This window comes from Flavobacteriales bacterium, assembly GCA_030584065.1.
Taxonomy (GTDB): Bacteria; Bacteroidota; Bacteroidia; order Flavobacteriales_F; family PHOS-HE28; genus PHOS-HE28.
Map to the genome: position 1 here is coordinate 173015 of CP129489.1, position 113384 is coordinate 286398.

110 protein-coding genes and 1 other RNA gene (2 of these 111 running past the window's edge) are annotated in these 113384 nt (G+C 65.3%); 49 read left to right on the plus strand and 62 right to left on the minus strand.

Features of this window, described 5'->3' with window-relative positions:
* A protein-coding gene (typA, locus tag QY325_00620; protein WKZ66443.1) for a translational GTPase TypA crosses the window boundary here: on the plus strand, positions 1-122 show its end. 1696 nt of this gene lie to the left of the window's left edge; only the last 122 of its 1818 coding nucleotides appear in the window; its start codon lies off the left edge, out of view; its stop codon occupies positions 120-122.
* Positions 123-164: 42 nt separating this feature from the next.
* Here the strand turns inward: typA and QY325_00625 are convergent, their stop codons facing one another.
* Positions 165-575 (minus strand): hypothetical protein, encoded by a 411-nt coding sequence (locus QY325_00625; GenBank protein WKZ66444.1) that lies wholly within the window; start codon positions 573-575, stop codon positions 165-167.
* Positions 572-1585 (minus strand): ThuA domain-containing protein, encoded by a 1014-nt coding sequence (locus QY325_00630; GenBank protein ID WKZ66445.1) that lies wholly within the window; start codon positions 1583-1585, stop codon positions 572-574. Before QY325_00630 ends, QY325_00625 begins: the two co-directional genes overlap by 4 nt.
* Before the next feature lie 107 nt (positions 1586-1692).
* Between QY325_00630 and QY325_00635 the strand changes: the two genes are divergently transcribed.
* Positions 1693-4704 (plus strand): ATP-binding protein, encoded by a 3012-nt coding sequence (locus tag QY325_00635; protein WKZ66446.1) that lies wholly within the window; start codon positions 1693-1695, stop codon positions 4702-4704.
* A gap of 35 nt (positions 4705-4739) precedes the next feature.
* Positions 4740-5369, plus strand: a complete 630-nt coding sequence (locus QY325_00640) for a response regulator transcription factor (GenBank protein ID WKZ66447.1) — start codon at positions 4740-4742, stop codon at positions 5367-5369.
* A 52-nt stretch (positions 5370-5421) separates the two neighbouring features.
* Here the strand turns inward: QY325_00640 and QY325_00645 are convergent, their stop codons facing one another.
* Positions 5422-10104, minus strand: a complete 4683-nt coding sequence (locus QY325_00645) for a hypothetical protein (protein WKZ66448.1) — start codon at positions 10102-10104, stop codon at positions 5422-5424.
* A 214-nt stretch (positions 10105-10318) separates the two neighbouring features.
* On the opposite strand from QY325_00645, the gene QY325_00650 reads away from it, so the two are divergent.
* From QY325_00650 to QY325_00660, 3 genes are all read left to right on the plus strand, one after another.
* Positions 10319-12184 carry a hypothetical protein gene (locus QY325_00650; protein WKZ66449.1) on the plus strand — a complete coding sequence of 622 codons (1866 nt, stop codon included), beginning with the start codon at positions 10319-10321 and terminating at the stop codon, positions 12182-12184.
* Between the two features lie 97 nt (positions 12185-12281).
* Positions 12282-13616, plus strand: a complete 1335-nt coding sequence (locus QY325_00655; protein ID WKZ66450.1) for a hypothetical protein — start codon at positions 12282-12284, stop codon at positions 13614-13616.
* Positions 13617-13732: 116 nt separating this feature from the next.
* Complete coding sequence (locus QY325_00660) at positions 13733-14836, plus strand: MBL fold metallo-hydrolase (protein ID WKZ66451.1); 1104 nt, start codon at positions 13733-13735, stop codon at positions 14834-14836.
* 51 nt (positions 14837-14887) lie between these two features.
* On the opposite strand, the gene QY325_00665 is transcribed toward QY325_00660, so the two are convergent.
* From QY325_00665 to QY325_00685, 5 genes are all read right to left on the minus strand, one after another.
* Positions 14888-15478 carry a plastocyanin/azurin family copper-binding protein gene (locus QY325_00665; GenBank protein WKZ66452.1) on the minus strand — a complete coding sequence of 197 codons (591 nt, stop codon included), beginning with the start codon at positions 15476-15478 and terminating at the stop codon, positions 14888-14890.
* Positions 15479-15548: 70 nt separating this feature from the next.
* A complete protein-coding gene (locus QY325_00670; protein ID WKZ66453.1) occupies positions 15549-16181 on the minus strand; it encodes a DUF5706 domain-containing protein in 633 nt (210 codons plus the stop codon).
* Between the two features lie 38 nt (positions 16182-16219).
* Complete coding sequence (locus QY325_00675) at positions 16220-17803, minus strand: DUF1501 domain-containing protein (protein WKZ66454.1); 1584 nt, start codon at positions 17801-17803, stop codon at positions 16220-16222.
* A gap of 19 nt (positions 17804-17822) precedes the next feature.
* Positions 17823-19490 carry a DUF1800 domain-containing protein gene (locus tag QY325_00680; protein WKZ66455.1) on the minus strand — a complete coding sequence of 556 codons (1668 nt, stop codon included), beginning with the start codon at positions 19488-19490 and terminating at the stop codon, positions 17823-17825.
* Between the two features lie 133 nt (positions 19491-19623).
* The gene (locus QY325_00685; protein WKZ66456.1) at positions 19624-20649 is read right to left on the minus strand and encodes an LLM class flavin-dependent oxidoreductase; all 1026 of its coding nucleotides are present in this window, start codon (positions 20647-20649) and stop codon (positions 19624-19626) included.
* Positions 20650-20803: 154 nt separating this feature from the next.
* Between QY325_00685 and QY325_00690 the strand changes: the two genes are divergently transcribed.
* On the plus strand, positions 20804-21565 hold the full coding sequence (locus tag QY325_00690) for an exodeoxyribonuclease III (protein ID WKZ66457.1): 762 nt from the start codon (positions 20804-20806) through the stop codon (positions 21563-21565).
* Between the two features lie 85 nt (positions 21566-21650).
* Positions 21651-22052, plus strand: coding sequence for a DUF4260 domain-containing protein (locus QY325_00695; GenBank protein WKZ66458.1), 402 nt, complete (start codon positions 21651-21653; stop codon positions 22050-22052).
* 75 nt (positions 22053-22127) lie between these two features.
* Here the strand turns inward: QY325_00695 and QY325_00700 are convergent, their stop codons facing one another.
* The 4 genes from QY325_00700 to QY325_00715 form a co-directional block, all read right to left on the minus strand.
* Positions 22128-22673: a DinB family protein gene (locus QY325_00700; protein ID WKZ66459.1), complete on the minus strand. Its 546-nt coding sequence runs from the start codon at positions 22671-22673 to the stop codon at positions 22128-22130.
* Positions 22674-22773: 100 nt separating this feature from the next.
* Entirely contained in the window at positions 22774-23157 is a 384-nt protein-coding gene (locus tag QY325_00705) for a VOC family protein (protein WKZ66460.1), read from the minus strand.
* A 248-nt stretch (positions 23158-23405) separates the two neighbouring features.
* Positions 23406-23774 (minus strand): hypothetical protein, encoded by a 369-nt coding sequence (locus tag QY325_00710; GenBank protein ID WKZ66461.1) that lies wholly within the window; start codon positions 23772-23774, stop codon positions 23406-23408.
* Positions 23775-24010: 236 nt separating this feature from the next.
* Positions 24011-25243 carry a C1 family peptidase gene (locus tag QY325_00715; GenBank protein WKZ66462.1) on the minus strand — a complete coding sequence of 411 codons (1233 nt, stop codon included), beginning with the start codon at positions 25241-25243 and terminating at the stop codon, positions 24011-24013.
* Between the two features lie 117 nt (positions 25244-25360).
* Between QY325_00715 and QY325_00720 the strand changes: the two genes are divergently transcribed.
* The gene (locus tag QY325_00720) at positions 25361-25810 is read left to right on the plus strand and encodes a hypothetical protein (GenBank protein WKZ66463.1); all 450 of its coding nucleotides are present in this window, start codon (positions 25361-25363) and stop codon (positions 25808-25810) included.
* A gap of 15 nt (positions 25811-25825) precedes the next feature.
* A complete protein-coding gene (locus QY325_00725) occupies positions 25826-27655 on the plus strand; it encodes an adenylate/guanylate cyclase domain-containing protein (GenBank protein WKZ66464.1) in 1830 nt (609 codons plus the stop codon).
* Positions 27656-27669: 14 nt separating this feature from the next.
* Here the strand turns inward: QY325_00725 and QY325_00730 are convergent, their stop codons facing one another.
* Positions 27670-27828: a hypothetical protein gene (locus QY325_00730; protein WKZ66465.1), complete on the minus strand. Its 159-nt coding sequence runs from the start codon at positions 27826-27828 to the stop codon at positions 27670-27672.
* A gap of 269 nt (positions 27829-28097) precedes the next feature.
* Between QY325_00730 and QY325_00735 the strand changes: the two genes are divergently transcribed.
* From QY325_00735 to QY325_00765, 7 genes are read left to right on the plus strand one after another with little or no spacing between them, the layout of a single operon-like run.
* A complete protein-coding gene (locus QY325_00735) occupies positions 28098-31193 on the plus strand; it encodes a proprotein convertase P-domain-containing protein (GenBank protein WKZ66466.1) in 3096 nt (1031 codons plus the stop codon).
* A gap of 36 nt (positions 31194-31229) precedes the next feature.
* Positions 31230-31796 carry an aminodeoxychorismate/anthranilate synthase component II gene (locus tag QY325_00740; GenBank protein ID WKZ66467.1) on the plus strand — a complete coding sequence of 189 codons (567 nt, stop codon included), beginning with the start codon at positions 31230-31232 and terminating at the stop codon, positions 31794-31796.
* Between the two features lie 36 nt (positions 31797-31832).
* A complete protein-coding gene (locus QY325_00745; protein ID WKZ66468.1) occupies positions 31833-32522 on the plus strand; it encodes an SDR family oxidoreductase in 690 nt (229 codons plus the stop codon).
* 3 nt (positions 32523-32525) lie between these two features.
* Positions 32526-33107, plus strand: a complete 582-nt coding sequence (locus QY325_00750; GenBank protein WKZ66469.1) for a hypothetical protein — start codon at positions 32526-32528, stop codon at positions 33105-33107.
* 3 nt (positions 33108-33110) lie between these two features.
* Complete coding sequence (locus QY325_00755) at positions 33111-33269, plus strand: DUF2256 domain-containing protein (protein WKZ66470.1); 159 nt, start codon at positions 33111-33113, stop codon at positions 33267-33269.
* On the plus strand, positions 33233-34813 hold the full coding sequence (locus QY325_00760; GenBank protein WKZ66471.1) for a cryptochrome/photolyase family protein: 1581 nt from the start codon (positions 33233-33235) through the stop codon (positions 34811-34813). Before QY325_00755 ends, QY325_00760 begins: the two co-directional genes overlap by 37 nt.
* On the plus strand, positions 34810-36078 hold the full coding sequence (locus tag QY325_00765; GenBank protein ID WKZ66472.1) for a DASH family cryptochrome: 1269 nt from the start codon (positions 34810-34812) through the stop codon (positions 36076-36078). The genes QY325_00760 and QY325_00765 overlap by 4 nt, the downstream gene beginning before the upstream one ends.
* A gap of 5 nt (positions 36079-36083) precedes the next feature.
* Here QY325_00765 and QY325_00770 read toward each other — a convergent pair whose 3' ends face one another.
* A complete protein-coding gene (locus QY325_00770; protein WKZ66473.1) occupies positions 36084-37118 on the minus strand; it encodes an AI-2E family transporter in 1035 nt (344 codons plus the stop codon).
* 134 nt (positions 37119-37252) lie between these two features.
* Between QY325_00770 and QY325_00775 the strand changes: the two genes are divergently transcribed.
* Positions 37253-37993 carry a TerB family tellurite resistance protein gene (locus tag QY325_00775; GenBank protein ID WKZ66474.1) on the plus strand — a complete coding sequence of 247 codons (741 nt, stop codon included), beginning with the start codon at positions 37253-37255 and terminating at the stop codon, positions 37991-37993.
* 89 nt (positions 37994-38082) lie between these two features.
* Positions 38083-38955, plus strand: coding sequence for a 30S ribosomal protein S6--L-glutamate ligase (gene rimK / locus QY325_00780; protein WKZ66475.1), 873 nt, complete (start codon positions 38083-38085; stop codon positions 38953-38955).
* A gap of 154 nt (positions 38956-39109) precedes the next feature.
* On the opposite strand, the gene QY325_00785 is transcribed toward rimK, so the two are convergent.
* The 5 genes from QY325_00785 to QY325_00805 form a co-directional block, all read right to left on the minus strand.
* Complete coding sequence (locus tag QY325_00785) at positions 39110-39913, minus strand: alpha/beta fold hydrolase (GenBank protein ID WKZ66476.1); 804 nt, start codon at positions 39911-39913, stop codon at positions 39110-39112.
* 55 nt (positions 39914-39968) lie between these two features.
* Positions 39969-40940, minus strand: coding sequence for a PHB depolymerase family esterase (locus QY325_00790; protein ID WKZ66477.1), 972 nt, complete (start codon positions 40938-40940; stop codon positions 39969-39971).
* A gap of 114 nt (positions 40941-41054) precedes the next feature.
* Complete coding sequence (locus tag QY325_00795; protein ID WKZ66478.1) at positions 41055-41321, minus strand: hypothetical protein; 267 nt, start codon at positions 41319-41321, stop codon at positions 41055-41057.
* Between the two features lie 6 nt (positions 41322-41327).
* Positions 41328-43262 carry a S9 family peptidase gene (locus QY325_00800; GenBank protein WKZ66479.1) on the minus strand — a complete coding sequence of 645 codons (1935 nt, stop codon included), beginning with the start codon at positions 43260-43262 and terminating at the stop codon, positions 41328-41330.
* A gap of 43 nt (positions 43263-43305) precedes the next feature.
* On the minus strand, positions 43306-43728 hold the full coding sequence (locus QY325_00805; protein ID WKZ66480.1) for a RimK/LysX family protein: 423 nt from the start codon (positions 43726-43728) through the stop codon (positions 43306-43308).
* Positions 43729-43847: 119 nt separating this feature from the next.
* Between QY325_00805 and QY325_00810 the strand changes: the two genes are divergently transcribed.
* From QY325_00810 to QY325_00820, 3 genes are read left to right on the plus strand one after another with little or no spacing between them, the layout of a single operon-like run.
* Complete coding sequence (locus QY325_00810; protein ID WKZ66481.1) at positions 43848-44351, plus strand: DUF4920 domain-containing protein; 504 nt, start codon at positions 43848-43850, stop codon at positions 44349-44351.
* 19 nt (positions 44352-44370) lie between these two features.
* Positions 44371-45093 (plus strand): phosphatase PAP2 family protein, encoded by a 723-nt coding sequence (locus QY325_00815; protein WKZ66482.1) that lies wholly within the window; start codon positions 44371-44373, stop codon positions 45091-45093.
* A complete protein-coding gene (locus QY325_00820; protein WKZ66483.1) occupies positions 45090-46031 on the plus strand; it encodes an isoaspartyl peptidase/L-asparaginase in 942 nt (313 codons plus the stop codon). Before QY325_00815 ends, QY325_00820 begins: the two co-directional genes overlap by 4 nt.
* Here the strand turns inward: QY325_00820 and QY325_00825 are convergent.
* From QY325_00825 to QY325_00860, 8 genes are all read right to left on the minus strand, one after another.
* Entirely contained in the window at positions 46028-47143 is a 1116-nt protein-coding gene (locus QY325_00825; GenBank protein ID WKZ66484.1) for an AI-2E family transporter, read from the minus strand. The two genes, QY325_00820 and QY325_00825, sit on opposite strands and share 4 nt — an antisense overlap.
* A gap of 28 nt (positions 47144-47171) precedes the next feature.
* On the minus strand, positions 47172-47597 hold the full coding sequence (locus tag QY325_00830) for a hypothetical protein (protein WKZ66485.1): 426 nt from the start codon (positions 47595-47597) through the stop codon (positions 47172-47174).
* A complete protein-coding gene (locus QY325_00835) occupies positions 47590-47973 on the minus strand; it encodes a hypothetical protein (protein ID WKZ66486.1) in 384 nt (127 codons plus the stop codon). Before QY325_00835 ends, QY325_00830 begins: the two co-directional genes overlap by 8 nt.
* The gene (locus tag QY325_00840) at positions 47960-48331 is read right to left on the minus strand and encodes a YtxH domain-containing protein (GenBank protein WKZ66487.1); all 372 of its coding nucleotides are present in this window, start codon (positions 48329-48331) and stop codon (positions 47960-47962) included. Before QY325_00840 ends, QY325_00835 begins: the two co-directional genes overlap by 14 nt.
* Positions 48332-48409: 78 nt before the next feature.
* A complete protein-coding gene (locus tag QY325_00845) occupies positions 48410-48697 on the minus strand; it encodes a DUF3817 domain-containing protein (protein ID WKZ66488.1) in 288 nt (95 codons plus the stop codon).
* Between the two features lie 32 nt (positions 48698-48729).
* Complete coding sequence (locus QY325_00850) at positions 48730-49833, minus strand: serine hydrolase (protein ID WKZ66489.1); 1104 nt, start codon at positions 49831-49833, stop codon at positions 48730-48732.
* A gap of 50 nt (positions 49834-49883) precedes the next feature.
* On the minus strand, positions 49884-50756 hold the full coding sequence (locus QY325_00855) for an HAEPLYID family protein (protein WKZ66490.1): 873 nt from the start codon (positions 50754-50756) through the stop codon (positions 49884-49886).
* A gap of 175 nt (positions 50757-50931) precedes the next feature.
* Positions 50932-51801 carry a cyanophycinase gene (locus QY325_00860; protein ID WKZ66491.1) on the minus strand — a complete coding sequence of 290 codons (870 nt, stop codon included), beginning with the start codon at positions 51799-51801 and terminating at the stop codon, positions 50932-50934.
* A gap of 178 nt (positions 51802-51979) precedes the next feature.
* Between QY325_00860 and cphA the strand changes: the two genes are divergently transcribed.
* Together cphA and QY325_00870 are read left to right on the plus strand one after the other, a co-directional pair.
* Positions 51980-54643, plus strand: coding sequence for a cyanophycin synthetase (cphA, locus tag QY325_00865; protein WKZ66492.1), 2664 nt, complete (start codon positions 51980-51982; stop codon positions 54641-54643).
* A 128-nt stretch (positions 54644-54771) separates the two neighbouring features.
* Positions 54772-55572, plus strand: a complete 801-nt coding sequence (locus QY325_00870; protein WKZ68002.1) for an RES domain-containing protein — start codon at positions 54772-54774, stop codon at positions 55570-55572.
* A 179-nt stretch (positions 55573-55751) separates the two neighbouring features.
* Here the strand turns inward: QY325_00870 and QY325_00875 are convergent, their stop codons facing one another.
* The 4 genes from QY325_00875 to QY325_00890 all read right to left on the minus strand — a co-directional run bounded on the left by QY325_00875 (position 55752) and on the right by QY325_00890 (position 59024).
* Positions 55752-56651: an IS3 family transposase gene (locus QY325_00875; protein WKZ66493.1), complete on the minus strand. Its 900-nt coding sequence runs from the start codon at positions 56649-56651 to the stop codon at positions 55752-55754.
* A 203-nt stretch (positions 56652-56854) separates the two neighbouring features.
* Positions 56855-57926 (minus strand): IS3 family transposase gene (locus QY325_00880; protein WKZ66494.1). Its coding sequence is split into 2 segments (ribosomal slippage): positions 56855-57662 and positions 57661-57926, totalling 1074 coding nucleotides; the frame shifts between segments, so codons are not numbered across the junction.
* A gap of 71 nt (positions 57927-57997) precedes the next feature.
* Positions 57998-58183, minus strand: a complete 186-nt coding sequence (locus QY325_00885; protein WKZ66495.1) for a transposase — start codon at positions 58181-58183, stop codon at positions 57998-58000.
* 85 nt (positions 58184-58268) lie between these two features.
* Positions 58269-59024 carry a hypothetical protein gene (locus QY325_00890; GenBank protein WKZ66496.1) on the minus strand — a complete coding sequence of 252 codons (756 nt, stop codon included), beginning with the start codon at positions 59022-59024 and terminating at the stop codon, positions 58269-58271.
* Positions 59025-59302: 278 nt separating this feature from the next.
* On the opposite strand from QY325_00890, the gene QY325_00895 reads away from it, so the two are divergent.
* Complete coding sequence (locus QY325_00895) at positions 59303-60742, plus strand: S41 family peptidase (GenBank protein ID WKZ66497.1); 1440 nt, start codon at positions 59303-59305, stop codon at positions 60740-60742.
* Between the two features lie 84 nt (positions 60743-60826).
* The gene (locus QY325_00900; GenBank protein WKZ66498.1) at positions 60827-61432 is read left to right on the plus strand and encodes a hypothetical protein; all 606 of its coding nucleotides are present in this window, start codon (positions 60827-60829) and stop codon (positions 61430-61432) included.
* A gap of 6 nt (positions 61433-61438) precedes the next feature.
* On the opposite strand, the gene QY325_00905 is transcribed toward QY325_00900, so the two are convergent.
* Together QY325_00905 and QY325_00910 are read right to left on the minus strand one after the other, a co-directional pair.
* Positions 61439-62080: an O-methyltransferase gene (locus QY325_00905; GenBank protein ID WKZ66499.1), complete on the minus strand. Its 642-nt coding sequence runs from the start codon at positions 62078-62080 to the stop codon at positions 61439-61441.
* A 206-nt stretch (positions 62081-62286) separates the two neighbouring features.
* On the minus strand, positions 62287-63579 hold the full coding sequence (locus QY325_00910; GenBank protein ID WKZ66500.1) for a S41 family peptidase: 1293 nt from the start codon (positions 63577-63579) through the stop codon (positions 62287-62289).
* A gap of 386 nt (positions 63580-63965) precedes the next feature.
* Between QY325_00910 and dinD the strand changes: the two genes are divergently transcribed.
* The gene (gene dinD, locus QY325_00915) at positions 63966-64808 is read left to right on the plus strand and encodes a DNA damage-inducible protein D (GenBank protein WKZ66501.1); all 843 of its coding nucleotides are present in this window, start codon (positions 63966-63968) and stop codon (positions 64806-64808) included.
* 12 nt (positions 64809-64820) lie between these two features.
* Entirely contained in the window at positions 64821-65441 is a 621-nt protein-coding gene (locus QY325_00920; protein ID WKZ66502.1) for a hypothetical protein, read from the plus strand.
* Positions 65442-65469: 28 nt separating this feature from the next.
* On the opposite strand, the gene QY325_00925 is transcribed toward QY325_00920, so the two are convergent.
* On the minus strand, positions 65470-67278 hold the full coding sequence (locus tag QY325_00925) for an acyl-CoA dehydrogenase family protein (GenBank protein ID WKZ66503.1): 1809 nt from the start codon (positions 67276-67278) through the stop codon (positions 65470-65472).
* A gap of 518 nt (positions 67279-67796) precedes the next feature.
* Here QY325_00925 and QY325_00930 point away from each other — a divergent pair.
* A complete protein-coding gene (locus tag QY325_00930) occupies positions 67797-68834 on the plus strand; it encodes a Fic family protein (GenBank protein WKZ66504.1) in 1038 nt (345 codons plus the stop codon).
* 32 nt (positions 68835-68866) lie between these two features.
* Here QY325_00930 and QY325_00935 read toward each other — a convergent pair whose 3' ends face one another.
* The 14 genes from QY325_00935 to QY325_01000 form a co-directional block, all read right to left on the minus strand.
* Positions 68867-69760 carry a hypothetical protein gene (locus QY325_00935; GenBank protein ID WKZ66505.1) on the minus strand — a complete coding sequence of 298 codons (894 nt, stop codon included), beginning with the start codon at positions 69758-69760 and terminating at the stop codon, positions 68867-68869.
* A 158-nt stretch (positions 69761-69918) separates the two neighbouring features.
* Positions 69919-70284, minus strand: coding sequence for a type II toxin-antitoxin system VapC family toxin (locus tag QY325_00940; protein WKZ66506.1), 366 nt, complete (start codon positions 70282-70284; stop codon positions 69919-69921).
* Between the two features lie 7 nt (positions 70285-70291).
* Positions 70292-70474: a hypothetical protein gene (locus tag QY325_00945; protein WKZ66507.1), complete on the minus strand. Its 183-nt coding sequence runs from the start codon at positions 70472-70474 to the stop codon at positions 70292-70294.
* A 16-nt stretch (positions 70475-70490) separates the two neighbouring features.
* Complete coding sequence (locus QY325_00950; protein ID WKZ66508.1) at positions 70491-70700, minus strand: hypothetical protein; 210 nt, start codon at positions 70698-70700, stop codon at positions 70491-70493.
* 77 nt (positions 70701-70777) lie between these two features.
* A complete protein-coding gene (locus QY325_00955; protein WKZ66509.1) occupies positions 70778-71587 on the minus strand; it encodes an SHOCT domain-containing protein in 810 nt (269 codons plus the stop codon).
* A gap of 183 nt (positions 71588-71770) precedes the next feature.
* Positions 71771-71974, minus strand: a complete 204-nt coding sequence (locus QY325_00960; protein ID WKZ66510.1) for a hypothetical protein — start codon at positions 71972-71974, stop codon at positions 71771-71773.
* A gap of 10 nt (positions 71975-71984) precedes the next feature.
* A complete protein-coding gene (locus QY325_00965; protein WKZ66511.1) occupies positions 71985-73160 on the minus strand; it encodes an acetyl-CoA C-acyltransferase in 1176 nt (391 codons plus the stop codon).
* Positions 73161-73613: 453 nt separating this feature from the next.
* Positions 73614-73976 (minus strand): hypothetical protein, encoded by a 363-nt coding sequence (locus tag QY325_00970; GenBank protein WKZ66512.1) that lies wholly within the window; start codon positions 73974-73976, stop codon positions 73614-73616.
* Between the two features lie 5 nt (positions 73977-73981).
* A complete protein-coding gene (locus QY325_00975) occupies positions 73982-74494 on the minus strand; it encodes a hypothetical protein (GenBank protein WKZ66513.1) in 513 nt (170 codons plus the stop codon).
* Positions 74495-74518: 24 nt separating this feature from the next.
* Entirely contained in the window at positions 74519-74803 is a 285-nt protein-coding gene (locus tag QY325_00980) for a hypothetical protein (protein WKZ66514.1), read from the minus strand.
* Positions 74804-74824: 21 nt separating this feature from the next.
* Positions 74825-75643 (minus strand): hypothetical protein, encoded by an 819-nt coding sequence (locus QY325_00985; GenBank protein ID WKZ66515.1) that lies wholly within the window; start codon positions 75641-75643, stop codon positions 74825-74827.
* A gap of 36 nt (positions 75644-75679) precedes the next feature.
* A complete protein-coding gene (locus QY325_00990) occupies positions 75680-76363 on the minus strand; it encodes a hypothetical protein (GenBank protein ID WKZ66516.1) in 684 nt (227 codons plus the stop codon).
* A gap of 163 nt (positions 76364-76526) precedes the next feature.
* Complete coding sequence (locus QY325_00995) at positions 76527-78890, minus strand: 3-hydroxyacyl-CoA dehydrogenase NAD-binding domain-containing protein (GenBank protein ID WKZ66517.1); 2364 nt, start codon at positions 78888-78890, stop codon at positions 76527-76529.
* A gap of 87 nt (positions 78891-78977) precedes the next feature.
* Positions 78978-79409, minus strand: coding sequence for a MarR family transcriptional regulator (locus tag QY325_01000; protein WKZ66518.1), 432 nt, complete (start codon positions 79407-79409; stop codon positions 78978-78980).
* Between the two features lie 127 nt (positions 79410-79536).
* Between QY325_01000 and QY325_01005 the strand changes: the two genes are divergently transcribed.
* Positions 79537-80454, plus strand: a complete 918-nt coding sequence (locus QY325_01005; protein ID WKZ66519.1) for a hypothetical protein — start codon at positions 79537-79539, stop codon at positions 80452-80454.
* Between the two features lie 68 nt (positions 80455-80522).
* Here QY325_01005 and QY325_01010 read toward each other — a convergent pair whose 3' ends face one another.
* Positions 80523-81233, minus strand: a complete 711-nt coding sequence (locus QY325_01010) for a hypothetical protein (GenBank protein ID WKZ66520.1) — start codon at positions 81231-81233, stop codon at positions 80523-80525.
* Between the two features lie 212 nt (positions 81234-81445).
* Between QY325_01010 and QY325_01015 the strand changes: the two genes are divergently transcribed.
* A complete protein-coding gene (locus QY325_01015; GenBank protein WKZ66521.1) occupies positions 81446-82018 on the plus strand; it encodes a DUF6272 family protein in 573 nt (190 codons plus the stop codon).
* Here QY325_01015 and QY325_01020 read toward each other — a convergent pair.
* Complete coding sequence (locus tag QY325_01020; GenBank protein ID WKZ66522.1) at positions 82007-83242, minus strand: NAD(P)-dependent oxidoreductase; 1236 nt, start codon at positions 83240-83242, stop codon at positions 82007-82009. The genes QY325_01015 and QY325_01020 overlap by 12 nt on opposite strands.
* A gap of 101 nt (positions 83243-83343) precedes the next feature.
* Between QY325_01020 and ssrA the strand changes: the two genes are divergently transcribed.
* Positions 83344-83742: a transfer-messenger RNA gene (gene ssrA / locus QY325_01025) on the plus strand.
* A 385-nt stretch (positions 83743-84127) separates the two neighbouring features.
* Here ssrA and QY325_01030 read toward each other — a convergent pair.
* The 6 genes from QY325_01030 to dnaX form a co-directional block, all read right to left on the minus strand.
* Positions 84128-84694 carry a hypothetical protein gene (locus tag QY325_01030; GenBank protein WKZ66523.1) on the minus strand — a complete coding sequence of 189 codons (567 nt, stop codon included), beginning with the start codon at positions 84692-84694 and terminating at the stop codon, positions 84128-84130.
* Between the two features lie 19 nt (positions 84695-84713).
* The gene (locus tag QY325_01035; GenBank protein WKZ66524.1) at positions 84714-86039 is read right to left on the minus strand and encodes an MATE family efflux transporter; all 1326 of its coding nucleotides are present in this window, start codon (positions 86037-86039) and stop codon (positions 84714-84716) included.
* Positions 86040-86070: 31 nt separating this feature from the next.
* Positions 86071-87492 (minus strand): hypothetical protein, encoded by a 1422-nt coding sequence (locus tag QY325_01040; protein WKZ66525.1) that lies wholly within the window; start codon positions 87490-87492, stop codon positions 86071-86073.
* 38 nt (positions 87493-87530) lie between these two features.
* Positions 87531-88751 carry an isocitrate dehydrogenase (NADP(+)) gene (locus tag QY325_01045; protein WKZ66526.1) on the minus strand — a complete coding sequence of 407 codons (1221 nt, stop codon included), beginning with the start codon at positions 88749-88751 and terminating at the stop codon, positions 87531-87533.
* A 94-nt stretch (positions 88752-88845) separates the two neighbouring features.
* A complete protein-coding gene (locus QY325_01050; GenBank protein ID WKZ66527.1) occupies positions 88846-89649 on the minus strand; it encodes a hypothetical protein in 804 nt (267 codons plus the stop codon).
* A 35-nt stretch (positions 89650-89684) separates the two neighbouring features.
* On the minus strand, positions 89685-91424 hold the full coding sequence (gene dnaX / locus QY325_01055; protein WKZ66528.1) for a DNA polymerase III subunit gamma/tau: 1740 nt from the start codon (positions 91422-91424) through the stop codon (positions 89685-89687).
* 276 nt (positions 91425-91700) lie between these two features.
* Between dnaX and rpsF the strand changes: the two genes are divergently transcribed.
* From rpsF to lhgO, 13 genes are all read left to right on the plus strand, one after another.
* Positions 91701-92057, plus strand: a complete 357-nt coding sequence (rpsF, locus tag QY325_01060; protein WKZ66529.1) for a 30S ribosomal protein S6 — start codon at positions 91701-91703, stop codon at positions 92055-92057.
* Positions 92058-92062: 5 nt separating this feature from the next.
* Complete coding sequence (gene rpsR, locus QY325_01065; GenBank protein WKZ66530.1) at positions 92063-92338, plus strand: 30S ribosomal protein S18; 276 nt, start codon at positions 92063-92065, stop codon at positions 92336-92338.
* 20 nt (positions 92339-92358) lie between these two features.
* A complete protein-coding gene (gene rplI, locus QY325_01070) occupies positions 92359-92805 on the plus strand; it encodes a 50S ribosomal protein L9 (protein ID WKZ66531.1) in 447 nt (148 codons plus the stop codon).
* Between the two features lie 188 nt (positions 92806-92993).
* Positions 92994-93368, plus strand: a complete 375-nt coding sequence (locus QY325_01075) for a hypothetical protein (protein ID WKZ66532.1) — start codon at positions 92994-92996, stop codon at positions 93366-93368.
* Positions 93369-93423: 55 nt separating this feature from the next.
* Entirely contained in the window at positions 93424-94374 is a 951-nt protein-coding gene (locus tag QY325_01080; GenBank protein ID WKZ66533.1) for a hypothetical protein, read from the plus strand.
* A 5-nt stretch (positions 94375-94379) separates the two neighbouring features.
* Positions 94380-95138 carry a hypothetical protein gene (locus QY325_01085; GenBank protein ID WKZ66534.1) on the plus strand — a complete coding sequence of 253 codons (759 nt, stop codon included), beginning with the start codon at positions 94380-94382 and terminating at the stop codon, positions 95136-95138.
* 114 nt (positions 95139-95252) lie between these two features.
* Positions 95253-97526, plus strand: coding sequence for an aconitate hydratase (locus tag QY325_01090; protein ID WKZ66535.1), 2274 nt, complete (start codon positions 95253-95255; stop codon positions 97524-97526).
* 83 nt (positions 97527-97609) lie between these two features.
* Positions 97610-98329 (plus strand): porin family protein, encoded by a 720-nt coding sequence (locus tag QY325_01095; protein ID WKZ66536.1) that lies wholly within the window; start codon positions 97610-97612, stop codon positions 98327-98329.
* Between the two features lie 134 nt (positions 98330-98463).
* On the plus strand, positions 98464-99627 hold the full coding sequence (locus QY325_01100) for an OmpA family protein (protein ID WKZ66537.1): 1164 nt from the start codon (positions 98464-98466) through the stop codon (positions 99625-99627).
* A gap of 88 nt (positions 99628-99715) precedes the next feature.
* Positions 99716-100327 (plus strand): TM2 domain-containing protein, encoded by a 612-nt coding sequence (locus QY325_01105; protein WKZ66538.1) that lies wholly within the window; start codon positions 99716-99718, stop codon positions 100325-100327.
* Between the two features lie 97 nt (positions 100328-100424).
* Entirely contained in the window at positions 100425-100646 is a 222-nt protein-coding gene (locus QY325_01110) for a DUF2752 domain-containing protein (GenBank protein WKZ66539.1), read from the plus strand.
* Positions 100647-100689: 43 nt separating this feature from the next.
* Positions 100690-102021, plus strand: coding sequence for an MFS transporter (locus tag QY325_01115; protein ID WKZ66540.1), 1332 nt, complete (start codon positions 100690-100692; stop codon positions 102019-102021).
* A gap of 54 nt (positions 102022-102075) precedes the next feature.
* On the plus strand, positions 102076-103308 hold the full coding sequence (gene lhgO, locus QY325_01120; protein WKZ66541.1) for an L-2-hydroxyglutarate oxidase: 1233 nt from the start codon (positions 102076-102078) through the stop codon (positions 103306-103308).
* On the opposite strand, the gene QY325_01125 is transcribed toward lhgO, so the two are convergent.
* Positions 103305-103847: a hypothetical protein gene (locus QY325_01125; GenBank protein ID WKZ66542.1), complete on the minus strand. Its 543-nt coding sequence runs from the start codon at positions 103845-103847 to the stop codon at positions 103305-103307. The genes lhgO and QY325_01125 overlap by 4 nt on opposite strands.
* A gap of 89 nt (positions 103848-103936) precedes the next feature.
* Here QY325_01125 and QY325_01130 point away from each other — a divergent pair, with 89 nt between their 5' ends.
* Both QY325_01130 and QY325_01135 read left to right on the plus strand, forming a co-directional pair.
* The gene (locus tag QY325_01130; GenBank protein ID WKZ66543.1) at positions 103937-104428 is read left to right on the plus strand and encodes a DinB family protein; all 492 of its coding nucleotides are present in this window, start codon (positions 103937-103939) and stop codon (positions 104426-104428) included.
* A 30-nt stretch (positions 104429-104458) separates the two neighbouring features.
* Positions 104459-105655 carry a porin gene (locus QY325_01135; GenBank protein ID WKZ66544.1) on the plus strand — a complete coding sequence of 399 codons (1197 nt, stop codon included), beginning with the start codon at positions 104459-104461 and terminating at the stop codon, positions 105653-105655.
* On the opposite strand, the gene QY325_01140 is transcribed toward QY325_01135, so the two are convergent.
* The 4 genes from QY325_01140 to dnaB are packed head-to-tail and all read right to left on the minus strand — an operon-like array spanning position 105571 to position 110541.
* Complete coding sequence (locus QY325_01140; protein ID WKZ66545.1) at positions 105571-106278, minus strand: ElyC/SanA/YdcF family protein; 708 nt, start codon at positions 106276-106278, stop codon at positions 105571-105573. The genes QY325_01135 and QY325_01140 overlap by 85 nt on opposite strands.
* 58 nt (positions 106279-106336) lie before the next feature.
* A complete protein-coding gene (purB, locus tag QY325_01145; GenBank protein ID WKZ66546.1) occupies positions 106337-107704 on the minus strand; it encodes an adenylosuccinate lyase in 1368 nt (455 codons plus the stop codon).
* A 43-nt stretch (positions 107705-107747) separates the two neighbouring features.
* Positions 107748-109043, minus strand: coding sequence for an asparagine synthetase B (locus QY325_01150; protein WKZ66547.1), 1296 nt, complete (start codon positions 109041-109043; stop codon positions 107748-107750).
* A complete protein-coding gene (dnaB, locus tag QY325_01155; protein ID WKZ66548.1) occupies positions 109009-110541 on the minus strand; it encodes a replicative DNA helicase in 1533 nt (510 codons plus the stop codon). Before dnaB ends, QY325_01150 begins: the two co-directional genes overlap by 35 nt.
* Positions 110542-110747: 206 nt before the next feature.
* On the opposite strand from dnaB, the gene QY325_01160 reads away from it, so the two are divergent.
* Complete coding sequence (locus QY325_01160) at positions 110748-112049, plus strand: Ig-like domain-containing protein (protein WKZ66549.1); 1302 nt, start codon at positions 110748-110750, stop codon at positions 112047-112049.
* Between the two features lie 4 nt (positions 112050-112053).
* Here the strand turns inward: QY325_01160 and QY325_01165 are convergent, their stop codons facing one another.
* Positions 112054-113037 carry an acetyl-CoA carboxylase carboxyltransferase subunit alpha gene (locus QY325_01165; protein WKZ66550.1) on the minus strand — a complete coding sequence of 328 codons (984 nt, stop codon included), beginning with the start codon at positions 113035-113037 and terminating at the stop codon, positions 112054-112056.
* A gap of 95 nt (positions 113038-113132) precedes the next feature.
* Here QY325_01165 and ispE point away from each other — a divergent pair, with 95 nt between their 5' ends.
* Positions 113133-113384: the beginning of a 4-(cytidine 5'-diphospho)-2-C-methyl-D-erythritol kinase gene (gene ispE / locus QY325_01170; GenBank protein WKZ66551.1), read on the plus strand. 588 nt of this gene lie beyond the right edge of the window; the window shows 252 of its 840 coding nt (coding positions 1-252); the start codon lies at positions 113133-113135; its stop codon lies off the right edge, out of view.

The window sequence follows — 113384 nt, forward strand, 5'->3', positions numbered from 1 at the left end:
GCATGGAGTACATCGCCGAGGATGAGTACCTGGAGGTGACGCCCAAGAGCCTGCGCATCCGCAAGATCCTGCTCGACGAGAACGAGCGGAAGCGCGCGGCGAAGAAGCTGCAGGAGGCGTAGGGCGACCTGCGCACCCCGTGCTGAAGTGCCCGATGGCACTCATCACTGCTTGCGCTTCCCAGGGAACCAGCTGGGCAGAGCCTGTTCAAGCGCTTGCCAGTCTGAGGCATCGTACTTGGTGCGCAGGGTCTTGCGGCCGTTTGAGGTGTCGAACTCCCACAGGATAGCGTCCCATTCCGTGTAGTGTCCGCTGACGAACCGGTACGACAGCACGTCGTCAGCGCTGAATGAAACGGTCCTGAGCGCGGGCCGGAAGGGATAGATGATCTTGATGGCAGTCGGCGTGATCGTGACCCGCTTCAGAGACAGGAACTGGTAGAGCGCGATCGGCAGCATGGCTGCACTGAGCGCAGGATGTTGAGCTTGGAGGAGGACTGCGCCGAAGAACAGCGCCAGCCCGGCATTCATGGCCAGGCCGAAGTAGTTCGCACGCAGGGTCAGCACAGGTGTCACTTCGCGATCACCACGCGCGCGGCGCGGGCTCCATCGATGCGTATGCAATAGACCCCGGTATCCAGGAAGCCCATGTCCATTCCGCTGTTGCCCGCGAGCTGCGACTGATGGAGCAGATGCCCCATGCCGTCGAACACCTCGATCACCGCATTCGGCCCGCTCAGGCCATCGATGCGGATCGGACCGCAGGTCGGATTCGGAAGGATCCGCAGTTGCCCGTCGGTACGCTCGTTCATCCCCATGCTCCCTTCCATCAACCACCCGAGCGCGTCCCGGATGTGCGCCCGGAACAGCGCATCGCTGGTGTAGTTCTCCGCGGCATGCCCCAGCGCCGTGTAGAACACGCGTGAGCCGTTGGGAAGCATCCGGTACCAGCTCATCGGGCGCGGCGCGTCGTAGCTGTTCACCTGTCCGTTGGGCCCCACGGTCTGCTCCACCCGCAGCACCTCCACGTTGTCCGGTCCGTAGTAGCCGCCTTCCCAGTAGTAGTACTCTTCGTTCTTCACCCACGGATCCGGCAGGTTCACGGTGCTGGCATGCGCGCCTATTAGCTCCATGGCATATTCCGGCGTACCGGCCACATGGTTGGGACTTTCCTGCACGCTGGCCCCGATCAACTCGGCATAGAAGTCCCAGGTGCCGGTGTTGCCGCCGTTGGCCGTGCTGTGGCGGTAGGTGTCGCTGGCCGCGTGGATGCCCATCACATGGCCGCCATTGGCCACCCATTCCTCGAAGTTGGCACGCTGCTGCGCGCTAAGGATGGCGTTGCCACTCGTGTTGCCGAAAATGATGACATGGTACTCGGCCAGGGTCACCGGGTCGCTGAAGGAATCGCCGGTCGCGTCGTCATCCACCGCGGCGCCCAGTTCCTGCGCGATGGACTGGAACAGGGCAAAGGAGACCGCACGCGTGCCGTGATCATAGCCTGAGGTGCGGGTGAAGTGCAGGATGCGCGGCTGGGCGGAGGCCACGGTGCCGAGCAGCCAGGCGGAGACAAGGAGCGATCGCATGCCCGAAGGTATTCGGCCAGGGCCTGCGGGGCGGCAGCTGGACCGGGAAACGGGGCACGCGCAGGCCGCTGGGCTGTTGGGCGTATGGGCATAGCTTCGCCCGAAGCATGCGCTGGCTTCCTGCGTGGTTCGTCCTCCTGCTTGCTCATCACCTTGCTCACAGCCAAGGCGGAGCGCATTTCGAATCGCTCCATGTGCCCGGCATCGAGGACGCCGTGGTGCGTACGGCTGCGGTGGACCGTTTCGGTGCCTTATGGCTGGGGACCAATCGCGGTGTGCACCGGTTCGATGGCTCGCGCACGGAATCCTACCTGAACGATCCGCTGGACAGCCTTTCGCTCCCCGATGACGTGGTGCATCAATTGGTGTTGGCGCCTGACGGCGCTGTCTGGGCCGCCACCTTCGGAGGTGCGTGGCGCATCGATCCGCTCAGCGGTGAGCGCAGGAGGCTGCCCTTGGTACGCCGCGATGGAACCACCGGCTCCTACGAATGCACCGAGCTGTTGTGGTCTGCTGATGGCACCCTGTGGGCCTTCTGCAACCGTTCTGGCCTCGCCCGCCTGGACCCGACGGGTGATCGTTTGTCCGTGCAAGGACTTCCGGAGGTGGCCATGGCACGCGGTGGCCATGTGGATGCAGACGGCGTTGTTTGGCTCGCCGACCGCCAGTCCCTGGGTGCATTCGATCCCCGGTCGGGCACGTGGGTCAAGCATCCATACCGCCACGGCGGGTCATCCGCACCACCGAAGACACTGCTGCTGGATGTGCTGCCGGATGTGCATGACCCGAGCGCGCTCTGGTGCACCTCGTGGGGTTTGGGCCTGGTGCGTTTCGACCGCAGGAGCGGCGCCTTCGACCGGCAGGCGGTCCGCGCACCGCCGTTGAGCGACCTGGTCAACATCACGCCGCATGCGGTGCAGCGGGGCCGCGGGACCTGGTGGTGCAACATGGATGGCCATCTCGTTGAGGTGGATGCCAGCGCAGGCACGATACGCGACCTGCCGATGCCCGGTGAGGCCTCGGTCCCTGACCTCACCCTGCTCGCAGACCTGGCCGGGGTAGGGGTCTTGGCCGGATCACCGGGCGTGGTGCACCTGCACATGCCGGGTAGAGAGGAGCTTCAGCCCGTGGCGGCCACCGCACTTTCGGCGAATACCCACATCGCGCCGGCCTCACTGGATGATGGCTATTGGATCGTTCGCTTCTACGCGGACCGCGAGGTCATGCACCTTGATGCCGACGGACGCCTCATTGAACGTGTCCCACTGCCAGCCGAGGACCGCCCCTATGAGGCTTTCCGCGTGATGCAGGATGCCCGAGGCCGCGTCTGGCTGGCGTCGGATCATGGTCTTCTGCGCTATCGGCCCGGAAGTGGTGCGATCGAGCAGGTCCAGGTGGAGGGAATGGGCGTGGATACTCCGAGACCCAATGTGCTTGACCTGCATGAAGGACCGGATGGGGCAACGTGGGCTGCACTGGGCCAGGATGGTCTGCTCCGGTGTGACCCGGAGGATGGCGGTGGCCGCTGCTTCCGGCCCCCAGTGGGCGGTGATGGGGGTGCGTCGCAGGTGATCGGCATTGAACGGTATGAAACGGACCGCCTCCTGGTGGATCTTGGTCCCGATGGGCCGGCGCTGTTCAACATGGCCTCGGGAGCATTCGAGCTAGTGTGCGGTCCCCGAACGCCCAAGGCGCAGTTCAGGGCCTCAATGGGCCTCTTGGCGGATGATGCAGGCCGCATCTACGCCCTTTCCCGCAGCCACGGGGTCATCCGGATGCATCGCGATCACGATGGGGCCTGGTCGATCGAGCGGCGCTGGTTGCCGCCGGAACGGCCCTATTTCGAGTCGGCGGTGAAGGATGCGCGAGGCCGGCTCTGGTTGCTGGCCGGGCGCGCCTGCTACCTGCTCGATCCCGACACGGAGATCCTGGTCCGGCTCGATCCGCTTCATGGTTTCGCCGCCGTGGTGCACGGCCTGGCGCAAGGCCATGATGGCGGGATCCTGATCGATTCAGAGGGATGGAAGCGCGTGCGGGCATTCGAACCGTCGCACCCTGAGGCGTGGCTCATGGTGCGCGAGGCCAGGTCCGGTTCCGATCCCCTCAGCCTGGTTGCCTTGCAGGCCGATGGGGTGGAGCTGCCGCACACGCGCAACAGCATCCAGCTGGCGTTCGGGGTGGTGGCGCTTTTCGAAGGGGATGCGTTCACCTACGCCTATCGCATCACACGCGATGGGACGCCCGGCGAATGGGCCGCCCTCGGCCGCCAGCGCTCGTTCAGTCTGCTGGACCTTCGGCCTGGTGCGTATGAGGTGGACGTGCGGGCCGAGAGCCCATCGTCCAAGCCTGTCGAGGTGCAACTGCGCTTCGTCATCCTGCCGCCCTGGTGGGCACGCTGGTGGGCGATCGGAACCGGTGCACTGTTGGCCGTGCTGTTCGTGGTGCTGCTCACGCGCATGGTGCTCAACCGGCGGCATCGCGCCCAAGTGCGCGAACTGGAGCGCGAGCGCGAGCTGGAGCGCGTGCGGATGCGCATCGCGCGCGATATCCACGATGGCATCGGCAGCGGCCTCACCAAGATCACGATGCTCTCGCGGCAGATGGACGCCTCTGCAGCGCCGCAAGCCGCGCGCATCGCCGAGGCCAGCACCGAGCTCGTGAATGAACTGGGCGAGATCGTCTGGACGGTGGACCCGCGCAACGACAGCTTCGCTTCCTTCCTGGCCTACGTGCGCAGCATGCTTGGGCGTCAGTTCGAGGACCTGCAGGTGCAGCTGATCGCAGATCTGCGCTGCGCCGATGCCGACCGCGAGCGTACCATCGGCCCGGAGCTGAAGCGCAACATCCTGCTCGTGCTGAAGGAGGCGGTGAACAATGCGCTCAAGCACAGTGGCGCCGCGCGCATCGCCGTGCAGCTTCACCTGGGCACGAGCCAGGTCGAGCTCCTGGTGCGCGACAACGGCCACGGATTCGATCCGCAGCGGATCCGGGAAGGCGCCAACGGGCTGGCCAACTTCAGCAAGCGCGCCGAGGCCTTGGGCGGCGCCGTGAAGGTGGATACGGGCCCTGCGGGCACCACTGTCACGTTTCAGGTGCCGCTACCCCCCACGAACATGTGATACCGCCGCTGCTGCTTGCGGGTACCTTCGCTTTCATGTCCATCCGCATTGCCATCATCGAGGACGACGCCGACATGCGCCTCGCCTTCGAGCGCGCCATCCGGGAAGCCGGTGACCTGGACCTGAAGGGCAGCTTTCCCCATGCGGAGGCCTTCCTTGCCCGGCCGGAAGGGCTCGATGGGCTGGACGTGGTACTCTCCGACATCAACCTGCCCGGACAGAGCGGCATCGAGGTGGTGGCCCAATGCAAGCCCAAGCGGCCCCGGCTGCAGTTCCTCATGATCACCGTGTTCGAGGACAATACCAATCTGTTCAGTGCGCTTTGCGCCGGAGCGACGGGCTATCTGCTGAAGACCGCCACGCCGGCGGAGATCGCGCAGGCGGTGCGCGACATCCATGCCGGCGGCTCGCCCATGTCGCTCGCCATCGCGCGCATGGTGGTGGCCAATGTGCAGCAGAAGAAGGCCAGTGCCCGGCTCGTGGAGAGCCTCACGCCGCGCGAGCACGAACTCGTAAGGCTCCTGGCCGATGGCTACCGCTACAAGGAGATCGCCGACCGGCTCGCCCTGAGCGTGGAGACCGTGCGGTCCTACATCCGCGCCATTTACGGCAAGCTGCAGGTGCATAGCCGCACCGAAGCGCTCAACAAGGTGTTCGACCGGTGAGGCCGCCGGCGCCCATGCCTTACGCAAGGTTGGGGCGGTCGTGATCCAGGGGTCAGGGCAGGCTGCCGAGCCGCACCGCCGTGGGCACCGAGCCGCCGATGTTCTGCAGCACCGGGTCGCGGTCGTTGCCGTCGCCCACGTACTTCACCAGGCCATCCAGCGAGATGTCCTCCATGCGATAGCCTGCGATGGTATTGGTGGGCACGTTGCCGCCGATGGCCACCAGCATGAGGTCGCGGTCGTTGTCCTCGCCCACATACTTGAGCCTGCCGTCGCCATTCACATCGCCCGCCCACAGGCCCAGCGGCGCATTGCCGCCGCTCAGCTGCTTGCGCGCCTGCGCGCCGTAGGTAGGAAGCGCGGCGCTGGTGAGGTCGATCGGCGCTTGCAACCCATCCATGTGGATCGCATCCTGCGTCATCGCGCCGAGGTGATTGCGGTGCAGCACCGCTGCATGGTAGCTGCCGGTGGGAACGGCCAGGAAGGTGAGCGGGCTCGATCCGTCCGTGTCCACAATATCGCCATCGCGCTGCAGCAAGCCGGCACGGCGGGCTACCACCTGCTGCGGGGCGCCTTGTGCGCGGAGCTCCACCAGCACCCAGTCCACGATCGCATTCGGGCCGGTGGCCTGCAGGGCGAAGGATCCCAGCTCCTCGCTGCCATCATGGAACCACGGCGCGCCGCCATAGGGGTGCTGCGCAGGGATGAGGCCGGCGATGCGCAGGTTGTCGCGCATCAGGCCGGTGGCCGGTACCCACGCGCCATCGAGCACGGCGCGCACGGGTACCTGCAGGCTCATGGCGGTGGGCGGGACGACCGAGAAGTATCCATACGGGCAGTGGTCGCCCGAACCGGAGGCGCTCAGCGGAGTCGCGCGCCATGTGTAAGCGCCAATCGGGAGCGCGTTAAGCAACAGGTCGGTGCCGAATGCGGTAACGGGGAAGCCGTCGACGGGGTCCGGTGCGTAGGCCGTGATATCCAGCAGCTCGATGAGGTAGCTGGTTGCCGTGGGGGAGGATGTCCATTCAAGGTGTATCGGCGCGCCCTCTTCGATCTCCTCGAACGGAGCAGGAGCGATCAGGCTGGCGCAAGGCGGAGGTGCGGTGCGGTGCAGGCAGATGGCGAAGCTGCCGGGCACGTCGTAGCCCAGGTTGGTGAAGGCGCGAAGCCGGTAGAGCGCGTTCTGCTGAACAGGCAGGAGCAAGGTACCGTCGACCCCGGACTGGCACCAGACCGGCACGCCCGTACAGCCGGTACCGTTGTCCATATACAGTTCCAGGCTGAGCCCGGATGCGCTGCCCAGATAGACTTCGGCCACTACGGGCGTCATGCCCGACTGAAAGGTGAACCAGACATCCGGCCATGGGCCATTGTTCTCGAACGCGTGGGTGTCGCAGGTGGGCGTGGGGCCGTCCTGCAACGCGCCGCCCGCATTGTTCCCGGGTGTTGCCGCAACCGGATAGTCGGTATTCCAGGGGTGGACGGCCAACGGTGTCGCATTCGCGCAATCATCGTTCGGCGGTACGGGGCAATGGATCGTGAAGGTCAAGGAGACGTCGTTCGTGGTGGGCTGGTCCACCATGATCAGGTAGTCGACCCCTTCATTGAACCAGCGCGGTTGCGCCTCCTCATAGGGACCGGTCAGTTCATCCCAGCAGGAGAAGCTGCCCTGCTCGGCGCAGAATGTCGGGCTGGCATCGGGCGACTCCTCGAGCACGCTGTAGTGAAGCGTTGCTCCCGTACCCGTTTGCGTGAGTGTGTGGTAGCCGCTGGCACCGGGGCTGAAGCGGAAGATGCGCTCCTTGCCCGGAAGGCTGGGGGTGGGGTTTCCCGGAGCGCAGGAGTTCCAGTCCTTGCCGCCTTGCCCGCTGCCCAGTACCACGAACCGCGGCGTGCCGCAGGTAACGGGCTGGATGTCCGTGCAGGCTTCGTAGGTCGGGCACTCGATCCGGAAGGCCAGCTGTCCTCCGGTCATGCTCGAGGCATCGATCATCAGCCAATAGAGCATGCCGCCGGTGAGGTTCATCGTGCCCACCTCACTCGTTCCCTGCCGATAACCGATGCACATCCAACCATCGGTGCAGGAGCCGAAGCCTGCGGCCCTGTAGGCATAGCGGTAGGTGGTGTAGTCCCCATCGCCGTCCATCATCTGGATGACGCTGAACACTCCGCTCTCCGTCGGCATGAAGGCATAGATCCGTTCACGCCCGGGCATCGGATCGCCGCCGCAACCGGGCAGTTGAAGGAGTCCGCCCGCGCCGGAGGGCACATTCACGGGCATATCCGTGTTGCAGGTGACGGAACCCATCATGCTCGTGTTGCAGACGTTGCCGCTGGCTGCACATCCCATGACGAATTGGACCGTTTGGCCGGTGGTGGCCAGCGCATCCAGCATCACCAGGTAGGTAGTGCCCGCCGTCATGCTGTAGGTAGAGGTGACACCGGCCCCGCTGATGCCGCCCAGGCAGGTCCAACCGGATCCATTGCAGCCGCCGGATTGCGGCTTCACGTAGTAGTTGATGGTGCCGTTGGAGGTGAACTGCTGGAAGAAGCGCTGCCCTCCCTCCGCGGCGGTGTAGGTGAAGATGCGCTCGCGGCCGGGCGTGTTCGCCCCGCAGCTGCTGCCTGGGTTCAGGTAGCTGCCGTTCCCTGTTCCTAATTGCACGGACATGGGCTCGTTGCATCCGGCCAGCGGCTCGGTCAAGGCGCAGGCATCGTAAGGACTGCTGCATTCAAGCTGGAAGGAGAGGATGCCGCCGTTGCTGGATTCCGGGTCGGCCATGATGAGATAGGTGATACCCTGGAGCATGGTGAATGCCCCGCTCAGCTCCGCGCCGAACAGGTCATCGATGCAGGTCCAACCGGCGGCGCTGCATCCATTGGCTTCAGGCTTGAAGAAGTAGTCGGTCCAATCGTAAGCGGTGAATTGCCTGATGTTGTAGGTCCCCGAATAGGGTGCCGTGAAGCGAAGGATCTGTTCACGCCCGGGCGTGCTGTACCCGCAGGTGTTCTGCGGCGCGCTGTAAGCCCCCTGGCCCGGTGCGATGCTCCGTGTGACGGGGATGCCGCAGGCGAGGTTCACGATGGCCGCACAGGGGTCGGCCGGGGGAGGAGGGCAGTTCACGCGCATGGTATAGCTGCTCGTGAGGTAGGCGTACAAGGCATCGGCCATGATGTAGTAAGGCACGCCTGCCTCCAGCGTGATGGGTGGCGTTGTGCCAGGGCCGTTCAGTGATCCGATGCAGGACCATCCCATGGATGAGCAGCCTCCGGATTGCGGCTTGATGAAGTAGCGCATCATCTGTCCCTGGGTGAGCATCGTCTGTTCGATGGTGTGCGCTCCCGTTTGATCAGGGGTGAAGGCATACAGGCGCTGCTTCCCCCACGATCCGCTGATTCCGCAATAGCCCGTCAAGCCGTTCCAACCGCCGGTTCCGCTCACCGTTGCTGAAGCAGGCAACCCGCAGCTCAGGTTGCCGATCGCGGAGCAGGGGTCCTCGACAGCCGAGCAATCAATGGTGAATGTGACCGAAGCGCCCGTGGTGTAGGTTCCATTCAACCGGAAATAGTAGGTCATGTTCGGCTTCAGGGACGTGGTGATGGAGCCTGCGTTCGGCGCCCAGTCCATGCACTTGAACTCGCAGGGGCGGGTGGGGTCGCCCTTCGACACCAGCCAGGTCACCGGTTCGGATGCGTTCTGGGTGATGGTATAGTCGCCTCCGAGCACGGTGGTGAACGCGAAGACACGGGTCTTGCCCAAGGTCAGCAGTCCGCATTCCAATGATTCCCCGGCCATGCCGGCTCCCGATGGTATGGTCACACTGTACGTGTTCCCGCAACTGATGGGTGTCGGTGACAGGCAGGGGTCGGGCTGCAGGGTGCAGCCAAGCTGAAAGGAGACGTCACCTTGGGTGGTGGCCTCCGGATCGGCCAAGAGGAGGTAGCGCACCCCTTCGCTCACGGTGAAGGAAGTGCTGCTCGCATTGCCGGTCAGGGTGCCGACGCAGGTCCAGCTGGTGGCGCCGCAGCCTTGGCTTTCCGGCTTGTAGTACCAGCGGACCGGCGCATGTGAGGCGAGCTGCTGCAGCACCATGGAGCCGCTTGATCCGGGCACGAAGAGGTACGCCCGTTCCTTGCCTGTGCCGCTGCCGCTGCCGCAGGAAAGGTCAAAGACGCCTGCACCGCTGCCGTGCGTGGCCGTGTAGGTGGTTGCACAGCGTATCTCCGTCCTTGCCTCGCAAGGCTGGAAGGCGGGGCAGGTCACGCACCGCCACGAAGGCTGGTACTTCCGTGTGGTGTATGGGGTGATGTAGCAACCATCCTCCCGTAGTCCCAGGATCACCGTTCCGGATTGGTCCGCGGTCCAGCGGATCTTCGGGAAGGCGCCGCAGACATCGTCGGAATAGCAGAGGAAGCTGCCATCCGCACGCATCAGGGTGAAATTGATGTCCGATGGGTAGTAGGGTATCCCGGCGCCGTCCGCCGGGCAGGAGGACCATTCATAGGTCTCGCCGGCGGTGACCGGGAAGCTCGCGGACCAACTGGGTTGGATCCAGACCCCGGAGGTGGTGAAGTGCGATGCGCTGGTGGCCGGAACCGTAGCGGTTGAGGGGCCGCCAGTGTAGGTGCATGCCTGGGGCTGGCATTCCCCGGGCTGGGAATAGGCCTCGTGCGCGGTGATCAGCAGCAGGCCGGCGATGAGGCAGGGGAGCGGGGTGGGGCAGCGGAGATCCATGATGAGTGGCGTAAGCACCGGTCAGGGTGCTGCAGGGCAGCAACATTATCCCGTGCATACGCCCTTCGCATCCCCACTTTCGTGTGGAGGCCGGCCACTGCGCAACGGTCCCGCTGAGGCTGGTCAACGACCGCTCTCCGCCGCAGGCCCGGCCCAGCGGGATACCCACGAACATGTGATGGATGCGGTGCGAGCCGGGCGCTACCCTTGCCCCATGCACCAACGGATCGCCCTTCCCGGCACGGGGATGAAACACACAGCGAACAATCCCAAGCGGTCGCCCGCCGCTGCGCAGAGCCTCAACCACTGGACCTTGCTGCTGGTGGCCATGCTCGGTTTGCTCCTGCTGCTCCTCGGCGGTTGCCGGAAGGACGAGGAGGATGCAGCCGCGCCGTCATCCGCGCCCATGGCCACCGGCACCACGCGCGTGCTGGGCCAGGTGGTGGATGGCTCCGGCGCCCCCTTGCCCGGCGTGCAGGTGCAGTCCGGCAGCGCATCGGCCGTGACCGATGCGGCGGGCATGTTCTTGCTCGGCAGCGCCCCGGCGAACGAACGCGTGGTGGTGCGTTGCCAGAAGGCGGGCTACTTCAACGCGGTGCATGGCACGGCGGCCCACCTCAACGGCACCACGATCGTACGCGTGTCCATGCGGTCCAGCGCGCCTGACTTCACCGGTCTCTCATCCGATTCGCCGCAGGACCTGCAATTGCCGGATGGATTCCGCCTGCAGCTGCCGGCCAACGGGCTCGTCACCGCAACGGGAGCGCCCTACGCGGGCACCTACGCCGTGGCTGCGGAGCACTTCGCCACGGATGCGCCGGACTTCAGCGCGGCCATGCCGGGTGGCGACCTTACGGCCATCGCGGGCGGCACGCAACAGCAGCTCTACAGCTACGGCATGGCCAGCGTGCGCATCACCGATGGCGCGGGCAACGAGCTGCAGCTGGGCAATGGGGCCTCGGCCACCATCCGCCTGCCGATCGCGGCCGATCAGAGCAGCGAGGCGCCCGCCACCGTTCCGCTGTGGCACCTCAATGAGCAGACGGGCATCTGGGAGCCGGAGGGCGAGGCCCAGCGCCAAGGCGGCGAGTACGTCGGCGTGGTGCAGCACTTCTCCACCTGGAACGCGGATGCCGCATGGCCGCGGGCGCGCGTTCGGGGCCGCGTGCGCGTGGAAGGGGATGAGGAGCTGGCGCCGCTGCTGCCCTTGCGCATCCGGCAGGTGAGGACCTATCCGCGTTCCGATGGGGAGTTCGACGCGTTCGTCCCTTCGGGTGTCGACCTCACCGTGGAGGTGGATGCGAACCCGATCGGCCTCACGGCCGCGCCGATGCCCATCGGCACGTTGGCGGCCGATGCCGAGCAGTACGTGGAGCTGTTGGTGAACACGCCGGGCTACATCGTGGGCACGCTCATCTGCCCAAGCGGCACCGTGAACGGCTATGCCATGGTCACCTGGTCCGGCGGCTCTTACTTCATGCCGCTCGGGGCCACCCCCGAGTTCCGCATCGCTGCGCCGTACAATGGGCAAGAGGCCACGCTCCGGCTGGTGAACCTGAACGGCGGCATCGTGCAGGAGGTCTCCGTGTCGCTGCCCACCGCGCCGGGAGGTGAAGCGGATGCGGGCACCATCACCCTCTGCAACGGCGGTTCTGGCGGCGGGCTGCAGGCGGGCTGCGTGCTCAACGGCGATGGCTACAATCAGCAGACCGTGGTGCTTGACCCGGCCGCCGGCATGGCCACCGCCACCTACTATGCCGCGGACAATACCACGCAGCTCTTCGTTGTGGATGGCGGCGGCGGTCCGCAGCTCTACGGGGAATGGCTGGGCAGCGCCACCGGCAACTGCGCCACGGTGGAAGGCGAAGGCGACTGCAGCATCACCCTGGTCATCGATGGGCGCTACTACTTCCCCTACAACCTCCAGGTCGGGGTGAACCTGTACGGCCCGGTGGGCGGCGAGGTGCAGGGCATCTTCCTCGGCACCATGGTCCGGTACGACACAGGGACCGGCGAGGAGGTCTTCGTGACCGTGAGCAATGGCTACTTCCGCGCGCAGCGAGCGCCGGATGAGCCGTAGCGGCCCATCCGATTGAACCCGATCGGCGCGCGCGTGTACCGCATGTGCAAAACGCCCTTCCTCCGCATCCCAGCGGAGAGGCCTAAACGCACACGCCATGAGAAAGCACGTCTTCCTGATCGCCGCCATCACCGGCGGATTCGGCATCCTGGTGATGCTCCTTGCCTTCAACCCGCGGCCTTCCGCCACGGCCCGCGCCCACTGCCACACGCCGGTGCCCGAGCCGCCTGAGGGCTGCGTGTTCAAGACCGTCTACGAGGGCGAGGGACTCGACAGCTCCTTCGTGCTCGCCACGCCGGCAGCGGTGCTGCAGGCCGAGCGCAAGGGGCTCGATTGGCTGGTGCGCGCGCAGGCTGCCGATGGCGGCTACGGCGCCGGCTCGCACGCCCGGCAGGACATCCGCGACCCGCATGCCGTGAGCACCGATCCCGCCACCACGGCCATGGTGGCCATGGCCATCATGCGCATGGGCAGCACGCTCGACCAGGGACCCTACAGCCAGCAGCTGGCCCGGGCCACCGATTACCTGCTGCTGCAGGTGGAGGCCGCGCCCAAGGGCGCCATCAACATCACCCAGCTGCAGGGCACGCAGATCCAGGCCAAGCTGGGCGCCAACATCGATGTGGCACTCACCGCCCAGTACCTGAGCAACCTGGTGGCGAAGCTCAAGGAGCAGCATCCGAAGCGCCTCCGCGCCATGCGCGCCCTCAACACCTGCGTGGACATGATCCAGCGCGGTCAGAACGCCGACGGCAGCATGCGCGGCGACGGCTGGGCCGGCGTGCTGCAGAGCAGCTTCGCCGCCAGCGCGCTGGAGAGCGCCAAGGCCCAGGGCGCCACGGTGGATGAGGAGTCGCTGAAGCTGGCGCGCGACTACCAGAAGAGCAACTTCGATGCGGGCAAGGGCACCGTGGCCACCGAGCGCGCTGCCGGCATCACCCTCTACGCCGTGAGCGGCAGCACGCGCAACAGCGCCGCCGAGGCCCGCGAGCTGAACGAGGTGGTCACCAAGGCGAAGAAGGAGGGGCGGATCGCGAAGAATGCGCCGGTTACCGTGGAGACCCTGCAGGATGCCGGTGTGCCGCGCGGCGAGGCCGAGCGCCTCAACGCCGCCTACCAGGTGTACGAGGCCGCCAAGCAGCAGGCCCAGCGCGAGGATGTCATCAGCGGCTTCGGCAACAACGGCGGTGAGGAGTTCCTCAGCTTCCTGCAGACCGGCGAGTCGCTGGTGATCGCCAAGGATCAGGGGTGGAAGAACTGGTACCAGCAGACCACCGGCCGCCTGGTGGGCATCCAGAACAACGATGGCAGCTGGAACGGCCATCACTGCATCACCAGCCCGGTCTTCTGCACCGCCACCAGCTTGCTCATCCTCAGCATCAACAATGACATCGAGCACCTGCTGGCGCAGGGGGCGGTGAAGTACAAGTAGTTCGGTCCCTTCCACGAGCGGCTGTCTGGTGGTGGCTGCGGTGGTGGGGTGAGTGGGGGAGGTCCGGACCTTTGCGCCGGACCTTTCCCCCTTCACCCTTGCGATTCATCCGCCGCATGCTCTGGATCCTGCTGGGCCTCCTGGCCGCTCTCGGCCTTGCTCTCGCGCTCTACTTCCGCTTCGCGCCGCGCATCGGCGCCGATCCCGAAGGCGCGCGCCTCGAGCGCATCAAGGCATCGCCCAACCAGGTGGATGGCCGGTTCCGCAACGTGGTGGAGACCAGCATGGACATGCCCTTGGGCACCATGCTGGGCGTGCTATGGGAGTTCGCCAAGGGCGCCGAGGGCCGCGAGCCGGAGGACACCATCCCCACGGTGGGCTTCGACGCGGATGCCTGGGCCGCCGTGCCGGACAGCGCCCTGGCCGTGTGCTGGTTCGGCCACTCCACGCTGCTCATCAAGGTCGATGGCCTCACCTTCCTCACCGACCCCGTGTTCGGCGAGCGCGCCAGCTCCTTCTCCTTCGTGGGACCGAAACGCTTCCGCTATACGAAGCACATGCACGCCGACCTGGTGCCGCAGGTGGATGCGGTGCTCCTCTCGCACGACCATTACGATCACCTCGACCACGAGACCATCCTGCAGTTGAAGGACAGGCGCTTCATCGCGCCGCTCGGCGTGGGCGCGCACCTGGAGCGCTGGGGCGTGCCCGCAGCGGCCATCACCGAGATGGACTGGTGGGAGAGCGGCGCCCTCGGCCCCGTGAAGCTCACGCTCGCGCCAGCGCGCCACTTCAGCGGCCGCAGCCTCACCAACCGCTTCACCACCCTCTGGGGCTCGTGGGTCATCGAGGGCCGCACCAAGCGCGTGTACTTCGGCGCGGACTCAGGCTATTCGCCCACGTTCAAGGCAATCGGCGAGCGTTTCGGCCCGTTCGATCTGGCACTGCTGGAATGCGGTGCCTATAACGAGCGCTGGAGCAGCATCCACATGATGCCCGAAGAGACCGCCCAAGCCGCCGTGGACGTGAAGGCCCATGTGCTGTTGCCGGTCCATTGGGGCAAATTCAGCCTGGCCATGCACCCGTGGAAGGAGCCCATCGAGCGGCTCACCGCGAAGGCGGCCGAGTTGGGCGTCCCCTTGCTCACGCCGCGCATCGGGCGCATCGTCAACGGGCCGGACCTCAGGCTCAGCGAGCCTTGGTGGACCGCGGTGCGCTGAATGCACGAGCGCCGCCTGAGGGCGGCGCTCATGCATTCAGCGGCGCAGTGCTCAGCGTGCGATCACCACGCGCTGCTCGCGGCGCAGCGTGCCATCGCGGTCGGTGATGCGGAGCACGTAGGTGCCGGGCGCAAGGCCGGCCACCGGCAGGCGGTCGTTGCCCGTGAGGGGGCTTTGCAGCGCCTGGCGGCCTTGGGCATCGATCAACAAGGCCGTGCCGCCAGCGGCCTCCGGCTGCTGCACTGTCAGCTCCTGGGCGACGGGGTTGGGGAAGACCAGGGCGATGCGCTCCGTCAGCGGCTCACGCACACCGGTGCCGCTCTCCACCACGATCCGCCCCTTCATGCCCATGCTGGCGTGCGGGATGCAGACGTAGTAGTAGGTGCCGGGGTCGGTGAGCGTGAGCTGGTGCGTGCCCGAGTTGAAGTTGAAGCCGCCTGGCAGTGCCGTGTTGCCGTTGGCGTTCCACGTTGCTTCGCTCACCTGGGTGAAGGTGTGCCCCCCGCCCAGGGTGATGGTGATCTCCGTGCCCGGCGGCACGGTGAGCAGGTTCGGGTTGAAGGTGAAGTTCGACTGGTTGATGGTCTGCGCACCAGCAGCGGTGGCCAGCAGTGCGGAGAGTACGGTGTAGGGTGCCTTCATGGGAGTTCGGTTGGGGTTAAGACGCGCGGCGCGCCCGTTCCGCTGCCCGGCGGTGCCGAACGGTTCGCGCTCAGGCCATGGCGTAGAGCGCGGCGCCCACCAGCCAGGTGAGGAGGAAGCTGATGTAGGCCAGCCGCAGCGGGCGGTATTTTTTCCGCGCGATGTAGTGGCCGTGGCTGTGGAGCTCCTCCAGGATGGCATCGTGGGTGCGGGGCGGCGAGGAGAGCACCTCGTGCATGCGTCGCTTGTAATCCGGAAGCGAGAGCTGGATGAAGGAGGTGAAGAAGAGCAGCGAGAAGCCCTTGGGCAGCGGCGCCCCATCGGGCAGCTGCCGGCCCAGGGGCGGCGCCTTGGGCAGCGTGGAGTAGGCGCAGAGCAGGATGGTGGTGAGCGCACCGAAGACCATCACCCAGTAGTGGGCCTTGGGGCCGGTGAGCGCATGGTCAGACACCTTGCTGAGCGCGAACTGCAGCAGCACCGCTGAGAGCGTGAGCATCAGGTTCGCCTTCAGGTCGCTCATCTGGCTCACCGTCATCAGGTTCCACCGACTCTGGATGAGCAGGTGGTCGCGATGGTCCGCCTGATAGGGATCCACATCCTCGTAGCGCGCCGGAGGTGCGGCTTCGGAGTCGCGGAGGGGCTGCTCGGGCCGGGGTGGCTCGGGGGTGGGCTGCTGCCTGTCGTCGACGGGGGGCTGTGACATGCCCCAAAGAAAGCGGCTCCGTGCACGCAGCGCCCCGCTCAGCGCACTTTGAGCAGGTTGCGCACCTGCTGGCTGCCTTCGTTCTGCAGCCGCGCATAGTACACGCCGGCGGGCAGGTCGCCCAGGTCCACGTCCACGCGGTAGGTGCCGGCAGGCATGGGCTGGTTCAACGCGGTCTGCATCAGCTGGCCCTGCTCGTTGAAGACCTGCACCAGCACGCGGCCGCCGTGGCTCACGTACTCGAGCGTGGTGCGCTCGGTGAAGGGGTTGGGGAAGGCGCGCAGCAGCTCGTTGCCGGCGCGCTGGTTCACCTCGCGGATGTCCGTGCCCAGGCAGCCCTCGGGGTCGATCAGCGCCAGCGGCTGGTAGGTGTTCAGCAGCACCGTGTCGATGTCATTCTCCTCCAGGCAGAACCAGTCCTTCAGCACGCTGGCATACACCGACCGGAAGTCGTACTGCATGGCCAGGTTGGTCTGGTAGGTGGCGTTGGCGGGGATCTCCGGGTTGGTGCCCAGCATGCCGGGGATCACCTTGGTGCCGAAGAGGAACATGGGCTGCGCGCTGCCATGGTCGGTGCCCAGCGAGGCGTTATCCACGATGCGGCGGCCGAATTCGCTGAAGGTCATGCCCAGCACGCGGTCCTCCAGGCCCAGCAGGTTCAGGTCGTCCTGGAAGGCGTGGATGCTGTCGCTCAGGCCCTGCAGCAGGTTGGCGTGGAAGCCGATGGTGTGGTCGCTGTCCTCAACCTGCTGGGCGTGCGTGTCGAATCCGCCGATGCTCACCCAGTAGATCTTCGTCTTCAGTCCGCCGCAGATGAGCTGCGCCACGATCTTCAGCGCCTGCGCCAGCTCGGCGCCCGGCGCGTTGCCGGTGGGGTAGAGGGTGCTCTGGTTGCAGCCCGCCACCGCCGCCGCCTCGATCACATCGCCGTAGAGGTCGGTCTGCCGCTGCACCTGCCGCGCGAAGGACAGCTTGCCGCCGCTGCAGGTGGCGGGCGCCGCGTCCTGGTAGATGTTCCCGGCCAGGTTGAGCGGGTCGTTGGTGTTGTTGAGGGCCACCGCCATGCTCACGCCCATGTGCTGGAGGCCGGGTCCCACGGCGCCGCCGATGCGGATGGCGAGCGGGTCGGGCATGTCGGTGTTGGGGTAGCCCGCGGGGTAGTTGGGGTACTCGAAATTGAGGTAGCGCCCCGTCCAGCCCGAGCTCAGCAGCTGGTTGGCATCGGCGCCCGTCTCGTAGATGTCGGTGGCCCGGAAGTGGGAGTAGTTCGGCTCGGGATAGCTCACGCCCTGCACGATGGCCAGCTTGCCGTCCTCCCACAGCTCGCGCATGCCGCCCATGGCGGGGTGCAGCCCGGTGCCGCCCAGGCCGCCCAGGGGGAGCGCCGCCGCCTGCGGGATGAGCACGTAGGGGCGCTTGGCGGCCAGCGTGCCGTACTGGTCCAGCGGGATCACCGTGTTCAGCCCGTCGTTGCCGCCGAAGAGCTGCACGATCACCAGCACGCGGTCCTCGGCGGTGCGGCTGTTGCGCAGGGCTTGAAGCAAGGGACTGGCGAAGCCTTGCACGGTGAATCCGCCCAAGGTGGCCACCGATGAGGTGCGGAGGAAGTGTCTGCGGTCCATGGTTGGTGATTCGGGGGATTCAGTGCAATTGGGTCTCGGCGGCCTTCGCCATGTCAAGGAAGAGCCACAGCAGCATGCTCGGCACCAGCTGCGCCGTCATGTCGGTGGTATTGGGGTCGGTCACATAGAGCTCGTAGGCGTCGCTCCAGTAGCTGTCCGTGAGCTGGCCGAGCAGCAGGTAGCTGATCTTCAGCTGCGTGCGCACCAGCAGGCTCACCGGCACGGCGAACATCAGCTCGGCCGCATCGCTCACCAGCGCGTTGGGGTTCATGGGATCGGAGAACTGGCCCACCAGCCCAACGAAGTCCACCTTGAACTCCAGGTTGCGGCTCTCGGGCTGGTAGAGGTTGTTGGGCGTGGAGAAGCCGCTGAAGAGCAGCGCCGCCAGCGAGTTGTTGCGCGCCGGATAGGTGGCCGTGTCGAGCCAGATGTCGTCGTAGGCGGGGAACTGGTAGTAGGCCGGCCAGCCCGCCACGTTGGGCACGTTGAGCAGCTCCTGGCCGCTGTAGGCGGTGAGGAAGTACACATCGCGCCACACGCGGTACTGCGCCTCCACCTGCGCGGGTGTGGGCATGGGCATGTCGAGCTTGCGGATGGACCCGATCACCAGGTCGGCCGGGCTCATGATCATGCACGCCCGGATCTGCGCGCTGAAGAAGTGGTCGCTCGTCAGCAGCGCCTGCATCACCGTGCGCAGCTGGTCTGGCGCGCCCATGTGGGCCCGGAAGAGCTCGGCCAGCGGCTCGATCACCTGTGCCTCGGTGGCGGCATCGATCTCACCGTGCACGAAGAAGCGGTAGAGCTCGCGGCAGATGAAGCGCGAGACCTCCTCCTTGGCCATGATCATGTCCAGCAGCGCGTTCAGCTCGGCCTCGCCGCCGTCCTGGCCGCCCTGCCCCTGGATGATGGTGTTGTTGAAGAAGGCGCTGAACTGCTTGTCGGCGGTGACGTGCTGGCTGGGGCGGTAGGCCACGTAGGGCAGCACGATGTCGCCCAGCTGGTCGGTCTCGCGCACGGTCCATCCGGTGAGCACCCGTGCCGCCGCCTGCACGTCCTCCTCGGTGTAGCCGCTGCCCTCGCCCAGGGTGAAGAGCTCCATCAGCTCGCGCGCATAGTTCTCGTCGGGCGCGTTGGCCGTGTTGAGGAAGCCGTTGAGGTAGATGAGCATGGCGCCGCTCACCGTCACATCGTGCACCAGCTGCCTGAAGTTGCCCAGGCATTGCGTGCGCAGCAGCTGGTCGTACTCATAGCTGAAGCGCGGGTTGAAGACCTGGAACACCTGCGTGGGCATGTGGTTGTACCAGAAGAGGGCCATCTTCTCGCGGATGTTCCGGTCCTGGTGCACCATGAGGCCCGTGCGCCACCACGCGTAGCTCTGCAGCCGCGCGCTGCTGATGTCGGCCAGCTCCACCTCACTGCCGTAGCGCGGGGTGTCCACCCAGGTGCTGCCGAAGGGCACCTGCGGGTCCAGCGCGTTGGGATCGGGCGCGCTGCCATTGAGGTTCCAGTAGGTCTTCACCGGCGGCGCGGTGTCGTTGGTGAAGGTGAGCAGCGCATCCACCACCTGTGCGAGCGACTGCCCTTGGAAGTGGGCCAGGTCGGCGTTGGAGCAGCCGAACAGGGTGCGCCGCAGCAGGTGCTGCTGCTCGGCGCGGCCGAAGGGGCCGGTGTAGGGGGTGAGTGGCATCGGAGGGGCGTTGTCTGCGTTCGACAAACGAAGTTAGCGATAGTTGCATCGCGCCGTAAAGGGGGCAGCCCCGTTTTTTGGACGAACTATCACCAGCCGCCGGTTGAAGGCCCGTTCCGGGCCCACCGGCCGCTCAGGCCAGCAGCTGCTGCACCCGCGGCGCCACCTCGGTGGCATAGAGCTCGATGCTCCGCAGCTGCAGCGCGTGGGGCAAGGTGCCCGCGCTGTACTTCAGGTCGAACCGGGACAGCCCCAGCGCCTTGGCCGTGCGGGCGATCTTGCGGGCCACCGTCTCCGGCGCGCCTGCGCAGAGGGCGCCCGTGGGCCCCGCCTGCTGCTCGAAGGCGGCGCGCGTGAGGGGCGGCCAGCCGCGCTCGCGCCCGATGCGGGCATGCATGGCGCTGTAGTGCGGCCACAGTTCCTCCTTCGCCTGTTCGTCGGTGGGCGCCACGTAGCCGGGCGAGTGCGCCCCGATGGGCAGTGGCTCGCGGCCCAGCTGCGCCAGGGCCCGCCGGTGCAGGTCGGCGAAGGGGGCGAAGGCCAGCGGGTCGCCACCGATGATGGCGAGCATCAGCGGCAGCCCGTATTGCGCCGCACGGATCACCGACTGCGGCGTGCCGCCCACGCCGATCCAGGTGCGCAGCGCACCGCCCTCGGTGGGCGGGTGCACGCGCTGGTCCTTCAGCGGCGCGCGCGTGCGGCCGCTCCACGTGGTGGGACCCTCCTTCAGCAGCGCGCAGAACAGCTCGAGCCGCTCGTTGAACAGCGCATCGTAGTCCTCCAGCCGGAAGCCGAAGAGGGGGAAGCTCTCGGTGAAGGACCCGCGGCCGATGATCACCTCCGCCCGGCCGTTGCTCAGCGCATCCAGCGTGCTGAAGCGCTGGAAGACGCGCACCGGGTCGTCGCTGCTCAGCACCGTCACCGCGCTGCCCAGCCGGATGCGCTGCGTGCGCGCCGCGATCGCCGCAAGCACCACCTCGGGCGCACTCACCGCGAAGTCGGGGCGGTGGTGCTCACCCACCCCGAAGAAGTGCAGCCCCAGCCGGTCGGCCAGCTCCGCCTCGGCCACCACATTGCGCAGCACCTGCGCCGGGTGCAGCGGACGGCCGTCCGCATCCACCGTCACATCACCGAAGGTGTCCAGGCCGAGTTCCAGCATGCCCGGCGAATGTAGCCGAGCCGCCTTGACGGAAGCCGCGGGCGCCTTGGGGCGGAAGCCCCGCGGAATGGATGTGCGGGATTGGCGCGGCAATGGGGGAGGACAGACCTCCGGATCGCGAGCAGCAAGCGCCCATTCGTGCCATCTTCACGGCATGAAACTCATCTCCTTCAATGTGAACGGCATCCGCGCCAGCGTGGGCAAGGGGCTGCACGATACCCTGCGGAAGCTCGATGCGGACATCGTCTGCTTCCAGGAGACCAAGGCCACGCCCGAGCAGGTGGCGCAGGCCCTGGCCGGCGCGGACGGCTACCACGTGAACGCCTACGGCGCCGTGCGGCCCGGCTACAGCGGCACCGCCATCGCCAGCCGCGAGCAGCCCGCGCAGGTCCACTTCGGCATCGGCATGAAGGGCCACGACGACGAAGGCCGCGTGGTCACCTGCACCTTCAAGGAGCTGGTGGTGGTGTGCGTGTACACGCCCAACAGCGGTGAGGGCATGAAGCGGCTCGACTACCGCGGGGAGTGGGATGCCGCGTTCCGGCACTACGTGGCCAGGCTCGCCAAGGGCAAGCTGCCCGTGATCGTCACCGGCGACCTCAACGTGGCGCATCGGCCCATCGACATCGCCCGGCCCAAGGAGAACTACAACAAGACCAGCGGCTACACCCAGCAGGAGATCGACGGCATGGACGCCCTGCTCGCCGCCGGCTTCGTGGACAGCTACCGGCACCTCCATCCCGACACGGTGAAGTACAGCTGGTGGAGCCAGCGCTTCGGCGCCCGCGCCAAGAATGTGGGCTGGCGCATCGACTACGTGCTGGTGTCGAAAGGCTTCGAGAAGAAGGTGAAGGAGGCCTTCATCCTCAACGAGGTGATGGGCAGCGATCACTGCCCTGTGGGCATCACCTGGTAGTGCGCCCGTGTCCGCCGCCAAGGACGCGGGGCAACCGACAACGAACATCCGGCAATCGGCAACGCACAACGGAAAAGCTCCCGCCATGAGAACCCTCCTCCGCCTTGAAGAGCTCGTGCAATTCCTGGGCTGCGCACTCGCGCTGTATGCGGCCGAACTGCCGTGGTGGACCTACGCCCTGTTGCTCCTCGGCCCCGACATCGGCATGCTGGGCTACCTCATCGGGCCGCGCGCCGGGGCCTTCGGCTACAACCTGCTCCACCACAAGGGCCTGGCCCTGGCCTGCATCGTGGCTGGGCTCTACCTCAACGCCATCACGCTCTTCCGGCCGGGCTCCGCCTGGGATACCGACCTGCTGCTGTGGACCGGCATCATCCTTTATGGCCACGCCAGCATGGACCGCGTGTTCGGCTGCGGCCTCAAGTTCGGCGACAGCTTCCACCACACGCACCTGGGCTGGATCGGCCGCGGCGGGCAAGGGGCGTGATGGCCAGCGGTTGCGCTTGGCCTGCCCGTGGGGCTGAGCCGCCGGCGTCCGCCAAGCACCGCCTGCAGCGGTCAGCTAGCCCATCACCCTCAGGTTCGCCCGCCACGGCCCCACGGCTTCGCGGTACTGGCGGGCCAGCACGCGGCTGATCTGGCCGATGTGCGCCAGGTCGTGCGCGGCCCAGGCGGCCAGCACTTCGCGCAACCGCACCTCGCCCAGGCCGGGATGCAGGCCGATGCCCTCGAGCTGCGCGCCGGTGATCTCCAAGGCCACCAGCGCGGCCAGGTTCCGCTTGCGCAGCGCTTCGAATTCGGCCAGCAGCTGCGGCAGCGATTTGCCGGCGCTCTCCTCCAGGTGCGCCTGGCGGTCGAAGTGTGCAAAGGCCTTGTCGTCGGCGCTCAAGCACCGCTGCACCCGGGCCATCCAATGCGCGCGCTCGCCGTGGATCAGGTGGCCCACCACCTCGCTGGGCGTCCAGGTGCCGGGCCCCTCGTTGTGCTCCGTCCAGTCGTCGCTCAGCCCGTGCAGCAGCGCGTGCAGCACCGCGGGCGTGCGCTCCAGCACCTCCAGCGTGCGCGCGAGGGAGAAGTGGAGCGAGGCGGGGGTGGTGGAGGGGACCATGCGGGAGGAGGGATTCAGGGTTGAAGGCGGCCGGGTGTCGGTGCGCCCGTGGAATCAACACCTGAGGGCAGGGGATGGTCCGTCGCCGCCCGCGATGCCCTCATCCCTGCGAGTGCATTGCCACGGCATTGCCTTCGGTGTCCTCGAAGAAGGCCATGTAGCCGATCTCGTCGCTGATGTGCGTCTTGGGCATCAGCACCTTGCCGCCGGCCTTCTCTACCAGCGCCAGCGGCCCGCTGAGGTCGGGGTTCGCATTCAGGTAGATGAGCGCGCCCGTGCGACTCGGGGTGTGCATGCCGCTCTTCACCAGCGCGCCGCCCACCTTGCCGGTGCTGCCGTCGGCGGGGAAGGTGCGCATCTGCAGCCCGGGCATGTCCATGGCCTCCATGCGGATTCCGAAGACGGTCTCGTAGAAGAGCTGCGCGCGGTCAAGGTCTTTGGTGGCGATCTCGAACCAGTTGAGGGCGTTGGAGGTGCTGTCCATGGGCGGTGCGTATGCGCCGCAATGGTAACGGCACCGCCCGTCCATGGGGCCCGCCGTGGGGTGGAACGTTTGAGCGGCGCAGCGGCGCCCGTGCCGATTGCTTGGCGTGGCATGGTCGCAAGGCCGTGCCGGGCAAGACCGGCTGCCGCACCCGCGCCGAGATGATGCGAATGGTGCTGGAGAACGGCTGGGCTAGCGGAGCGCGGCGCACCATCCGCCACTTCATCGGCCGCTCATACCCGGGTCCTTCACCCCGAGCGCCTGCCGCCCAGCAGCTCCACCGCGCCCAGCGCAGCAATGAGCCCCTGCAGCCAGAAGGGCTCGGTCATCAGCACCTGCACGCCGATCCAGATCAGCGTGCCCGCGCCGAGCAGGAGCGCAGCGCGCGCGGCCCAGGCCGACCGGCGCAGCGTGAGGCCGAAGCCCACCGCATGCCCCAGGCCGAGCACCGCGAAGAGGATGGCCCCCGGCCAGAAGTAATCGGCGAAGAGCGTGCTGTGCATGAAGCCGCGCGGCAGCTGCAGCAGGCTGCCGTCAGGCGCCCGCATCAGCAGCAGCCCGCCCACCATGGCGTTCACCGCCAGGAATCCCTGCGTGATGAGGAGAAGGATGCGCATGCCGATGCTCTCGTTCCGCGAAGGTGATGCACGGCGCGCTGCGGGACACTGACCAAGGGCAATCGCCCGGCGCGTGCCCCTGGAGCCCTTCGGCCCCGATGTTCGGAGGAGTCAGGCTAGGCCCACGCCCCAAGCAGGGTCTTGCGAAGGAGACCCGGCCTGTTGGGATTAGCGGATGTGATCCCGTGGGCGGGTGGCAGGGTCCACTTCAAGGGAGCCTGCCGAGGATGGAGGCCTCACGGGCGCCGGCCTGCAGCCAGTCGGGCGCTTCGCCGCAGCGCCTGGCGCAGCTCCGGATCGCGATGCGCAGGGCGGGCCCGCAGGCGAAGCCGCGTCTGCTCCCCTTCCGCGCTGGGGCCAGGCCGACTCACGGAGTACGCGCGTCCCTCATGGTGCACCGTGCGCGTGTCACCAACGGCCAGACGCAGGTGGTGCAGCATGCGGCCATCGTCAGCGTCGCCCAGGCGCAGCAGGGCCGTGCCAGCGGCGGGGTCCACGTCCACCGCGTGGAGCACGATGCCGTGGTGCGCGATGGCCTCGCCTTCCTTCAAGGAGGCCTCCATGCGCCGCCGGCCCTGGCGCGCCGTGTCCGCCTGCACCGGCGGCGGCACCAGGCCGATGAGCCGGATGGTGGCATCCACCGCATACGCCTCGCTCACATAGGCCATGTAAACCGCATAGGGCATGCGGAAGGTGCCCTGGAAGCCCCACATCAGGCCCCACGAATTCTGCACCAGGAAGCTCTTGTCCGCATCGTCGTAGCCCATGATCACCACGGCGTGCCCATAGGTGTCCGCGAAGGTGACGGGCTGCCAGGTGAAGGGCCGATCGCCGCCGCTGCGGTCGCCCGCGGCGGTGAAGCTGCTGTCCACGTTCGCATTCACCACCACCAGCCGGCCCTGCGCCAGTGCGGCGCGTACCGCATCGGTGGCGCCATCGGCGATGCGCTCGATGCCGGCCAATCGGAACCGCCGCGCCAGCTCCTCGGCCTTCTCCGGCACCCGGGCGCAATCGTGCTGCACCTGTGCGGTATCGAAGGGCAGCTCGCTGAAGGCGCAGCATCCCAGGCTGTCGGCCACGTGCAGCGCATCGGCCAGGAACACATCGCTGCCGCAGGGCCTGCCGCGCAGCGCGCGGGCGTAGATGAACGAGGGGCTGAACAGGCGCGCGGCATCCGGTGCCTCGCGGCGCAGCGCGGTATCGCCGCTCAGCTCGGCGTGGATGGCGCTGCACAGCGTGTAGCCCACGGCCCAGCCCGCGCAGGTGTTCGTCATGCCCTGGTCGCCGGGCGGCGGCACCCGGTGGCTCAGGTCCACGCGCGGCGGCAGGGATGCGGTGGCGATGCGGGGCGCAGCAAGCACCACCGGGAAGCGCATAAGGCCCTCGGCCTTGGGCAAGGCCGTTCCCGCGCGCGGATCGCCCTGCGCACGGGCCCGGGGCGCCCACGCCAGCGCGAGCACTGCTACCATCGCGGTTCGGAAGAGGCCTCTCATCCGAGCAACCTACTGTGAAATCATCGGAAATCCAAGCGCCCGCGCATGGCGCACGGACCTGCCTTCATGCTCCAACCAAACCCTACCATCCCCATGTCAGCCATTCTGGGCAGTACCGAAACGGGCACCACCGCCAACAAGGCCTTCTCCACGCATTGCGATGCGACAGGCTCGCCGATGGACGGCTTCAAGCTCAGCTGTGAAGGCCTCAATACCGATGGCAACAACCCTGGCACGGTGGGCGTCATCTTCAGCGTCACCATCCCCAACGGCTACGACATGCACCGCGGTGACCAGAAGACCGGCAGCTGGAGCGACGGCAAGGAGGGCAGCAAATACGACCTCATGCGGCTCGGCATCGACAAGAACGGCGGTGCCGGCGGCACCTATCGGTTCGAGATCTGGTTCTCGCAGGACAGCATCGATGGCGACGGCTGGACCCTTCCTTGGGAGGTGAGCGTCTTCTCCAACGGCAGCCTCTCCGGCGGCCCCTACACCTACACCTTCAAGAAAGGCGGATCCGGCGGCGGGCATCGGCACTGAACGCGCCTCGCGCTCATGCATCGGTACACCCTGAGCGGTGCGGTTTGGGCTTGCGCGGCGATGCTGCTCGCGCTATGCGCACGGGCGCAGGCGCCCACGCCCCGGGAACGCGCGTGGGCCGACAGCCTCCATGCCCACATCATCGGGCACGATGCGCTGGCGCCGACCACCGGCCTGCCGCTGGTGGATTCCATGGCCCGCATCCATGCGCGTGCCGGTGAAGCCTGCCTGGCCCTGGAGGCCCGCATCTTCCGCGCGAACCTGCTGGACCGCCTGGGGCGGCCGGACAGCTCCCTGCACGTGCTGCTGGGCTGCCGCGATGAGCTGGTGAATGCCCGGTGCGCGCCCCGCTCCTGGGTGCACTGGTACAACAACCTCTGTTCCGTGTACCTGAGCCAGGGGCGCTTCGCGGAAGCGGACAGCGCCGCGCGCCTGGCCCTGGGCAGATGGCGCCACAGCGAACCGGCCGTGCGCGAGCTGGGCCTCAACCAAGGCATCGCGCTGGCCAATATGGGCCAAATGGACGCATCCCTGGCCTGCTTCGAGGACGTGCATGCCTACGGCCTGCAGGCGCCGCGGCCCGACCTGATGGAAGCCGCCCTGCTCAACATCGGCACCCTGCATGCCATCGGGCAGCGCTTCGAGGCGGCCGACACCTGCTACCATGCGGTGTTGCGCTCCACCCGCCGGTCGGGCAATACCGGCAACACCACCAGCGCCCTGCTCAACCTGGCCGGACTGGCCGAGAACCGCGGCGATGGCCGCCTGGCGCTGCGCCTCATCGACTCGGTGGTGGCCATCGCCAGCGCCACGCGCGACCTGGAGCTGCTGGCCAATGCCACGCTCAACCTGGCCGAGGTGATGCGCAAGCACGGCAACAAGGACTCGGCCTTCTTCACCCTGCAGCGGCACCTCGCGCTGCGCGACAGCATCCTGGGCCTGGCGCGCGTGCGCGCCGTGGCCGACATGGAGCAGAAGTACGAGAGCGAGAAGAAGGCGCGCGAGATCGAGACCCTGAAGGTGGCCAACCTGGACAGCGAGCTGGCGCGCATCAGGGCCCTGCGCACACGCAACATCTACCTCGGCGCGGGGCTCTTCGTGCTGGTGCTGGCCGGCGCGCTGTGGAACCGCCTGCGCTACACGCGCCGCGCCAAGCGCGAGGTGGAGCAGGCCCATGCCGTGAGCGAGGAGCTGCTGCACAACATCCTGCCCGAGGAGGTGGCCGCCGAGCTGAAGGCGAAGGGCTACGCCGATGTGCGCGAGTTCCCACAGGCCACCATCCTCTTCACCGACTTCAAGGGCTTCACCCAGCTCACCGAGCAGCTCAGCGCGACGGAGCTGGTGGCCGAGATCGACCATTGCTTCAAGGCCTTCGACGGCCTCATGGAGCGGTACCGCATCGAGAAGATCAAGACCATCGGCGATGCCTACATGGCCGCCGGCGGCCTGCCCGACCCCGCCTACGGGAGCCCGGCGGACGTGGTGAACGCCGCGCTCGACATGCAGGCCTTCATGGCGGCGTACAAGGCCGAGCGCATCGCCCAGGGCCGCCTCTTCTTCGAGATGCGCGTGGGCATCCACACCGGCCCGGTCATCGCCGGCATCGTGGGCGTGAAGAAGTTCGCGTACGACATCTGGGGCGATACCGTGAACACGGCGGCCCGCATGGAGAGCAGCGGCGCCGTGGGCGAGGTGAACATCAGCGAGGCGACCTTTGCGCTGGTGCAGGAGGCCCCCACGCCGACCGGCACCCCGGCCTTCACCTTCACCCCGCGCGGCCAGGTGCAGGCCAAGGGGAAGGGCGAGCTGGCCATGTTCTTCGTTCGCCGAAGCGCCCCCCGGTGAAGCCGAACGGCCGGCTAGCCCACCAGCCACCACAGCACCGCGCCGCCCACCACCACGGCAGGCACAAGGCAACCCACGGTGGTGCGGTTGTACACGCGGTTGTAGGCGGCCTTCCTCGGGTTGGTGACCCAGCCCCAGCCACGCGGGGCCTTCAGGCCCAGGTTGTGGCGCACATACCTATTTGCACTGATGTGAGCCGCGATGCGCTCGCGGAGGGAGGGGGCGGACTCCGAATCAGAACGGGCCCGCCACGCAATGGGAGTGCTGCCGGCACCGGCCAATGTGCGGGTGGTAGTGAAGCCCTTTGCCGGCGATCCCTCGGTCCCTCAGGGAGCGACCGGTGCCGCGGCATTCGCCCCCAGCGCCGGGCGGGTGGGGTGGGGGTGGCACAACCCGATGGGAACGCCGAACTTGCGGCTCGCACCATTCCCCCAAGCCCGCCATGACCAAGCATGCCCTCTTCCTGCTCGTTGCCTGCACCGCCCTGGGCCGCCTGCCGGCGCAGGAGTACGTGGAGCTGCGCAACGCCGAGCCGCAGCAGATGGTCTTCCTGGGCGAGACGGTGGCCTACCGCGACTGGGACAGCACGCGGACCTTCACCAACGAGCCCACGCGCAACGAGCGGGGCGGGCTGGTGGACAAGGGCTACCCCGGCGGGGTGAAGCCGGTGCGCCTGCACCAGGCGGTGGTGCGCGGCGCGCGGCCCTTGGGCGCCGACCCCGTGTGGCAGGAGAAGGGCGGCGCGCGCCAGCAGGGCAAGGCGCTCAACCTCTCCATCAACGGCATGGGCTATACCGGCGTGAACCCCGCCGACCCCTGCCTGGACGTGGGCCCCAACCACGTGATCCAGATGATCAACGGCGGATCGGGCGCCTACTTCCGCATCTACAACAAGAGCGGCGCGCCCCTGGGGGCGCAGACCTACCTGGACAACTTCATCGCCGCGAGCAGCGGCGGCTTCGCGTACGGCGGCTTCGGCGACCCCATCGTGCTCTACGATGCCCTGGCTGACCGCTGGCTGATGAGCGAGTTCGCCAGCAGCGGCAACCGCATGATCGTGGCGGTGAGCACCACGCCCGACCCCACGGGCACCTGGTACGCCTACAGCTTCACGGCGCCCAACTTCCCCGACTATCCGAAGTACGCCGTGTGGAACAACCTCTACCTGGTGACCACCAACGAGGCCGGCGGCCCCGCCACCTATGCGTTGGACCGCACGCGGATGCTGCAGGGGCTCAGCGCCACGGCGCAGCGCTTCGCCGTGCCCAGCTACCCCACCATCGGTTTCCAGGCCTGCACGCCGGTGACGCACGATGGCGGACCGGCCCCGCCCGCCAATGCGCCGGCGATGTTCATGCGCATGGCCGATGATGCCTGGAGCGCCTCCATCCCCGCCGACCGCCTGGAGACCTGGACGCTGACGGTCAACTTCGCCACGCCCGCCAATTCGGTGCTCGCCGGCCCCACCTACCTGCTCACGCAGCCCTTCGATACCGAGCTGTGCGGCTACACCTCGTACAACTGCGTGCCGCAGCCCGGCACCAGCACGCGCCTCGATCCGCTGCGCGAGGTGCTGATGAACCGGGTGGTGTACCGCAACTTCGGCACGCACGAGGCCATCGTGTGCAACCACGCCACGGACGTGAACGGCAACGACCGGCACGGGGTGCGGTGGTACGAGCTGCGGCGAACGGCCGTGGCCAATCCGTGGGCCATCCACCAGCAGGGCACCTATTCGCCCGATGCCACGCACCGCTGGATGGCCGCCATCGGCATCAACGCCAACGGCGACATCGGCCTGGCCTACAACGCGGCCAGCGGCACGGTGCATCCGGGCATCCGCTACACCGGCCGCCTGGCGGGCGATGCGCTGGGCCAGATGACCTTCGCGGAGACCACCGTGGTGGCGGGCAGCGCCGCCAACGGCAGCAACCGCTACGGCGACTACAACGCGCTGGATACGGACCCCGCCACCGGCAACTTCTGGGGCACGGCCAAGTTCAACGCAAGCAGCCAGTGGAGCACGCGCATCTTCAATTTCGCCTTCTCCACGCCGGTCTGCATCGCGCCGGTGATCAACGCCGGCACCAGCTGCATCAACACCGCCAGCTACCAGGTGTCGGTCGACGTCGCTTCGCTGGGCAGCGCGAGCACGCTCACCCTGCAGATCGATCCCGATGGCAATGGTCCGGCGGCACCGGTTGCGGTGGGCACCGCCAGCGCCACGGGCACTTACGGTCCCTTCGGTCCATACCCCACGGGGCAGGCGGTCACCTTCTACGCCCGGCACGATGCCTTCGCCGAGTGCGACTTCGCTGCGCCGCTGGTGGCCGATTGCGCGCCGCCGCCGGTGCCGGGCGCCAATTGCTCCAGCTACACCAACAGCACCAGCGCCGCCATCCCGGACAACGGCTCGGTGAGCCGGACCATCGTGGTGCCGGCGCTCAACGGCGCCACCCTCACCGACCTGAACGTGTACGTGAACATCACCCACACCTACACCGGCGACCTGCGCATCCGCCTGCAGAGCCCGGCCGGTACCACGGTGCAGCTCGTCGCCTCCAGCGTATGCGGGGGCGCCGATAACGTGGTGGTTGAGTTCGACGACAGCGGCAGTGCCGGGCCCGTGGGGAATGCCTGCCCCTTGACGGGGCTCTTCGTGATGCCCCAGAATGCCCTGGCGGCCTTCAACGGCCAGCCCTTCCAGGGCACCTGGACCCTTACGGTGCAGGATGTGGCTACCGCCGATGTGGGCACCCTGAACAGCTGGTGCCTCATCCCCACGCTCTACACCCCGCCCATCCAGGTGCTCCCCGTGGCCTTCCTGGAGGGTCCGCTGAACCCTGAGGGCACGCTGATGGGCGATGCCCTACGCAGCCAGGGGCTGGTGCCGCTCACCGAGCCCTACACCGCGCTGGGCTATGCCTTCACCGGTCCCTATGAGGCCTCCACCACGCCTGCGGTACTGGCCGTGACCGGCAGCGGCGCCGTGGTGGATTGGGTGGTGGTGGAGCTGCGCAGCCCCGGCAATCCCGCGCAGGTGGTGGCCAGCAAGCCCGCCCTGCTGAAGCGCAACGGGAGGGCCTATGCGGTGGATGGTGCCTCGAACCTCGCCTTCGCCGTGCCTGCGGGCAGCTACCATGTGGCGGTGCGCCACCGCAACCACCTGGGGGTGATGACCGCAAGCCCCGAGCTGCTGAATGAATCCGCGATCCTGGTGGACTTCACCGATCCGGGCTATCCCGCCTACGGCACCAACGCCCGCAAGGCGGTGGGCGATGCCATGGCGCTGTGGGCCGGCGATGTGAGCGCCGATCATGTGCTGCGCTACGTGGGCGAGGGCAACGACCGCGATCCCATCCTGGTGGCCATCGGGGGCACGGTGCCCACCGCCACGGTGAACGGCCAGTACCGGCAGCAGGACGTGAACCTGGACGGCGCGGTGAAGTACGTGGGCGAAGGCAACGACCGCGACCCGATCCTGCAGAACGTGGGCGGCAGCGTGCCCACGAACACGCGTAGCGAGCAGCTGCCCTAGCGGCGCCCCGCCGCCGCAGGCGATCTTCGCCGGCCCGTGCGCATCCTCCTGCTCGACAACTACGACTCCTTCACGTGGAACCTCTACCATGTGCTGGCGCAGCATGCGCCGGTGGAGGTGGTGCGCAACGATGCCATCACGGTGGACGAGGCGGCGCGCTACCCGCGCATCGTCATCTCCCCCGGCCCGGGCCTGCCGCGCGAGGCGGGCATCACCATGGCGCTGCTGCATGCGCTGCTGCCCACGCACCCCATCCTGGGCGTATGCCTGGGCATGCAGGCGCTGGTGGAGGCCTGCGGCGGCGCCCTCTACAACCAGCAGCGGGTGCGCCACGGCGTGGCGGTGCCCTGCCTGCCCGAGGAACCGCGCGATGCGCTCTTCGCCGGGCTGCCCGCACCCTTCGATGCGGGCCTCTACCACAGCTGGGCCGCCGATGAGGCGCGCCTGCCCTCGGCGCTGCGCGTCACCGCGCGCAGCGCCGAAGGCGTGGTGATGGCCGTGCGCCATGCGCAGCACCCCGCTTGCGGCGTGCAGTTCCACCCGGAAAGCGTGCTCACGCCCCACGGCCCGCGCATCCTGGCCAACTGGCTGGACAGCGCCTAGGCGAACAACGCGCGCCGTGCGGCGTTCCTCCCGCGCATGGAAGCTCCGATCCTGGTGGTGGGCGGCACGCGCGGCATCGGCCGGCGCATCGCCGAGCGGCTCATCGCGCGCGGCACGCCTGTGATCACCGCCGCGCGCAGCACCGAAGCGCCGCCCGGCGCGCTGGACCACCTGGTGTGCGATGCGGTGGGCGAGGGGCTGCCCCTGCACCGGCTGCCCGAGGCGCTCGGCGGCCTGGCCTACTGCCCCGGCAGCATCGACCTGAAGCCGCTGCGCGCGCTGAAGCCCGACGACCTGCGCGCGGCCTTCGAAGTGAATGCCGTGGGCGCCTTCCGCGCCGTGCAGGCCTGCGCCGACCGGCTGAAGCGGAGCCCGGGCGCAGGCATCGTGCTCTTCAGCACCGTGGCCGTGGGCCGCGGCATGGCCTTCCACACTGGCGTGGCCGCCGCGAAGGGTGCGGTGGAAGGCATGATCCGGTCGCTCGCGGCAGAACTTGCACCCCACGTCCGGGTGAACTGCATCGCACCAAGCCTCACCCGCACACCGCTCGCCGAGAAGCTGCTGAGCACCCCCGAACGGGAGGCCGCGAGCGCCGAACGCCATCCCCTGAAGCGGGTGGGAGAGGCCGAGGAACTGGCGGCCATGACGGCCTTCCTGTTGAGCGACCAGGCGCGCTGGATCACCGGGCAGGTAATCGGCGTGGACGGTGGATTGAGCGCCATTTGAACCATGCGCAGCCGGGTGGGTCACGTGGGCATCGACTTCGGGGCACGCAGCTCCGGCAACACCGCCGTGTGCGTGCATGAGGGCGGACTGTTCCGCTTCCATCGCAGCACCAAGGGGGCTGATGGCGATGCCTGGCTGCAGGAGCTCATCGACGCACTGCGCCCCGAGGCCATCTACATCGATGCACCGCTGAGCCTGCCGGGGGCCTACATCGGCCGCGGCGAGGACCACTTCTTCCGCGCGGCCGACCGCCAGGCGGGGGGCATGAGCCCGATGTTCCTCGGCGGCCTCACCGCCCGTGCCATGGCTTTCGCAGCACGCTGGCGCAAGGCCGGCATAGCCGTGCATGAGGCTTATCCCTCCGCGCTCATCCGACATGCCTGGGAGGGCCTGAAGATCAAGCCCGGCGCGGCCATCCGTCCCAGCCAGCTGCGCATCATGGCCGGCATGGTGCTGATGCCACCGCCCGAACCCGCCGACCGTCACGAGGCCGATGCCTGGCTCTGCTGGGTGATCGGACACCGCCACCGCACAGGCCAGGCGCAGGTGTTCGGCGTGCCCGACGAGGGCCTCATCCTGGCCTGACCCATGCCCCGCCACCGCCCGCCCAGCGAACGCCCCACGAAGACCTGCGCCACCTGCGGGCTGCCCTTCCAATGGCGCAAGAAATGGGAGAAGGTGTGGAACGAGGTGAACCACTGCAGCGACCGATGCCGACACGAACGGAACCGCACAAGGCCCGCGTAGTGCGGCTGGTGCTGGGCGACCAGCTGGTGCACGACCACCCGTGGTGGCAGCGCGTGGACCCCGACGTGCTCTACGTGCTCATGGAGGTGAGGCAGGAAACGGACTACGCCTGGCACCACATCCAGAAGGTGCTCGGCTTCTTCGGGGCCATGCGTCGCTTCGCAGCGCACCTGCGCGCCCAGGGGCATCGCGTCCACTACCTCACGCTCGACGACCCCGTGAACCAACAGGACATCGGCCTCAACCTGCAGGCGCTCATCACGCAATGCGGCGCCACGGAGCTAGGCTACCTGCTGCCCGACGAGCACCGCCTGGACGAGCAACTGAAGCGCTTCGCTGCGACCTGCGGCGTGCCCGTGCAGGTGGCCGACACGCACCACTTCCTCACGGAACGACACGAACTGGCGGACCTGTTCAAGGGGAAGAAGCAGTACCTGATGGAGCACTTCTACCGCGGGATGCGCGAACGTACCGGACTGCTGATGGAGCGTGGCGCACCGCTCGGAGGCCGCTGGAACTTCGACCACGACAACCGCCAGCGCCCGCCCAAGGACCATGTGCCGCCCCCACCCCTGCTCTTTGACCACGACCTGCGGGACCTGGAAGCGATGGTGCGATCGGCCGGCGTGCACACCATCGGCACGGTGGATGCCGCGCACTTCCCCTGGCCGCTGGACCGCGCGGAGAGCCTGGACCTGCTGCGCTACTTCATCGCCCACCTGCTGCCCCGGTTCGGCACCTACCAGGATGCGATGAGCCCGCACCATTGGGCGATGTACCACGCACGCCTCAGCTTCAGCCTCAACGTGAAGCTGCTCTCTCCCCTGGAGGTGTGCCGGGCCGCGGAGGAGGCCCATCATGCCGAACCCCAGCGCATCCAACTGGCGCAGGTGGAGGGCTTCGTGCGGCAGATCATCGGCTGGCGCGAGTACATGCGCGGGGTCTACTGGGCGCAGATGCCGCGTTATGCCGAACGCAACTTCTTCGGGCACGACCGCCCGCTGCCGCCATGGTTCTGGACCGGTCGCACGCGCATGGCCTGCCTGCGCGATGCCATCACCGGCAGCCTCACCAACGCCTACGCGCACCACATCCAGCGCTTGATGGTCACCGGCAACTTCGCGCTGCTCGCAGGTGTGCACCCCGATGAAGTGGATGCGTGGTACCTCGGCATCTACATCGACGCCATCGAGTGGGTGGAGATCACCAACACGCGCGGCATGAGCCAGTTCGCCGACGGTGGCATCGTGGGCACCAAGCCCTATGTGAGCAGCGGCGCCTACCTCCACAAGATGGGCCATTCCTGCGGCACCTGCCATTACAACGTGAACGACCGCACCGGCCCGCGCGCCTGTCCCTTCAACGCGCTCTACTGGCACTTCCTGGCGCGCAACCGCGAACGCTTCCTCAGCGAGGAGGCTCGGCCCGGCATGATGGTGCGCCTGGGCATGCCCTACCGCACGTGGGACACGATGCCCGCCGCCACGCGCCAGGCCCTGCTGGACAAGGGCGATGACCTGTTGAAGCACATCGAGGAGCTGTGAGCCGCGCCATCCTCTGGTTCCGGAACGACCTGCGCCTGGCCGACAACCCCGCGCTCACCGCCGCATGCGCCGCGCATGAAGAGGTGCTGCCCGTGCTCATCATCGATCCCCGGCAGCACGAGGCCTCGCCCTTCGGCTTCGACCGCTCAGGACCGTTCCGCCGCCGCTTCCTGAAGGAGAGCATCGCCGACCTGGATGCCCAGCTGCGCGCGAAGGGCAGCGCGCTGCATGTGCGCGTGGGCGAACCCGCCGCCGAACTGGCCCACCTCAGCGAGGTCTGGGGAACCCGGGTGGTGCACGCCCAACAGTTGTACGCGTGGGAGGAGCAGGAACAGGAGCGTGCCGTGGCGGCCGTGCTCGACCTGCGCCTGCACGCGCCCAACACCTTGTTGCTTCCCGGTGATCTGCCCTTCACGCTGGACAAGCTGCCACACGTCTTCACCGCCTTCCGGCACAAGGTGGAGAAGGGGAGCCCGGTACGACCGCTGTTGTCGGAGCCGGCATCGTTGCGCTCGCCGGCGACCTGGATGGGACGCGCACTGGATGAGGATGCCCTGCGCGAGGGAACCATCACAGATGACCCACGCGCCGTGATGCGCTTCACCGGGGGACGCACGGCAGGGCTGGAACGCCTCGCACAATACCTGGGTCCGGAGCGTCACCTCTCGCACTACAAGGAGACCCGCAATGCGCTGCTGGGCGCGGACAACAGCAGCAAGCTCAGCCCCTGGCTCGCGACCGGTGCCGTGAGCGCACGCGAGGTGTGGCACGCGGTGAAGCGCTACGAGACCGAGCACGGTGCCAACGAGAGCACCTACTGGCTCGTGTTCGAACTGCTATGGCGCGACTTCTTCCAGTTCACCGCGGCGAAGCACGGACGGGACCTGTTCCGGCGTGGTGGAATCGCGCACAAACCTCCGACCGGCAATGCCGACCCCCGTCGCTTCGCCGCGTGGTGCGAAGGCCGCACCGGTCAGCGCTTCATCGACGCGAACATGCGCGAACTCGCCGCCACCGGCTGGATGAGCAACCGCGGCCGGCAGAACGCGGCCAGCTACCTGGTGCATGATCTTGGGCTCGACTGGCGCATGGGTGCCTATTGGTTCGAGCGTATGCTCATCGACTACGACGCATGCAGCAACTGGGGCAACTGGCAGTATGTGGCCGGTGTGGGCAACGACCCGCGGGAGGGACGACGCTTCGACCCCGAACGGCAGGCGGGGATGTACGATGCCGAGGGCGCCTACAGCCGCCGGTGGGGCTGAGCGCCTCAGCTGCCGTCGCCCAGCAGCAGCCGCACGGCCTTCCACCCGGGCACCTCGCGCGACACCAGCACGGCGATGGAGGCCAGCGGCAGCAGCAGGATCATGCCCGCCACGCCCCACAGCGCGCCCCCGGCGAAGATGATGACCAGCGAGGCCATGGTGCTGAGGCCCAGCTTGCCGCCCACCACCTTGGGGAAGATGAGGTTGGCCTCCAGGTACTGGACCGTACCGAGCACCGCGATCACGCCGATCGGCATCCAGATGCTGCCGGTGGTGGTCCATGCCAGGCTGATGGGCAGCAGCGAGCTGAAGATGATGCCCACGTAAGGGATCATGGTGGCCACGGCCGTGAGCATGCCGAAGAGCAGCGCGTTGGGCACGCCGAGCAGCACGAAGCCCAGCGTGTTGAGCGCGCCCACGATGAGGTAGACCTGCGCCATGCCGCCGATGAAGCGCGCGTAGTTGGTGATGGCCCGCTGCAGCAGGCCGGGCATGCGCGGCGCCCATTCCGCCGGCACCAGCGCGGTGAGCGCCTGCACGTAGGTGCGCCGGTTGTAGAGCAGCAGCGCGGTGAACACCGGGATGATGAAGAGGTTGAAGAGCATGCCGAAGAGTGCGTTCAGCACCGTGCCCATGTAGGGCGCCACGCGGCCGGGCAGGTTGTCCACCAGCGGCCCCCACCAGTCGTTGCGGTGGTCGCGCGCCAGGTCGGTGAGCACCTGGTTGAGCCAGGCCCACAGCGCGCCGAAGCCGGTGCTGCTCCCGCCGGTGAGCGTGGGCACGCGGTCGAGGAAGGCGCTCACCTGCCACAGCAGCAGCGCCAGCAGCCCCCCGAAGAGCAGCGCCACGGTGAGCAGCCCCGTGCCGATGGCGGCCCAGCGCGGCAGGCCCCGGCGCTCGAGCCGCGCCACCAGGGGGTAGAGCACCAGCGCCACCAGCAGGCCATAAAGCAGCGGGATCAGCACCGCGCGGCCCAGGTAGAGCAGCGCGATGACGCAGAGGGCGATGAGCAGGTTGCGGAGCAGGGGGGAGGGCTGCACCCGACGAAAGTAGCCAGCGCGCACCGAGCGCCTCCTGTCAGCGGTCAGCGGCGCCCATCCGGCGGCGGTGCCACCCATGCACCGCACGGCGCTGCGTGGCGCGGGCGCCGCATCTTTGCCGCGCACCCTGCGCAATGGCATTCAGCAAGTGGATCGGCGGCGGGCTCGGATGGGCCTTCGGAGGGCCCATCGGCGGCATCCTCGGCTTCGCCATCGGCGCCATGATGGACCACATGAGCGGCCCGCCGGTGGAGGAGGCGCGCCGCGTGGGCCCCGGCCCGCAGGGCACCACCCCGGGCGACCTGGCCATGAGCCTGGTGGTGCTCACCGCCGCGCTCATGAAGGCCGACGGGCGCGTCACCCAGCGCGAGCTCGACCATGTGCGCCGTTTCTTCGTGCAGCAGTTCGGCCAGCGGCAGGCCGGCGAGCTGCTCATCCTGCTGCGCGATGCCCTGCAGCGCGACATCCCCGTGATGGACGTGTGCGCGCAGGTGCGCAGCCACATGCCGCACCCCATGCGGCTGCAGCTCATGCACTACCTCATCGGCCTGGCCCATGCCGATGGCGCGGTGGACCACGCGGAGCTCGCGCTGCTGCGGCGCATGGCCCACGGTCTGGGCATCAGCGACAAGGACCTGGGCTCGCTCAGCGCCATGTTCCGCACCGCCGACCCCGGCGCCGCCTACCAGGTGCTGGAGGTGCCGCGCACCGCCACCGACGAGGAGGTGAAGAAGGCCTATCGCCGCATGGCCATGAAGTACCACCCGGACAAGGTGGCCCAGCTGGGCGAGGAGGTGCAGAAGGCCGCGCACGAGAAGTTCAAGAAGGTGCAGGAGGCTTACGAGGCCATCCAGAAGGAGCGCGGCATGAAATGAGCGCTTCACGCGCCGTTCACGCAGGGCCGCGCGCCGGCACCTAGCTTTGGCGCCGCATCCAGCGCAACCCGGCGGGGCCTTACGCCAACATGAACATCGTGGTGCTGTCGCGCGACAGCAAGCTCTACTCCACCAAGCGGCTGGTGGAGGCCTGCGAACGCCGCGGGCACACCGCGCGCGTGGTCAACCACGTGAAGTGCGACATCCTCATCCAGCAGCAGGACCCGCAGGTGCTCTACAACGGGCAGCCGCTCACCGGCGTGGATGCCATCATCCCGCGCATCGGCGCCAGCGTCACCTTCTACGGCACCGCCGTGGTGCGCCAGTTCGAGATGATGAAGGTGTTCACCACCGCCGAGAGCCAGGCCTTGGTGCGCAGCCGCGACAAGCTGCGCAGCCTGCAGATCCTCACGCGCAGCGGCGTGGGCATCCCCAAGACGGTGTTCACCAATTACAGCAAGGACGTGGGGAGCATCGTGGATAGCGTGGGCGGCGCCCCCTGCATCATCAAGCTGCTCGAGGGCACGCAGGGCCTGGGCGTGGTGCTGGCCGAGACCAAGAAGGCCGCCATGGCGGTGTGCGAATCGTTCAACAGCCTCAAGGCGCGCGTCATCGTGCAGGAGTTCATCAAGGAGAGCCGCGGGGTCGACATCAGGGCCTTCGTGGTGGACGGCCGCGTGGTGGGCGCCATGAAGCGCACCGGCAAGGAGGGCGAGTTCCGCAGCAACCTGCACCGCGGCGGCACCGCCGAGCTGATCGAGCTCACGCACGAGGAGGAGGTCACCGCCATCAAGGCCGCCAAGGCCCTGGGCCTGCACGTGGCCGGGGTGGACCTGCTGCAGAGCGAGCGCGGCCCGCTGGTGATCGAGGTGAACAGTTCGCCCGGCCTGGAGGGCATCGAGAAGGCCACCGGCCACGACATCGCCGGCGAGATCGTGCGCTTCATCGAGCGCAACGTGTAGAAGCCACCGCTGAGCGGTCCTTGGCGGCGAGCCGGAGGGATCTTGCAGCCAGCCCTGGCGCGAAGGCTTTGCGGATCTGGACGCGCGGAGTGCGGCGCAACGAGGGATGGCTGCAACAGGCCTGAAGGATCTTTCCGGATGGCGAGCAGTGCCCTCAGCCGCGGCCCAGCCCGGCCAGGAAGTCCAGGCAGAGCGCATTGAAGCGGTCGGCGCGCTCGATGGTCACCACATGGCCGCAGCGCGCCACCACCTCCAGCCGCACGGCCGGGTGGCGCCGGGCATAGGCGTGCGCCTCCTGCACGAAGAGGTGGTCCTGCGCGCCCATCACCACCAGGTGCGGGATATCCGAGGCCTGCGCGAAGAGGTGCTTCAAGGTGGCATTCAGGCCGCGGTACATCGCCGTCCACTTGCGGAACTCGGCATCGCTGAGGAAGCGCGACTCGCGGATGAAGACCTTGCGCGAGGCCTCGTGGTTGCGGCGCGGCATCATCACGCGCGCGCTGAGCCGGTAGAACGCCGGGTAGCCGATCACCTTCGCCAGGGCCAGGCTCGCGGTGGCCAGCAGCTTCAGGCGCTTGCTGAGCCGCAGGATGGCGCCGCCGTTCACCAGCGAGGCCACGCGTGCAGGCTGCTGCTCGCGCATGGTGAGGGCGATCACCGTGCCCAGCGACACGCCCACCAGGTGCACCCGGCTGATGCCCACATGGTCCACCACGGCCCAGATGCGTTGGGCGATGCGGTCGAAGGTGTAGTGGGGCTCGGTGTTGCTGCGGCCCGCCATCTGCCCGTGGCCCGGCAGGTCAACCAGCAGCAGGTTGTGGTGCTGGCCGAGCACGGGCACCTGCCGCTTCCAGGTCACGGTGCTGCCCCCCGCGCCATGGATCAGCACCAGCCATTCGCCGCCGCTGCGGGTGCGATGCACCTCATGGTGGAGCAGGTCACCGGCGTGCGCGGTCATGCCCAAAGGAACCGACTTCGGCGGGGATGGTTCGCTTACCCGGTGCAGCGGGCCATCACGGGGCTGCGAGCCCGAACTCGCGCGCCGCGATCCAGGTGCTGTGCACGCCCATGTCCTGCGTGGGCCAGCCTTTGCCGCCGCCCTGATTGGGCGCCGTGCCGGGCTGCACGGGCAGGCGGTGCCCCATGCCCTGGAAGCGGTAGAAGGCCAGCACGGGCGCGCCTTGCGCATCGTGGTACTCCAGGCGGGTGACGTCCTTGGCGCCGGCGAAGGCGGAATCCACGCGGTCGGCGATGGAGTCGGTGCCGGCCACGGCGGTCCATTGGGCCACCAGGGCCAGGCCGAGGCCGAACTCGGTCACCGCATCGTGCGTGCCGTGCATCACCGTGAGGCGCGGGTAGCGGGCCACGGCATCGGGGCGGGCCTGGCGCACGCGCCGCGCCCATTCCTCCGGGGTGCACGAGGCGGGGTCGGCCAGCGGCCGCCGGGCGCTGCCCTCCTTGCGGGCCGCAGCGTAGGGCACGCCGCCCAGGATGGCCGCCTGGCCGAAGAGCTCCGGATGGCAGGCCATGAGCGCCGCCGCCAGGGCGCCGCCGGCCGAGACGCCGTAGAGGTGCACCCGCTCGGGTGCGATGCGCAGGCTGTCCTGCGCCTTGCGCACCATGCTGGCGATGGAGCCCGTTTCACCGCTGCCCGGCTCGATGTCGGCCCGGTTGAACCAGTTGAAGCAGAGCGTGGGGTTGTTGTGGAAGCGCTGCTGCGGCATCAGCAGCCAGAAACCGCCGCGGTCGGCCAGTTCATCCCATCCGCTCAGCCGCACGATGTCCTGCGCATCCTGGCCGCAGCCATGCAGCACCACCACCATGGCGCGCGGCGCGCCGGGCACCTCATGCGCCGGGGCGCGGAGGAACATGCGCAGGTCGCCGGGGTCGTCGCCGAAGGCGGTGACCTCGGCCAGGCGGGATTGGGCGGCGGCCGGTGCGGTGTAGGCGAGCGCCAGCAGGGCGGCGGTCAGCGTGCGGAGCATGGGAAGTCGGGTTTGCGCGGCAGCCGTTGCAGCCATCGTGCCAGATCGGAGCGGGCGGCGCCGGGCGGTGGGCTGGCCACGGCGGCCGGGGTGCGCGGGAAGCGGTGCCATGGCCTAGGGAGCCTGCCTTTTCACGGCCAGCTGCCGCATGAGCGCGGCGTAGGCCAGCACCGCGGCCGGGGCTGCGAGCGCGAGCCAGAGCCCGGCCGTGCGCAGCAGCAAGGGGAGGCCCACGGTGAGGGAGATGGCGAAGGCGGTGAGGTAGGCCACCGGCTTGTGCGGCTGGCGCCGGTAATCCACGAAGAGCAGCACGAGCGGGATGCAGCCGATGCCTCCGCCAAGGACGAGGAAGAACCCGAGCGCTGCGGCCACGGACAGCATCGGCGCTTACTTCAGCAGGTGCTCGCGGATGAAGGCCACCGTGGCGTAGAACTGGAAATCGGTGTTGCCCTTCTTGCGGAAGCCGTGGCCCTCGTCGCTGGCCATCAGGAACCACACCTGCCCGCCATGCGCCTGGATGCGGTCCTTCATCTGGATGGCCTCGCTGGCCGGCACGCGCGGGTCGTTGGCGCCCTGCACGATGAAAAGCGGCTTGGTGATGCGTTCGGTGTGGTTGAGCGGCGAGATGGACTCGAGGAAGTCGGCCATCTTCGGGTCGCGCTCGTCGCCGTACTCCACGCGGCGCAGGTCGCGGCGGTAGTCCTCGGTGTTCTTCAGGAAGGTGTTGAAGTTGCTGATGCCCACCACATCGATGGCGCAGCGGATGCGGTCGGCGTAGTGCACGCTCACGGCCAGGGTCATGTAGCCGCCATAGCTGCCGCCGGTCACCATCACGCGGTCCTTGTCCAGGTCGGGCTGCGCCGCGATCCAGTCGAGCAGCGCGCCGATGTCCTTCACGCTCTCCTCGCGCTTGGTGCCGTTGTCGAGGTCGAGGAAGGTCTTGCCATAACCGCTGCTGCCGCGCACGTTGGGGTAGAGGATGGCCACGCCCAGCTCGTTGAGGTAGTAGTTGCTGCGCCCTTGGAAGCCGGGGCGCGACTGCCCCTCCGGCCCGCCGTGGATGTTGATGATCACCGGCCGCTTGCCGGTGAAGCGCGCATGGGGCCGGTAGAGGAAGCCGCTGATCATGCGGCCATCGAACGACTTCCACCGCACCAGCTCGGGGGCGCGAAGGCCGCTGAGGTCCATGCCGCCGAGCTCGCTCTCCGTCCAGCGCACCAGCTGCTGGCTGGCGAGGTCGTATGCGTACACATCGCTCGTGCTGGCGTAGGTGTTGAGCGTGAGGCCGAGCGTGCGTCCGTCGCGCGTCCAGGCCAGCCCGCCGATGAGGCCCACGGGCATGCCCGGCACTTCGGCATAGGCGAAGGTGCGGCCGTCCATGAGGTAGAGCTTCGAGAGGCCGTCCTCGTTGGTGGTGAAGGCCAGCTGGCTGCGGTCGTGCGTGAGCTCCACGCCGGCCACGTCCCACGGGATCCCGTCGGTGAGCGGCCGCAGCTTCCGCGTCTTCAGGTCGTACACGCAAAGCCGGTTGAACTCGCTGTCCTTGTTGCTGGTGAGCAGGATGCCCGCGCCATCGGCGGTGTAGGCGATGGGCCGGTAGGTGGTGCGCTCATCCTTCAGCGGCAGCAGCCGGGTGCGGGCGCCGGTGGCCAGGTCCACGGTATGGATGCGGCTCTCGTTCACCGAGATGCTCTCCACGATGAGCAGCTGCCGGTCGTCGGGGCTCCAGTCGGCCACGCCCCAGCCGCCGCCGCTGTTCTCGGCCGCCACGCGGTCGGTGGTGGGGTCGAGCGGGTCCATCACGCGGATGTCGCGGTCCTTGCCGTTGCGCATGGTGCTGCCGTAGGCGATGCGCCTGCCGTCGCGGCTCCAGGTGCCGCCGCCGTTCTGCGAGCGCTTCCCATCGGTGAGGAGCGTTGCGGCGCCGCTGGCATCCATGCGGTAGAGCTGGCTGAATTCGTTGCCGCCCTGGTCCTTGGTGAAGAGGAAATAGCGGCCTTCGTTGGGCTCGTAGCTGGCGCCGCCCACGGCATCGTCGAAGAAGGTGATCTGCGTGCGCGCACCGCCGGGGAACTTCACCCGGTGCAGCTGGCTGGTGTTGCCGAAGCGGGTGCTGATGAGCATCTCCTGGCGCAGCGGGTGCCAGGCGGCGAGCGAGGCGCCGCGCGATTCGGTGTAGGCCCGCACCTCGCCGATCAGGCTGGCCGGGAGCGGCGGGATGCCCTCGGTGGTGAGGTTCTCCGCGACGGGGATGACGGCTTGCTGGGCGCGGCCCGCGGTGGACGCGGCGGCGAGGAGGAGGAACAGGAGCTTGGTGCGCATGGCGCGGGCAAGGTAGCCTGCACTGCGGAAGCGGCCCAAGGGCTCAGCCCAGCAGGTTGCGGCCCGCCACGTCCACCAGGAAGCGGCCGCGGAGCAGCTTGCGGCCCAGGAGCACCTGGTACTTCATGTCGCTGCGGTCGAAGAGCGTGAACTGCGTGCGCACGGTGTGGGCGCCAAGGCGCACCCGCGTGGCGATGAGGTAGCGCCGGCTCGACTCGCCGTTGCTGCTCTTCACCGTCACCCGCTGGAAGCTGCGGAACACCTTGGTGGTGCGGTGCCCGCCCATCCGGAAGGTGACCACAAGCTCCTTGCCGCGGGCTCCCTGCCGCGTGCGCAGCCGCTGGTAGTGCAGCGCGCTCCGGTAGGCGCCGGTATCGATCTTGGCCGCCACCCGGGCGATGCCCAGGCCCGGCAGGGCGATGTGCTCCAGCCGTCCGATGGTGGTCTTGCGTGGCGCCCGTGCCATGCCGCAAAGTAGGCGCGCCGCAGCGCCGCGCCGGGCTCCCCGGCTTCAGGCTTTTTAACAGGGCATGGTTTTCGTCAGTGCGCCGGTCGGGCGCGCATCGCCACCTTTGCACCACTGCCATGAACCGCCGAACCACCTCCGCCATGAGCCACCTCTTCGCCTCCCTCGCCACCGCCACCTTCCTCATCGCCTTGACGCTGTCGCCGATGGCGGCGCTCGCCCAGGGCACGGTGAAGGGCTATGGCGCCACCATCACCGCCGATGGCGCCATGAGCACCGCCGACTTCGCCAAGGCCATGAGCGCCTCGGACAGCATGGCCGTGAAGCTCGAGTGCGAGATCATCACCAGCTGCACCAAGAAGGGCTGCTGGATGACCGTGCAGATGCCCGAGGGCCAGCAGATGATGGTGCGCTTCAAGGACTACGGCTTCTTCGTGCCCACCAAGGGGCTCGAGGGCAAGCGTGCCGTGCTGCAGGGCTATGCCACCAAGGAGACGGTGGACGTGGCCACGTTGCGCCACTACGCCGAGGATGCCGGCAAGAGCAAGGAGGAGATCGAGAAGATCACCGAGGCCGAGCACAACCTGATGTTCCTGGCCGACGGGGTGCTGATCACCTACTGAACCCAGCGTGCCGCGCATCATGCACTGGCCAAGGCCCGGGCTCAAGCTCCGGGCCTTGTCGTTGCTGCTGATCGGCACCAGCGTCCATGCGCAGACCCGGCACGACCTTCGCTGGGGCCGCGAGGCGATGATCGTGGGCGTCGGCCTCGGGCTGAACACCAGCGGCCTCCTGCTGGCGCAGCGCCCGCGTCCCGAAGCCATCCGACCGGGCCCGGTGCCGTCCATCGACCGCGTGTCCACCCGGCTATGGCATCCGCAGGCGTCGCGCGCCAGCGATGCGCTGTTCGGCATCGCCGCAGGAGCCGCCGTGCTCGGGGCCATCCGCAACCAGCATGGTGAGCAGCCCTTGCTGCCGGTGGCCATCATCGCCCAGAGCACCCTCCTCTCCATCGGCCTCACCACCACCGTGAAGGAGCTGGTGCGCCGGCCCCGGCCCTACCTGCACAACAGCGATGTGCCTCCATCCCTTCATGACGCGCGCAAGGACCACCTGAGCTTCTGGAGCGGCCACACGGCCAACACGGCCGCGATCACCTTCGCTTGCGCCAGCCTGGTGCAGCACAGCGATGCCCCGCGCGGCTGGCGCACCGCCGCCTGGATCGCTGCAGCGGGCGCCCCGGCGCTCATGGGCTACCTGCGCATCCGCGCCGGCAAGCATTTCCCCACCGACGTGATCGCGGGCTATGCCGTGGGCACGGCCGTCGGCCTCGGCACCGCCTACTTTCACCGCCAACCGAAATGACCCTCGAACGAATGAGCACCATCGCCCTTGCCGTGCACGGCGGCGCAGGCACCATCGCCCGCGAATTGATGACCCCGGCCCGTGAGAAGGCCTACCGCGATGCGCTGGAGCTGGCGCTGCGGCGCGGTCATGCCGTGCTCGCCGCGGGCGGCGCCGCCCTCGATGCCGTGGAGGCCGCCGTGCGCGCACTGGAGGATTCGCCGCACTTCAATGCGGGGAGGGGCTCAGTCTTCAATGCCGACGGCCAGCACGAGATGGATGCCAGCCTGATGAGCGGCGCCGACCTGCGCGCCGGCGCCGTGGCCAGCGTGCAGAACGTGAAGAACCCGATCACGCTCGCGCGCCGCGTGATGGAGAAGAGCAACCATGTGCTCATCAGCGGGCTCGGCGCCTTCGAGTTCGCCCACAAGCAGAAGGTGGAGCTGGAGGACGACCAGTACTTCTTCGATCAGTTCCGCTACGACCAGTGGAAGGAGACCGTGGGCACCGACGTGTACAGGCTGGACCACAGCGACAAGGAGAAGAAGTTCGGCACCGTGGGCGCCGTGGCGCGCGATGCGCAGGGCCACCTCGCCGCCGCCACCAGCACCGGCGGCATGACCAACAAGAAGTGGCAGCGCATCGGCGACAGCCCCATCATCGGCGCGGGCACCTACGCCAACGATGCCACCTGCGCGGTGAGCTGCACCGGGCACGGGGAGAGCTTCATCCGCGCCGTGGCCGCGCACGATGTGCATGCGCTGATGGCCTACAAGGGGCTGTCGCTCGCCGAGGCCGTGCGGGTGGTGGTGCACGAGAAGCTGCCGCCCCTCGATGGCGATGGGGGCCTCATCGCCATGGACCGCAACGGAAGCATCGTGCTCGACTTCAACTGCTCGGGCATGTACCGCGGGCAGGTGGGCGCAGACGGGGTCTTCCAGACGGCCATCTTCCGCTAGCGCGGCGGCGCGGGCTTCGGCGGCTCGGCCGCCTTCCGCTTGAACCGCAGGTGCAGCCGCTTCTCCTTGGGCGTCTCGATCTCCTCGCCCAGCAGGTAGCCCCAGGGCTGCAGCGAGGGGATGCTGTCGCACACCACCTTCAGCATGCCGGTGATGGGGATGGCCAGCAGCATGCCCGCCACGCCCCAGAGCGCGCCGAAGCCGAAGAGGGCCACCAGGCTGGCGAGCGGGTTGATGCTCACGCTGCTGCCCACCACCTTGGGGGTGATCACGTTGTTGTCGAGGAACTGCACCACCAGCACCACGGCCAGCGCCGAGGCGGCATGCAGCGCGCTATCGCGGGTCACGAGCGCCACGAAGACCGGCAGCAGGCTGCCCGCGAGCGCCCCCACGTAGGGCACCACGTTGAGGATGGCCAGGAGGAAGCCGAGGAGCACGGCGTACTTGAGGCCGATGGCGAGGAAGCCGAGCGAGCACAGCGCGCCGAAGATGGCCGCCACGGTGAGCACGCCGCCGAGGTACTTGCGCGAGAGGCCGCTGATGCGCACCATCACGTCGAGCACCGCGCCCTCGCGCGTGGTGCCGAGCCGCAGGAAGAAGGTGCGGAAGCGGTCCTTGAGCAGCAGCAGCAGGAAGACGAAGAAGGGGATGGGGGCCACCACGGTGAGCACCGCGCCCGTGCCGGAGAAGAGCGAGAGGGCCGCCTTGCCTCCCCAGTTGGCGAATTCGCTCACGTGGGCATTGAACCAGGCGATCTGCTCGCGCCGGTCGAGTTCGGTGCGCGCCTCGATCCACCCCAGCAGCTGGTCGCCCTTGGCGGCGAAGCGCTCCTGCAGTGCGGGCAGCTCCTGCCCGAAGCGGGCCAGCTGCCAGCCGATGACGAAGAAGACGCCGAGCACCACGGCCAGCAGGGTGATGGTGGCCAGCAGCGCCGCCACCCAGCGCGGCATCACGCGCTCCATGCGCCGCGCGAAGGGGAGGAGCAGGAAGGCGAAGAGTCCGCTGGCGAGGATCAGCAGGAGGAGGTCGCGGCCGAAGTGCAGCACCGTGACGCTGAGCGCCACGGCGGCCAGCACCAGGACATACCGCAGGAGCGCATCGGTGGCGGGCATGCCCAAAGGAACGCGATCCGTCCGCCGATCAGCCGGAACTGCGGCCCGCGCGGCGCTCGCGCCACCGCGCACGCAGCCCCATCAGGCTGCGGCCGGCCTCGGCGCCCAGGCGCTCCAGCCGCTCCGGCGTGAGGAACCAGGCCAGCAGGCCCGGCAGCGCCATGCGCAGCAGGCCGCCGGCGATGCGGCCCGCATCGGGCTCCTGGCGCGCGTTGTCCGCGGCGGCATCGCGCTCCGCCGCACGACCGGGCAGGAAGATGTCGCCGAGGAGCTGCAGCCAATGCACGCCCGCAAGCGTGCGCCGCACGCCGTTGTACATCAGGTTGCGCCTGAAGACAGGGTCGGCCACGGCCTTCAGCGTGCGCTGCAGGCGCTGCCGCTCCTGTGAGCGCACGTCGCGCAGGCGCTGGATCTCAGCGTCCACCTCGGCCACCGAACGGAAGCGCTCAGCCATGGTCGTTCGCGGCGTTCACCACGGCGAGGATGATGCGGTCGCGCAGCACCCATCGCCACAGCAGGTAGAACAGAAGGAGCAGCAGCAGGAAGGAGCCCCCGGCGATGAGCATGCCCAAGGCCGGATCCTGCAGCAGCTGGCCGAGCCAGAGGCCCCAGGCCAGGCACAGGAAGGCCGCCGCGATGGTGATGAGGAAGAAAGCGACCAGCACCAGGAGCGCCCTGGCCGCGAAAGCGCCGGCCTTGCGCGATACCACCAGGCGCACGCGCGTGCCTTCGGCCCGCACCATGGCGATCACGGTGCCGGCTACGTCCTCGAAGAACTCCGCCGGCCCGGCGTCAGGCCCCGTTCCGTCAGGTCGCTCAGTTGGCCCCATGCCGGATGTGATCGGCCGCATGGCGCACGCGCTCGGCCGTGGCGTCTGTCGAGGTCTTCACGTCATCGCGGATGCGCCCGGCCAGGTCCTTGCCCTCCTCGAAGAGGAAGCGGATGAGGTCGTTCACCTCCTCCTTGGTCAGGGTGGCGGTGCTGGCAGCGCGTCCGCGCGCCTTGCCCCACTCCTCACGGGCCTTATCGATCAGCTCGTCCAGGTCGTCGCGTGCATCCTCGGCGCGCTTCACGATCCGTTCGCGCGTTTCCTTGCCGCTGCGCGGGGCCAGGAGAAGCCCCACGACAGCACCTACGGCCGCGCCTCCCAGGAAGGCCAGCAGCCCCGATCCACGTTGATGGTCCATGGTGATTGATTTGACGTGAAGATAGGGCCCTCCGTCGAGCGGCGACTGACGGCCGTCAGGAGCGCCTGCGCCGGTTCCTCACCGGAGCCACTTGCGCTCCAGCACGAAGGTGCCGAAGGGGAGCACGGAGGCCAGGCCCAGGCCGACCACGCGCTCGGCATCCCACTTCAGTTTGGTGAAGAGCGGTACGGCCGCCACCCAGTAGCCCACGAAGAGCACGCCATGCGCCCAGCCCACGTACTTCACCGCCAGCGGCATGCCCGCTATGTACTTCAAGGGCATGGCGATGAAGAGCAGGAGCAGGAAGCTGATGCCCTCGGCGAGGGCCACGGTGCGGAAGCGGCGGATGGTCGGCTCGTCGTTCATGGGGTGCAAAGGTACCCCGGCAGGCCCCGGTATCAGTAGGCGGGCGCCATGGACCGGAACACCTGCGTCCAATCGAGGCCCGCATTGCCGCTGCCCAGGCGCACCATCACCAGCTCGCGCTGCGGGTCCACGTACACGTACTGGCCCAGGATCCCCTCCGCGCAGAAGTCGCCCTCCGCCGAGGGCAGCCACCATTGGTAGCGGTAGAAGCCCGCACCGCCTTGCTCCCTGCTCGGCTTGATGCTCGTTTCCACCCAGTCGCGCGGCACGAGCTGCTCCCCGCGCCACTGGCCCTTCTTCAGGTAGAGCGAGCCGAGCTTCGCGAAGTCGCGGGCCGGGGCATTGATGCAGCAGAAGGCCTTCTCGATGCCATCCTTCTTCCGATCGATGCTCCAGGAGCTTGCGTACTCCATGCCCAGCGGCGTCCACAGCCGGTCGCTGAGGTATCGGGTGAGCGTGCGCTCATCGCCCTTCATGCGCAGGGCGCGCGTGAGCAGCAGGCCGAGCAGCTGCGTGTCGCCGCTCACATACTCCCACTTCGTGCCAGGCTCGCGCTTCAGCTTCAGCTTCAGGGTGTACTTCGTGAGGTCGCGGCCGTAGTAGAACTTGGCCACGGTGCCGAAGGGGTTCACGTAGCTCTCGGTGAAGTCGATGCCGCTGGTCATCTGCAGCACGTGCTCGATGGTGACCTTGTCGAAGCCGTGCGCCTTCAGCTCGGGGATGAATTCGGTGACCGGCTGCTGCACATCGCGGATGTAGCCGTCGGCGATGGCCGTGCCGATGAGCATGCTCACCACGCTCTTGGCCATGGAGAAGGAGGGGTGCACCTGCGCGGTGTCGTAGCCCTTGAAGTAGCGCTCGTACACGATGGTGTCGCGTCGGATCACAAGGAAGGCCACGGTGCGGTGGTCCTTCAGCCAGGTGTCGAAGGGGATCTCCTTGCCGTCCTCCACCTTGTACCGCGGTGCCTTCTCCTGCGGCGCTGCCGCATAGCGGAACGGCTCAGCCGCAGCGGCCAGGGGCCGCGACGGGAATTTCCGGTGGTCGCGGATATCGGCGAAGTTCCAGACGAAGAAGCGGCCGATGGTGCAGCCGGAGAGGAGCAGGGCCAGGGGGAGCAGCAGGGCGTAGCGCATGCGAGGACCGGTGGTGAAAGGTAGCCGGGCAGCCGGTGCCCTGGGCGCACTCAGTGCGTGCCGTGGCGGTGCCCCGGCTCCCAGATCAGGCGTACGAAGGTGCTGAAGCGCTGGTTCTCGCGTTCTACGGGGATGCCGGTGACGATGCCCACGAGCAGGTTGTCCGCGATGCCCACGCGCATCTGCGGGCGTATCGTCATGTCGAAGTCGCCCTCCTCCACGCTCTTGTTGAGCTCCACGCCCACGAAGTTGCGCGTGCCCGTGATCATGTAGTGCAGGCTGGTGTTGATGTCGTACCGGATGTGGGGGCGATGGGCCTTGCGGTCCTGCATGATGTGCGGCCCGGTGTACACCAAGGTGTGGAGGTTGTCGCCCCAGCGCTTGGCGGCTGCCACGAAGGGGTTGAAGATGTTGCCGGTGATGAGGTCGGCGCGCCGGTCGCCGAGGTCGGGCAGCACCAGTTCGTTGATGTACCCGAGGGCCATCGAGGCCTTGGCCCGCTCCGCCACGAGGAAGGTCCACTGCGCCGCCAGCTTCAGGCTCTCCACGCGGTCGGGCGGGCGTGACGCCTCCCGGCCGTTGCGCTGCGGCGCATACAGCGTAACGGGCACCTCGATCTCAAGGCCCAGGCGGTCCACCGGCGCGAATTCGTACTCCACCAGCATCTGGTAGGTGTCGTAGCCCAGGTTGTCCGTGAGTCCCAGGCCCGCATTCCATTCGCGCTCGCCCTTGCGCGCGCCCAGGTCGCGGATCAGGTCGATGAAGAGCGGCTCGGCGTGCAGCAGCTTGGGCTTCCCCGGCGCGTCCTCCACTTCGCTGATGTAGAGGCTGTCGAGCGCGTCGCCATCCGGGGCCACCGGATCCTGCGCGTATGCGCTGAGCGCGGCCAGCACCCCGGCGCAAGCAGAACATCGAACGAGCATGCCCGCGAAAAAAGGCCCGTTCGGTCACGCAGGCGCGGCTGTTCAGTTTTTTTCACGGCCGTGCTCAGGCAAGCTGTAAGGCGCTGAGCATCGGTATGGATCCGGTCTGGGTCCCGCACGACCCATGGCTCCGAAAGGGCTCCAGGGCGACGGGGCCTCACGGACATCCCTCGCCTCACCCTTTCAGGCCCACCCGCACGCCGGTGAACTGCCGGCGCTTCACGCTGTAGCAGTAGCCCTTGCTGATGATGTGCACCTTCATGCCCTCGATGCTGAAGGGCTCGCCCTCGCCCACGTCGGCGTAGTCGCTGTAGGTGATGTCGTGGCCATCGAAGATCATCACCTGGCCGCTGCCGACGGTCTCCAGCATGTCGGCGCCGGTGATCACCACGCCGGTGTCCTCGCCCAGGCCGATGCCGATGGCCGAGGGGTTGGCGGCCACGGCCTGGGTGAGGCGGCTGAAACGACCGCGCTCCACGAAATGGCTGTCGATGATCACGTCGTGGATGAGGGCCGCCCCGGTGGTCATCTTCACCCCGCCCTTGATGAGGCCGCTGCTGCTGTGGCCCTGGTAGATCATGGTGCTGCTCATGCACATGGCGCCCGCGCTGGTGCCGGCGATCACGAAACCCGCCTCCTCGTGGTAGCGGCGCTGCATGAGCCGCAGGAAGGCCGTGCCGCCGAAGATGGTGGTGAGGCGCAGCTGGTTGCCGCCGCTCATCATCACGCCATCGGCCTTGGCCAGCCGCTTGATCATGTCGGGCTTCACATCGCTGCGCTCCCGGATGTCGAGCACATCGATGTTGGTGGCGCCCAGCCGGCCGAAGGCGGCGATGTAGTTCTCCCCCACCTCTTCGGGGATGCTGCTGGCGCTGGTGATCACCGCGATCCGCTTCTGCGGCCCCCCGATCTCGTCCACCACGCGCCGCAGGATGCCCTCCTCGATGAAGCTGTGGGTGTAGACCTTGGTGTTGTGGCCGCCCTCCGGTTCCTGGCCCTTGTCCTCGTTGCCGCCGATGGCGATGAGCTTTCCCTTGGGTGTCATGCAGTTGGATTTCCCCCGCCCCAGGCCGCCAAAGTAGAGGACCGGCCGGAACCCGTGAGCCCCGGGTGGCCGAAGTATGAACAAGGGACCTTGCTATATTGGTCCGGCTCGGTTGCTGAGCCCGGCTTACCCCGGTCTGCAACCGGCAACCCCCAACTCCGGACAAGCACCTTAACCTATGCGCATCCTCGAGCTAAAGGCCATGCGTGGCCCCAACCATTGGTCCGTCCGCCGCCACCACCTCATCATCATGCGGCTCGACATCCAGGACCTGGAGGAGAAGCCCACCGACAAGATCCCCGGCTTCTACGAGCGCATCACCACGCTGCTTCCCAGCACGTACAGCCACCGTTGCAGCGAGGAGCACGAGGGCGGTTTCTGGGAACGCATCAAGCGCGGCACCTGGATGGGCCATGTGATCGAGCACATCGCCCTGGAGATCCAGACCCTGGCCGGCATGGAGACCGGGTTCGGTCGCACCCGCAGCACCAGCGAGCGCGGCGTGTACAACGTGGTCTTCAGCTACATCGAGGAGCCCGTGGGGTTGTTCGCGGCCAAGTCGGCCGTGCGCATCGCCCAGGCCCTGATCGATGGCACGCCCTACGACCTGGAGGCGGACATCCAGCAGATGCGCGAGATCCGCGAGGAGAGCCGACTGGGCCCCAGCACCGGCAGCATCGTGCAGGAGGCCGTGAGCCGCGGCATCCCCTACCTGCGCCTCAACGGTCAGAGCCTCGTGCAGCTGGGGCATGGCGTCCACCAGAAACGCATCCGCGCCACCATCACGAGCAAGACCAGCAACATCGGCGTGGAGATCGCCTGCGACAAGGAGGAGACCAAGCAGCTGCTGGAGAGCTACGAGATTCCCGTGCCCAAGGGCCGCGTGGTGCGCACCGAGGAAGGGCTGAAGGATGCCTTGGAAGTGGTGGGCTACCCCTGCGTCATCAAGCCCATCGGCGGCAACCACGGCCGTGGCGCCACCATCGGCATCAAGAGATGGGAGGAGGCCGTGCCCGCGCTGGCCAAGGCCAAGGAGATCAGCCGCAGCGTGATCGTGGAGCGCTACATCACCGGCCTCGACCATCGCCTGCTCGTGATCAACCACCAGTTCGTGGCCGCTGCCAAGCGCACGCCGGCCTGCGTCATCGGCGATGGAAAGAGCACCATCGCCCAGCTGGTGGCCGAAGTGAACAAGGACCCCCGCCGCGGCTTCGGCCATGAGAAGGTGCTCACGCAGATCGACATCGACGATGCCACCGAGAAGATCCTCGCCAAGCTGGGCATGACGGTGGACAGCGTGCCCACGAAGGACGAGGTGGTGTACCTGAAGGCCACCGCCAACCTCAGCACCGGCGGCACCGCCACGGATGTCACGGAGATCGTGCACCCCTACAACGTCTTCATGGCCGAGCGCATCTCGCGCATCATCGACCTCGACATCTGCGGCATCGACATCATGACGGACGACATCACGCAGCCGCTCACCGAGACCGGCGGCGCGGTGCTGGAGGTGAACGCCGCGCCCGGCTTCCGCATGCACCTGGAGCCCACCGAAGGCATCGGCCGCAACGTGGCCGAACCCGTGGTGGACATGCTCTTCCCGCCCGGCGCGCCCAGCCGCATCCCCATCATCGCCATCACCGGCACCAACGGCAAGACCACCACCACGCGCCTCACCGCCCACATCATGCGCAGCGTGAACTACAAGGTGGGCATGACGTGCAGCGACGGCGTGTACATCATGAACCGCATGCTGATGAAGGGCGATTGCACCGGCCCGGCCAGCGCGCAGTTCGTGCTGAAGGACCCGCTGGTGGACATGGCCGTGCTGGAAACGGCGCGCGGCGGCATGCTGCGCAGCGGCCTCGGCTTCGAGCATTGCGATGTGGGCATCTGCACCAACGTGGCCGCCGACCACCTCGGATTGAAGGACATCAACACCCTGGAGGAGCTGGCCCACGTGAAGAGCACCGTGCCGCGCAGTGTGCGCAAGGACGGCTACGCCATCCTCAACGCCGACGATGAGCTGGTGATGGCCATGCGCAAGCAGTGCGATTGCAGGATCGCCCTCTTCAGCCTCGACGAGAACAACCGCCTGATCCGCCAGCACTGCAAGCTCGGTGGACTGGCCGCCATCTACGAGAACGGCTTCATCACCATCAGCAAGGGCGAGTGGAAATTGCGCATCGAGAAGGCCGTGAACGTGCCGCTCACCTACGGCGGCAAGGCGGTGTTCAACGTCCAGAACATCCTCCCCGCCGTGCTCGCCGCCTACACGCAGGGCGTGAAGATCGAGGAGCTGCGCCAGGCCCTGATGACCTTCGTGCCTTCACCGGCGCAGACGCCCGGCCGCCTCAACCTCTTCCAGTTCCGCAACTTCCAGGTGGTGGTCGATTACGCCCACAACCCGCACGGCTTCGAGGCGCTGGGCCGCTTCCTCAGCAAGGTGCCCGACACGCCCAAGATCGGCGTCATCGCCGGCGTGGGCGACCGCCGCGACGAGGACACCGTGAACCTGGGCAAGCTCAGCGCCCGCATGTTCGACGAGATCATCATCCGTCAGGACCGCAACCTGCGCGGCAAGACCGACGATGAGATCATCGCGCTGCTGGTGAAGGGCATCCACGAGGTGGACCCCAACAAGCCCTTCAAGATCATGAAGAAGGAGGAGGAGGCCATCCGCCACGCCATCGGCACCGCGCCGAAAGGCGCCTTCGTGGTGCTCTGCAGCGACGTGGTGCCCGATGCCCTGGAGCTGGTGCTGAAGCTGAAGGAGCAGGACGAACAGGTGGCCTTCAGCAAGGAGGACATTCCCAATAGGAATAAGGAGTTGGTGGGGTGATACAGATGAGTTCCGAGGAGAAGCGCGCTGTAGAGTATTTGCGTCGGGTTAAGGACCACATCTACCGCATTCCTATCGAGGATCTTGAGCGGGAGCTCTGGCAATTTGTCCCTGTGGTTCCCATTGCTATGCTTATAGCGGATAGGCTGCCGGTTCCTCAGAACTACGAGGGAAATGGTCACTGGCTCTTCCGTGCACAAGGCAATTCAGAAGCAGAGCCCGTTTTCAAGCATGTGGAACGACTATCAATTTGTCCTGACTATCATGCGCAGCACATCGCAGCGGGGAGGTGTAATAGAGCAAGGCAACCGTTGTTCTATGCGTGCAATCAGTACACATCCGCATGCTTGGAAGCTCTGACCCGAGGGTTTCGTGATACGCCTCCTAACGGAGTCAACGTAACCTGCGGACAGTGGGGCATAAGGGAGCCGCTTGTTTTGGCGAGGATTGGATATGATCATGCCGCACTGCAAAAGGCAATGCACATTGACCCGGTAAGATATCAGAGCATGATTGAGGAAACTCAGGGGCAGAAGGATCATGTGAGGCAAGGCTTCGCACTCAGCGGCGCGATGGACCCTGAGGTGGCATTGGAGATGCTTGAGATATTTACATCTGAGTTTGCCAAGACGAGAGTAGAGTCAGACGGTGACTACAGCCTTTCGATACTTTACGCAGATAGGGTATTGAACCATAGCCGAACTCCTGATGGCGGCTTGTTCGATGGAGTTGTTTACCCCAGTGTTAGCTCTGCATACCAAGAGCTCAACGTGGCCCTGCATCCGCGAGCAATGAAGAAGATCGGTTTCAGGTATGCGTACATGAGCACGATGGCCCACTTCGAAGAGCAGAACGTCGTGCGCCCAATACCGTTGGATTGGCAGGTTGTGGCCGACACATGCGGTACTCTCCTTTGGAAGAAAGTTTAGACAATGCCCATTGGCTTCAAGCAGAGCCTATTTCACATATGCTCTTCTCCAGAGCAGGAAGACGCTGGCTCCGGTCTCCAATGGCGCAAGAAGTAGCAGCTTCGGTCAATTGCAGTCCCTCAAGCGATCCTCACACTCCTCAAGTTCATCTTCGAGGTCACTTTGTAAGCTCCCCCTGATCAGGCGCGCGAGTTCCTAAAGATCACACTTTCTGTGATGTCGGTGTGATCGTCCTGTTGGAATGTGGGGAAGTCCGCGCGTGAGCCTGTGTAGTGGGCAGGGAGTTGTCCACATTTCAACAGGAACTCGCGCGGGGTATGATCCATGAGCGCATCGTGGGGGCGTTCGTTGTTGTAGCTCCAGATGAACTCGATGGTAAGCTGCCTCAACTGCTCAAGGCTCTCGAAGAGGTAGGCATCAAGCACTTCCTCGCGGTAGGTGCGGTTGAAGCGCTCGATCAAGCCGTTCTGCATGGGGCGCCCCTTCTCGATGAATGTCAGCTCTATTCCGTTGCGCTCGGCCCAGAGCTCCATCTCCTGGGCGATGAACTCCGGGCCGTTATCCACGCGCAGGCGTTCAGGCTTGCCGCGCCACTCGATCAGCTTGTCCAGTTCGCGGGTCACGTACTGGGCACGGATCGAGGTGTCGATGGTGATGTTCAGCGCCTCGCGACCGAAGTCGTCGATCACGTTGAAGGTGCGCAGCTTGTTGCCGTTCAGGAGCCGGTCCGCCATGAAGTCCATGCTCCAGGTGATGTTCGGGCCGATCGGCAGGCACAACGGTTCCTTCACGCGTTCGGGCACGCGCCTCTTGGTGGGGCGGCGCAGGTTCAGGCCGGCCACGATGTACAGCCGGTAAAGGCGCTTGTGATTCACGATACGTCCGTCCTTTCGCACACGCTTGTACACCTTCCAAAAACCCCAGGTCGGCTTCTTGGTCACCCAGTGGTTCATGTGCTCGATCACCTCGATGTCGTCCTTGGAAATGGGCTCGTAGCGATACACGCTTTGGCTCAATCCCAGCAGCTTACAGGCTCGCCGAACACTCCGCTTGCACTGCGTCACAAGCCAGTGTGCCATCTCACGCTTCTCGGCGAGCCCTAGGGCTTTTTTCCCAGGATCTCCTTGAGGATGTCACGGTCCAGGATCGTGTCGGCCAGCTTGAGCTTCAGCTTGGTGTTCTCCTCACGTAGCGCGCGCAGCTCCTTGAGCTCGCTCACGCCCATGTGTAAGCTTCCCCTGTTTTCGGGCCGATCATAACTAGAGGCTCCTGGGGCATAGGTTTAGGATCGGATGGGCGCTGGCGGCCGGTAGCCAAGCGCCTTGTGTGGGCGGTGATGGTTGTAATCGGTCATCCACTCATCGGCCTTCTCGCGCACCTCGTCCAAGGTACGGAACACGTAGGCGCTGAGCAGTTCACGACGGATGCTGCCGTTGAGGCGTTCGATGTAGGCGTTCTGGGTGGGCTTGCCTGGCTGGATGTAGGTCAAGGTAATGCCGTGTTCGCGGCACCAGTGGTCGAGCTTGGCGCTGATGAACTCCGGGCCGTTGTCCACGCGGATCATCTTGGGCAGCGGACGCACTGCTTTGATGCGTTCCAGCACGCGTATCACGCGCAGTGCGGGCAGTGAGGTGTCCACCTCGATCGCGAGCACCTCCCTGTTGTAGTCGTCGATCACATTTAGCAAGCGGTAGGTCCGGCCGTCCCAGAGGCTGTCATGCATGAAGTCGATGCTGTAGACCTGGTCCGGACCAGCAGGACGGAACAGCGCCTGCTTCACCCGTGCAGGCAGCCGTTTCTTGGCCCTGCGACGAATGTTGAGGCCCAGACCGGTGTAGACCCGATACACCCGCTTGAAGTTCCACAGGTGACCCATCAAGCGCATCCGATGATGGCTTTGCCACACCCCGATGGCCGGGTGCTTCTGGGTGAGCTGTTCCAAGACCTGGATAATGGGCGTGTCATCCGCTGGGGTCTTGCAGTACTGCGCGGTGCTGCGCGCCAAGCCCACGCTGCCGCAGGCTTGGCGCTCGGAGATGCTGTGCTCCTGTATCATCGCCTGAACGATCTCGCGCTTCTCGTCAGGCGCCCCACTTCTTTTCCACCACCTGCTTCAAGGCATCATGCACCATGCTCAGCTCGGTGTACATGCGCTTCAGGCGGCTGAGCTCCTCCTGCAGGTCACGCAGCTGCTTGACCTGGTTGGGCTCCATGCCGCCATACTTGGCCTTCCATTGGTAGAACGTGGCGTTGCTGATCCCGTGCTCGCGGCACAGGTCGGCCACCTTCGAGCCAGCCTCGTGACGCTTGAGGATGGCGATGACCTGATGCTCGGTGAACTTGCTCTTTCTCATGGCTACGTGTGGTTGAATGTAGCCCCTGGCCGGCCGAAGCGATCCTTGGCCCCGCGGGGCCAAGGATCACTTCACCTCCAGCAATGAATGGCCGAACTTCGGGGAAGCTTACACATGCCGCCATACTTGGCCTTCCATTGGTAGAAGGTTGGCTGGCTCACGCCATGCTCCCGGCAGACGTCCGCCACCTTGCGGCCCTGCTCATGCTCGCGCAGCATCGCAACGATCTGCGCTTCCGTCCACTTGCTCTTTCTCATCGCTCCAAAGTTCAGGTTGGTTGTGGGTTTCTTCTATCCCACGCACCTGATCTTGGGGGAGCTTACAGGTGAGCAGGCCCTGTGGTCAGAACTTCTTCTCCACCTTCTTGATGAGCTTCGGCATTTTGCCGGCCAGGTCCCTCAGCAGGTTCTCGGCCGCTTGTTCGCAGAGCGGCTTGATCTCCTCCAGCTCGACGACGGGAATGCCCATCACCATGGCCACGGATCCATTGGCTGGCGCGTATTCCACGAAGTTGAAGACCCTGTTGCCTTCGCCATCGAAGAGCATGAGGTTCATCACGGCCGCGATGCCTGCGCTGCCCATGCCGCCGATCGCCACCTTGGGCTGGAACTTGAACCCGAGCGAGATGAACATGACCCCATCCGCCTTTCCCTTGAAAATCTCCAGCATCTTCATCTTGTTGCTGTTCTCCCGTTTCAGGGCATTGGGGATGAGCACCTTGTAGCCGGGGTAGGGGATCATGCCATCGAGCGGCTGCGTGCCATCCTGTTCCGACTCGCCGAACCTGCTCACGAAGGCCTGGTACTCCGGGTTGCCGGTCACCTCCGATTCGGGAAGGAAGCTGAAGTTGAACTGCTTCGCGTGGTTGGTGAAGAAGTCATCGTGGAATTTGGCGAGCACCGAGGTGAGGTCGAAGCGCTCGTCCTTGGCCAAGGTGCTCAGGCTGGCGACCAGGGAGGCACTGCTGTTCAGGTCGGAAGTGCTGATGTACCTGTCCACATAGAAGGTCACCACGGCGACGTCCTTGCGCTGGGCGGAGAGGAGGTTGCTGGTGGCCCATGCGAAGCAGAGGAGCAGGAAGCGGGCGGGGTTGTGCATGGCGATGGCCCGCATTCTGTCCGCGGGGCGCCGAAGCTAAGCTGAATCGGCCCCGTCTTGCGGTGCGCGCGGGTTGCGGTCCCGGTCATCCCTCGCGATGTCCAGGCGGTCGGGCCGCGGTGCGGGGATGCGCGGCACAGGAGCCCGGCCTGGAGGGGCGACTGACGCGGGGTAGGTGCAGGTCGCGTTCGGCTGAGGTGATCGGCCCTGCGGAGTCGCTCGCGTTTTCCGAGCTTCGCTGTATGCAATGCACCCGGATCACGCTTCCGTTCGCCTTCATGCTGGCCACAGGCGCCTCCGCGCAGCCCTGCGATTGCCCTTCCGCATTCAACTGGATGGTGAGCACCTTCGAGGGGAACGACGCTGGATTCCAGCTGGTGGTGGATCGCAAGGGCATGCCGGAGTACACCAAGCACACCGAAGCCATGCGCAGCCGTGCGGAGCAGAGCGGCGATCTGCTGGCATGCACGGAGGTGTTGAACGAGTGGCTGCATTGGTTCCGCAAGGGGCACATCGGGATCGGGCCAACGGAGCAGGGGCAGGCTGCAGTACCACCGTCGGCAGGATCCGCGGCGCAGCCGACGGCCATGCCCGTAGCGCGTTCGGTGAAGCTCTCCGAAGCGGATCTGGTGAAGCGCTTGCAGAAGGCGGGCAGCGCGCGCCATCCCTTGGAGGGCGTGTGGACGATGGGCCCTTACCGCGTGGGCATCGTGCGCCAGGCGAAGGACGCTTCGCGCTTCGATGCGGTGATCCTGGCCTCGGAGAACAGGAATTGGAGGCCCGGCGAGGTGAAGGCGGAACTGCAGCAGCAAGCCAATGGCCGATTCACCGGCACCTTCTACATGGGCGATCACTCGCCGGAGCCGGTGGAGGCCTCCCTGCTGGGTGGCAGCGGGAGCATGCTGCAGATGCGTGGCGTGTGGATGCGCCAGCTGCCCGAACCGGCGTTTTCGCAGGCGGAACGTATCCACCTGCGGGCCATGGATGCCGAGCAGCCTTTCCTGGAGCGCCTTGGTGAGCGCACGCTCTACCTGCGCATCCCCTCCTTCGCCTTCGAGCAGAAGCCGCTGATCGACAGCGTGCTCAACGCGAATGATGCGCTTATCCGGGGCACCGAGAACCTGATCATCGACATCCGCTACGGCACCGGTGGCAGCGATGCGAGCTACAGCGGACTGATCCCCTACCTCTACACAGGGCCGATGCGATCAGTAGGCGTGAAGCTGCGTTCCACCGAGCTGAACGCGGCGGGCTACGAGGCCTATGCTGACATGTTCGGTCGTGACACGGAGAACGGGCGCTGGTGCATGGACGTGTCCACGCGCATGCGCGCTGCCCCAGGTACCTGGTTGGAGCTGAACGAGCAGCCTTGGTCCGTGGACAGCGCGCATACGGTGCTCCCGCTCCCGCAGCGCGTCGGCATCATCTGCAACGAGGGCAACGGCAGCACCGACGAGCAGTTCCTGCTGGAAGCGCGCACCAGCGCGAAGGTGAAGCTCTTCGGGTGGCCCACCAAGGGCGTGCTGGACGTGTCGAACATGCGGCGCGTGACATCGCCCGATGGCTGTTACGAACTCGGCTATTCCATGAGCATGAGCCACCGCCTCCCCCGCATGCCGGTGGACGTGATGGGCATACAGCCCGACCACTATCTGGATGAAGGGATCCCGGCCATGGAGTGGGTGGGCTATGTGCAGCGGGTGCTGGAGGGGCGGTGATCGTCGGCTATTCACCGGGCCACGGTGCGTAAGTGGCGTATGGCAGGGGTGGGGTCCCCAAGGCCGGGAGGGTTCCTTTGCCCCATGCCGCGCAAGGCTTCCAAGGATGCATTGACGCTCTTCGATGCGCTGGTGTACACCTGCCTCTACCGGGTGACGCTCGATCCACCGAGCGCGGCGCAGGCCTGGGTGATGCAGGTGCGCCATCAGCTCCGCGACCGCATCGGCGATTTCGCGGGCTTCTACCGGTTGCCCGGCATCCAGCTGCTCGAGGCCGACCTGCCGCCCGAGTATGAGCGGCCACTGGGCGATGCCGTGGCGCGCGCGGTCGCCGGCCTTCCGGGCTTCACGCTCCGGCTGGAGGGGTTGACGCATACGCCCGACCGTCGCCGCATCTGCATCGAGGTGGCGGCGCCAGGATCGCTGGCGACCATGCGGCAGCGCATCGCCGATCACGTCCGCGCCAATCGGAGGATCAAGAAGCTGGGCGTGGAGGTGGCCGACCGGGCTGAGCTGGTAGTGGCGGATGGGCTGAAGGCAGCCCAGTTCGAGGAGGCTTGGGCGCTGCTGGGGCGCGAATCCTTCACCGCCGAGCACCGGGTGAACGATGTGGTGCTCCTCAAGCGCGAGTGGGCGGATACCTCCTTGGATGAACATGTGTGCACCATCCCCTTGCTCCTCGGGCGCTGAGGGCGCTCAGAGCCGTCGGGCCAGCAGCAACCCGTCGCGCAGCGGCACCATCACCTTCTCCACACGCGGGTCGTTCGTCACCAGTTCGGCATAGCGCACGAGCGCCGCGGTCTGGTGGTCCTGCTCCTCCGCGGCCTTCAGCACCTTTCCGCTCCAGAGGACATTGTCCGCCATGATCAATCCACCGGGGCGCATGCGATCGACCACAGCCTCGAAGTACGCCGGATAGGCAGGCTTGTCCGCATCGATGAAGACAAGATCGAAAGGTGTGGGCAAGGTCGGGATCACCTCCATTGCCGGCTGCTGATGCGTGGTGATGCGGTCCTCGAACCCTGCGGCCTTGATATGCCGGGCCACCAAGGGCGGCAGATGCGGGTCGATGTCGATGGTGTGCAGCATGCCGCCCGGCGCGAGGCCCTCGGCCAGGCACAGGGCGCTGTAGCCCGTGTAGGTGCCGATCTCCACGATCACCTTCGGACGCACCAAGTGGCTCAGCATCGACAGGAAGCGGCCCTGCAGGTGGCCGCTGCACATCTGCGGCATGTAGATGCTGGCGTGGGTCTCCTCGCGCAAGGCCTTCAGGTGCGCAGGCTCCTCACCGCTGTGCGCTTCGCAATAAGCCTCCAGAGCCGGATCAATGAACTGCATGGTGCGATGGTTGCGGCAAAGAACGCGAAAGGCGCCAGGACCCCTCCTTAGCGCTTCAACGGCCCTGCAATGAACGTCGCGCGCCAGTTGCGCCGTCGCAGTTCAGATCGCTGCGACCCTTTGGGTGCTTGGCGCCTTTGCGGTGGACCTCAACAGCAGCGCATCCCCTCCTCGATTCTGCCTGGTTGCAGAATGGGCTCCCCCGATCAACGCACCCCGAGCAATTCGAGGGCCTTCTCCAAAGCCGCATCCCTGCGCCAAGGCATGGTCACCTCCGTTGCCACCGGGTGGATGGGCTGCACGCCCCGACCGTCCACTGGTGCGTCCACCAGCCACCAGTCCTTGCGAGAAATGGTGCAGGTTATCCGGGTGTTCGGCAGCACCACAGTGCGGCCACACCCGCTGATCACCGTGCGGCAGCCACCGCTCTCGCTGCCGATCAACGGTCCGCGCTGATGCGCTTCCAGCTGCGCAAGCACCATCGCGGTCACGGAGAAGCTTCCGCCGTCCATCAAGGTGCACAGCGCACCGGTGTAGTGGTTCTTCAATGGCCGGACCATTCCATGATGCGGCCCCTTGCGCACAAGCCGGAAGGGCCGATCGAGCAAATGGGCCAGCAGGCGTTTGGCCGAACGTGGCTCCCCGCCTTGATCCCCGCGCAGGTCGAGCACCAGGTGCTGCACACCGTGGGTCCGCAGCGTGTCGAACGCGGCGTCGATCTCGGCAGGCCTGAGGTCGTCCTTGGCAAAGCTCGGAATGCGCAACACGGCTGCCTTGTTGGCAAGCAGCGTAAGCTTCAAACGGCCATCCGAAGGCGGGGCACAGGGTTCCGGTAGCTCGTCGGAGGATCGCGCGCGAAGGATGAACTCCTGTCTTTCCCCGGCCTTCTCCACCTGCACGGTGAACTGTTCTGGCTCGCCATAGGAAAAGCGGTAATAGCTCCTGAACCATTGGTCCAGCACCCAGATGGCGTAGCTGGTGTGCAGACCATCGCGCACCTGCCGCGTGATCAGCGTATCGAGGATGGCGGTTGCAGGCACGCCGTTGATGGCCTGCACGCGCGCACCCGCCAGCGTGGAGTCTTCAAGGCCTGCGCTGCAACGGAGATACAGGGCCGAATCGGTGACTGCGATAGGCAGCGGGAAGTAGCGGGCCGGTGCTTCCTGCGCCCATTCCTCCGTCGGCAGGAAGAGGGTATGCCCGTCACCCAGCAGGGGATAGAATGCGGCGAGGCGGTTCAGGAGCTCGAACTCGGTGCATGGCCTGTCAAGGCTGCGTCGAAGGCTGTCCGCGCACCGCTCGAACTGCTCAGGCGTGCAATAGCGGTAAAGGGCGGGGTGATGGGCCTTCAGCGCCTTCACGACCGCGTCCAGGTCCTCGCGTGCTTCTTCAGGGCTCCACGTTGGCATCCGGCTGAAGGGGCCAGGCTGCCCTTGGACGCGAGTGAGCGTAAGGGAGAGGAGCGCTCGTGCGCCGAAGCGGATCAGCGCGCCGGGCATGTCGCGAACTTAGTCGCAGTAGCTCCGTCCCGCCTCCTTCAGGAGAACGTAGCGTGTCCGTTGCGTCGCCGCGCCGTTGCGGTTCAGATCGCTGCGCTCCCTTGAGCCCTTCGCGTCTTTGCGTTGAACGTCGCATTGCCGTTGCGTCGTCGCACCGTTGCGGTTCAGATGGCTGCGCTCCTTTGCGCTCCTTGCGTCTTTGCGGTGAACCCTCAGTAGCAATACCTCCCCTCCGCGATCATCTTCTTCGCCACCGCCTTTCGCAGCTCGGCGGTGTTCTTGCTCCAGCGCTTGGGATCAGCCTTGATCTTGGATAATTGTGACGATGGACCTTTTGGTGGCTGAGCTATATTGTACGTCGGGAATTTGACAGAAATGTCGTCGACATGAACAAGGAACAGATCACCGGACTCTTCCGCCGGTTCGAAGAGGCCTGTTATCTCCACGAAGGTGTTGAGTGCTGGAGCGCACGTGAACTTCAGGTGATCTTGGGCTATGCGCGCTGGGAGAATTTCAGGGTGGCCGTGGAGCGTGCGCGGAAGTCCTGCGATGCGAGTGGCTACCGTATCCCGGACCATTTTCGTGAGGTCACGAAAATGGTCGCGCTCGGCAGTGGTTCCGAGCGCGCCGTGGAGGATGTGGCTCTGACCAGGTACGCGTGCTACCTCATCGCCCAGAACGGGGATCCCACCAAGCCGGAGATCGCCTTCGCACAGACCTACTTCGCGGTTCAGACCCGTAAACAGGAACTGATCGAGAAGCGGTTGCTGGATGTCGCGCGGGTGTCAGCGCGTGAGAAGCTGACCCGCTCGGAGAAGAAGCTCTCCGGTATCCTCTTCGAGCGGGGTGTGGATGAGCGCGGCTTTGCCATCATTCGTTCCAAAGGTGACCAAGCGCTTTTCGGTGGCTTCACCACCGGTGACATGAAGCGGAAGCTCGGAGTTCCGGATAGCCGACCACTTGCAGACTTCCTCCCCACACTGACGATCAAGGCCAAGGACTTCGCCACCGAGCTCACCGGGCACAATGTGGTGGACAAGGATCTCCAAGGTGAAGCGCCGATCACCAAGGAGCATGTGGACAACAACGTTGCTGTGCGCAGGATGCTGGCCGAACGGGGCGTCAAACCGGAAGCGCTGTCTCCGGCCGAGGACCTGAAGAAGGTGCAACGCCGGTTGGAGGGGGAAGAGAAGAAGGTTGTACCAGCGGGAAAGAAGAAAGAGAAGTAGCAACATGAAGTGATGGAGGACAAGATGGATTCGATAGGTGTACCTGAGGTCGTGAAGTGGATGCATGAACAACTCGTTATCGCACATTTCGACTTGGCCGAGTACAAGAAGATCTTCACTTCGGTGCAAGAGGACCTGGATGTTCTGAACTCAACGGGTTCCTTGTTCTTCGCGAGGCTGCACAGGCTGTACTGGTCCTCCTTCATTCAAAACGCTGGAAGGCTCATGGATCCTGCAGTATCCATGGGGAGGGACAATATCTCGTTGGCGCGATTGGTTCAAGACGCCAAGGCACTGCCGTTCCACGAGAGCATCACTGCTTTGAAGGCCGAAGCGGACGGTCATTGGGAACCGTTGAAGAAGATCCGGGATCGGGTCATTGCGCACAGCGACTTTGAACTCGTGGTCACAGTGCCTTCTGAGGTGCACAAAGCCGAGACGGAGAGCATTGAGCGCATCTACGCCATGGCTGGCGAGTGCATCAAGTTATACTACCGCCATTTCGAGAATGTGGGAGTCGGATATGATCACATTAGGCATCATGGTGGAGCCACGCAAATGCTATCCTATCTCAAGCGTGGAAGAGATGCTTGGGAATTGGAACGACGGGAACGTATCGCCCGGCAACCCTGACGGCTTGCGCTTGCTGGTCACCTATTGATCAGAAGCAGTATTTCCCCTCCGCGATCATCCGCTTCGCCACCGCCTTCCGCAGCTCGGCCGTGTTCAGCGGCGTGTTCTTGCTCCAGCGCTTGGCGCCCATCAGCATCGCCTGGCGCTCGTCGCCCTCGGCGAAGTTGCACACGGCCTCCTTCGCCCACTTGTGGATGCGGTCGGCCGCATCGTGGATGTACAGCTGGCACATGGCGATCTGCTCGGCCACGTTGGCCGCACCTTTCAGCTCGGCCAGCTTCAGGGTGCGCAGCAGCACGCTCTCGGCCAGGTAGGTGTCGATCACCATGTCGGCGATGTGCATCAAGGTCTCCTGATGCTTCGCCAGTTCGAGGCCCAGCTTCTGCGCGGCGCCACCGGCGGCCATCAGCACGGCCTTCTTGAAGTTCGCCACCATGCGCTTCTCGTCGGCGAGCAGTGAATCGTCCGGCTCGGGGAAGTCGGGGATGCCCATCAGTTCGCCCGCCACCGCCATCGCCGGGCCCATCAGGTCGAGTTGGCCCTTCATCGCGCGCTTCAGCAGCATGTCCACCGTGAGCATGCGGTTGATCTCGTTGGTGCCCTCGAAGATCCGGTTGATGCGGCTGTCGCGGTAGGCGCGCTCCACGGGGCTCTCGGCGCTGTAGCCCATGCCGCCATAGATCTGCACGCCCTCGTCCACCACGTAATCCAGGCACTCGCTGCCCGCCACCTTCAGGATGGCGGCCTCGGCGGCGTACTGCTCCACGCCCTTCAGCAGCGCGGTGGCATGGTCGGCACCGCCGGCCTTCAGGTCCTCGATCGCGCGCTCCATGTCGTTGCTGCAGCGGTAGGTGGCGCTCTCCACCACGTAGCAGTAGGTCGCCTGGTCGGCCAGCTTCTGGCGGATGGCCCCGAAGGCGCTGATCGGCTTGCCGAACTGCGCCCGCTCGTTGGCGTACTTCACGCTCATGTCCACGGTGGCCTTCGCGCCGCCCAGCGCCGCGCCCGCCAGCTTGATGCGGCCGATGTTCAGGATGTTCACCGCGATCTTGAAGCCGTTCTCGCGCCCGCCCAGCAGGTTCTCCACCGGCACCTTGCAGTCGTTGAAGAACACCTGGCGCGTGCTGCTGCCCTTGATGCCCATCTTCTTCTCCTCGGGGTTCAGCGTGATGCCGCCGAAGCCCTTCTCCACGATGAAGGCCGTGAGGTTCTTGTCCGCCTCACCCGTCTTCGGGTCGGTGATCTTGGCGAACACCGTGAACACGTCGGCGAACCCGCCGTTCGTGATCCACATCTTCTGCCCGTTCAGGATGTAGTGCTTGCCGTCGTCGCTCAGCACCGCCTTCGTCTTGCCGCTGTTGGCATCGCTGCCGCTGCCGGGCTCGGTCAGGCAATAGCTCGCCTTCCACTCACCGGTGGCCAGCTTGGGCACGTACTTCTTCCGCTGCGCCTCATCGCCGTAGTAGAGGATGGGCAGCGTGCCGATGCCCGTGTGCGCCGCGATCGCCACGCTGAAGCTGTGCCCCGCGCCGGTGATCTCCGTCACCAGCATGCCGGTGAGGAAGTCCTTGCCGAAGCCGCCCAGCTCCTCGGGCACGCTGATGCCCAGCAGACCCAGCTCGCCGGCCTTGTCCAGCAGGCTCGGCATCAGGCCTTCCTCCAGCGCATCGATTCGGTCCAGGTTGGGCCACACGTGCTGCTCCAGGAACTCGCGCGAGCTCTGCGCGATCATGCGCTGCTCCTCGTTGAACTCCTCGGGGATGAAGATGTCCTGCGGTTCGCTGGTGCGGATCAGGAATTCGCCGCCCTGGAGGGCTTTCTTCACGTCGGTGCTCATGGTGTCGATCAGATGATCAGAGGATCAGACGATCAGATGATCGAAATGCCTCTGTGGGTAGTACGTCTGGTTCGGGTTAAAGTTATGCACGCATAACAAATTTCCAACAGGGGTGGTTCGGATGCGGGGGCGAATGGCGAATGGTCATTGGCGACCAGGAGATGGTGCCGGGCGACCTTGATCCCTTGACACTTGCCGCGCACGCCGCAGCCCCCAGCGAGGGCGTGAGCCTTGTGACTTGAGTCTTGCTTCGGGCGTGCCCCTCGCAAAAGCCTCGGGTCGGGTCATTCGCTTTGGCTGCCGTGTCCCGCCCAGCATCCACGGCGCTCCGGTGTCTGCTCCTTCGTCGCAGCCTCCTCGCTGCTCGTGGCTGCAAGGGCGGTCCAGCGGCAGGCCGCCGCTGCTGCCCCTCACGCGGACCTCCCGTTTCCGGATACGTTCCGGCTATTAGCGGATATTCACGGATACGACCACCCTCTTTTCGGATACGGAACGGATATTACCGTATATTTGCGGATATGTCCGCGGTCCACACCTTCCGCCTCGACCTCACCTGGGACCTGCTCCTGGCCATCAGCCGGGTGGACCGCTTCGCCGGGGAGTGGGCCGGCATCGAACGCCGCGAAGGCCGCTCGCTCAAGCACCTCAAGTCCATCGCCACCATCCAGAGCGTGGGGGCCTCCACCCGCATCGAGGGCAGCCGTCTGGATGATGCCGCCGTGGATGCCCTGCTCGCCCAGCTCGACATCACCAAGCTGGAGGACCGCGACCAGCAGGAGGTGGCCGGCTACTTCGAGGCGCTCGACACCATTTCCGAGGCCTACTCGGATATCCGCATCGGCGAGAACGAACTGATGCACCTGCACAAGCTCACGCTCCAGTACAGCACCAAGGACGCCTGGCACCGCGGCGGCTACAAGCAGCGCCCCAATGCCGTGGAGGCCACCCTGCCCGATGGCAGTCGCACGGTGGTCTTCACCACCACACCGCCCGGCGTGGAAACGGAGGACGCGATGCGTGCACTCGTCGCGTGGTACGCCCGGCCCGATGCCGTGCATCCGCTCGTGCGCGTGGCGGCCTTCTGCTACGAGTTCGTCACCATCCACCCGTTCCAGGACGGCAACGGCCGCCTCAGTCGCCTATTGGCCACCTTGCTCCTGTTGCAACAGGGCTATCCCTGGGTGCAGTACGTCAGCTTCGAGCACGAGATCGAGCGGCGCAAGCAGGAGTATTACCGCGTGCTGCGCACCTGCCAGGTCAACCGCCCCGGCGAGGACATCGGCGCCTGGCTGCACTTCTTCCTGGACTGCCTGGTGGTGATGATGGAGAAGCTCCGCGCCAAGCTGGAGGCGAAGGGCGCCATCACCGACCTGAACGAACGCCAGCGCAACATCCTGCGCTACGTGCAGGCCCATGCCGGTGCGCAGGCGGGCGGCATCGCGAAGGCCTTGGGCATACCACTACCCACGGTGAAGAAAGACCTGGAAACGATGGTGGCCGCAGAGGTACTGCTACGCGAAGGGGTGGGGCGGGGGACGCACTACAGCGCGCGGTAGGTCTGGTCGGACCTTTAGTCGGCGACAGATCGTCACCGACTGAACCCCTCCATCCACCGCACCAGCTCCCGCTCATCCACGATCGACCACGCATGCAGGTACCGGTTCCCATGTTGCACGCCACGCCCCGCCGTGGTGATGTACTCCGCTCGCGCATTCCCCACCGCTACCAGCGTATCATGGATCCGCTTCATCGCAAAGGCGTTCAGCTCCTCGTAGCTGTCGTCGCGGTTGGCGCGCCACCATTCGGTGTCCGGCTCGGTGTAGAAGCGGATCGGCAGGTCCTTCAGCGGGGCCACGCTCGCGGACGTGTTCAAGAGAGGAGCGGAGCGCTCGTAATTGGCCATGCTGTCCGTGGGCGAGCCGAGGGTGCTGTCCAGAAAGGCCTGCACGTAGCGCGCCTCGTCCTTGTACTGTGGGAAGGTCGTTTTCGCTAGGTCGAGCTTCGAACAGTCATACAGGTGCACCAGGTCCAGCGGACTGTCCACGGCGAAGACGCCCTTGAGACCGATGCCCGGCCGAGGTGTGCGCACCAGTTCCTTCGCCAGCAGCACGCTCACGTTGCCGCCGGAGGAGAAGCCACCGATGAAGGTGTTCCTGGCATCGACCCCATGCGCCTTCACAGCCGCCGCGATCGTATCGAGCACCTCCCGCTTCTCCGCATCGCTCATCAGGATGTGCCGGTTGTAGTTCATCAGTAGCACCGCGATGCCGTTGGCCACCGCCGTGTACGCGATGGGCGACTCTGACCGGGTGTCCGCCGCATCGCACGGGAAGCAGGGGAAGACGATCAGCAGGGCTTTCCCGCTGGGGCGGGACAGGTCCTGTTCGGCGGGGGCGATCAGGTCGTAGGCGGCGGTATGGATCTCGCGCGGGGCCTGCTCATTGCGGGGGGGGGATCCACAAGCGGACCACAACACCCACATGACCAGGGCCAGCAGTTGCGTTGGATGGAACCGGTTCGGTCGAGCAAAGCCTTCAACGATGTAGCGGTCATGATCCCTTCCAGGATCGGTGTCGTGCCGCCCGGAACAAGGCCGGTGATGGATCACGGCGTTCTGATCGATCTTGCTGTCAGGGCGGATCAAATGCGCCGGAACTGGTAATGGATCACATCCAGTTCATCGAGCAGTTTGAGCATCGACGTGTCACCGGTGACGAGCGGTATGTCCAGGTGCATGGCCGTGGCCGCAATGATGCTGTCCGGCAATTTCAACCGGTGCTTCCGCCGTATGGCGATCGCCTGCTCCTCGATCAATGAGTTGATCTCCACGACCGGCCACGCTTCCAGGAACACCTCGACTTTCGCCAGTTCACCTTTGGTGATGTCCGGGAAGCTCAAGAGCTCCATCCGGGATATGTTGGAAAGCGTGAGCTCTTTGTCCGTCAACATGTCGGCGAGGTGGGTGTCGCCGTTCAGCAGGTACAGGACGATGTTGGTGTCGATCAACCACCGATCACCACTCATCGCGCAACCGCTTTTGGATCTGCAAGGGGTCTTCCTTCAGCTTGATCGTGCCGACGAATTGGTGAATGTCGGGCAAGGGACGCTTCTTCCGCTTGCGTCGCCCGGTACGAAGCTTCGACAACAGCGCGTCGACCTGCTTCTTGGTCATGCCCCGTTTGATGACGATCACCATGATGCTCGTGTGGTGCTCAAAGATAGTCCACCACCGTCCTGCCCGCGATGGGCGATTCCGACCGCGTGTCCGCCGCATCGCACGGGAAGCAGGGGAAGAGGTTCAGCAGGGCTTTCTCGCTTAGGAGGGACAGGTCCTGCTCGGCGGGGATGAGGAGGTCGTAATCGGCAGCGTGGATCTCGTTGGGCTCAGCGGCTTTTATTGGCGCAGGGGGGGGGGATGGCAAGCGCCCAAGAACAAGCTGCCCGCGAACAAGGCGACTAGGCAGGAATTGGCGGATGGCGTGGGGGCAACGCAGTTCAACTAGCCAAGAAGCTTAGCCTTCTGTTGCTCAAACTCCGCTTGGGTAAGGATACCTTTTGATCTGAGGTCGTCGAGCTTCAGTAGCTCATCAGAAAGCGACGCCTGTTGGGAAACACTCATGTGTCCGGCTTTGCGGTCTTCTTGATCAATGATGACCTCAATGGTCTCTTTCCATGTGTTTAAGTCGTCGATTGCCTTTCGCAGATTGGTGCCGTACACCGAATCGCTGTGCTTCACACTCTTCTTGGTGCGAGCCGTTTCTTCCCATGCGTCGAAGAAGCGGATGCGGAAGCTCGGATTGTTTGTGTCTCGCAAGAGCAATTTGAAGTCCACGGTCTTTACTTCTTTGTTCTCCTGACCCTTAGCTGTTACTCCGCCGATGATTGCGCCAGCGCCCCCAGCAATGATCCCGCCAACCACTGCCCGGCCAAGGGCTCCAGATTTGCGATAGGTTGTTTCACCATCCTCGATTACCTCGCATCCAATGATATCCGAGTAGCTGTACTTCTTAACGCTTCCATGGCCTTCCTTGAACGCAATCTGCTTACTGTCATTGTCTATGGCGATCAATCCCCAAGGACCGATGAGCTTCTTCGTACTCGAGAAGCCTTCAAGCCTCGCCAGTTCCCCGGTCAGTTGGTCGGTCAGTTCCTTGCGCTCTTTCTGCTTGTCGATGTTGTACCAAACGCCTCCAACCATGGCCAACAGAAGTATAAGACCAAAGGCACCGAAGCCACCTACAGCTTCTGTAAACACCAAGAGGAGAATTATCACGCCCGCGATGAGCATGAAGAGAATGCTGCCTTTCATGGTAACATGGGGTTGATTCAGTGTGAAAAGTACAAGCTACTCGTGTTGTTTCGCGTGACGGATCGGAGCGGCACCCCGCAGCGAGGAACGAGCGAGGAGTACAGCGAAGAGCCGGACCCCGCCTGCATTTGAGGCGGGGGCACCCCCAATGCAGGAAACAGATTGGCCATTGGACCCGAAGTCTTATTCACCAAGGATGAGGTCAATCTTGAGGTTGCGTATCTCTTGGCGGTTGGTCATCTGAAAATCCCCCAACTCAGTCCATGCAGTATTCCACTGCATGAACGCATCGTCAGCCAATGCACCCATTGCCTCCTGCTGCTGTGCGTTAAGCCATAGTTGGTTGACCAGCGCTTTTCGTTGCTCGAGTTCTTCAAGTAGGTTCATCTTCTCTTCTTCAATTCAACAGCTCAAACACGCTCGCCGCTCCCTGCCCCGTCCCCACACACATCGTCACTACCCCGTACTTCTGCTTCCGCCGCCGCATCTCGTTGAACAACTGCACGCTCAGCTTCGCGCCCGTGCACCCCAGCGGATGCCCCAGCGCGATGGCGCCACCGTTCACGTTCACCAGCTCCGGGTCTATGCCCAGCTCGCGCACCACCGCCAGCGATTGGCTCGCGAAGGCCTCGTTCAGCTCGAACAGCCCGATGTCGCCCAGCTTCAGCCCGGCCTTTTCCAGCGCCTTCGGCACCGCCGCCACCGGACCGATGCCCATGATGCGCGGCTCCACGCCGGCCACGTGGTAGGAGAGGAGGCGCGCGATCGGCTTCACATTCAATTGCTTCAGCATGCGCTCGCTCACCACCAGCACGAAGGCCGCGCCATCGCTCGTCTGGCTGGCGTTGCCGGCCGTCACGCTGCCCTTCGCGTCGAACACGGGCTTCAGCTTCGCCAGTGCCTCCGGGGTGCTCGCGCGCGGACCTTCATCGGTGTCCACCACATACTTCTCCACCTGGCGCTTCTCCTTCGCGTCCAGGTACACGCGCTCCACGGTGTAGGGCACGATCTCGTCGGTGAACTTGCCGGAGCTGATCGCGGCCAGGGCCTTCTCGTGGCTGCGCAGGCTGAAGGCGTCCTGGTCCTCACGGCTCACCTTGAAGTCGCGCGCCACGGCCTCGGCGGTGAGGCCCATGCCCCAGTAGTACGTGGGCTGCGCCTTGCCCACCTTGGCGTTCGGCACGATGCGCCAGCCGCCGAAGGGGATCGGGCTCATGCACTCCACGCCGCCCGCCACGATCATGTCGGCCTGCCCGCTGTGGATCTTGGCCGCCGCGATGGCGATGGTCTCGCTGCCGCTGCTGCAGTAGCGGTTCACCGTCATGCCTGGCACCTTGTCGGTGTTCAGGCCCATCAGGCTGATCATGCGGCCGATGTTCAGGCCCTGCTCGGCCTCGGGCGTGGCGTTGCCCACGATCACGTCGTCGATGCGCGTGCGGTCCAGCCCGGGTACCGAGCTCACCAGGTGGTTCACCACGTGCGCGGCCAGGTCGTCCGGACGGGTGAAACGGAATTTGCCGCGAGGTGCCTTTCCTACTGCGCTTCGGAAACCGGCGATGATGTATGCGTTCATGGGGAGTGCTGTCTTATGTCCTATGCCGGACTGACTGTTGCTTGTTGTTTGTTGGGCGTGCCGGCGCTCAAATGCAGCGCCGTCGGGCTATCCGCTACAAGTCCTCGGCCTGATGACAGGCCTGCGGGCTTTTCGCTTCTATCCCTCACGCGGAATGCGTTCTGCGACCCCTTCAGGGTCGTGGCGGCATGGGGGCGTTCTTCTAATGGCTGTGACCCCTCCGGGGTCAGGCCCAGCCTGCGTGCGGCTGCGCGCGCATTCGACCCCGAAGGGGTCGCAGCAACTAGCATTCGTTCCGCCAAGGAGGCATTCGACCCTGAAGGGGTCGCAGCAACTAGCATTTGTTCCACCAAGGAGGCATTCGACCCTGAAGGGGTCGCAGCCGGTGTTCGGCCGGCCAGCGGGATGCCGCTTCGATCCCTCACGCGGAGTGCTAATCTCGATTTCATCAATCTAGCGTATGAGTCGAACCAAGTCACCCACCTGCACATCATCGAAATCCTTAATGTCGGAGCGTTCTTCGCGTTCTTCTCCTAATCCGAACATTTGCTTCCTAGTAATGACTCGCGTTGACGGCTCTTTCTGAATACTCTCAACGGTAGCCATCTGCTCTTGAGCATGGATGATTTTTCCTCTTCCCCGAAGCAGTTCAATATGCCCAAGACTGGTCTTCGTGTCCGGGTCAAACACTTCATCGGTCGAGAGACCATAAATGAGAACTGCCATCCCAATTTTGGCTCCTTCTTGAGAGCCCCAATTGATAACCACGCGAGTCGGCGTGATGATCGACACAACCTTGATTTGTTTCTCTGACATGGGCATCAGGTATTTGGCGTCAGTAGGCTTGGGCGATTGATCGTCGGAACGGCAAATAGGTTGCTCAGTTTGTTTCCATCGGCGCAGTACGATTCCACGAGCTTCTGATCCGTAGAGTTCAACGTGACGCAGAGGCAGTCTTGACCCTCATCGCTAGTCACTACTTGAAGAACACAGAGGTCTTGAAGAATACCGTTTCCATTGGTTACCATCGTAAGCAACATCTCTGGTCTGAGATAGGAGAGGTTTTGAATCCTGATGTAAGTGGTTGCCCTATTTGTTCCAACACCCTTCACAGTACCTATCACCTTTATCGGCTTTAGGAAGCCTTGGTAATAGTGCCAGCATTGTCTGATGAGTTTGATGCAGAATGCCAAGCCAATGCCCGACAGAACAATGGCAACCTTCTGACCAGGGGTAAGGCTATCAAAAGCCAGTGCAATGAACGAGGCCAGAGAAACCACAAAATCGAAGACCGTCCATTGTTTGAAGATGAGGGATACAATGAACTTCATCATTGGGTTAACAGAATTGATCGATGATCATTTGTTGGGATCAGGTTCTTCAACCTCAAACAGAAGTTCGGGCTCATTCTCTGGTTCGTCCAATTCGCGCTCAACGATTGTGTAGCTGTCCAGTGAAAAGTCAACGAACCTCATGAGCAGATCCTGCCCATCGGCCAAGGGGAAACGGTACTCCATGAAGTCGACTGAGCGTTCGCCTGCACCAGTCAGGCAATCGCTGTGGTCTGAGTGGAAGTCATCATTCGCTCTTGCCTCCTCAATCAGAACTTGAGCGTCTTTGGGTAGCCAATCAATCGAGGTCATCTTTGCTTGGGAGCTTGGTCGTCATTTAGCCAGTGTGAGCAATTGCTGCTGAATCTCATCGCTTAGTACGAACTCTCTTTCGAAAGAAGGAAGCACCACCCTTTCAATCTCGTTCTCGAAAACCACCTTGTAGCCTTGGGTCTCGAAGTAGGCAACGAATTCTTCCTGAGTTGCACTTGTTCCGGTATAGGCACCCACGACGAGCAGGTAGAAACGATCCCTTTGCCAGTCGCTTTGTTCAACTGGCATTGAAGCCTTCATTTGACGCAGCACTTGGGGGAAATCGTCAGAGACAGTTGGCTTAAGCTCAATCCAGTAGGTGCTGAGCCGGCGGTGGGCGAACTCACGATAGCCTGACTGGTAGTGGCCGTTTTCGTAGTGAAAGCTCAGACCATATGACAGAGAGTAGCAGACATCGACATGCTCAAAGACTGGCTTCGACATTCTCAAGAGATCTTTTGAATACAGGCCGAACTCCTCTTTCGGGTTTGGCGACCTGATGGATTGTAGGAATAGCTTTCCTTGATTCAGTTCCTTCAGCTTTATAATCTTCTTCATCTCTGCATTGAGGAATTCAGAGTCGTTTTGGAATAACCTAGGATTGACCAAGAAGGCGAGCTTCAATCTGTGTTCTGCTTTAAGGAACTTGATCTGGAGTTTGTTATGTTCAGGTGTGTCAGCCGGCTCTCGAAAGTTGTTGATCACAACGTTGTAGATGGTCAAGTACTTCTCCTTGAACCATGACTGAGCCAGAAGCCATTCAGTGTAGTTCTTATCTGTGGCAAGAACTTCGACAGGCTTGCCTTTGTACTGGCCAAAGGGGATAATCTTGTCGTCCATGGCAAGGTTGCTTTGGTTTTCGAAAATCTGGTAGCGTTACTTGTAATTCTCGTTCATCAACCGCACAAAGTCGATAGTCCCGTCCGGCTGACGGTATTGGTCAATGAGCGGGTTGAGCAAGCCTTGAGGAATGTTGGCAAAGGCATCCGCCTGCGCATTTAATTCCACGCGGACTCTATCTTCATCATTGTTCCAGCGCTTACGACCAGCCAAGAGATAGCTCGCGAAGAGCTTAGGGTTGTTCTCCTTCATCGACTTTGCCCACTTGCTTAGGCCGTCACTCGGCTGATAACCGGCAAGTTTGCCGTCAAGGAAGACCAACTCATATCCAAGCGAGGGTGCAACAATGGACCCATTGGGGTCAACTGTGGGTAAGCCGAGCACGCTCGTCAAGTACTCTGCGCTCAATGATCCGTTCGCAACGCCGTCATCAAATATCCCTTCGACTTCGTAGCTCTCATACCTCGCTTGGTAGTTGGAGATGAAGCGCGATACGATTGATTGGTCAAGATGCTCAACGCTAGCTGCGACAGCGACTATCTGGTTCGTGAAGATCTTGAAGCCCACCCAATAGATGCCCTCGACATCCATGTTAAGATGGGATCGGACTTGATCGGGATGGTACCCGAGTCTAGTCACAGTGTCATTGAACGACATTGGTTCGAGTTCAATCTTCTCGAAGGTTCCGTTCTTCGGAATAAAGGTGTTTACAGTTGCCATGTCGTTGGGTTGTGGTTGAAAGGTACAGCCTCATTTCGCGTGAGCGATCGCAGCGGGTACCCCACAGCGACGAAGGAGCGAGGAGTACAAGCGGAGAGCGCGACGGCGAGTCTTCGAGCCGGCACGCCCAAACCATCACGCACTATGTAGCGCACTGGCTTCATCAGTTCCTGAGCACTTTACCCGAAGTGATGATGGATTGAAGGCGTTCGAGCGTCTTGCGTTGCATGCACAACTCAACGAACGCCTTGCGCTCCAGATCCAGCAGATATTGCTCGCTCACCTCCGTCGCCTCGCTCAGGTCGCCGCCGCACAGCACGTAGCCGAGCTTCTCGCTGATCAGCGCATCGTGCTGGCTGATGTAGTTGCCGCTGAGCATGCTGTTGGCGCCCACGTACACGATGCCGAGGCCTTCCTGGCCGAGCACCTTGATGTCGGTGCGCGGCGCGGGCTTGGTGTAGCCCTTGTTCCAAAGGTCCAGCGCACATTGTTTGGCGTAGGCCAGCTGGTGGGCGCGGCTCACGATCACCTCGTCGTGGCCCTTGCGCAGGTAGCCGAGCGCGAAGGCCTCGTGCCCGCTGGTGGCCACCTTGGCCTGGCCGATGGTGAGGAAGCGCTCGCGCATGGCGTTGATGCGGATGTCGCCCTCCTTCAGCTCGTCGGCCAGGCGCAGGGCGAACTCCTTGGTGCCGCCACCGCCGGGGATCACGCCCACGCCGAATTCCACCAGGCCCATGTAGGTCTCGGCGTGCGCCACCACCTTGTCCGCGTGCAGGCAGAGCTCGGTGCCGCCGCCCAGGCACAGCTGGTGCGGTGCCGCCACCACGGGGATGCTGCTGTAGCGCATGCGCATCATGGTGTTCTGGAAGGTGCGCACGGCCATCTCCAGGTCGTCGTACTCCTGCTCCACGGCCATCATGAAGATCATGCCCACGTTGGCGCCCGCGCTGAAGTTGGCGCCGTCGTTATAGACCACCAGGCCCTTGTAACCCTGCTCGGCGAGGTCGATGGCCTTGTTGAGGCCCTGGATCACCTCCGCGCCGATGGTGTTCATCTTGCTCGTCCAGCTTACGCTGAGGATGCCATCACCGAGGTGACGCACGGTGGCGGCGCTGTTCTTCCACACCACGCTGCTTTCCGGCAGGTCGCTCAGCACGATCATGCCCTCGGCACGCGGGATGGCCTTGTAGCTCTTGCTCGCGGCATCGTAGTACATGCGTTTGCCGCCTTCTGTCTTGTAGAAGGACGTGTGACCGGCTGCCACCATCTCGTTGATCCACGGCGACACCTTCACGCCTGCCGCGTTCATCGCGTCTAGCGCGGTCTTCACACCCACGGCATCCCAGGTCTCGAACGGACCGATCTCCCAGCCGAAGCCCGCGCGCATGGCATCGTCGATCTTGTACAGCGCATCGGTGATCTCGGGGATCCGGTGGCTTACGTAGGCGAAGAGCCCGTGGAAGCTCTTGCGGTAGAACTCGCCGGCCTTGTCGGTGCCGTTGTAGAGCAGGGCCGTGCGCTTGCGCAGGTCGTCCTCCTTCTTGGCGGCGTCCAGCGTGGCGAACTTGGGCTTCACCTGCGGACGGTATTGCAGCGTATTGAGGTCGAGCGCGAGGATCTCGCCTTTGGGTGAGCTGCGGTCCTTGAAGAAGAAACCCTTGCCGGTCTTGCTGCCGAGCATGTTCTTCTCCACCATCTGCTGCAGGTAGCCGGGGATGGCGAAGAGCGCGTTCTGCTCGTCGTTGGGGCAGTTGTCCTTCACGCCCTGGGCTACTTTCACCAGCGTGTCCAAGCCCACCACGTCGGCGGTGCGGAAGGTGGCGCTCTTGGGGCGGCCCAGCACGGGACCGGTGAGGCGGTCCACCTCCTCCACGGTGAGGCCCATCTCCTTCACCAAGTGGAAGAGGCCCATGATGCCGAACACGCCGATGCGGTTGGCGATGAAGGCGGGCGTGTCCTGGCAGCGCACGGTGACCTTGCCGAGGATGCGCTGGCCGTAGTCCTCCAGGAAGTCGATCACCGCGGGGTCGGTGTCCGGACCGGGGATCAGTTCCAGCAGCGGCAGGTAGCGCGGCGGGTTGAAGAAGTGCGTGCCGCAGAAGTGCCGGCGGAAGTCGTCGCTGCGGCCCTGCGCGATGGCGTGTATGGGGATGCCGCTGGTGTTGGTGGTGATGAGGGTGCCGGGCGTGCGGTACTTCTCCACGTTGGCCAGCACCTGCTGCTTGATGTCGAGCCGTTCGATCACCACCTCGATGATCCAGTCGCAGTCCTTGATCTTCGGCAGGTCATCGTCGAAGTTGCCGGTGCTGATGCGCTTGGCGAAGCGGGCATCGTACAGCGGCGCAGGACTGCTCTTGATCGCGGCGGCGAGCGCGTCGTTGACGATCTTGTTCTTGTCATTGCCCTCTTTCGGAGCGATGTCCAGCAGCAGCACCTCGGCGCCGATATTGGCGAAGTGGCAGGCGATGCGGCTGCCCATGACGCCGCTACCGAGTACGGCGATCTTGCGGATGTTTCGTTTGGTCATTGTTCGATCTGATTCTCACCGCCAAGACGCGAAGAGCGCGAAGTGGAATTCCTTGGCGTGCTTGGCGTCTTTGCGGTGAATGGTATTTCAGAAGAGTTGTTCCTGTTCGAGTATCCGGTCCAGCTCGCTCATCACCTGCCGGAAGTTGCTCAGTTGTGCGGGCGTGAAGCGGCGCTGCACCGCCTCGTTGAACTTGATCACGGTGTTGCGGCTCACGTCGCGCATCTGCTTGCCCTTCGCCGTGAGGTGGATGCGCACCACGCGCTTGTCGGCGGTGTCGGCGATGCGCTTGATGAGGCCCTCGTCCTCCATGGTCTGCAGGGTGCGCACGAGGCTGCGGGCCTCCATGCCCATCTTGGGGCCGAGCTTGGTGCTGGGCGTCCCCTCGGGCTCGATGTTCAGCAGTATCTGGCCAATGGCCATGCTGCCCCCGTACTTCGCCGCCTCGGTGTTGTACAGGCGCGAGATGCGGCTCCACACGCGGCGGATGGGGAAGTCGATGGTCTCTTCGGGGCGCATGGGCTGGACTGGGTGGCCCCTAAGGTAGCAGCATGAAAGTATGCGTGCATAACAAATTGCTGGCGAGGTTTTCAACAGGGATCAGGCACGGTGTTGGGTAGTTTGGCGCACCCGAACCCATCCGTTCATGCGCCTCCCCGCCTTCCTCCTCGCCGCTTCGGCCCTGCTGTTTGCCAGTTCTTGTAAGAAGGACAACGACGAATCATCTGCGCCCAACCAGCCCGCGCCCGCCGGCCCCCGCTTGGTGATGAAGTTCCGCTTCGACAGCACGCAGGTGCGCCTCAACAACCTGGGCCAGCCCGCCACCCTGCCTCCGGGTCATGCCGCGCAAAGCCCACGATTCAACCGGATGAGCGCGCATTACATCGAGTTCGCGCCGAGCATGCTCACCGCGCTGGGCACTGGCACGGTGGTCTACCACGCCCCGGAGACGTCCATCGGCGGCTCCACGGCCATCGATTTCGCGCAGGGCGTGCAGGTGGGCGATGGCGAGACCTTTTTCAGCATGCCGCTGGCGCAGATGACGCCCGGCACCTACGAGTGGCTCCGCGTGTCGCTGGCCTATCAGAACTACGACATCCGGTTCCGCTACACCGATGCGGTCCTCGGCACCTTCAACCTGTGGGGCACGGTGGCCAGCTTCATCGGGTACAACACCTACATCACCAGCTTCCCGGTGCGCAACCAGAGCGTTACCGTGAACGGCAACCGTCTGCAGGGCTTCTGGGCCTTCGAGGTCATCAATGCGCCCATCCCGCTCGCGCCGGTCACGGGCCAGGCGCCGCCGGGGGCCACCACGGTGCCCAACCCGCTGTTCGCCACCTCCGAGATCCCCCCGGGATCCTGCGTGGTCACCGGCCAGTTCGCCGCACCGCTCACCATTACCGGCAATGAGACCTCCGATGTGGTGATCACCGTCTCGCTCAGCACCAACAACAGCTTCGAGTGGCTGGACAACGGTGACGGCATCTACGAGCCTGGACCACCAGCCAACGATGTGGTGGTGGACATGGGCGTACGGGGGCTAGTCCCCACTGTGGAGTAGTGGCCGGATCTGAAGGGTGCAGGAGACCTTGGGCGGATCCAAGGCACTGGAGCCGCGCGCCGATGAGCCTAGCTCGGCTGCCGCACGGGCCTCGGCTCGCCGTTCACCCAGAGGAGGAGCCCGCTTGGGTCCCAAGTGTACCGGACGGATGCAGCGGGAAGGATGCGGTCGTACCCGCCGGCTTGGTCGTCATAGAGGTACACGCTGTCACAGGCGAAGCGGAACCACAGGGTGTCGCCGTGCGTTTCGAACCGGACGTAGGGCGCGATGTCGCGGCGCTTCAGCCTAAGTGTGTCGTCCTCCAGGACGCGCTCCGGCCGTGCGGCATCCATGAAGGCCAGGTCATGGAAAGCGGTGTCGAGCCGCAGGAGCTTCTGTCCCCAGCTTTCCTTCTCCCCGAAGTTCGCCAGCACCCAGAGGTCATCGGTGGCGGTGCTGTCCCTGCCGAAGAACCGGGGCAGCATCGTCCAGCTATCGTAGGCCGGTGAGGAAACGGCAATCACCTCGGCGCTGCTGTCAGGGCGCGCGCGGTACCGGTAAAGGCGCAGCCCTTCGAAGGTGTCTTCAACCGCCGATGCCACCATCACGCAGGTGCCATCGCCCATGTCGAAGGTGGTTTGGATCAGGAGGGTATCATGTTTCACATTGTCCTCCAGCGCTGGGTAGGCGAAGGCACTGCGGCCAGGGACCTCATGGGGCGCGTCAGGGCGGCTTGGACCAGGGCAGCCGGTGCACAGGAGGCCGGCGGTGAGCCAGCTGAGCATTGATTTGTCGCACATTATCAGGTTGTTGTGAATGGGTCGACCGATGCCCTTGCCCCGTGCCAGGGGCCCGAACATAGGTGAATCCCGAGCCGCCGCTCGCGAACCGGGCGCTATAAGGGCCATGAAGAACCATGGACGGTCGCAACCATGGGTCATTTCCCATCGTATATCGGCACCGGATTCCCCTTCGTCGTTGGCCAGGGGGGTCATGTCGAATCATTGCGACCTTGAGCTCCCCTCCCCCGACTCCATCCTCGCTGCATGCGGGCCACTGGTCCATCGCAGCCTCTGCGGAGCTCCTTCGCCTGCCGGAGTCCTCGGTGGTTTTTCACCACAGCGGGGCGCTCGACCACGAGGTGCTGCAGGCCTTGCTGCAGCGGGCCGAGGAGTCCAGCCTGGCCAATGCCGACGGCGTGGTGACACGCAAGCGCTTGCTCACGGTGATCGTGGAGGCGCTGGAGAACCTGCGGGTGCATGCACAGGGGGAGCCCGAGACGGTCTATGCCCTGCTGGTGGGAAGCCCTGAGGGCTACCGCTTGCAGCTGGGGAATGCTGTGCCGATCGCCACTGCGGAGCTCCTGCTGCACCGGATCGAAGTGCTCAACGATATGACCGAGGCCGATCTGAAGGAGCATTTCCTGCGCTTGCTCAGCCACGATGGCCGCACCGAGCGCGGTGGCGCCGGACTCGGCCTGCTCACCCTCGCCCGGAAAGGAGCGCGGCCCTTGAAGGCCGTTGCCGTGAATCGCGACTCCACTTCCCGCTACTTCCTGCTCGAGGTGGCCGTACTACGCCACTGAGGTGCCTGCCGTACCGGCGTATTCCGCCAAATGGGCGAAGCGGTCCGTCAACCGGCCTGCGCGGACAATCGTGGCCCGATCGATCATTCCCTCCTCATCCCGCTCCACAAGGTTCGGCAGGACCCGCTCGATGAGGTCCAGGCCGAATGCCTCTGAAGCATCGCGCGGCAGTTCGCAGGGCAGGTTATCGACGGCCATTACCGTGATGCTGCCGGGGCTGCCCGGGGCCACTTCGCCGCCCGTTGCCGGGTCGTAACCAAGGAAGGGGGATTCGATGGTGGTGGACCGGAGGGTGCTGTCGATAGGGCCGCCGATGTCGCAGCTCACGTCGGCCACCACACTCAGGGTCAGGCGCGGGTCGCGGAGGTCCTCGCCGCTGAGGATCTTGGGGCCGCGCGGGTCCCAGTAATGGCAGGCCAGGTAGAGCTGAGCTCGATGCGCATAGGGGGCGAACCGCGCCCGATGGCCTGCAGGGTCGCGGTGGAAGGCGGCCTTGTCGAAGGGGACGCCATCCTGTCGCTCATAGAGGTCCTGGGTTCCCAGCACCGTGTAGACGGGCTTGCTGAAATCCTGCTCCAGGAATGCTTGCGGCTTCACGCGCTCCACGCCTGCGCGCTCAAGCACGCCCATGGCGCCCTTGCCCACGCGCCCGCCGCCGGTCATCACGATCCGCAGGTCCTTGGGCAGCGGGAAGGCATGCAGGTGGCGCTCGAGCTCCTCCAGATCGTGGCAGGCGTGCGCGGGCTTCAAGGCCGGTCCGCCATGAGCCATTTGCCAAGCGCGGAAGGCGTTGTATGCGCCCACCACGCCTGCCCAATAGCCGAACGCCAGCACACGGTCGCCATGGAGGTCGGTGAGCAGCTCGTGGTCGATGAGGGTGATGCCCTGCTCCACCACCGCCCGCATGAGCTTGCGGTTGTGGGGCTGCTCTTTGATGGTGTGGCTGAAGAAGAGGTAGCTCTTGCCGGGAAGGAGCAGGTCCACAGGGACCTCCTTCACGCCGATGATCAGGTCACGGTCTGACAGATCGTCCACGAGGCGGACGCCTTGATCGGCGTATTCGGCGTCGGTGTAGGCGCGCACTGCGCTGCGCTGCACGACCAGGTCCACCTGTGGGTAGCGGATGCTCACCTCTCGGCACTGGGCGGGGGTGAGCGGAACGCGGCGGTCCACCGGCTGCTTGCCTTCGCGGATGATGCCGATCTTGCGGTAGGGGACTGCCATTCTGAACGGCGGCAAACTTAGCCCAATGGAATTCAACGGATCGGCATTGGATTGGCAGGCACCTCGACGGCCTACTTTTGGCCTTCGTTCTTTGAGCACTTGGGGCCGATCTGGTTTCGACAGCGGCTTCGTGAGGTGCGGTAAGCATGCCGGGCGTGATGTGCGGCCCGTATCCCAGTGCATCAACGCCATAACTGGCGAAGTAGACTACGCTCTCGCTGCTTAATAGCCTAAGGCTATGACGCTTAATCCACGTGAACAACAGTAGCGTGGACGAGTACCCCTCGGGGAGGCCCGTTTCCCTCCTTCCCGGCTCAGGGGTGTCGCCCTGGGAAGCTGGCCCGCGCGGTGGTCCGGAGCGCGGGCGAGAAACAGGACCTAAGCCTCAGGTGGGGTGCCCTTCCCCAGCCCGTGGTCGAAAATCAATGAAGCGGCTAAGCATGTAGAAAGCCCATTTCGCGGTCGTTTGGACGAGGGTTCGATTCCCTCCGGCTCCACACGAAGCCCGGCACACGCCGGGCTTCTTTTTTCCGCAACCGGGCAACCTCCCGGATGCCAGTGCGTGGATGCCGCTATGAGAGGCAAGCCATGGAAATCATGCGCGGCGCTGCATGAGGCCTACCAGCGGGCCCGACAGGTCCTCGGCCGCAATCGGTGCACGGTGCTGGCCGCGGTGGCCGGCCACCTTGAGCGCACGGGCAGCCCTGCGGAAGCGCTTCGCCTCTATCGTCCGGCCCGAAGCACGGCCATGACCGCGGCAGAAGAAGCCGAGCAGGCGGCGGATATCCGCCGGGTGTCGTCCAGGTTGCGTCGAGCGCGCTGGGCGGGCCTGTTCGGTTGAGCCACGGTCAGGATGGGTGCCGAATGGCATCCGCCCTGCTGCGTTCAGAGCCCCAACCCGAAGCCTCCGCTAACCACGGGCCCCTGGCCCAAGTAGACGCTGTTCGGGTCCTGGAGCACCTCCCACAGCACCTGCAGGTAGATGGCGCTGCGTCCGCCCAAGGACTGCACGTAGCCGCCGCCCACCAGGAGATGCGGCACCCACATCTTCCGGAACCGCGCTTCCGCATAGCTGTAGCGGTCCACGTTCAGGTTCAGGAACTCGGCGTGGAGGAAGACCGGGTCCACCACCCTGTACCGGGAGAAGGCGCGGTAGCCGAAGCCGCTGAAATCGTACGGCGGCGTGAACCGGTTGTCACGGTAGTACCAGTAGCTGAACCCCACGCTCGTGGAGAACCGCCCGGCGGGGTCCACCTTGTACCCGATCAGCGGATCGAGCTGGATGGCGGTGACCGTGCCGAACGCCAAGCCGATGCCGCCTCCGAACCAGAAGCGCTCATGCAGCGGCCGCCCGTCGGCTTCCTTGCGGGGCGCGGCCTTGGCGTCGTCCTGTGCACGCAGCGGCGCGCTCGACAGCACCAGGAGGAGCAGCGCGAACGGTGGGCGGACCATGAGCCGAAGGTAGCGCCGCTCAGCGCACGGCAGGCGCGCGATGGTGCTTCTCGAAGTGGGCGCTCAGCAGTGCGCCGCGGACCGTCATCCAGGCGAGGAAGGCCATCCAGACGGCGTGCAGCCGCCAATCGAGCGCATCGCCCGCCCAGATCACCGGCACGAAGGCGACGAGGGTGGCGATGAGCAGCACGTTGCGCAGGATCCTGCCGTTGCCCAGCCCCTTGTAGATGCCATCGAAGGCGAAGGCGACGGCATTGATGGGCTGGGTGAGCACCACCATCCAGAAGACGCCGTCCAGGAGCTCAAGCACGCGCTGGTCCTGCGTGAAGAGCGCACCGATGCGGTTGTACCCGATGAGGTAGAGCACCGCCAACCCCGCGCCGATGGTCACGCTCATGCGCACCACCTGCCAGCTCACCCGGTGGAGGTCGCGCCAGTTGCGCTCCCCGTTCAGCCGCCCCACCAGCACGCTGCCGGCCGCGGCGTAGCCATCGATGAAGAAGGCGCTGAAGAGCCATATCTGCATGGCGATGCTGTGCGCGCCGATGTATGCCTCGCCATACCCGGTGGCATACCGGTTGCCCAGGTAGTAGCAGAGGTTCAGGGCCAGCGTCCGCGCGAAGAGGTTCCCGCTCAGCAGCCACAGGCCCTTCAGCTCGGGATGCCGCAGCCCGCGCGGAACCATGCTGAAGGGCGTGCGGGTCTCCAGGATCCATGCGGCGCTGCCGAACATGACCGCCTGAGCCGCCAGGCTGGCCCATGCGCTGCCCGCGATGCCCATGCCCTCCACAGGCCCATAGCCGAAGATCAGGATGGGGTTCAGCAGGCCATTGACGATGGCGCCGATGATGCTGATCCACATGCCCCAGCTCAGGTTCTGGATACCGCGGAAGGCGCCGGTGATGGCGAAGGTGGCCAGGACGATTGGGTGGCCATAGCTGCGGATGCGGTAGTACTCAACGGCCTTTTCCAGCACCTCGCCCTCCGCATTGTAGAGCCTGAAGATGGGCTCTGCGAGCGCGTTCGTGAGGGCGAAGAAGAGGAAGCCGAGCAGGAAGTTCATCCAGGCGGCGATGGGCACGAGCCCGGCAACCGCCTGCACCCGGCCCTCACCGTAGTAACGGGCCACCACGGCCAGCACGGCGCTGCGCGTCTGCGCCAGTACCCAAACCACCAGCAGGAAGAAGCTACTGGCGATGCCCACGGCGGCGAGGTCGGCGGTGCCCAAGCGGCCCACGAAGGCGGTGTCCACCAGCGATATCACAGGCTCCGCGATGCCGCTGATGATGGCCGGCACCGCCAAGCGGTCGATGTCCCTGCGGGTGACGGTTCGGGGTAGGCTCAATCGGGCGCGAAGATCATGATCGGTCCCGGCTTCAGTGGCCGATGTTCTCCGTGGTTAGTCGGTAAAGCACCAAAGGGTCATGCCCATCCTCCAGGCCGTACCATGCCAGGAAGCGGTGCGTCCAAGGCGGTGCGGCCACAGCCATGCGCTTCAGGCTCTGCACGCGGTCGAGGCCCTGGCTCTCCCTGGCAATCACCAGATGGTTGCGCTTCTCCTTGCTGGGCACGATCCGCTCCACGAAGGCTTCGGTGCTCCTGGGGGCCAGGTAGAAGGGCGGAATCCACTGCCGCCAATCGCCCAGGTGGTCAATGTGCACGGCCTCGCTGCCATAGCGTTCATGGATGGCCTCGGCCAGCTTGATGCGCCCATTGCCGGCAGGCGTGGCGATCCCAACGGCCAACGCCAATACGTTCACCGCCGCAAAGGGGAAGAGGATGCGCATGGCCCCGGCACTCCGCATCGCAGCGGGCCACCGCTCGCACAGGGCATCCCAAGCGGCCATCAGCAGCCAAGGCATCAGCGGCGCCAGCGGGATGAGGAAGCGCGGCTCCTTGTTCGGCAGCAGGCTGTGCGCGAGCAGGAAGGGGAGGAGCAGCCAGAGCACCGGGTGGCGCGGCTTCAGTGCGAGCAGGGCCGCCGCGGCAGCGAGCAGCGCCGCGCCGATGGGCAATGCGGCGTACTTCAGCCCGAAGAGCAGGTGCTGGTGCCACGGCAGCGCGGTGAACCGGTGCGCCTCCTCGCCGGTGAGGGCGGCGCTCGCGTAGTTCCACAGGGTGAAGGTGATGCGGCCGTAAGCGAGCGAATCGGCGGCGATACCCACGGCGAGGAAGGCCAATGCGCCGATGGCCATGCCACCGATGCGCTTCCAGGGCTCGTGTCTCACCACCAGCAGCCAGAGCAACGCACCGAAGGGCAGGATCGCTGCCGCTGGCCGCACAAGCAGCGCAGCAGCCCACCACGCTCCGATGGCCTCCGGCCGGCGCGCATCGAGCAGCAGCGTGAGCCCGCGGAGGAAGAGCATCCCGCTCCAGGCCTCGCCGCTGAAGCGCACGTGCAGCACGGGCACGAACCACAGGAACCAGGAAAGGAGGATGAAAGCCTGCCGGTTCTCCTCGCGCACCGAGGGGAGCACCGCCCTGACGAAGCCTCCCACCGCCCACAGCGCCAACGCCGCCGTGAGCAACCGGAGCAGCAGGGTGAGGGTGAAGGGGCTGGTGACGCCGGAAAGTCCGGCGGCCTCGAAGACGCCCGCTGCGATCAAGGGAAGCGTCATGCTGCGCCAGCCCTGATGGTAGTCGATCGGCAGGGATGCCGCGTCCGCGTGGCCGCGCAGTTGCTCGGCCAGCAGGATCACATGCTGGAACTCATCCTCGGAGGAGTAGCCTGTTCCGAACCATGCGGCAAGCGCCAGCACGGCAGCAGCGGGCAGGAGGCACCAGCGGCGGAAGGTCATGCCAGGGAAAGGCATGGCCGAAGATGGCGAAGGCAGGCTTACGCCCGCTCGATGCCCTCGCGCAGGGCCTCCATGAACTTCTCGGTAGTGAGGTAGTGCTCGGGCCCCACCTTCTCACCGTGGATGCACACCGCGAGGTCCTTGGTCATCTTGCCGCTCTCCACGGTGCGGATGCACACGTTCTCGAGTTTCGTGCAGAAGTCGATGAGGGCCTGGTTGCCATCGAGCTTGCCGCGGAAGGCCAGGCCGCGCGTCCACGCGAAGATGCTCGCGATGGGGTTGGTGCTGGTGGGCTTGCCCTGCTGGTGCATGCGGTAGTGGCGCGTCACGGTGCCGTGCGCGGCCTCCGCTTCCATGGTCTTGCCATCCGGGGTGATCAGCACGCTGGTCATCAGGCCCAATGAGCCGAAGCCCTGCGCCACGGTATCGCTCTGCACATCGCCGTCGTAGTTCTTGCAGGCCCACACGAAGCCGCCGCTCCATTTCATGGCGCTGGCCACCATGTCGTCGATCAAGCGGTGCTCGTACACGATGCCGGCCTTCTCGAAGTCGGTCTTGAAGTGCTTCTGGTAGATCTCCTCGAAGATGTCCTTGAAGCGGCCGTCGTACTTCTTCAGGATGGTGTTCTTGGTGCTCAGGTAGAGCGGCCACTTCTTCGCCAGGGCGAGGTTGAAGCAGCTGTGCGCGAAGCCCTCGATGCTCTCGTCGGTGTTGTACATGCTCAGCGCCACGCCGTTGCCATCGAACTGGTACACCTCCCAGCTCTGCGGGCTGCCGCCGTCATCAGGCGTGAAGGTCATGGTGAGCTTCCCCTTGCCTTTGATCACCGCATCGGTGGCGCGGTACTGGTCGCCGAAGGCGTGGCGGCCGATCACGATGGGCTGCGTCCACCCCGGCACCAGGCGCGGGATGTTGCTGATCACGATGGGCTCGCGGAACACCGTTCCGTTGAGGATGTTGCGGATGGTGCCGTTGGGGCTCTTCCACATCTGCTTCAGGCCGAATTCCTGCACGCGCGCCTCGTCGGGTGTGATGGTGGCGCACTTGATGCCCACGTTGTGCTTGAGGATGGCCTTCGCGGCATCCACGGTCACCTTGTCGTCGGTCTTGTCGCGGTACTCGATGCCGAGGTCGTAGTATTCGATGGGCACATCAACGTAGGGGAGGACCAGCTGGTCCTTGATCCACTTCCAGATGATGCGGGTCATCTCATCGCCATCGAGCTCCACAACGGGCTTGGTCACCTTGATCTTCGACATCGTACGCGGTTGGTTGTCAGTGTGGGTGGTCCGGTACGGCAAGGAAGACCGACCGGGTGTTGCGGCCGCGAAAGTACCCATTGGGGAAAAGCGATCAGGGCTCTTCGTCGTGGTCGGAGCCCGGCGCTGGCTCCTTCGATCCATTGCGCACGAGCCTGCCCTTAACGTAGCGCTCCTTGCGGGAAACTCGGCCCTCCTGGTCATAGTAGATGAACTCGCCTGCCGGGTAGCCATGGTCGTAACGGCCGGTGTAGCTCACGGTGCCATCGCCGCGGAACACGGTCAACTCGCCGTGCGGGCGTCCATTGGTGCAAATGGTGGTGTACCGGCCCAAGCCCATCGGAAAGATGGTCACGTACTCGCCGTTGAACAAGGCGCCGGTGGAGTCGCGCAGCACCCGTTCCCCGTGGAGGCCGTTGCTGCGATAGCCCTTCTTCCATTCGATGCGGCCATTCGGATGGTACGTGGTGCTCGGCCCGTGGCGGACCCCTCTGCGGTACCGGACCTTCGAGAGCACGGCTCCATTCGGGTGGTAGAAGATCTCGAGGCCATGCACCTGTCCATCCCTGACCATGGCCTCACGGACCTTGCGCTCCAGGCTGTCATACTGGATCACCGAACCATGGATCCGCCCTTTCCGGTAATATGCCTCCCAGGCTTTCCTGCCGCGCGCATCGAACCGCACTGCTGGGCCGTGACAGCGCTCGTTGCGGTAATTCTCGTAGCCGATCAGCCTGCCTGTGGTGTCGTGCACCGAGACCGGGTTAAGGATCCTCCCCGAAGCATCACGGTGAATGACGCCGTACCGGCCGTTCTTCACCTCGGTGGTGTCCGTCCGCTGTGCCCGGAGAAGCGATGCTGAAGCCGCCATGAGGAGGAGCAGGACCGCCTTCAGCATCCGGTTGTGGCAGGGCCGGCAGGGGGCGCCCATCCTCACCCCAGGTCAAGGTCCAGTTCCTCCCGCAGCCGCAGCAGTGAAGGGTTCCGTTCCGCCATCAGGTTGAAGCGGTCGAGCTTGGTGTAGCGCGGCTTCACCACCACTTCCTGCTTCATCACCTCCAGCTGCAGCGCGGGGTCGGCCAGTTCGCGCCGGAGGTGGGAGAGGAGGGTCGGCTTCTCCTCCCGCATGTATTTCTCCTGCACCTCGTTCACGATGGCGAAGCGGATGGCGCTCGGTCCCGTCACCTCCGGATCGTGCGCCGCCAGCGTGGCGTGCAGGCTGTTCTTGCCCTCGCGCTTGCGCGCCAGGGCATATTCACCCCACACCCTGAGAAGGAGCGCCGGATTCACCTCCTTGGTGGCCGTGGGCAGCGCGGGCCCCTCGTCGGTATCGAGCGGGGCAGGCCCCCCTGGCGTTGCCTGTGCCGGTGCCACCGGCTTGATGCTCACATGGTCCCGCAAGAGCCGCCGTTTGGGCGCGTAGCCATCGCTGCTTGCGGGAGGCGGCTCGGCTGCACCGGCCGGCGGGGGATGGGCGGAGGATGAAGCCTTGGCCATCGCCGGGGCTTGCACCGGCGCCACGCTCACGTCAGGGCTTTTTTTTTCAGCCCCAGCCGCTGCCGCTGGGTCGTTGCCCGCCGGGCCGTTCAGCCGGCACAGCTGCATCAGGGTGAGCTCCACCAGCAGGCGGGGCTCCTTGCTCTGCTTGTACTGCGCATCGCACTGGGCCAGGCGGTCGAGCCCTCGGATGAGGAGCTCGCGCGGGGTGGCCTGGGCCTGGCTGCCGTAACGCTTCACCAGGTCCTCGCTCACTTCCAGCAGCGGCAGCGTACGGGGATCCTGGCTCACCAGCAGATCGCGGAAATGCCGCGCCAGTCCGGTCACGAAGAGGTGCCCGTCGAAGCCGTTCTGCAGGATCGCATTGAACTCCACCAGGGCGGCGGGCACATCGCCCCTGATGATGTGGTCGGTGATGCTGAAGTAATGCTCATGGTCGAGCACGTTCAGGTTCTTCACCACGTCCTGGTAGGTGAGGCGGTTCCCGGCGAAGCTCACCAGCTGATCGAAGATGCTCAGGGCATCGCGCAGCCCGCCGTCCGCTTTCTGGGCGATCACATGCAGGGCCTGCGGCTCCGCCTCGATGCCCTCCTTCTTGGCGATGGAACCGAGGTGGTGCGCGATGTCCGCCAGCTGGATGCGCCGGAAATCGAAGACCTGGCACCGGCTGAGGATGGTGGGCAGGATCTTGTGCTTCTCGGTGGTGGCCAGGATGAAGATCGCGTACGGCGGGGGCTCCTCCAGGGTCTTCAGGAACGCGTTGAACGCGGCCTGGCTGAGCATGTGCACCTCGTCGATGATGTACACCTTCTTCTCGCCCACCTGAGGTGCGATGGTCACCTGCAGGATGAGGTTGCGGATGTCGTCCACGCTGTTGTTGCTGGCGGCATCGAGCTCGAAGATGTTGAGGCTGTGGCCCTCCCTGAACGACTTGCAGGGCTCGCAGACCCCGCAGGTGGTGAGGTCCTCGTTGCGGTTCTCGCAGTTGATGGTGCGCGCCAGGATACGCGCACAGGTGGTCTTGCCCACGCCGCGTGGGCCGGTGAAGAGGAATGCCTGCGCCAGGTGCCCGCTGCGGATGGCGTTCTTCAGGGTGCCGGTGACGGCCTCCTGGCCCACGACGGTATCGAATGTCTCCGGACGGTACTTGCGGGCACTGACGACGAAGGGCTCCATGGGCGGCCGAAGATAGCCCTGGCGACAAGCTCGATCCGGCTGCAATATCAACAGCTGTTGATGGCCCTCGGACTGGCCGCCGAAGCGCTGTCGGGGAGGGTTTAATCCTCAGGGTTGCAGGCTGTTGCGGGGAGTGCGGCGAGTCCCGCAGCGGCCGCGCCGTTTCTGCCGGCGCTTCCGCAGTCATCGCCCTCGGCAGGGGCACGGCCCAGGGAAATGCCCGGGCAATCGGATTTTCAGCTAGATTCGCGGCCCATTTTCAACCGAACAGTCACCATGACCAACCGGTACGAGACCGTCTTCATTCTCACTCCCGTTTTGTCTGAGGACCAGGCAAAGGAGGCGGTAAAGAAGTTCAAAGACCTGATCAAAGCAGGCCGTGGAAAGGTCCACCACGAAGAGAGCTGGGGGATGCGCAAGCTCGCCTATCCCATCCAGAAGAAGTCCTCGGGCTTCTACCACCTGATCGAGTTCGAGGCGGACCCCGCGTTCGTCGCCAAGCTCGAGACCGAATACCGTCGGGATGAGCGCGTGATCCGGTTCCTCACCACCCGGATGGACAAGCACCATCTGGCCTTCGCCGAGCGCAAGCGCAACAAGAAGAAGGAGACGAACGAAACCGCCAACGCCTGAACGCCATGAGCGCCGAGAGCACCAATAGCGAGATCCGCTACCTGACGCCGATCGCCATTGAGACGAAGAAGGAGAAGTACTGCCGCTTCAAGAAGATGGGCATTACTTACATCGACTACAAGGACCCCGATTTCCTCCTCCGTTTCGTGAATGAGCAGGGCAAGATCCTGCCCCGCCGCCTCACGGGCACCAGCCTCAAGTACCAGCGCAAGGTCGGCCAGGCCGTGAAGCGCTGCCGCCACCTGGCCCTGATGCCCTACGTGGCCGATATGATGAAGTAACCCCTCAACACGCAGGACCCATGGAAGTCATCCTGAAGAAAGACGTGGAGCACCTCGGCTACGCCAACGACGTAGTGAAAGTGCGCGAGGGCTATGCCCGGAACTATCTCCTGCCCCGCGGCCTGGCCACCGTGGCCACCCCCAGCGAGCGCAAACAGCTCGCTGAGACCCTGAAGCAGCGCGCCCACAAGCTCGCCAAGATCAAGGCCGATGCCGAGGCCTTGGCCGGCAGCGTGGAGGGCAAGACCCTGAGGATCGGTGCCAAGGTGGGTGAGAAGGGCCGCATCTTCGGCAGCGTCAACACCATCATGATCGCCGATGCGCTCAAGGCCATGGGCTTCGAGGTGGACCGCAAGAGCATCAAGATCAAGGGCGAAGCCATCAAAGCCGTCGGCAAGTACGAGGCCGAGGTGGCCTTCCACCGCGATGTGGTGCGCACCATCCCCTTCGAGGTGGTGGAGGAGTGAGGCATCGAACGAGCAGCAGGAGAGGGGCCGCGAGGCCCCTCTCTTCATTCGGGTCGGTCGCATGAGGGCATTGCGGTCAGCTCTCCTCCACCAACTGGAGGCATCCAGGAAGCGTGAGCCTTCAATCCGGATCGGCCATGGCTGACCGGCATCAGCATGCGGCGTCGTCCATGCCGTATCATTGCATCATGCTTCGCGGCATATCCGCTCTGCTTTTCGCGGCATTCTGCACCATGACGGTCGCCCCGACGCTTTTCGTGGCGCACTTCGTGGCTCGCCGGGCATACATCGAGCGGGAGCTCTGCATACAGCGCGAGGTTGCAGCGGAGATGAGGACCTGCCATGGCGAATGCCACCTGGGCAGGCAGCTGCGCGCAATGGAGCAGGAGGCAGAACAGGGGTTCCCTGCTGAGCGCATCGATTTCCGCATCGAACCGGCCGTGGAGTCGGTTGACAAGGGCGTCCGGTTCATCCTCTCCGGTGTGAAGCGGCCTTTCCCTGAGGGGCGGATGGAGGCATGCGTGGGGCACCGACGGCTTTCCGAGCCCGTCCCATGGGGGTAGGTTCCGCAGTGGTGCCGGCAAGCCGGCGCAATGTCGAACCCAACCCCTTCATTCCATGAGATTGCTTTTCGCCCTGGGGGTGGCCCTGTTGCCATCCCTGGCAGGGGCCTGCGATGTGTGCGGGATCTTCCTCGGCATACAGCCGCATGACCGCGCCTCCTCAGTGACGATGCTCTACCGCATGCGTCACCTTGAGGGGACGCTGTCCCATGCCCCCCTGCTGAAGGCGCTCCCGAAGCACGGTGGGCATGGCAGCCCGTCCGGTGCGGCAGAGAGCCGCTACCGCGAGCTCTACCAGGTGCTGGAGCTGCGCGCCGACCTCTGGCTCAGCGACCGGTTCTCCCTGCTCGCTTCCCTCCCTGCGGTCAACAACTACCGCGCGGTGGACGGGGTCATCGCCACCGATGTCTACGGCATCGGCGATCCGCTCCTGCTGGGCCGTTACCTGGCCATCAACACGCGGTGCACCTCGCTCGATGAGCGCACGGTGCATCGGCTGATGGTCGGCGGCGGGGCGAAAGCCCCGGTCGGTCGCAGCGACCTGCGGTACCGTGATGCCGAAGTGCCGCATGACCTGCAGCCCGGAACCGGCACCTGGGATCTGCTGGCCAGCCTGGAGTACAGCGTGCGGTACCGTCGGAATGGCGCTTCCGTGTCCGTCATCGGCCGTCGCAATGGCCGCATGGAGGAGGGCTACCGCATGGGCCATGGGCTCAGCTCCACCGCAGAGGTGTTCCGCCGCTGGGATTTCGGGGACGACTGGAAGATGATGCCCTCCATGGGCCTGTATCACGAGCTGGCCGGCATGGATGATGCAGACGGGGTTCCCGTCTCCGGCACCGGCAGCTCAACCCTTTTCACGCACGCTGGGGTCCGCGTGTGGTGGCGCTCCTGGGCGGTCATGGGAACCTTCCAATTTGCCGTTGCGCGGCAGCTTGGCGAGCTCATGGTGCCGAATCGCGAGCGCCTGGTCTTCGGACTCACTTACAACATCCAACGCAACTGAAACACATGAATCGTTCTAAACTGGCCCTGCTGGCCATCCCCTTCCTCGCCCTCGCCTCCTGCAAGAAGGAGGAAGAGCAAGCCCCGAGCAACAACAACCTGCAATCGGCGCCCGCGCCCATCAGCCTGCGCTTCCAGTTCGTGCACGGCGCGAATCCCTTCGACATCAATGCCACCTACGCCGATGGCGCCGGCCACGCCGTCCGCTTCAGCACGCTGAAGTTCTACGCCTCGGACTTCGAGCTGAAGGATGATGACGGCAACACCGTGGCCGCTTACCCCGCCAAGGCGGTGCTGGCGGATGGTTCCATGCCGACGGCGGCCTATGAGATCGGCACCATGGGCGCCGGCCATGTGCACCAAGTGTATTTCAGCCTGGGGCTGGATAGCGCCACCAACCACGCCAACCCGACGCTGGCCCCCTATCCGCTCAACATCCCCGGCATGCATTGGAGCTGGAACCCGGCCGCGGGGTACAAGTTCCTGAACATGGAGGGGCATGTCGATGGCAATGGCGATGGCGACTTCGATGACGCGGAGGACCAGTCGTTCACCTACCACTGCGCGACGGATGCCCTGCTCCGCACCGCTCATGCGCACAGCCACGCGGATGTGGGAACCGCACCCGTGGTGCTCTCCGTCAAGATGGATGTGGCGGTTCTGATGATGGGCCTCGACCTCCTCACCACGAATGTGGCGATGGGCGGGGGGCCGGCCAATGTCCAGGCCATGAACAACCTCACAGCGGCGATTTCGGACCTGTAGTAACCTTGCCGTTCAGGGCAGTGAGCGGGTCGCCTCAGGGCGGCCCGCTCCGCATTTGAGGCCCAAGGTCCCGTAGGGTTACCTTTGCGGCCGCAAAAACGCACCCGACCGCGCATGAGCCAGATCTTCGACCTCGACATGATCAAGGCGGTGTACAGCCGCTACCCCGCCCGCGTCGCCGCCGCCCGCAAGGCCGTCGGTCGCCCGCTCACCCTCACCGAGAAGATCCTCTATGCCCACCTCTGGGACGGCGAGGCGAAGAGCGCCTTCAACCGCGGGAAGGACTATGTCGATTTCGCCCCGGACCGCGTGGCCATGCAGGACGCCACCGCCCAGATGGCCCTGCTGCAGTTCAGCACCACCGGCCGCAAGAAGGTGGCCGTGCCCAGCACCGTGCACTGCGACCACCTGATCCAGGCCCGCGTGGGTGCCAAGCAGGACCTGCAGGACGCGCTGCTGAAGAGCAACGAGGTCTTCAACTTCCTGGAGAGCATCAGCAACAAGTACGGCATCGGCTTCTGGAAGCCGGGTGCCGGTATCATCCACCAGGTGGTGCTGGAGCAATACGCCTTCCCCGGCGGCATGATGATCGGCACCGACAGCCACACGGTGAACGCCGGCGGCTTGGGCATGATCGCCATCGGTGTGGGCGGAGCCGACGCCTGCGACGTGATGAGCGGCCTGGCCTGGGAACTGAAGTGGCCCAAGCTCATCGGTGTGAAGCTCACCGGCAAGCTCAGCGGCTGGGCAAGCCCCAAGGACGTGATCCTGAAGGTGGCGGGCATCCTTACCGTGAAGGGCGGCACCGGCGCCATCGTGGAGTACTTCGGTGAAGGCGCCGAGAGCATGAGCTGCACCGGCAAGGGCACCATCGCCAACATGGGCGCCGAGATCGGGGCCACCACCAGCACCTTCAGCTACGACGACAGCATGCGCCGCTACCTGAAGGGCACCGGCCGTTCCGAGGTGGCCGCCCTGGCTGATGCCATCGCCGAGCACCTGCAGGGCGACCCCGAGGTGTACGCCGATCCCGCGAAGTACTTCGACCAGGTGATCGAGATCAACCTCAGCGAGCTGGAGCCGCACATCAACGGTCCCTTCACGCCCGACCTGGCGTGGCCGCTGAGCAAGTTCGCCGCCGCGGTGAAGGAGAACGGCTGGCCCGCGCAACTGGAGGTGGGCCTCATCGGTTCCTGCACCAACAGCAGCTACGAGGACCTCACCCGCAGCGCCAGCCTTGCGCAGCAGGCCGTGGACAAGAAGCTGAAGGCGAAGAGCGAGTTCACCATCACCCCGGGCAGCGAGCAGGTGCGTTACACCGCCGAGCGCGACGGCATCCTGGCCACCTTCGACAAGATGGGCGGCGTGGTGCTGGCCAATGCCTGCGGTCCCTGCATCGGCCAGTGGGCGCGCCACAGCAACGACCCGAACCGCAAGAACTCCATCATCACCTCGTTCAACCGCAACTTCGCCGCCCGCAACGACGGCAACCCCAACACGCACGCCTTCGTGGCCTCGCCCGAAGTGGTGACCGCGCTGGCCATCGCCGGTGACCTCACCTTCAACCCCATGACCGATGAGCTGGTCAACGAGGAGGGGAAGAAGGTGAAGCTGGATGAGCCCAAGGGCATTGAGCTGCCGCCGAAAGGCTTCGATGTGAAGGACGCCGGTTTCGTGGCGCCCGCTGCGGATGGCAGCAGTGTGGTGGTGAACGTGAAACCCGACAGCGAGCGTCTGCAGCTGCTGGAGCCCTTCCCCGCGTGGGACGGCAAGAACATCACCGGTGCGGTGGTGCTGATCAAGGCCAAGGGCAAGTGCACCACGGACCACATCAGCATGGCCGGCACCTGGCTGAAGTACCGCGGCCACCTGGACAACATCAGCAACAACACGCTGATCGGCGCCATCAACTTCTTCAACGGCAAGGCCAACGAGGTGAAGAACCAGCTCGACGGCAGCTATGGCCCCGTGCCCGCCACGCAACGCGCGTACAAGGCGGCCGGCCAGCCCAGCATCGTGGTGGGCGACCAGAACTACGGCGAGGGCAGCAGCCGCGAGCACGCGGCCATGCAGCCGCGCCACCTGGGTGTGAAGGCCGTGCTGGTGAAGAGCTTCGCCCGCATCCACGAGACCAACCTGAAGAAGCAGGGCATGCTCGCCCTCACGTTCAGCAACGAGGCCGACTACGACAAGATCCAGGAGGACGACCGCATCGACTTCACGGACCTCACCGCCTTCGCGCCCGGCAAGCCCCTCACGCTGGTGCTGAACCACAAGGACGGCTCGAAGGATACCATCCAGGTGAACCACACCTACAATGCCCAGCAGATCGAGTGGTTCAAGGCCGGCGGTGCGCTGAACATCATCCGCGCGCAGCAGAAGGGCTGAGGGAAGTCAGTTCGGCAGGTTACCGGTCCATCGACCTTTGCGCCCGTGGTCGGACAACGGACCGCACTTCAAACCGAAACGACATGAACACCAAGCACTTCCTTTTCGCGACGGCGAGCTTTCTATTGGCGGGCACGGCGAGTGCCCAGTTCACCATCGGGGCGAAAGCCGGTCTCAACTACAGCATCTACGGCACCAGGATTGATCCGGAGCCGGAGGAGAAGCCCGAGAGCGACAGCGGCATCGGCTTCCACGTCGGTGGTTTCTTGAACTACAACTTCTCCGATAAGATCGGGGTGCGCACGGAGTTGCTGTACAGTGCCCGCGGCACTTCGTTCTCGGAGGAGACGACTTCCTCGTCATCCATCCTGGGCTCCACCATCACCACCAAGACCGAGACCGATGGCTCCGCGACGGCTTCTTACATCGAGCTGCCCATCCTGCTGAACTTCCAGGCCACCGAGGGATTGTCCTTCCAAGCTGGTCCGGGTCTCGGCTTCCTCATGGGGTACAAATCGAAGTTCGATTCCAAGCGGACCACCACCACCACCACAGGCAGCACCAGCACCACCACCACCAGCGAGTCGAGCGGGGATAACAGCTCCACGGAGGGCATCCGCGGCATGGAGCTGGGATTGGCGGTTGGCGGCAACTATCAGTTGGAGAATGGCCTGAGCTTCGGCCTGCGCTACTGGAGGGGGCTGAGCACCTTCAACGAGGAGACCGAATTCGGCCCCGTGACGGTGAAGACCAATGCCAACGTGATCCAGGTCTCGGTGGGCTACGCCTTCATCAAGGACTGATCCGCACCACCGCATCGCGCGCGGCGGGGCCTTCGGGTCCCGCCGCCGTCTTTTCAGGGCTGGCACGCTCTTGGCTGACCAGCACCGATTAATTTCCCCGCCGCCGGGAGGCCGGCACCATCAATCCCTTGACCATGCGCACCTTCTTCGTCCTGCTTTCCCTCTCCGCCAGCACCATGCTCATGGGCCAGGCGATTGATACCGCCCGGACCTGGGTGGCGAACGGCGACTTTGAGCAGATGGATGGAAAGAAGCTCAAACGGCCTGGCGGCATCCAGTATGCCAAGGGCTGGTCGTCGCCCACGGCGAAGAAGGCCGACCTTTTCAGCGAGAACGCGACCGTGGAAAGCACGGTGAGCGCCCCGAAGAACTTCGCCGGGGAGCAGATGGCGCTCAGCGGTTCGAACTACGCAGGGGTGCGCTGGTGGAGCTACCAGAACAAGGAGCCGCGCACCTACATCCAGACGCAGCTCAAGCACAAGATGAAGAAGGACTCGCTCTACTGCGTGCGGTTCTATGTCACCCTCGGAGACCTCAGCAAGTATTCCACGGGGGAACTGGGTGCGTGGTTCGGGAAGGACATGGTGCAGAAGGACGATCCTGCCAGCCTCACCTTCGATGTCACCGTGCCCCCCGTGCGCACCCGTGTCTACAACGACATGTTCAGCTGGCAGGGCGTCTGCGGCACCTACGAGAGCAAGGGCAACGAGGAGTGGATGATCATCGGCAACTTCGCGGGCAACGAGAAGACCCCCAATGAGAAGGCCAAGCGCCCGCGGGGCGAGACGCGCCCCCAGGTCTTCTCCGCCTACTACTACATTGACAACGTGGAGGTCTACCCGGTGAAGAACCGGACCTCCTGCTCCTGCGAGCAACTGAAGGATGCGGAGAGCGAGTTCATCTTCAGCCGCAAAGGCGTCACCCCGCCCAGCATGAAGCCGGTGGAGAAGGCCGATATGCAGGTGTTCTACTTCAAGCGCTTCCAGCGCTCCCTCGACCCCTCCATGGATACCTGGCTCAATGACCTCATCGCCGCGATGAAGGCGGACCCCTCGTTCAAGGTGGAGCTCATCGGCCATGTGGATGCCACGGAGCTGGACCGCACGCGCGTGCGTCCCGACCTGCTGGAGCTGGGCAAGGAACGTGCTGAGGCCGTTCGCGATGCGCTGGTGGAAGGCGGGGTCGAGGCTGCGCGGATCACCGTGGCGGGCCGTGATGCCTCCGAGCCCGCCGATGATGGCGGTTCCGAGGTGAGCATGAGCAAGAACCGGCGGGTGGAGGTGGCCGTCAAGAAGTGAGGCCCGGGCGGATTCGCGCACTTTTTCCCGCTTGCGCTTGCATGGTTGACGACAAGTGTGATATTTGTCGCAAATCAATCCCCTAAACATGAAGCTCTCTTCCTTGTACCTCCCCATGCTGGGAATCGCCGTAGGTCTCGCTTCCTGCTCTGTGGAGCGCACGGCCTTCGTCAATGGCAGCTCCATCGAATGGTCGCGCAAGCATTCCAGCCAGGTTGAGCGCAAGGATGCCAGCGCTCCCAAGGTGACCGCTGCGTCCTACGAGGTGACCGCTGAGCGCGTGGCGCCCGTGGAGACCATGGAGGCTGCGCCCTCGATCACCGCTGAGGTGGTGAAGGAGGCCGCTGTGGCCACCGGCTCGAAGCGCGTGGCCCGTGCCGCGAACAAGGTGATGAGCACCGATGCAGCCGCCGTCACGGTGGGCATGGAGTCCATCGACGAGGAGGGCCAGGCCTGGGCCTCCGTGGGCGCGCCTGCCAAGGCCGCCAAGGGCGGCGGCAAGAGCCAGCTGATCGCGCTGATCCTCTGCGTGGTCGTCGGCGGCCTTGGGATCCACCGTTTCTACCTGGGCTACATCTGGCAGGGCGTGGTTCAGCTCCTGACCGGCGGTGGCTGCGGCGTGTGGGCGCTCATCGACCTCATCCGCATCATCATGGGTACCCTGGAGCCGAAGGATGGCCGGTACTCGCAAACGCTTTGATGGGCCGGCTTGGCTGAAGGCCAGGCTTGCCGTTCTGCTGATCTTGCCGGTAGCGCTGCTTGCGCTACCGGCAAGTTTCTTTGATGACGGACCCCCCATGTGCCTGTCCGTCATCCTGTTCGACCAGGAGTGCTACGGCTGCGGCATGACCCGCGCCTGCCAGCACATGATACACGGTGAGTTCGAGGCGGCGGCCCGCTACAACCGCATGGCGTTCATCGTGCTCCCCATCCTCATCTTCGGCTGGGGCATGGAAGTGCGGGCCACCTATCGGAAGCTCAACGGGGCCAAGGCTGCCGGCGATTCAACCCAAGCCTGACAGGAGTGAGAGCCGGAGGTCCGGTCCTCCAACCAGCCCATCCATGAGCACCAAGGGGGATGCCCGGATCGTGCGGGCGTGGACCATGTACGATTGGGCGAATTCCGCCTATTCGCTCACGATCACCAGCGCGGTCTTTCCCATGTTCTACGTAGGGATCACCGACGCCTATGGCGCGGAGCGCTTCATCGATCGGTTCGGGGTGCCGGCGGCCTCCCTTTATTCCTATGCGCTGTCGGCGGGCTTCCTCCTGGTGGCGCTTGTGGTTCCGCTGCTCAGCGGGATCGCCGACCGCCGGGGCAACAAGCTCAACTACCTCAAGTTCTTCTGCTACCTGGGCGCTGCGAGCTGCGCCGGGCTCTATTTCTTCAGCGTCGACCGGCTCTGGATCGGCCTGGCCTGCGTGGTGCTCGCCTGCGCCGGCTTCTCCGGCAGCCTCGTCTTCTACGATGCCTACCTGCCCGAGATCGCCGCGAAGCGCGACCATGACCGGATCAGTGCACGCGGCTACACCATGGGCTACATCGGTAGCGTCATCCTGCTGGTGATCAATCTGCTCATGGTGATGGACCCCGACGGGGATGGGACCACGCTCCTGGGGATCCCGGATGAGGGCGGCTACGCTGCGCGCCTCACCTTCATCAGCGTGGCCATCTGGTGGGTCGGCTGGGCGCAATGGCCCTTCCGCCTGCTGCCCGACAGGGCAGGCCCGGCCCCGGAGGAGAAGCATGTCATCTGGAGCGGCTATCAGGAGCTGCGCAAGGTGTGGCTGCAGCTCACGCACCTGCCCCGGCTGAAGCGCTACCTCGGCGCCTTCTTCGTCTTCAACATGGGCATCCAGACCGTGATGTACCTGGCCGTGAGCTTCGCCAAGCAGGAGGTGAGGCAGCCTGACGGCAGCCCCATCGCCGATGACAGCCTGATCATCAGCGTCCTGATCATCCAGCTGCTGGCCGCGCTCGGCGCCATGGCCTTCGTGCGCCTGAGCCGCCTCTTCGGCAACGTCCGCACACTGCTCATCGGCTGCGCAGCATGGGTGATGGCCTGCGTCATCGCATGGCGTGTGCAGTGGACCCACGAGTTCTACGGCTTGGCGGCCCTGGTGGGCTCCATCATGGGGGGGTGCCAGGCCCTGAGCCGGAGCACCTATGCCAAGTTCCTTCCGACGACCAGGGACACCGCCTCCTTCTTCAGCTTCTACGATGTGAGCTACTACCTGGGGACGGTGCTCGGCACGCTGGTCTATGGCGCGGTCTACCAGGTCACGGGCGACCTGCGCAACACCGCCGTGGCGCTGGGCCTCTTCTTCATCATCGGCGGCGCACTTCTGCTGCGCGTCCCGGATGAGGAGCGGCCGATGCCCGCTGAGGGCTGAATGCCGATCTTCGCCTCCGGCCCGCTAGGAGCACCATCGGCCGGCGGGCGGTGCATGAGCGACGAGCGCATTTGGGACGTTGTGATCGTGGGAGGGGGCATCGTGGGAGCGGCCACCCTGTACAAGCTCCAGGCGCGGTTCCCGCATCTCCGCATCCTGCTCTTGGAGAAGGAGAAGGCGCTGGCCGATCACCAGACCGGGAACAACAGCGGCGTCATCCATAGCGGCATCTACTACAAGCCGGGCAGCTACAAGGCGCGCAACTGCGTGGACGGCCGCCGCGAGCTGGTGCGTTTCGCGCGTGAGCATGGCGTCAAGCACGACATCTGCGGAAAGCTCATCGTGGCCACTGAACAGGCCGAGCTGTCGCGCCTGGACCGTATCTGGACGCATGGGGAGGCCAATGGGATCGAGGATATGCGCCGCGTGACGGCCGAGGAGATACGCGAGATCGAGCCCTATTGCTCCGGCATCGCCGGCATCCGCGTCGGGTGCACCGGCATCATCGACTTCAGGGGGGCCACCAACCGCATGGCCGAATCGGCCCTGACGCTGCAGCCGGAGAGCCGCGTGGCCTTGGGCGAGGAGTTCCTTGGCATCGCAAGCGCCGACCATGGGAGCACGGTGCGCACGGCCAAGGGGACCTGCCGCACCCGGTTCGCCATCTTCTGCGGCGGCCTGCAGAGCGACCGATTGGCCAAGCGCGACGGCGTTTCCTTCCCCGAGCGCATCGTCGGCTTCAGGGGCGACTATTACGAGCTCTCCGAGCAGGGCCGCCACAAGGTGAAGCATCTGATCTACCCGGTGCCCGATCCGCGCTTCCCTTTCCTGGGGGTTCATTTCACGCGCATGACCGATGGCAGCATCGAATGCGGACCCAATGCCGTGTTCACCTTCAAGCGCGAGGGCTACGGCAAGACCGATTTCGACCTGAGGGACACCCTGGATGCCCTTTCCTACGGGGGCACCTGGCGCTTGTTCCTCCGCAACATGGGCTACGGCATCAATGAGTACCGGAGGGCCTTCAGCAAGCGGCTGTTCCTGCGCACGCTCCAGCGATTGATCCCCTCGCTCACCATGGACGACATCGAGCCGGGTCGCGCAGGCGTGCGTGCCATGCTGCTGGGCACCGACGGCAACATGGTCGATGATTTCCGCATCGAGCGCATCGGCAACCGCATCCATGTGCTCAATGCGCCATCACCCGCCGCCACGGCGGCGCTGGCGATAGGAGGGCACATCACGGAGATGGCTGCCCGTGAATTCGGGCTGGGCGCCGGCGCCTAGCCGATCCTGTATTGCTCCTGCACCTCGCTCCAGTTCCAGAGGAAGTAGCCCATGAGGCCGAAGATCCGCTTGAGCGGGATGGGGTGGGGTTGCCGGATCTCCCGGTAGTAGCTGTCCTGGAATCGGAACAGGTCGTATTCCGTGAAGAGGGCCCGGCCCATGGCGTACACCACGTTCTTGCTCGGGGCGTTCAGGCGCTCCATCCGTGATTGCAGCGCGCGGACCTCCCGCTCGATGTCGGTGCATCCGCGGCCGACTGCCTGTGCGAACTTCGAGATGGAGAGCGAGAACATGCGCTTGTCCTGGCCTGCGTTGAGCACCCGCTGCATCTCCATCAGGTTGGCCGCGAGCACGATCAGCAGGAAGCGCTCATCGTCCTCCGGGCTCAGCCCGGGCGCGGACTCGAATTCCGGTGACTCATTCACCTCCGCCGCCACCAACGGGAAGCCTTCCGAGCACATCTCCAGCACCTTGTTGACGAAGATATTCGCCAGCTTGTCCTCACTGATCCTCTTCTTGCCGAATAGTGTCGAGATCATGGTCGATCTTGGTTCCCGCGAAGATCCAGGGGCCGCCATGCCGATCCACGCCGCACCTTCGTCCTGATTTCAACAAGGTTATCCACCCGATGAGCATCACCTTCCTCCTCCGCGAATACGCTGATTACGACCTGTGGGCGAACACGCGCTTCGTGCAGCGCCTGGCCGTAGAGCCCGATGCGGTGCTGGATGCACCCGTTCGCAGCAGCTTCCCCTCGCTCCGTTCCACCTTGCTGCACATCCGCGACGCGGAGCACGTGTGGCGCTGCCGCCTGACCGGTGAGCGCCACTCCTGGCCGGCCGAGCCGAGCCTCGACCCCGCCACGCTGGTGGATCATGCCAGCCGGCTGCATGGGCTGGTGTCCGGCATGGACGAGGCCGACCTGCTTTCGCTCCGCACCTACCGCGACCTGAAGGGGAACGAGCACCGTTCGGCCGCATGGCGCATGCTCATGCACTGCTACAACCATAGCACCCAGCACCGCGGGCAGCTCATCACCATGATGCGCGGCCTCGGCCTTGACGGCATTCCGGCCAACGACCTGATCGTCTATCAACGATCGTTGAAGGATTCGGTTTGATGGCTCGCCGGGACGGGCTTCCTTTGGGCCATGCGCTTCCGGATCGCACTGCCGCTGCTGCTCCTGCTGCTCGCGCTGCCTGTCGCGGCCATCGGCCAGAACGAGAGCGATGAGCGCGCCTTGATCGAGATACACGACGGCATCCGCATCAGCAAGGATTCACTTTTCCTGCTGAACCTCCGGTTCCGCATGCAGAATCGCGCAGGAATCACCACGGTGAGCGGGGATGACATGAGCGTCAAGGCCGTGGAGGCGCGGGTGCGGCGCTTGAGGCTGCGCCTCGATGGGTATGTCCTGAACGATCGCCTGCGCTACTACCTGCAGCTGAATTTCTCCCGGCAGGACCTCGACCTGGAGACCGAGTTCGTGGCGCAGCCCATCCGAGATGCCATGGTCTACTACCACTTCAGTCCGCGCTTCTACCTGGGCTTCGGCCAGAGCAAGCTGCCGGGCAACCGCCAGCGCGTAACCAGCAGCGGCAACCTGCAGTTCCCCGATCGGTCCATCGCGAATTCGGCGTTCACGCTCGATCGCGATTTCGGGCTGTTCGGGTATTGGACCATCCCCCTCGGAAGCCAGCAGCTGCAGCTGAAGGGCGCGGTCTCCACCGGTGACGGGCGCGGCGCGGTACCCGTCAACGAGGGCCTCGCCTACACCGGCCGCCTGGAGTGGCTGCCCTTCGGCCCATTCGCCAACAGCGGGGACTACAGCGAGGGCGACCTCGAGCGGGAGGAGCGGCCGCGTTTATCGCTGGCGGCGGGCTACAGCTTCAACGACCGGGCGGTGCGCACGGGCGGCCAGCTGGGAGCGGACCTGTATGGAAGCTCGGACATGGGCACCTTCATCGCGGATGCGATCTTCAAGCAGCAGGGCTGGGCGCTGGCCGTGGAGTACTTCGACCGCGAGGCCGACTCGCCCATCACCACCAGCGAGACAGGCGCCGTGCGGTACGTCACCACCGGCACCGGAGCGAACGCGCAGCTGAGCAAGCTGTTGCGCTCCAACTATGAGCTGGCGGCAAGGTGGACCATGGTCGATCCCGATGGCGAGGTGGATGCGCTCCGGCCGCGCACGGAGGAGGCCCTGCTCGGGTGCACCAAGTACCTGAACGGCCATCGCATCAAGCTGCAGGCCTACGCCGGCTACAGATGGCAGGATGGGCGAATGAACCTTTCCGCTCCGGGGAATTCATGGACCGCCATGTTCCAGATGGAGTTCGGCATCTGATCGGCGGATGAAGGCCCGATCGGCACAGGGTCGCCCAGATAGCGGGGAGCTGTGCCCACGGCCTGGTCGAAGACGAGCTTCACCCGCGCCAGGCGCTCACGCAGCCAGGTGCGCAGGTCAAGGCCACCCTGCGCATCCCGTGCATTGAATCCCACGGCATCGATGCCCATGCCGCGTGCGATGATGACGGCGCGCTCGTTGTGGAAGCGCTGGCTGATGATGGTGATGCGCTGCTGGCCGAATACCTCGCGGGCCCGCACCACCGAATCCAAGGTGCGGAACCCCGCATGGTCGAGCACGATGCGGGCGCTGTCCACCCCGGCCGCGATGAGGGCTTCCTGCATGCGGCGCGGCTCGTTGTAGGAAGGCGTGCCGTGATCTCCGCTCACGAGCAGGTACTTCACCCGGCCCGATCGGTAGAGCCGCACGGCTGCTTCCATGCGATGCCTGAAGTAGGGGTTGGGCGCGCCGCTGCGCAGCCGGTGCGAGGTGCCCAGCACGAGCCCGACATCGTTCATCGGTATGGAATCCGGCTCGTTGAAGAGGTGGGGGGCCGCGCTGCGCCGCACATGGGCATCGCAGGCCCAGACGATGAACGCAAGGACCAGGGCGGCAAGGGGCATCAGTCGAAGCAGCCTCCGCAGGAATCGGCGGTGCGCTGGCATCATCATCGAATGCGCATCACGGCATCACGCGGCCGAGGAGGTCGATCCCTGTGTAGGAGCGCGGACTCAATCGCCGCAACTGGTCCTTCACCGCTTCGGCCACCTCAAGGCCATCGATGAAGGCCTGCATGTCCCCCGCCGTGATGCGGTCCTTGCCGCGCGTGAGGTCCTTGAGCCGCTCATAGGGCTGCGGGTAGCCGGCACGGCGCAGGATGGTCTGCATGCCCTCGGCGACCACGGGCCATTGGGCGTCCAGGTCCCGTTCGATGGCGGCTTCGTTGAGCAGCAGCTTGTCCAGGCCCTTGCGGATGGAGTCCACCGAGAGCATGGTGTGGGCGAGCGGCACGCCGATGTTGCGGGTCACGGTGCTGTCGGTCAGGTCGCGCTGCAGACGGCTTACCGGGAGCTTCTCGCTGAGGTGGCCGAAGACCGCGTTGGCAAGGCCCAGGTTGCCTTCCGCATTCTCGAAGTCGATGGGATTGACCTTGTGGGGCATGGCGCTGCTGCCGATCTCACCGGCCTTCACCCGCTGGCGGAAGTAGTCCATGCTGATGTACTGCCACGCATCGCGGCAGAGGTCGATCAGGATGGTGTTGATGCGGCGGAAGGCATCCATCAGCGCCGCCAAGTGATCGTAGTGGTCGATCTGCGTGGTGAACTGCTGGCGCCGGAGCCCCAGCTTCTCGGCGAGGAACCGGTCGGCCAGCTGCACCCAATCCAGCTCGGGGTAGGCCGCGTGGTGGGCATTGAAGTTGCCCGTCGCCCCCCCGAACTTGCCTGTGAAGGGCACTTCGCGCAGCAGGCGCAGCTGATCATCGATGCGCTCCACGAACACCTGGAGCTCCTTGCCCAGGCGTGTCGGTGAGGCGGGCTGTCCGTGCGTGCGGGCGAGCATGGGCACCTGAGCCCAGTCAAGGGCAAGGGCATGCAGCCTGTCGCGCAGTGCAAGGAGATCGGGCAGATAGCACTCGAAGAGGAAATCCTTGAGGAGGAGCGGCAGCGCCGTGTTGTTCACGTCCTGGCTGGTGAGCGCGAAGTGCACGAACTCCCGCTGCTCGACCAACCCGGCCTCCTCCATGCGCTCCTTCAGGAAGTACTCGATGGCCTTCACATCGTGGTTGGTCACCTTTTCGATGTCCTTGATCCGCTGCGCATCGCTGGTGCTCAGGGCCTCCACGCGGCTCATCACGGGCTTCAGCCGATCGAGCGGGGCACCGGCCAGTTCGGGCAGCGGCACCTCGCACAGGAACCGGAAGTATTCAAGCTCAACGCGCAGGCGGTAGCGCATCAGCGCCTGCTCGCTGAACCAGCGTGATAGCCTGCGGGTGCGGTCGTGATAGCGGCCGTCGATGGGGGAGATGGCGGTGAGCGCGTCGAGGTCCATGGGAAAGTGCGAAAGGTAGCCCGCCCCGGTCGCTCGTGGGCCCTCAGGTCTTCTGCTTCCGCTTGCGCGCCGCTGGGAATAGGATGTTGTTCAGGATGAGCCGGTAGCCTGCTGAGTTGGGGTGCAAGCTCAGGTCCGTGGGCGGGTCGCCCACCATGTGCTGGTAGTCCTCCGGGTCGTGGCCGCCAAAGAAGGTCCATTGCCCCAGTCCGAATTCCCCGTGGATGTATTTCACGGTGCCCTGCGCCTTGTTCTCTCCCATCACGGTCACGCCCGGCTTCACCAGGTCCTTCCGGAATGCGGTGGTCTGGCCCATGAACCCCCGCACCACCTGCTCATGGCTCTGGCAGAGCATGGTGGGCACGATGTCCCACTTGGCGCTGAAATCGAAGAGGGTGAAGAAGTCGCGCGGCTGCCCGATGCGGCCATGGATATCGGTGGCGTCGATGTCGCTGAACTCGTAGATCATCGGGTCCGTGATCAGCCTGAAGTTCCGGAAGGCGAAGGCCTTGTCGAAATCGAGCTTCTGCTGGCATTGCGGGTCGATCGGGTCGTGGTCGAACTCCGCCGCGCAGATGTCCACCCCTTCGGCGGCCAGCGCTATGTCATAGCTGTCCGTCCCGGAGCACATCGTGAACAGGTAGCCTCCTCCCGCGACGTAATCGCGGATGCGGGTGGCCACGGCCAGCTTCATCTGGCTCACCTTGGCGAATCCGAGCTGGGCCGCCATGGCCTCGCTCTCCTGCACCTGGGCCCGGTACCATGGGGCGTTCGCATAGCTGCGGTAGAACTTGCCGTACTGCCCGGTGAAGTCCTCGTGGTGCAGGTGGAGCCAGTCGTACTGCGGCAGGGAACCCGCGATCACCTGCGGGTCATAGATGCGCTCATAGGGGATCTCGGCATAGGTCATCACCAAGGCCACGGCGTCGTCCCACGGCTGGAATCCATCCGGAGCGTAGACGGCGATCTTCGGGGGCTTCTCCAGCTTCACGGCCTCCATGTTGGCCTCGGGGTCGGCGATCTCGCCAAGGATCGCGGCCGCCTGCCCGTCGGCGATTACCTGGTAGGTCACCCCGCGCACCTGGCACTCCTGCTCGATGACCTGGTAGTGGTCGATGAGGAAGCTGCCTCCGCGGTAGTTGAGCAGCCACTCCACCGGCACATCGCGCTGAAGCGTCCAGAACGCGATGCCGTATGCCTTCAGGTGGTCGCGCTGCGAGCCATCCATGGGGATGAGCAGCTTGGTGGCCAGCCCTGGCACGGCCAAGGCCAGCGCTAGCAGCAAAGCGGTGAGGCGGTGGCGGTCAGAAGGGGGCAGCGTCGTCGAAGCCGGAGTCATCGTTCATTCGGCTTGGCCGCGTGATGGTGCGAAGGCCGCCATCTCCAGATCCCATGCCGTCCCCAAAGGTACCTGACATCGTCTCCAGGTCGGCGAACTTGGCCAGCTCGGGGATGAAGCGCAGGCGGACGGTGTCGATGGCGCCGTTCCTGTGCTTGGCCACGATCACCTCGCCGATGCCAAGGGTGCTGCCATTCTCGTCCTCGTAGATCTTGTAGTACTCGGGGCGGTAGAGGAAGCACACGATGTCGGCGTCCTGCTCGATGGCGCCGGATTCGCGGAGGTCGCTCAGTTGGGGGCGCTTGTCCCCGCCGCGTGTCTCCACCGCGCGGCTGAGCTGCGAGAGGGCGATGATGGGGATGTCAAGTTCCTTGGCGATGCTCTTGATGCTGCGGGAGATGCTGCTGATCTCCTGCTCGCGGTTCCCGCCCTTGTTCTCCCCGCCGCCGGTCATCAGCTGCAGGTAATCGATGATGATCAGGTCCACGTTGTGCTGGCTCTTCAGCCTGCGGGCCTTGGCGCGGAGCTCGAAGATGTTCAGCGCCGGTGTGTCGTCGATGAAGATCGGGGCGTTGGTGAGGCGCGAGATGTGCTGGTGCAGGATGGCGAATTCGCTGTCGGAAAGCTCGCCTTTGCGCAATTTCTCGGAGCTGATGCCGGCTTCGCTCGCGATGAGGCGGGTCACCAGCTGCGTACTGCTCATCTCCAGGCTGAATACGGCAACCGCCCGCTTCTGCTCCACGGCGATGTTGCGCGCCATGCTCAGGACGAAGGCCGTCTTTCCCATCGCGGGGCGGGCCGCCACGATGATCATGTCGCTGCGCTGCCACCCGGCGGTGAGCTTGTCGAGCTGCACGAATCCGGTGGGCACGCCGCTCACCCCGCCGGTCTTGCTCTTCGCGCTCTCGATCTGGGCGATGGCGTCCTGGATCAGGTCGCTCATCGGCTCATAATTGCGCTTCAGGTTGCCGCTGGTGATGGCATAGAGGTCCTGCTCCGCCTTGTCCAGCAGGTCGAACACGTCGGCGCTGTCGTCGAAGGCATCGCGCTGGGTCTCCGCGCTGATGCGGATCAGCTCCCGCAGGATGTGCTTCTGGCTGATGATGCGCGCGTGGTACTCCACGTTGGCGCTGCTGGCCACTTTGCTGGTGAGCTGACTGATGTAGAAGGCGCCGCCCACTGCATCGAGGTCCCCCCGGCCCTTCAGCTCTTCGGTCACGGTCAGGATGTCGATGGGCTTGTCGTTCCTGAACAGGTTCAGGATCGCATCGAAGATCCTGCGGTGGGCATCCACATAGAAACTCTCCGGCTGCAGGATGTCGATGGCCTCGTTCACCGCGTTCCGCTCCAGCATCAAGGCCCCCAGCACGGCTTGCTCGAGTTCGGGGGCTTGGGGAGGGAGCTTGCCGGCCTCCAGTGCGCTGGTCAAGAGCGAGGAGGAGCTTCGGCGGGCGCCACGCAGCTTATCCTGCGAACGGCTGGCGGAGAGGTCTGGCATTGAGTTCTATGTTGACGCTCAGGGGATTCGGTGTTCGGCTGTCGCTCGTGCGACCGATCGCCCAGCGGGAGGGCGTCAAATGTAGCCGCAGGCAATGCCGCTGGGAGGCCAACTATCAACAACGAAGTCGCATTGCATTAACATCCGGGACTGTGGACAACGGCCTCCCATGGAGGAAGCCCCCGCAGCCCCGCTAACTTGCGCAGGTGCGCGATCAACAATGCTTGCTGGTGTGGGGGTGCGCTGCGCTGCTGGCGCTGGGTTGCAGGAAGGACAAGCCCTCCGATCCGCCCACGGTGCGCATCCTGCAGCCTGGAGCGGGATACAGCGTGGCGGTGCCTGATACCATCGCGGTATCCGTGTCCGTTTCGGACGACAGGCTCGTGGAGCGGGTCACTGTCCTGGTCGCCGACCCCAACGGCGTGCCGCTCACCCCTGCGGTAACGGCCTCCGTCCAGGCTGGCTCGGCTACGGTTGCATTGGATCTGCCGGTGCTGGACGAGGCCATCGCCACGGGCAGCTATGTGCTCACCGCTATTGCCTCCGATGGGCAGGCGGATGCGCGCGCCTTCCTTGGCATCACGGTGCAGGCAGCACCCTTGCGGGTGCGGGCGATGTACCTGTTGCCACCGGTCGACGGTGCCGGGCCTTACCCGGTCACGCGCAGGGACAGCGCCGGAGGCTTGGCGCTGTTCACCACCCTGTCCGAGCTGGGCGGGGCGGCCCTCGCCGGCTCCACGCTGTTCACGCATGGAGCGCTCACGGGGCCGCTGCAGCGCTGGGACCTGGGGACAGCGGCCGGCTCCGTGCTGGTACAGAATCCAGGGCCGGGCGCTGGAGGCCAGCTCTACTTCAACGGCTTGGCGGCCGACCCTGCGGATGGGCGCGTCTACGTTGGCACGAGTGACGGATTGGTGCGCGGCTTCGCACCCAACGGACCGCAGCTCTTCAATGGGGCCACGCCGGCGGGATTCGTGAGCGAGTCCACCGTTGTGGTGGGCGCCTTCCTCGTGAGTGCCGTCGTCAACCCGGTCACGCAGCAACGGGCGCTCGTGCAGCACGGCTACGCGTCGGGCGCGGTCTTCGCGCAGTTCCCCTCCGCGGTGGATCCGGTTGCGCTGTTCGCCATCGATGACCAGCGGCTGCTGCTCATGGGCAATGCGCCTGCAGGCGCTGTCATTCGCGAGGTGAACGTGCAGCTGGGAGGCTCCAGCACGGTGCGCGAGTTCCCGGGCCAGGTGCTCCGGTGCGCCGCGCGAGCCTCGCCTGACCGCTTCATCCTGGCGCTCTCCACCGGTGTCAGCCGGTTCGATCGTGCCGCGAACGCCGTGGTCCCGCTCGCGCCGGGTCTCGACGCCAATGCTTTGGCCTATGACCCGGTCGCGGGAACCGTGGCGGCCGCGGTGGGCGCTACAGTGCAACCCCTCGACCCGGTCTCCGGGATGCTGGGCCCTTCATGGACCGCGCCCCACCCGGTTGGGGCGATCCTGCTACAGCTGAACCGCTGAGGCCTCAGCCCTTGGCCTTCTTCTCCGGCTTGGCCTTCAGCACGACCCCCATTTCGCAGAATTTCCGGATGCGGCGCTCTGACAGCTTGCTGCCGTCCACTTTCAGGAGCTTGTCGAGCTGCTTCTGCACCTCCGCCTTCACGAGGCGGCAGGCCCCTTCGATGTCACTGTGCGCGCCGCCAGGCGGCTCCTTGATGATGCCATCGATGAGCTTGTTGGCGAGCATGTCGCCGGCGGTCAGCTTCAAGGCCTTGGCGGCCTGCTCCTTGAAGTCCCAGCTGCGCCACAGGATGGAGCTGCAGGACTCGGGGGAGATGACGCTGTACCAGGTGTTCTCCATCATGAGCACCTTGTCGCCCACGCCGATGCCGAGCGCCCCGCCGGATGCGCCCTCGCCGATGATGACGCAGATCACCGGCACCTTCAGCTGCACCATCTCGAACAGGTTGCGCGCAATGGCCTCGCCCTGTCCGCGCTCCTCGGCTTCAAGTCCAGGGAAGGCGCCGGGGGTGTCGATCAGCGTCACCACGGGCTTGTTGAACTTCTCGGCGAGCTTCATCAGGCGCAGGGCCTTGCGGTAGCCCTCCGGATTCGCCATCCCGAAGTTGCGGTACTGCCGCATCTTGGTGTTGATTCCCTTCTGCTGCCCGATGAACATCACCGTGCGGCCGTCCATGAGGCCGAAGCCTCCCACCATGGCCTTGTCGTCCTTCACGGTGCGGTCGCCGTGGAGTTCGATGAAGGTGCCGTCGGTGAGGTGGTCGATGTACTTGAGCGTATAGGGCCGGTCGGGGTGACGGCTCACCTGCACGCGCTCCCACGGGGTCAGGTTGGCGTAGATCTGGGTCCGCGTCTCCGTCAGCTTGCGTTCCAGGTCCTTCAGCGTAGCCGTCACATCCACCTCGCCCTGGGCGGCCACCTCCTTCAGCTTGTTGATCTGCTCCATCAGGTGCTGGATCGGCCGCTCGAACTCCAGGTAGGTCTCCATGCGCTAGGTCGTTGGGAGGACGAAGGTAGAAGGATGACCGACAGCCGGCGGCGCACGCCACTGCAGGCCTGCCGGCCGGTACCTTCGCCACCATCATGGTCGTCTTCCCGCAAGCCAAGATCAACCTAGGTCTCAACGTCGTCCGAAAGCGTGACGATGGCTACCACGAGATCGAGACCGTCATCGTGCCGATTCCGCTTCACGATGCGCTGGAGGCCGTGGTCGCTCCCGACGTGGAGCCGGGCCGGGTATCCTATGGCCGGTCCGGCCTGGTGGTGGATGGGGCTGTCGAAAGCGACCTGGTGATGCGCGCGCATGCGGCGTTGGCCCGCATCCGCGATCTGCCT

Bases quoted from the DNA above. Each gene is read 5' to 3' on its own strand.
- QY325_00935 (WKZ66505.1), bottom strand. From the start codon at position 69,760: ATGTGGGTGTTGTGGTCCGCTTGTGGATCCCCCCCCCGCAATGAGCAG.
- QY325_01115 (WKZ66540.1), top strand. From the start codon at position 100,690: ATGAGCACCAAGGGGGATGCCCGGATCGTGCGGGCGTGGACCATGTAC.
- QY325_01020 (WKZ66522.1), bottom strand. From the start codon at position 83,242: ATGGCAGTCCCCTACCGCAAGATCGGCATCATCCGCGAAGGCAAGCAG.
- QY325_00860 (WKZ66491.1), bottom strand. From the start codon at position 51,801: ATGACACCCAAGGGAAAGCTCATCGCCATCGGCGGCAACGAGGACAAG.
- QY325_00965 (WKZ66511.1), bottom strand. From the start codon at position 73,160: ATGAACGCATACATCATCGCCGGTTTCCGAAGCGCAGTAGGAAAGGCA.
- QY325_00970 (WKZ66512.1), bottom strand. From the start codon at position 73,976: ATGTCAGAGAAACAAATCAAGGTTGTGTCGATCATCACGCCGACTCGC.
- QY325_00920 (WKZ66502.1), top strand. From the start codon at position 64,821: ATGGAGGACAAGATGGATTCGATAGGTGTACCTGAGGTCGTGAAGTGG.
- rplI (WKZ66531.1), top strand. From the start codon at position 92,359: ATGGAAGTCATCCTGAAGAAAGACGTGGAGCACCTCGGCTACGCCAAC.
- QY325_01075 (WKZ66532.1), top strand. From the start codon at position 92,994: ATGCTTCGCGGCATATCCGCTCTGCTTTTCGCGGCATTCTGCACCATG.
- QY325_00845 (WKZ66488.1), bottom strand. From the start codon at position 48,697: ATGAACGACGAGCCGACCATCCGCCGCTTCCGCACCGTGGCCCTCGCC.
- QY325_01030 (WKZ66523.1), bottom strand. From the start codon at position 84,694: ATGGTCCGCCCACCGTTCGCGCTGCTCCTCCTGGTGCTGTCGAGCGCG.
- QY325_00905 (WKZ66499.1), bottom strand. From the start codon at position 62,080: ATGCAGTTCATTGATCCGGCTCTGGAGGCTTATTGCGAAGCGCACAGC.
- QY325_00630 (WKZ66445.1), bottom strand. From the start codon at position 1,585: ATGCGATCGCTCCTTGTCTCCGCCTGGCTGCTCGGCACCGTGGCCTCC.
- QY325_00820 (WKZ66483.1), top strand. From the start codon at position 45,090: ATGACCCTCGAACGAATGAGCACCATCGCCCTTGCCGTGCACGGCGGC.
- QY325_01000 (WKZ66518.1), bottom strand. From the start codon at position 79,409: ATGCGCCCCGAAGAGACCATCGACTTCCCCATCCGCCGCGTGTGGAGC.
- QY325_00725 (WKZ66464.1), top strand. From the start codon at position 25,826: ATGCATCGGTACACCCTGAGCGGTGCGGTTTGGGCTTGCGCGGCGATG.
- QY325_00790 (WKZ66477.1), bottom strand. From the start codon at position 40,940: ATGCTCCGCACGCTGACCGCCGCCCTGCTGGCGCTCGCCTACACCGCA.
- QY325_00815 (WKZ66482.1), top strand. From the start codon at position 44,371: ATGCACTGGCCAAGGCCCGGGCTCAAGCTCCGGGCCTTGTCGTTGCTG.
- QY325_00885 (WKZ66495.1), bottom strand. From the start codon at position 58,183: ATGAGAAAGAGCAAGTGGACGGAAGCGCAGATCGTTGCGATGCTGCGC.
- QY325_00890 (WKZ66496.1), bottom strand. From the start codon at position 59,024: ATGCACAACCCCGCCCGCTTCCTGCTCCTCTGCTTCGCATGGGCCACC.
- QY325_00755 (WKZ66470.1), top strand. From the start codon at position 33,111: ATGCCCCGCCACCGCCCGCCCAGCGAACGCCCCACGAAGACCTGCGCC.
- lhgO (WKZ66541.1), top strand. From the start codon at position 102,076: ATGAGCGACGAGCGCATTTGGGACGTTGTGATCGTGGGAGGGGGCATC.
- QY325_00750 (WKZ66469.1), top strand. From the start codon at position 32,526: ATGCGCAGCCGGGTGGGTCACGTGGGCATCGACTTCGGGGCACGCAGC.
- QY325_00710 (WKZ66461.1), bottom strand. From the start codon at position 23,774: ATGCGCATCCTTCTCCTCATCACGCAGGGATTCCTGGCGGTGAACGCC.
- QY325_01085 (WKZ66534.1), top strand. From the start codon at position 94,380: ATGAATCGTTCTAAACTGGCCCTGCTGGCCATCCCCTTCCTCGCCCTC.
- QY325_00685 (WKZ66456.1), bottom strand. From the start codon at position 20,649: ATGCTGGAACTCGGCCTGGACACCTTCGGTGATGTGACGGTGGATGCG.
- QY325_01050 (WKZ66527.1), bottom strand. From the start codon at position 89,649: ATGCTGAAGGCGGTCCTGCTCCTCCTCATGGCGGCTTCAGCATCGCTT.
- QY325_00645 (WKZ66448.1), bottom strand. From the start codon at position 10,104: ATGGATCTCCGCTGCCCCACCCCGCTCCCCTGCCTCATCGCCGGCCTG.
- QY325_00930 (WKZ66504.1), top strand. From the start codon at position 67,797: ATGTCCGCGGTCCACACCTTCCGCCTCGACCTCACCTGGGACCTGCTC.
- QY325_00640 (WKZ66447.1), top strand. From the start codon at position 4,740: ATGTCCATCCGCATTGCCATCATCGAGGACGACGCCGACATGCGCCTC.
- QY325_00850 (WKZ66489.1), bottom strand. From the start codon at position 49,833: ATGCGCTACGCCCTGCTGCTCCCCCTGGCCCTGCTCCTCTCCGGCTGC.
- rimK (WKZ66475.1), top strand. From the start codon at position 38,083: ATGAACATCGTGGTGCTGTCGCGCGACAGCAAGCTCTACTCCACCAAG.
- QY325_00670 (WKZ66453.1), bottom strand. From the start codon at position 16,181: ATGTCACAGCCCCCCGTCGACGACAGGCAGCAGCCCACCCCCGAGCCA.
- QY325_01140 (WKZ66545.1), bottom strand. From the start codon at position 106,278: ATGCCCCTTGCCGCCCTGGTCCTTGCGTTCATCGTCTGGGCCTGCGAT.
- QY325_01045 (WKZ66526.1), bottom strand. From the start codon at position 88,751: ATGTCGAAGATCAAGGTGACCAAGCCCGTTGTGGAGCTCGATGGCGAT.
- dnaX (WKZ66528.1), bottom strand. From the start codon at position 91,424: ATGGAGCCCTTCGTCGTCAGTGCCCGCAAGTACCGTCCGGAGACATTC.
- QY325_00955 (WKZ66509.1), bottom strand. From the start codon at position 71,587: ATGAAAGGCAGCATTCTCTTCATGCTCATCGCGGGCGTGATAATTCTC.
- QY325_01130 (WKZ66543.1), top strand. From the start codon at position 103,937: ATGAGCATCACCTTCCTCCTCCGCGAATACGCTGATTACGACCTGTGG.
- QY325_01040 (WKZ66525.1), bottom strand. From the start codon at position 87,492: ATGACCTTCCGCCGCTGGTGCCTCCTGCCCGCTGCTGCCGTGCTGGCG.
- QY325_00635 (WKZ66446.1), top strand. From the start codon at position 1,693: ATGCGCTGGCTTCCTGCGTGGTTCGTCCTCCTGCTTGCTCATCACCTT.
- QY325_00745 (WKZ66468.1), top strand. From the start codon at position 31,833: ATGGAAGCTCCGATCCTGGTGGTGGGCGGCACGCGCGGCATCGGCCGG.
- QY325_01100 (WKZ66537.1), top strand. From the start codon at position 98,464: ATGCGCACCTTCTTCGTCCTGCTTTCCCTCTCCGCCAGCACCATGCTC.
- QY325_00655 (WKZ66450.1), top strand. From the start codon at position 12,282: ATGAGAAAGCACGTCTTCCTGATCGCCGCCATCACCGGCGGATTCGGC.
- QY325_01105 (WKZ66538.1), top strand. From the start codon at position 99,716: ATGAAGCTCTCTTCCTTGTACCTCCCCATGCTGGGAATCGCCGTAGGT.
- QY325_01095 (WKZ66536.1), top strand. From the start codon at position 97,610: ATGAACACCAAGCACTTCCTTTTCGCGACGGCGAGCTTTCTATTGGCG.
- QY325_00870 (WKZ68002.1), top strand. From the start codon at position 54,772: ATGCTTATAGCGGATAGGCTGCCGGTTCCTCAGAACTACGAGGGAAAT.
- QY325_01090 (WKZ66535.1), top strand. From the start codon at position 95,253: ATGAGCCAGATCTTCGACCTCGACATGATCAAGGCGGTGTACAGCCGC.
- QY325_00785 (WKZ66476.1), bottom strand. From the start codon at position 39,913: ATGACCGCGCACGCCGGTGACCTGCTCCACCATGAGGTGCATCGCACC.
- rpsF (WKZ66529.1), top strand. From the start codon at position 91,701: ATGACCAACCGGTACGAGACCGTCTTCATTCTCACTCCCGTTTTGTCT.
- QY325_00660 (WKZ66451.1), top strand. From the start codon at position 13,733: ATGCTCTGGATCCTGCTGGGCCTCCTGGCCGCTCTCGGCCTTGCTCTC.
- QY325_00835 (WKZ66486.1), bottom strand. From the start codon at position 47,973: ATGGGGCCAACTGAGCGACCTGACGGAACGGGGCCTGACGCCGGGCCG.
- QY325_00990 (WKZ66516.1), bottom strand. From the start codon at position 76,363: ATGGCAACTGTAAACACCTTTATTCCGAAGAACGGAACCTTCGAGAAG.
- QY325_00995 (WKZ66517.1), bottom strand. From the start codon at position 78,890: ATGACCAAACGAAACATCCGCAAGATCGCCGTACTCGGTAGCGGCGTC.
- QY325_01010 (WKZ66520.1), bottom strand. From the start codon at position 81,233: ATGTGCGACAAATCAATGCTCAGCTGGCTCACCGCCGGCCTCCTGTGC.
- dnaB (WKZ66548.1), bottom strand. From the start codon at position 110,541: ATGCCAGACCTCTCCGCCAGCCGTTCGCAGGATAAGCTGCGTGGCGCC.
- QY325_00985 (WKZ66515.1), bottom strand. From the start codon at position 75,643: ATGGACGACAAGATTATCCCCTTTGGCCAGTACAAAGGCAAGCCTGTC.
- QY325_00925 (WKZ66503.1), bottom strand. From the start codon at position 67,278: ATGAGCACCGACGTGAAGAAAGCCCTCCAGGGCGGCGAATTCCTGATC.
- QY325_00680 (WKZ66455.1), bottom strand. From the start codon at position 19,490: ATGCCACTCACCCCCTACACCGGCCCCTTCGGCCGCGCCGAGCAGCAG.
- QY325_00805 (WKZ66480.1), bottom strand. From the start codon at position 43,728: ATGGCACGGGCGCCACGCAAGACCACCATCGGACGGCTGGAGCACATC.
- QY325_01165 (WKZ66550.1), bottom strand. From the start codon at position 113,037: ATGGAGACCTACCTGGAGTTCGAGCGGCCGATCCAGCACCTGATGGAG.
- cphA (WKZ66492.1), top strand. From the start codon at position 51,980: ATGCGCATCCTCGAGCTAAAGGCCATGCGTGGCCCCAACCATTGGTCC.
- QY325_00945 (WKZ66507.1), bottom strand. From the start codon at position 70,474: ATGGTGATCGTCATCAAACGGGGCATGACCAAGAAGCAGGTCGACGCG.
- QY325_00900 (WKZ66498.1), top strand. From the start codon at position 60,827: ATGCCGCGCAAGGCTTCCAAGGATGCATTGACGCTCTTCGATGCGCTG.
- purB (WKZ66546.1), bottom strand. From the start codon at position 107,704: ATGGACCTCGACGCGCTCACCGCCATCTCCCCCATCGACGGCCGCTAT.
- QY325_00795 (WKZ66478.1), bottom strand. From the start codon at position 41,321: ATGCTGTCCGTGGCCGCAGCGCTCGGGTTCTTCCTCGTCCTTGGCGGA.
- QY325_00960 (WKZ66510.1), bottom strand. From the start codon at position 71,974: ATGAACCTACTTGAAGAACTCGAGCAACGAAAAGCGCTGGTCAACCAA.
- QY325_00665 (WKZ66452.1), bottom strand. From the start codon at position 15,478: ATGAAGGCACCCTACACCGTACTCTCCGCACTGCTGGCCACCGCTGCT.
- QY325_00650 (WKZ66449.1), top strand. From the start codon at position 10,319: ATGCACCAACGGATCGCCCTTCCCGGCACGGGGATGAAACACACAGCG.
- QY325_00980 (WKZ66514.1), bottom strand. From the start codon at position 74,803: ATGACCTCGATTGATTGGCTACCCAAAGACGCTCAAGTTCTGATTGAG.
- dinD (WKZ66501.1), top strand. From the start codon at position 63,966: ATGAACAAGGAACAGATCACCGGACTCTTCCGCCGGTTCGAAGAGGCC.
- QY325_00910 (WKZ66500.1), bottom strand. From the start codon at position 63,579: ATGCCCGGCGCGCTGATCCGCTTCGGCGCACGAGCGCTCCTCTCCCTT.
- QY325_01110 (WKZ66539.1), top strand. From the start codon at position 100,425: ATGTGCCTGTCCGTCATCCTGTTCGACCAGGAGTGCTACGGCTGCGGC.
- QY325_00720 (WKZ66463.1), top strand. From the start codon at position 25,361: ATGTCAGCCATTCTGGGCAGTACCGAAACGGGCACCACCGCCAACAAG.
- QY325_00715 (WKZ66462.1), bottom strand. From the start codon at position 25,243: ATGGTAGCAGTGCTCGCGCTGGCGTGGGCGCCCCGGGCCCGTGCGCAG.
- QY325_00840 (WKZ66487.1), bottom strand. From the start codon at position 48,331: ATGGACCATCAACGTGGATCGGGGCTGCTGGCCTTCCTGGGAGGCGCG.
- QY325_00855 (WKZ66490.1), bottom strand. From the start codon at position 50,756: ATGCTCGTTCGATGTTCTGCTTGCGCCGGGGTGCTGGCCGCGCTCAGC.
- QY325_00825 (WKZ66484.1), bottom strand. From the start codon at position 47,143: ATGCCCGCCACCGATGCGCTCCTGCGGTATGTCCTGGTGCTGGCCGCC.
- QY325_00675 (WKZ66454.1), bottom strand. From the start codon at position 17,803: ATGGACCGCAGACACTTCCTCCGCACCTCATCGGTGGCCACCTTGGGC.
- QY325_00690 (WKZ66457.1), top strand. From the start codon at position 20,804: ATGAAACTCATCTCCTTCAATGTGAACGGCATCCGCGCCAGCGTGGGC.
- QY325_00705 (WKZ66460.1), bottom strand. From the start codon at position 23,157: ATGGACAGCACCTCCAACGCCCTCAACTGGTTCGAGATCGCCACCAAA.
- QY325_00775 (WKZ66474.1), top strand. From the start codon at position 37,253: ATGGCATTCAGCAAGTGGATCGGCGGCGGGCTCGGATGGGCCTTCGGA.
- rpsR (WKZ66530.1), top strand. From the start codon at position 92,063: ATGAGCGCCGAGAGCACCAATAGCGAGATCCGCTACCTGACGCCGATC.
- QY325_00875 (WKZ66493.1), bottom strand. From the start codon at position 56,651: ATGGCACACTGGCTTGTGACGCAGTGCAAGCGGAGTGTTCGGCGAGCC.
- QY325_00695 (WKZ66458.1), top strand. From the start codon at position 21,651: ATGAGAACCCTCCTCCGCCTTGAAGAGCTCGTGCAATTCCTGGGCTGC.
- QY325_00830 (WKZ66485.1), bottom strand. From the start codon at position 47,597: ATGGCTGAGCGCTTCCGTTCGGTGGCCGAGGTGGACGCTGAGATCCAG.
- QY325_00975 (WKZ66513.1), bottom strand. From the start codon at position 74,494: ATGATGAAGTTCATTGTATCCCTCATCTTCAAACAATGGACGGTCTTC.
- QY325_00735 (WKZ66466.1), top strand. From the start codon at position 28,098: ATGACCAAGCATGCCCTCTTCCTGCTCGTTGCCTGCACCGCCCTGGGC.
- QY325_01125 (WKZ66542.1), bottom strand. From the start codon at position 103,847: ATGATCTCGACACTATTCGGCAAGAAGAGGATCAGTGAGGACAAGCTG.
- QY325_00700 (WKZ66459.1), bottom strand. From the start codon at position 22,673: ATGGTCCCCTCCACCACCCCCGCCTCGCTCCACTTCTCCCTCGCGCGC.
- QY325_01080 (WKZ66533.1), top strand. From the start codon at position 93,424: ATGAGATTGCTTTTCGCCCTGGGGGTGGCCCTGTTGCCATCCCTGGCA.
- QY325_01135 (WKZ66544.1), top strand. From the start codon at position 104,459: ATGCGCTTCCGGATCGCACTGCCGCTGCTGCTCCTGCTGCTCGCGCTG.
- QY325_01150 (WKZ66547.1), bottom strand. From the start codon at position 109,043: ATGACTCCGGCTTCGACGACGCTGCCCCCTTCTGACCGCCACCGCCTC.
- QY325_00800 (WKZ66479.1), bottom strand. From the start codon at position 43,262: ATGCGCACCAAGCTCCTGTTCCTCCTCCTCGCCGCCGCGTCCACCGCG.
- QY325_01005 (WKZ66519.1), top strand. From the start codon at position 79,537: ATGCGCCTCCCCGCCTTCCTCCTCGCCGCTTCGGCCCTGCTGTTTGCC.
- QY325_00895 (WKZ66497.1), top strand. From the start codon at position 59,303: ATGCTGGCCACAGGCGCCTCCGCGCAGCCCTGCGATTGCCCTTCCGCA.
- QY325_00760 (WKZ66471.1), top strand. From the start codon at position 33,233: ATGCCGACACGAACGGAACCGCACAAGGCCCGCGTAGTGCGGCTGGTG.
- QY325_00810 (WKZ66481.1), top strand. From the start codon at position 43,848: ATGAACCGCCGAACCACCTCCGCCATGAGCCACCTCTTCGCCTCCCTC.